Here is a 111,031-nt window from a genome sequence, read left to right as displayed (position 1 = left end):
CCCGTTCGCCGCGGGCGAGTCGCCGGGGTGGTGCGACCGGCTCGTACGCGGGCTCGCGCACCATGAGTTCGACGTTTTCGCGTTTGCGGTCGATGCGGCGCAGGAGGCGTCGGATCTCGTACCGCTGCCGCCGCAGGTGCGGGCGGCGCACGTCGCGCCGCTGTGGCGCCCGGCGCCCGGCGAGCGCCGCTACGGGCGCGCCGAACGGCGCCGCTTTGCCTGGCACTTCGCGGAGCTGGCGGGCGCGCTGGCGGCCGGCGGCGCCGGGGAGGTCCCGGGGCGGGCAGCCGGGCGGGAGTCCGGGCAGGACCGTTTCGCTTCCGGTCTCTACGGGCTGGCCGAGCTGGCCAGGGACGCGGGCGGGCCGGGGCGCGCGCTGCGCGACGAGCAGGCCGTGCGGATCCTCGAGCGGGCCTGCCGGGCGCCCGGCGCACATCCGGTGGTGCAGGGGGCGCGCGTCGCGGAGTTGCTCGCGGTGGCCGCGCATCTGGACCGGGCGCTGCGCCCGTTGGGCGCCGGGTGGTACGGGGACGGTGACGGCGCCGGGCTGGCCGGGGCCGACCTGTGCCACGCGCTGTCCGGCGGCCCCGCGGCGCTGCCGGGGCTGCTCGCGCACCGGTTCTTCGGCACGCCGCTGCTGATCACGGAGTACGGGGTGCGGCTGCGGCGGCACTACCTGGAGAGCGGCCGGGGGGCGTACGCCGGCGGCACCGTGACCGTACGGGCGCTGGTGGCGGCCTTCCACCGCCGGCTGGCGGCCGAGGCATACGCCAAGGCGGCCCTCGTGACCCCGGGCAACGCGCACGCGCGGCGCTGGGCGCTGCGCCTGGGCGCGGAGGGGCACAGGCTGCGGACGGTGTACCCGGGCATGGACGCGGCGCGGTTCGCCGAGGTGGCGGAACCGCCGGCGGCCGGGGACGACGGCACCCTGGTCTGGGCCGGACGGATAGAGCCGGCCGGCGACCTCGTGGCGCTGCTGCACGCGTTCGCGGAGATCCGCAGGGAGGAGCCGGCCGCCCACCTCGTCGTGGCGGAGACGGGCCCCCCGGCCGCCGCCCACGCGGGCTACCGCGACCACTGCCGCGCGCTGGCCGCCCAGCTCTTCCCCGACGAGGCGGCCGACGCGCACGCGGTGGGCGCCAGCCCGGTGTCGTTCGAGGAGATCGGCGACCCGGCGCTGCCCGACCGGGCGGCGGCGTACGCGGCGGGCGGGGTGACGGTGCTCTCCAGCGTCATGGCGGGCTTCCCCGTGGGCCTGGTCGAGGCGATGCTCTGCGGCCGGGCGACGGTGTCGACCGACGTCGGCGCGGTCCGGGAGGTCATCGGCGGCACGGGCCTCGTGGTCCCGCCGCGGAACCCGCGGGCGCTGGCGGACGCCTGCCTGGCGCTGCTCCGCGACCCGGCGCGCCGCGCGCGGCTGGGCGCGGCGGCCCGGGCGCGGGCGGTGGAGCTGTTCACGGCGGAGCAGAACGTGGACGCGTTCGGCTCCATCTATCTGGAGCTGGCCTCCCACGGTCCGGCCCCCGCCCCGGCCCGCACCACCCCGCATCCCTTCGCGCATCCCCCGGAGGCGTATCTGGCGGCCGCACCGGCGCCGGATGCCGACCGGACGGATGCGGGCCCCGTGCTTGAGGGGGCCGACCGATGACGGACGGCCCGAGAGCGGCCCCGGAGCCGCGGACGCGTGAGCCGCAGCAGCGGGAGCCGGCGCCGCCCACGCCGGCCGAAGACCTGGCGGAAGCGCTGGAGGAAGCTTTCGGCCCGCGTCCTGAACCCCCCGCCGTAACGTCCCTCCACTCCCCGCCCGCCGCGGGCGAGGCGGGTTCCCCCGGTGCGGGGGCGGCGGAAGCCGAGGGGTCGGAGACCGCTGCGCCGGGCGGGCAGGCGGCCTCCCCCGGCGCTGCCGCTGCCGGTCACCCGGGGCCGCGCCCCGCTCGGCCGGCTCCCCCCTCCGCCTCCGCGCCGTCCCCCGCGGCCCCGGCCGTCCGGCCGCGGCGCGGGTCCGCCGACCCCGTGCGGGGACTCATGTACCGGCACCGGGAGTTGTGCCGGCGTGCCGTCGATCCGCTGGAGATCGCCGCCGGTCTCGAAGCGCACGGCGTGACCGACCGGACCGCCGTGCGGTACCGGCACCGGGACGTGTTCTCCCTCGCCGAGGAGATGTACGTACGGACCCGGCGGCCCGGCGCCGAGCCCCCGCCGCCGGTCCGCCCCCAGCCCCGTGCCCCCCTCGCCCCGCTCGCTCATCTCCTGCCGCTCGGCGGCGGATTGCTCGTGCTCGGCGCCGCCGGGCTGCACGGCCGGGCGCAGGTCGCGCTGACCGCCGCCGGTGTCGCCTGGGCCGTGGTCGCGCTGGTGCTCGGGTCGCAGCGCGGGCCGCTGCGGGTCCGCGCCGGGCTGCCGCCCGCGGCCGGGCTCGCCGTGGGGTGGCTGCTGGCGTACGCGGTCTACGGGGACTGGTTCCTCGGCGAACTGCTCGGCGGCGCCACCGGCGTCACCCGCGCGCCCGTCGTGCCGTACGCCACCGCCGCCGCCCTCGCCGCGCTCACCGCCGCCGTACTGCCCGCCGCGGCCGTGGCCCGGTGGTTCGCCGCCCGCGCCCGCCGCGCCCTGCGGGACAGCCGCGATCTGGCCGAGTTCCGTGCCCGGGTACGCCCGCTGCTCGCCGCCGCCGTCGCCGCCGTCCTGGCCGTCCTCGCCGCGCTGCAGCTCGCCGCCGCGGCCGCGGGGCCGGCCCTCGGCGAGGCCACCCGCCGGCCCGCCGTCCCCGCCGCCGCCTGCGCCCTCGGCGCGCTGCTCTTCCTCGCCCGGCTGCTCGCCGTGCACGGCTTCCCCCGGGCCGCCGCGTACGGGCTCGCCGCCGCCTGCGCCGCGCAGGTCACGGCGTTGCTGCTGGTCCTGGCCGCCCGGGTTCCCGGGCTTGCCGTGCTCGGCCGTCCGGTCGAGCTGCTGGTCGCCGGCCCCGCCGGTTTCCGTATGGCCGCGGTGCCTGCGGTCGCCTGCGGCGCCGCCGCGCTCGCGCTGCTGGCGTACGCCGGCCGCGCACTCACCCGAGCCTCCGCTCATCGCAAGGAGCACAACGAGATGACCGCACCACCACTGGCCACGCCCTCCCCGAACGACGGGGGTGCGCGATGAGGGTGCTGCTCATCGGCGGCACCGGCTTCGTCGGCCGCTACGTCGCCGACCGCCTGCTCGCCGACCCCGCCGTGCAGCTCACCGCGCTCGGCCGCGGCGACGACGCGGACGTGCGGTTCGACCTGTCGTCCGGCAGCCCGGGCGCGCTGACCCGGTTCCTCGACGCCGTGCACCCGGGCGTCGTCGTCAACTGCGCCGGCACCACCCGCGGCAGCGCCCGCGACCTGACCCGGCACAACACCGTCGCCGTCGCCACCCTCTGCGAGGCCATGCGGCGCAGCAGTTGCTCCGCGCGGCTGGTGCACGTGGGCTGCGCCTCGGAGTACGGGCCCTCGCCGGCCGGCTCGTCGACGGCCGAGGACGCGCTGCCGCGCCCCGGCGGCCCGTACGGCGTGAGCAAGCTGGCCGCGACCGAGCTGGTGCTCGGCTCCGGGCTCGACGCCATCGTGCTGCGGGTGTTCTCGCCCGCGGGCCCCGGCACCCCGGCCGGCTCGCCGCTCGGCCGGCTGGCGGAGGCGCTGCGGCGGGCGATGCAGCAGGGCGACGGGGAGCTGAAGCTCGGCGGGCTCGGCGCGCAGCGGGACTTCGTGGACGTACGGGACGTGGCGCGGGCGGTGCACGCCGCGTCGCTGTCGGCGGCGCAGGGCGTGGTGAACATCGGCGGCGGGCGCGCGGTGCGGCTGCGGGACGCGGCGGCGGCGCTGGCGCGGATCGCGGGGTACGGCGGCCAGTTGCACGAGTACGACACGACGCTGACCGGCCGGATCCCGCAGCCCGCGGGCGCGGGGCACGGCCTCGGGCACGGCGGCCACGGCCCGGGGCACGGCATGGGCCACCCCCTGGGCCACGGCCACGGTCCCGCGCACGGACCCGGCCACGGCACGAACGGCGGCCCCGGCACGGAACCGGCGGCGGTCGCCGCGGCGTATCCCTATCCGGACGGGTGCGGTGCCTGGCAGCAGGCGGACATCAGGACGGCGCGCGACCGCCTCGGCTGGCGGCCCCGGATCGGAATCGAGGAGAGCCTTGCGGACATCTGGATGGAGGCGGCATGCCGCATCTGAGACCTGACGGGCCGGGCAGACCGCCCGGTGCGGCCGCGGCGCTGCGGGACCTGCCGGGCGTACCGCCCGCGCCCGAGGGCCGGCGGCAGCACCCGCCGCAGCCGGCCGAGACCCCCCTCCGCCTCGCCGTCCCCGGCTACGCGCACCCCCTCGTCGCCCCCGTCGAGTGGGGCGAGCTGACCCGGCCCGCCGCCGCGGGCGCCGTCCACTGGACGGTGCTCGACGTCGCCGGCGGCCCCGGCGCCCGCCCCGACCCGCACTGCCTGGAGGCCGCGGGCCGGCTGAAGTCGGCGCGGGTACGCATCCTGGGGATGCTCGACCTGCGCGACGGCCGCCGCCCCTTCGGCGAGTTGATCACCGAGGCGCACCGGTTCCTGGAGTGGTACCGCGTCGACGGCTTCTACCTCGGCCGCTGCCCCGCCGACCGCGATCTGCTGCCGGAGGTCCTGCGGGTCACGACGACGCTCGGCGCGCTCGCCCCGCGCACCCACGTCGTCCTCGGCATCGGCACGCACCCGTACCCCGGCTACGCCGAGGCCGCCGACCAGCTCGTCACCTTCGCGGGCCCGTGGGCTGACTACCGCTGGTCGCAGGTCGCCGAGTGGACCGCGGAGCACCCCGCCGAGCGGTTCTGCCACCTGGTCCACGGCGTACCGCCGACGCATCTGGACGAGGCGATGCGGGTCGCCCGCTGGCAGGGCGCGGCCTCGGTGTTCTTCACGGACAGGACCGGCTGGGAGGCGCTGCCCGGCTACTGGGACGACCTCGTCTCGCGTCTCGGACAGGGTGTCTCGGAATGAGGAAGTGCGTGGCAGTGTTACGTGAAGACCCACTGTGCTCTCACACGCTTACGGAGTCCCCGTGTCGCTGCCACCGCTGGTCGAGCCCGCCCCCGAGCTCTCCGTCGACGAGGTCCGCAGGTACTCGCGCCACCTGATCATCCCGGACGTCGGGATGGCCGGCCAGAAGCGGCTGAAGAACGCCAGGGTGCTCTGTGTGGGCGCCGGCGGCCTCGGCTCGCCCGCGCTGATGTATCTGGCCGCGGCGGGTGTGGGCACGCTCGGCATCGTGGAGTTCGACGAGGTCGACGAGTCGAACCTCCAGCGCCAGATCATCCACAGCCAGGCCGACATCGGCCGCCCCAAGGCGGAGTCGGCCCGCGACTCGGTGCTGGGCATCAACCCGTACGTGAAGGTGCGGCTCCACCAGGAGCGGCTGGACTCCTCGAACGTCATGGAGATGTTCGCGGAGTACGACCTGATCGTCGACGGCACGGACAACTTCGCCACCCGCTACCTGGTCAACGACGCCTGCGTGCTGCTCGGCAAGCCGTACGTGTGGGGCTCCATCTACCGCTTCGACGGCCAGGCGTCGGTCTTCTGGGCCGAGCACGGCCCGTGCTACCGCTGCCTGTACCCCGAGCCCCCGCCGCCCGGCATGGTGCCGAGCTGCGCCGAGGGCGGCGTGCTGGGCGTGCTGTGCGCGTCGATCGGCTCGATCCAGGTCAACGAGGCCATCAAGCTGCTCGCCGGCATCGGCGACCCGCTGGTCGGCCGGCTGATGATCTACGACGCCCTGGAGATGCAGTACCGCCAGGTCAAGGTCCGCAAGGACCCGGAGTGCGCGGTCTGCGGCGAGAACCCGACCGTCACCGAGCTGATCGACTACGAGGCGTTCTGCGGCGTCGTCTCCGACGAGGCGCAGGAGGCCGCGGCCGGCTCCACGATCACTCCGAAGCAGCTCAAGGAGTGGATCGACGACGGTGAGAACATCGACATCATCGACGTCCGGGAGCCCAACGAGTACGAGATCGTCTCGATCCCCGGCGCGCGGCTGGTCCCGAAGGACGAGTTCCTGATGGGCAACGCCCTGGAGGGGCTGCCACAGGACAAGAAGATCGTCTTGCATTGCAAGACGGGTGTCCGGTCCGCGGAAGTCCTGGCGGTGCTGAAGTCGGCGGGCTTCGCCGACGCGGTGCACGTGGGCGGCGGCGTGGTCGGCTGGGTGAACCAGATCGAGCCGGACAAGCCCGTCTACTGACGCAGGACGCACCACGCGGTGTGCCGCCGCCGGAGAGTCTCCGGCGGCGGCACCCGTGTGTGCGGGGGCTACTTGCGGCAGGTCGTGTCGTTCTTCGGGGCCCGGCCGTCGAGCAGGTACGTGTCGACCGCCTCCTGCGTGCAGCGGTTGCCGCTGCCGTACGCCCCGTGCCCCTCGCCGACGCGCGTCAGCTTCACCGCCACGCCGCTGCCGAGCGCGTCGACCATCCGCTGCGTGCCCTCGAACGGCGTGGCCGGGTCGCCGGTGCTGCCGACGACCAGCATCGTGTCCGCGCCCTTCGCGCTCACCTGCGGCGTCGAGCGCTTGCCCGTCACCGGCCAGCCGTCGCACGACGCCAGGCCCCAGGCCATGAAGTCGCCGAACACGGGCGACGCCTTGCGGAACTCCGGCACCCGGTCGCGGATGTCGTCGATCGAGTAGCGGTCCTTGGTGTCCGCGCAGTTGACCGCGAGGAAGGACGACTGGAGCGTGGTGTAGTGCCCGTCGGGCTCGCGGCCGTTGAGCGCGTCGGCCAGGAGGAGCAGGGTCGCGCCGTCGTCGTCCTTCGCCTGGTCCAGGCCCTGCGTCAGCAGCGGCCAGAGCTGCTTGGAGTACAGCGACTGCGCGATGCCCCCGGTGGCCAGCGACTCCGTCAGGTCGCGGCCGGAGGTGGCCGGGATCGGCTTGCCGTCGAGCCGCCGCAGCAGGTCCGCGACGTCCTCGGTGGCCACCGCGGGCTCGCCGGAGGCGGCGTCGCCGAGGGGGCACTGCTTGCCCTGCCGGGCGCAGTCCTCGGCGTAGTTCTCCAGCGCCCGCTGGAAGCCCTTCGCCTGCGCCAGCGAGCGCTGCGCGCTGTTCTGCGTGGGGTCCACCGGGCTGTCGAGCACGGCCCGTCCGATCCGCTTGGGGAAGAGGTGGGCGTAGACGGCGCCCAGTTCGGTCCCGTACGAGATGCCGAAGTAGTGCATCTTGTCGTCGCCGAGCGCGGCGCGCATGAGGTCCATGTCGCGGGCGGCGCTCTCGGTGGCGACGTGCGGCAGCACCTTGCCCGACTTCTTCTCGCAGGCGGCGGCGAAGTCGTGGATCCGGTCCAGGTACGCCTTCTCCTCCGCCTTGTCGTCGGGGGTGTTGTCGGCGGCGAAGTACTTGTCGAGCGCGCGGTCGTCGAGGCAGTGCACGCCCTCGCTGCGGCCGACGCCGCGCGGGTCGAAGCTGACGAGGTCGTAGCGCTCGTGCAGCGTCTTGTACTGGGAGGCGAGGCCCGGGAGGGTGTCGATGCCGGAGCCGCCGGGGCCGCCGAAGTTGAAGAGCAGCGAGCCGATGCGGTCCGCCCGCGGCCCGGTGGCCTGGGCGCGGATCATGGCGATGCCGATCTTCTCGCCGTCGGGCTTGTCGTGGTCGAGCGGTACGTCGAGCGTGCCGCACTGCCAGTCGGTCTCCGCGGCCGGCGCCCCGGGCGCGGGCTTGGGGAGGTTCTTGCACGCGCCCCAGTGGATGCCGGCGGCCGCCGCGCCGTCCTCCAGGCCGCCGTCGCGCTCGGACGACGACGCGATGCCGCAGCCGCCCGCGGCCAGGGCGGTCAGCAGGACGGTGGCGGCGGTGACTGCGGTGGTCGGCTTGGTGACCCGCACGGCGGCTCCCCGGTCTCGGCGGTGGCGGACTGCCATCGTCCGGCGGGGCGCGGACGGCCGCGCGCTGCACGGGGCGTACGGGTGAGTACGGTGGTCCCGTACCGTTCAGCCCCGCCACCAGGGAGGCCGCGTGTCCTACTACGTCCTCGACTACTCCTACGTCGACGACTACCTGGCGCGGCGGGACGCCTACCGCGAGGCCCACCTCGACCTCATCCGCGAGTACCACCGGCGCGGCGACCTCTTCATGGCCGGCGCCATGACGGAAGCCCCGCCGCGCGGCCTGCTGGTCTGGCGGACCGAGGGCCCGGAGCCCGCGGAGGAGTTCGTCCGGCGGGACCCGTACATGGCGAACGGCCTGGTGGACAAGTGGAGCATCCGCCCCTGGAACGTCGTCGACCTCTGACCCGTCCGCGGGCCCTCGGCGCTCCGCCCGCCCGGCGCGGGTCGGCTACAGGGCGCCCTTGCGGGTCAGGTGGGTGAAGGACAGCCAGCCCGGCAGGACCGGCATCCAGAACGTCAGCAGCCGGAACAGCAGCACCGCCGACAGCGCCGTGTCGCTGGGCATCCCCGCCGCCGTCAGACCCGCCGTGAGCGCCAGCTCCACCGCGCCCACGCCGCCCGGCGTCGGGGCCGCCGAGCCCAGCGCGTTGCCGGCGAGGAAGACGACCGCGACGCTCGCGAAGCTGAGGTCGCCGCCGAAGGCCCGTACCGAGGCGTCCAGGCAGAGCACGAAGGACAGCGTCATCAGCACCATGCCGCCGATGCCCGCCGCGAGCTTCTGCGGCCGCTGCAGCACGTCCAGCATGCGCGGCACCACACCCGCGAAGAGCGACCGGATCCGCGACGACACGGCCTTCCGCAGGAACGGTACGGCCGTGATGATCAGGATCAGCACCGCCGCCGCGAGCAGTCCCGCGATGACCGTACGGGACGGGGACAGCGACGGCGTCCGCTCGGTCCCCGTCAGATAGCCGAAGGTCAGCAGCAGCAGGATGTGGCTGCCGAGGCCGAAGAGCTGCGAGGCGCCGACGCTCGCGACCGCCAGTCCCGGCCGGATACCCGACTTCTGCAGGAAGCGGGTGTTGAGCGCGACCCCGCCGACCGCCGCCGGGGCGACCAGCTTGACGAACGAGGCGGCGACCTGCGCCAGCACCGTGCGCCCGTACGGCACCCGCTCGGGGACGAAGCCCAGCAGCGACATCGCCGCGGCGAGGTACGTGGCGGAGGAGAAGACCGCGGCCAGTGCCGCCCAGCGCCAGTTCGCCTGCGCCAGCACGTCGTCGACCTTGACGTGGGTGAGCTGCGTCAGCAGGAAGTACGCGGCGAAGACCCCCGCGATGATGCTGACCAGCGTGCGCGGCCTGATCCGCTCGATCCGTACCGGCTCCACCGGCGCCTGCGGCCGGATCAGCAGCACGTGCTGGCGGATCTGCGTCAGCACGTCCTCCTCCCGGGCCTCGTCCAGCGCGCCCTCGATCGCCCGCTTCTCGGCCTGCTTGGCGGCCCGCATGCTCTTGCGGTCACCGGCCGCCTGGTGCTTGCGCGACCGCGACGCCTCGATGACCGCCTCCCGCTCGCGCGCCGCCCGCTCCCGGGAGAGCCGGCGCAGCTCCGCGCGGGTGTCCCGGGTCAGCGCGATCGGCTGGAGCAGCGGCAGCGCGTCGGCGACCGCGTCCGGGCCGAGGACCTCCACCGCCGCCGCGACCGCCCGCTCCGCGCCGACGCGCAGCGCGAACGTGGTCAGCAACTGGGCGATGTCCATGCGCAGCACGAGGTCGCCCGCGGCGATGTCGCCGTTGCTGAGGTCGGTGAGGATCACCTTGCCCGAGCGCGTCACCAGCACGGCGTCCGCGTCCAGCCGGCGGTGCGCGATGCGGCGCGACTGGAGCGCCTTGACCTGCCGCCAGCTCTCGCGCATCAGCCGGTCCGTGATCGCCTCGTCGGCGACGGTGGCCAGCGGCCGGCCGCCGGTGTGCTCGTAGACGAGTATGACCGCGTCGGGGCCGAGGTCGGAGGTGGCGATGAGCTTGGGGGCGTTGGCGCCGGCGGCGATCGCGGCGTACGAGAGCAGGGCCTCCTGCTCCAGCGCCTGCCGCAGCGACTGCATGCTGCGCCGCTGGTAGACGCCGCGCAGCGAGAGGCGGCGCCAGGCGCGGTAGAAGAAGCCCTGGGCCTGCTGCTCGCGGTCGACGACGGTGACGTCCAGCGGCGGGCCGTCCTCCAGCGTGACGACGAAGCGCCGCCCGCGGCCGTCGCCGTCCAGGTCCGGCTGCTCCTCCGGCACCAGCGCGCTGACCGGGCGGAAGCCGACGCGGCGCAGGCCGGCGAGGAGGTTGCGGCCGGTGGGGCGGACGTTGGGGGAGCCGACCGCGTACATCGTGCCGTAGGCGACGGTCCAGCCGATGAGGACGGTGAGCAGGATGGCGAACGGGGTGGTGTAGCCGCCGACGAGCACCGCGAGGCCGTCGAGCACCAGGACCGTCCACATCAGCACGCGCCAGCGGGCGTGCCTGGCCATGCCGACGGCGGTCATGTAGGCGATGACGGGGGCGAGATAGCCGTGTACGGGGTCGGTGCGCTCGCCGTCGCGGGCGATCTGCGTCAGGGCCCCCTGCACGGAGCCGGGGGCGCCCTCGGAGACCCAGAGCGAGACGGCGAGCCCGGCGCCGTGCGCGAGGACGGCGGCGAGCACGCCGTCGGCGATGCGCAGGCCGTCGCGCTTGACGAGGCGCTCGACGGCGAACGCGACCGGGACGATGAGGACGGCGATGCTGGAGGTCAGGCCGCCGAGGGTGACGACGAACGAGGGCGTGTACTCCGCGCCCTTGGTGATGTCCTCCTCCAGGCCCTCGGTGGTGGCGTGCGCGACGGCGGCCAGGCCCAGGACGGCGGCGATGCCGAGGACGCCGAGGAGCAGCCGCATGAGGTCGGAGGGGCGGTGCACGCGGGCGGGCAGGAGGGGGTCGTCGCCCTCGATGGGGCCGGGGGCGGCGCGGCGGCGGGAGTCGTTGCGGGTGGCGCCGGGGGAGGGGGGCCGGGGGGTGTCGTAGAGGCCGCGGGGGTGGTCGGGGGAGTCGTCGCGGTCGGCGTCCTGCTCGTCGTACGTGCCCTGCCCGGCCCGCTCGTCGCGCCCGTCACGCCCCTCCTGCTCGTCGGGGAGGCCCGGCCCGTCCGGCTGCTCGTCGGGGAGGCCGTCAGGACCGTCCCGCTCGTCGCGCGCGGCCTCCGCCTCGTACGCCTCCACAGGGTCCGCGGCTTCGCTCGCGCCCTGCCGCACGCGCGGGCCCCGGCCGCGGCGCGCGCCCCCTTCGTCCCGCGCGGCACCGTCCAGGCGGGCAGGGCTCTGTGCCTCCGTGGCCGGCTCAGCCGGCGGAGGCTCGGCCGCGGAGTCGCGCCGCATGCCCTGGGTTGTCCCGTCTTCGTCTCGTATCACCAGTCACCGCCCGCACGATGGTGGCACGAGCATGTCTCCGATGGTCGCATCCGGGTGTGCTTTGCAGCGGTGTGCCCGCTGCCGGTCGCCGCGCCGGACTGTCGGCGGTCTGGGGCAGGATGGGGCGGATGGACGACGCGACACCCCCCGCCGGCCCCCGGGGCCCGGACACGGGCCTTCTCGACGAGTACGCGGACCGGGTGCTCTCCGTGGCAGAGGGCATCCCGCCGGGCCGCGTCATGACGTACGGGGATGTGGCGGAGTTCATAGACCGCGGCGGGCCGCGCCAGGTGGGCCGGGTGATGGCGCTCTACGGGAGCGCCGTGCCCTGGTGGCGCGTGGTGCGCGCCGACGGCCGGCCGCTGCCGGGCCACGAGCGCGAGGCCCTGGAGCAGTACCGGGTGGAGGGCACGCCCCTGCGCGCCACCACCGCGGGTGACCAGCGCATCGACCTCCGCCGCGCCCGCTGGGACGGCAGCGGCGACGGTGTCGAGGGTCATATCTGACAGCTTCCGACACCGGGCACCAAACGGCCCGGGCCGCCGCCCGTACGGAGTACGGTTCGGCAACCGGCACCTCCCTCCCGTCCTCTGCCACCGGCGATACATGTGAGCACTTTGTCCGTCTCCTCCCCGGCCTACCGGCTCGTCCGCACCGCGCCCGTGCGGCCGGTCCCCCCTGTGCCGGACGCAGCGCAGCGCGCGGTGGTTCATCACGGGGACGGACCGCTTCTCGTACTCGCGGGACCGGGGACGGGCAAGACGACCACTCTGGTGGAGGCCGTCACCGAGCGGATCAGGCGCGGGACGGACCCGGAGCGGATCCTCGTGCTGACGTTCAGCCGCAAGGCTGCGGTGGAGTTGAGGGACCGGATGGCGGCCCGGCTGGACGGCGCGCCGGCGCCGCAGGCGAGCACGTTCCACTCGTACTGCTACGCGCTGGTGCGGGCGCACCAGGACGCCGAGATGTTCGTCGAGCCGCTGCGGCTGCTGTCAGGACCCGAACAGGATGTCGTCGTACGGGAACTGCTCGCGGGACACGACGCGGACGGCGGCCGGGCGCGGGTCGCCTGGCCGGCGGAGCTGCGGGCCTGCCTGACGACCCGCGGCTTCGCCGACGAGGTGCGGGCGGTGCTGGCCCGCAGCCGGGAGCTGGGCCTGGGGGCGGCGGCGCTGGACCGGTTCGCGGCGGCGGCGGGGCGGCCGGACTGGGGGGCCGCGGGGGAGTTCCTGGCGGAGTACCTGGACGTGCTCGACATGCAGGGGGTGCTCGACTACGCGGAGTTGGTGCACCGGGCGGTGCTGCTGGCCGAGTCGGAGCGGGTGGCGGCGGAGCTGGCGGGGCGGTACGACGCGGTGTTCGTCGACGAGTACCAGGACACGGACGCGGCGCAGGTGCGGCTGCTGCGGGCGCTGGCGGGCGGCGGCCGGACGCTGGTCGCCTTCGGCGACCCGGACCAGTCGATCTACGCGTTCCGGGGGGCGGACGTCGGGGGGATCCTGACGTTCCCCGAGGTCTTCCCGCGGCGGGACGGCGGCCCGGCGCCGGTGGCGGTCCTGGGCACGTCGCGGCGCTCGGCCGCGAAGCCGCTGGCGGCGACGCGGCTGCTCACCCGCCGGATGCCGCTGCCGCGGCTGCCGTCTTCCGCGGTACGGGCGCACCGGGGGCTGGCGCCGGTGCGGGACGGGGGCCGGGTGGAGGCGTACACGTACCCGACGGCGAGCGGCGAACTGGACAACGTCGCGGACATCCTGCGCCGGGCGCACCTCGAAGAGGGCGTCCCGTGGCGCGAGATGGCGGTCCTGGTGCGCGCGGGCGCCCGCACGATCCCGTCGGTCCGCCGCGCCCTGACCTCGGCGGGAGTCCCCCTCCACATAGCGGGCGACGACCTCCCCCTACGCCACGAACCGGCGGTCCAGCCCCTGCTGACAGCCCTGAGGACGACGGCCGCGGCGGTACTGCCCGCGACAGGGCGGGGGGACCGGGCGAGGGAGGGGGAGGGCGGCGATACGACGCCTCGGCTGACCGAAGACGCGGCACTCGACGGGGGGACGAACCCCACTGTGAGCGACGGCGGGCTCCCGGACCGCGCGGAGCCCGGCGCCGGCGCGGTCCCGGAGCGTACGCCCGTAACGGTGGGAGACCCGGCGCCGAAGGCGCCGCCGACCGACGCGACGCAAGACGCGGCACCCGCCCCGGGGACCGACCCCGGCGACCGCGGCACCGACCCCGCGGCCGCCGGCGAATCCGGCACCCACCCCGAGCCCCCCACCGACACCCCGCCACCCCCCGACCCCGGCCCCTGGATCCCGCCCGACGTCGCCATCGCCCTCCTCTCCTCCCCCCTCGGCGGCATGGACGCCGCCGACCTGCGCCGCCTCGGTCGCGCGCTGCGCGACGAGGAGCGGGCCGCGGGCCGCTCCGTACCGCGGCCCTCCGACGTCCTCGTCGCCGAGGCCCTCGCAGAGCCCCGCCGCCTCGTCGTCCACGACCGCGCCTACGCCGGCAGCGCCCTGCGCCTCGGCCTCCTTCTGCGCAAGGCCCGCGACCTCCTCACCCGCGGCGGCACCGCGGAAGCCGCGCTGTGGGAGCTGTGGGACGGCACCCCCTGGCCCGCGCGGCTCCAGCGCGCCGCCGCCCGCGGCGGTCCCGCCGGGCGCAACGCGGACCGCGATCTCGACGCCGTCTGCGCCCTCTTCGAGACCGCCGCCCGCGCCGAGGACCGCACCGGCGGCCGCGGCGCCCTCAACTTCCTCGAAGAGCTCGAAGCCCAGGACATCGCCGCCGACGTCCTCACCCGCCGCGCCGACGACTCCGCGGGCCCCGACGCCGTCCGCCTCATGACCGCCCACCGCGCCAAGGGCCTGGAGTGGCGGCTCGTCGTCGTCGCCCAGGTCCAGGAGGGTCTCTGGCCCGACCTGCGCCGCCGCGGCTCCCTGCTGGAGGCGGACCGCATCGGCCGCGACGGCCTCGCCGAGCCGCTGCCGCCCGGCGCGATCCTCGCCGAGGAGCGCCGGCTGTTCTACGTCGCCGCCACCCGCGCCCGCGAACGGCTCGTCGTCACCGCCGTGAAGGCGCCCGCGGACGACGGCGACCAGCCGTCGCGGTTCCTCGCGGAGCTGGGCGTCGACCCCAAGGACGTCACAGGACGCCCCCGCCGCCCGCTGTCCGTCGCCGCGATGGTCGCCGAGCTGCGCGCGACCACCGTCGACCCCGAGGCGTCCGACGCGCTGCGCGCCGCCGCCGCCGAGCGGCTGGCCCGGCTGGCGGCGCCCGCGGACGACGGCCGTCCGCTGGTGCCCGCCGCGCACCCGGACCGCTGGTGGGGCCTGGACGAGCCGACCGAGAACGCGGTGCCGCTGCGCGACCGCGACCTGCCCGTCGCGCTCTCCGGCAGTGCCGTGGGGCAGTTGGTGGACACCTGCGCGCTGCAGTGGTTCCTCGGCCGCGAGGTACGCGCCGACGCACCGGCCTCCGCCGCGCAGGGCTTCGGCCTCGTCGTCCACGCGCTCGCCGACGAGGTCGCCTCCGGACGTACCCCCGCCGACCTCGACGCGCTCATGGAGCGCCTCGACGGCGTGTGGGACGGCCTCGCGTTCGACGCCCCGTGGAAGTCCGCGCAGGAGAAGGGGAACGCGCGCGCCGCCCTGGAGCGCTTCCTTCGCTGGCACGTGCTGGAGCGGGGCCGCCGCCCGGTCGACAGCGAGCGGGACTTCGACGTCACGCTGAAGGCCGGTACGTACGAGGTGCAGATCAAGGGCACCATGGACCGGATCGAGGAGGACGCCGAAGGCCGCGCGTACGTCGTCGACTTCAAGACCGGCAAGTCGCGGCCGACCGGCCCCGAGGTGGCCGAGCACGCCCAGCTCGCCGTGTACCAGGCCGCCGTCGCCGAGGGCGCGGCCGGTGCGGAGCGCACTGTGTCCGGCGGCGCCGAGCTGGTCCACCTGCGGATCGGGGCGACCGTCCGGGAGGGCGGCGACGCGCTGCCGAAGGTGCAGCAGCAGCCCCCGCCGGAGGGCGACTGGGTGCCCCGGCTGCTGGCGACCGCCGCCGCCCGGGTGCTGGACGAGCGCTTCGGGCCGACGCCGGGCGACCACTGCGCGCAGTGCGCTTTCCGCAGCTCGTGCAGCGCCCGCCCGGAGGGCCGGCACATCGTGGAGTGAGACCGCGGTACGAGACCCCGGTGTGACACCGCGGCCTTCTATGTGGTCGTATGACCAATCGGTCAGGCGTAAGCAACAAGTAAGGATTGACAGTGCGTAAGAGCGTGGTGGCGGCGGCGCTGGTCTCGGCCCTGGGCGTGACGGCCCTCTCGGCGTGCGGCAGCGAGGACAGCGGTCTCGCGGGCAAGTCCGCCGAGGAGATCAAGGACGAGACGGTGGCGGCCATGCGCTCCGCCAAGTCCATGACCCTGGACTTCCAGCAGACCGGGGCGGCGGCGACGGCGATGAAGCTGTCGGTGACCAAGGGCGGCGAGTGCACCGGCACCGTCACCACGCAGGGCGCCACCGCGGAGATCCGCCGCGTCGGCGGTACGTCCTACATGAAGCCGGACACGAAGTTCTGGGAGCAGAACGCCGGCAGCCCGGAGCAGGCGCAGCTCATCGAGGCGACGGTGGGCGACCGCTGGGTGGAGATGGGCGCGGGCCAGGACGACTTCGCGTCCTTCTGCGACCTCGACACCATCCTCAAGGACATGGACGACGAGGACAAGGGCGGCAAGGGCGACAAGAAGGACGCGACCGAGAAGGGCGACGAGGGCGAGGTGCGCGGCACCCCGACCATCACGCTGATCGCCAAGGAGGACGGCGAGACCACGCGGGTCCACATCGCCACCGAGGGCGAGCCGTACATCCTCAAGATGGACATCGAGGACGGGGACGAGCCGGGCACGGCGGAGTTCTCGGACTTCAACGAGAAGGTCGACGTCACGGCGCCCGCCGACGCGGTGAACCTGGACGAGCTGGGCGGCTGAGACCGTAGCGGATCGCGGGGTCCGCGCCCGGCCCGGTGTCGAACTCCGGCCGGAGCCGGGCGCGTACGCCCCTACCCGCATCCCGCGTCCCGCGCGCCCGTCGGCAGCCGTACGACCCCGGTTGTCGGCGGGCGCCGCTACGCTCGCTGGAATGCCGGCCCGTATCACCCACCCCGATCAGCTCAAGGAGCTCCTCGGGATCCCCTTCACCGCGGAGCAGACGGCGTGCATCACCGCACCGCCCGCCCCGCAGGTCATCGTGGCGGGCGCGGGGTCCGGCAAGACGACGGTGATGGCGGCCAGGGTGGTGTGGCTGGTCGGCACGGGGCAGGTGGCGCCCGAGCAGGTGCTGGGGCTGACGTTCACCAACAAGGCGGCGGCGGAGCTGGCGGAGCGGGTGCGCCGGGCGCTGGCGCAGGCGGGGGTCACGCCGGCGGGCGGTGCGGACGGGGCGTACGGCGAAGGCGCGTACGGCGACGGGGTGCCGGGCGACGGCACCGCGGAGCCCGGCGAGCCGCGGATCTCCACGTACCACGCCTTCGCCGGCCAACTGCTCAAGGACCACGGCCTGCGCATCGGCCTCGAACCCGGCGCTCGCCTCCTCGCCGACGCCACCCGCTACCAACTCGCGGCCCACGTCCTGCGCACCGCCCCCGGTCCGTACCCCGCGCTGACGAAGTCCCTCCCGACGCTCGTCAGCGAACTCCTCGCGCTCGACGCCGAGCTGGCGGAGCACCTCGTGGAGCCCGACGCGCTGGCGGACTTCGGCTCCGCGCAGCTCGCCGGCCTGGACCGGGTCCGGCTCACCAACGACGAGCTGCGCAAGGCCCCCAGGGCCGCGCGGGCCCGGCTGGAGCTGCTGCACCTCGTACGGGCCTACCGGCGCGAGAAGCGCCGCCGCGACCTGCTCGACTTCGGCGACCAGATCGCCCACTCCGCGCTGCTCGCCGAGGACCACCCGGCGGTCGGGCGGCTGCTGCGCGAGGAGTGCCGGGTGGTGCTGCTGGACGAGTACCAGGACACGTCCGTCGCCCAGCGGCGGCTGCTGGCTGCGCTGTTCGGCGGTTCCGGCGGCGGTGCGGGGCACGCGGTGACCGCCGTCGGCGATCCCTGCCAGGCGATCTACGGCTGGCGGGGGGCCTCCGTCGCCAACCTCGACGACTTCCCCGTCCACTTCCCGTACGCCGACGGCACCCCCGCGCGCCGACAGGCGCTCGGCGAGAACCGCCGCAGCGGCGGGCGACTGCTCGACCTCGCCAACGGCCTCGCCGCCCCCCTGCGCGCCCGCCACGTCGGCGTCGAGGCGCTGCGCCCCGCCCCGGGCGCGGAGCGGCACGGCACGGTGCGCTGCGCGCTGCTGCCGACGTACGGGGCGGAGCTGGAGTGGCTGGCCGACTCGGTGGCGCATCTGGTGCGTACGGGCACGGCCCCCGGCGACGTCGCCGTGCTGTGCCGCACCGCGGGCGACTTCGGCGACATCCAGGCGGCGCTGGTCGCCCGGGACGTCCCCGTGGAGGTCGTGGGGCTCGCCGGGCTGCTCGACCTGCCGGAGGTCGCCGACCTGGTGGCGATGTGCGAGGTGCTCCAGGACCCGACCGCCAACGCCGCGCTCGTCCGGTTGCTGACCGGCCCGCGGTGGCGCATCGGCGCCCGCGACCTGGCGCTGCTGGGGCGCCGCGCGCGGCTGCTGGTGGCCACGGCCCGTACGGACGGCGACCAGGACGCCGACGAGCGCCTGGCGCAGGCCGTGGAGGGCGTCGACCCGGCGGAGGTGGCGTCGCTCGCCGACGCGCTGGACACGTTCCTGGAGTCCCGGCAGCCCGACGACGGGCTGCCGTTCGGCGCGGCGGCGCGGAAGCGCTTCGGCCGGCTGGCGGCGGAGCTGCGGGACCTGCGGCGGTCGCTGGCGGACCCGCTGATGGACGTGCTGCACCGGGTGCTCGGGGTGACGGGCCTGGAGGTCGAGCTGTCCGCGTCGCCGCACGCGCTGGCGGCGCGGCGGCGCGAGACGCTGGCGCGCTTCCTCGACGTCGCCGCCGACTACGCCTCCTCGGCCGCGCTCGACGGCGAGGCGACGCTGCTGGCGTTCCTGGGCTTCCTGCGGACGGCGGCGCAGTACGAGAAGGGGCTCGACAGCTCGCTGCCGGGCGACGGGCGGGACACGGTCAAGGTGCTCACGGCGCACAAGTCGAAGGGCCTGGAGTGGGACGTCGTGGTGGTGCCGGGGCTGGTGGAGAAGCACTTCCCGAGCCGGCAGCCGCGCGAGTCGTGGGTCACGCAGGGCAAGGTGCTGCCGCACGCGCTGCGGGGCGACGCGGAGACGCTGCCGGACGTGGCGGAGTGGACGGCGCGGGGACTGAAGGACTTCAAGGCCGCGATGCGGGAGCACCAGGAGGTGGAGGAGCTGCGCCTCGGGTACGTCACGGTGACGCGCCCCCGGTCGCTGCTGCTGGGCTCCGGGCACTGGTGGGGCCCGACGCAGAAGGAGGCGCGGGGCCCGTCGGCGTTCCTGCACGCGCTGCGCGAGCACTGCGAGCGCGGCGGCGGCGAGGTCGAGGCGTGGGCCCCGGAACCCCCGAAGGAGGCGGAGAACCCGGCTCTGGCGGAGCACGCCGCGGAGCGCGCGTGGCCCCTCCCGCTCGCCCCGGCGGCGGCCGGCCGCCGCCGGGAGGCCGCGGCGGCGGTGGTGACGGCGCTCACCCGCCGGGCCACGCCGGACGGCCACGCCCCCGGCACCGGCTCCGACGCCGCCCCGGCCCATCTCCTCGGGCCCGCCGACGTGCGGGTCGTCGAGTCCTGGGACCGGGACCTCGACGCCCTCGAAGCGGAACTGCTCGCCGCCCGCCGGCCCGTACGGGACGTCGCCCTGCCCGCCTCGCTGACCGCCTCGCAGCTCCTCCGGCTCGCCGCCGACGCCGAGGCGTTCACGCAGGAGCTGGCCAGACCCATGCCCCGGCCGCCGATGCCCGCCGCGCGGCGCGGGACGCGGTTCCACGCCTGGGTCGAGTCGCGGTTCGAGGCGCTGCCGCTGCCCATGCTCGGCCCCGACGAGCTGCCCGGCGGCGAGGAGGACGCGCCGGAGATCGCCGACGAGCGCGAGCTGGCCGCCCTCAAGGAGTCCTTCGAGCGGTCCCCGTACGCCCGGCGCACCCCGTACCGCCTGGAGGCCCCCTTCCAGCTCAGCCTCGCCGGACGCCTGGTCCGCGGCCGCATCGACGCCGTCTACCGCGACTCGGGCGGCGGCTACGAGATCGTCGACTGGAAGACCGGCCGCAGCGGCAGCGCCGACCCCCTCCAGCTCGCCGTCTACCGGCTCGCCTGGGCCGAGCAGGAGCGGCTGCCGCTCGCCGACGTGACCGCCGCCTTCCTGTACGTACGCACCGGGGAGATCGTGCGTCCGGCCACACTGCCGGGAAGAGCGGAGCTTGAGGCCCTGCTGACGGGCCGGACGGATTAGGCTCGGGGGCATGAGCACCACCCCCGGCAGCGTCGCCGACCCTTCGGCGTACCTGCGGGACGAGCGCGCGGGGGCCGTGTGCGGCGCGGCGGAAGGGGAGCAGCAGTGACCACGGGCATCGACCGGGCGGCCTCTCGGCCGGTCTCCTTCACGGCGGACAGCGGCGTCGACCGCGCCGCCCACCACCGCATCGACGAGGCGTGGCTGGCCGCGGCCTGGAGCCACCCGACAACCCGGGTCTTCGTGGTCTGCGAGGGCCAGGTGCTCATCGACGACACCGCGGACGGCGGCACGGCGCTGGTCACGACCCCGGCCTTCGAGGCCCCGCCGACCGAGCAGCACCGCTACTTCCTCGGCACCGACTCCGGCGGCGTGCGCTACTTCGCGCTGCAGAAGGACTCGCTGCCCGGCCGCATGGACGACACCGCGCGCGCCGCGGGGCTGCGCGAGGCGGGGCTGCTGCTCTCGGAGCAGGAAGCCGGTCTGATGGTGCACGCCGTGGCGCTGGAGAACTGGCAGCGGCTGCACCGCTTCTGCTCGCGCTGCGGCGAGCGTACGGTCATCGCCGCCGCGGGGCACATCCGCCGCTGCCCGGCGTGCGGCGCGGAGCACTACCCGCGCACCGACCCCGCCGTGATCATGGCCGTGACGGACCCGGAGGACCGGATCCTGCTGGGCCGCCAGGTGCACTGGCCGGAAGGGCGCTTCTCGACGCTCGCGGGCTTCGTCGAGCCCGGGGAGTCGCTGGAGCACGCGGTGCGGCGGGAGGTCTTCGAGGAGGCGGGGGTGGTGGTCGGCGACGTGGAGTACGTGGCCAGCCAGCCGTGGCCGTTCCCGTCGAGCCTCATGGTGGGCTTCCTCGCCCGGGCGGCGGACGCCAAGGGCGCGGAGATCCAGGTGGACGGCGAGGAGCTGCACGAGGCCCGCTGGTTCTCCCGCGAGGAGCTGGGCGCGGCCTACGAGTCGGGCGAGGTGCTGCCGCCGTACGGCATCTCGATCGCGGGGCGGCTGATCGAGCTGTGGTACGGCTCGGACCTGCCGCGGCGGCCGGGCTGACGGCCGCCGCGGGTCCTGCGGGCGCACTGCCGCGCGCCGGGCTGCGCGCCCGGCGCCCGCGGCCGCGGTCAGGCGCCGAGGGCGGCCTTGACCTGCGCCAGCGACGGGTTCGGCATGGCGACGGACTCGCCACCCTGCCGCGGCACCACGACGACAGTCGGCACGAGCTGGTTGCCGTTGTTCACGCTCTCGACGTAGGCGGCGGAGTCCGGGTCCTGCTCGATGTTGATCTCCTCGAACGGGATGCCCTCGCGGTCCATCTGGCTCTTCAGCCGACGGCAGTAGCCACACCAGGTCGTGCTGTACATCGTGACGGTGCCCGCCATGTCGCTGCGCTCCTTTGGGGGTCGGCCGGGTCGCGGCGTGATCTGTTCCGGAAGGTGAACGTACCCGGGGACGCCGCCATTCCCGTAGTCCCGCCCGCCATCTGTGGATAACCGGGCCCCTCAACCCGGGCCTGTGGACAACCGGCACACCGGTCCCGGCAGACCTGGCAGCATGGCGGGGTGACAGCAGCACCGCGGCCCCCGTCGTCCTCGCAGCCCTCCCTGTCCCCGGAGCCCACGGAGTTCCCCGCCGTCCCGGGCTCGGCGGACGCGGTGCTGGCCGGGCTGGACCCGGAGCAGCGCGAGGTGGCGACGGCGCTGCGCGGCCCGGTGTGCGTGCTGGCCGGCGCGGGCACGGGCAAGACCCGCGCGATCACCCACCGCATCGCGTACGGGGTGCGGGCGGGCGTGCTCCAGCCGGGCAGCGTGCTGGCCGTGACGTTCACGAACCGGGCGGCCGGCGAGATGCGCGGCCGGCTGCGCCAGCTCGGCGCCCCGGGCGTGCAGGCGCGGACGTTCCACTCCGCCGCCCTGCGGCAGTTGCAGTACTTCTGGCCGCGCGCGGTCGGCGGCGAGCTGCCGCGGCTGCTGGAGCGCAAGGTGCAGTTGGTGGCGGAGGCCGCGGCGCGCACCCGCGTCCGCCTCGATCGCAACGAGCTGCGGGATGTCACCGGCGAGCTGGAGTGGGCGAAGGTCACCCAGACCGCCCCCGAGGACTACGCCGCGGCGCTCGCCAAGACCGGCCGCGACGCCCCGCGCGACCCGGCGGAGATCACCGGGATCTACCGGGGGTACGAGCAGTTGAAGCGCGACCGCGGCGTCATCGACTTCGAGGACGTGCTGCTGCTCACCGTGGGCGTGCTCCAGGACCGCCCGGACATCGCCGAGCAGGTGCACCGGCAGTACCAGCACTTCGTCGTCGACGAGTACCAGGACGTCAGCCCCCTCCAGCAGCGGCTCCTCGAACTCTGGCTCGGCGGCCGGGACAGCCTGTGCGTCGTCGGCGACGCCAGCCAGACGATCTACTCCTTCACCGGCGCCACCCCCGACCACCTGCTGGACTTCCGCACCCGCCACCCGGAAGCCACCGTCGTCAAGCTCGTCCGGGACTACCGCTCCACGCCCCAGGTCGTCCACCTGGCCAACGGCGTGCTCTCCCAGGCCACAGGACGGGCCGCCGCCGCCCGGCTGGAGCTGGTCGCGCAGCGGGACGCGGGCCCGGAGCCGGCCTTCGCGGAGTACGCGGACGAGCCCGCCGAGGCCGAGGGCACCGCCCGGCACATCCGCCGCCTCATCGACGCGGGCGTGGCGCCCAGCTCCATCGCCGTCCTCTACCGGATCAACGCCCAGTCGGAGGTCTACGAGCAGGCGCTCGCCGACCGCTCCGTGCCGTACCAGATGCGGGGCGCCGAGCGGTTCTTCGAACGGCCCGAGGTGCGCGAGGCGGGGGTCAAGCTGCGCGGGGCGGCGGTGGCCGGCAAGAACGACGCGATGCTGGACGAGGCGGGCCGGGACGGCGACCTGGCCGCGCAGGTGCGGGCGGTGCTGGGGACGATGGGCTGGTCCGCGGAGGCTCCGGCCGGCTCGGGCGCGGCGCGGGACCGCTGGGAGTCGCTGGCGGCGCTGGTGCGGCTGGCCGAGGACTTCGGGCGGGCCCGGCCGGGAGCGGCGCTCGGGGACCTGGTCGAGGAGCTGGCCGAGCGCGCGGCGGCGCAGCACGCGCCGACGGTCGAGGGTGTGACGCTCGCCTCACTGCACGCCGCGAAGGGCCTGGAGTGGGACGCGGTGTTCCTGGTGGGGCTCACGGAGGGCATGCTGCCCATCACGTACGCCAAGACGCCCGAGCAGATCGAGGAGGAGCGCCGGCTGCTCTACGTCGGCATCACCCGGGCCCGGGTGCACCTGTCGCTGTCCTGGGCGCTGTCCCGCTCGCCGGGCGGGCGGGCCTCGCGGGGCGCGAGCCGGTTCCTTGCCGGGCTGCGGCCGGGCTCGGGACGCGGGGGCGGCGCGGGGGCCATGGCGCAGGGCGGCGTGGAGCGCGGTGGTGCAGAACGGGGCGCGGCGGCGAGGCGCCGGCGCCGCGGACCGGTGCGCTGCCGGGTCTGCGGGCGGACCCTGACCGACGCCGGCGAGATCAAACTGATGCGCTGCGAGGACTGCCCCTCGGACATGGACGAGGGGCTGTACGAGCGGCTGCGCGACTGGCGCGCGGACCAGGCGCAGCAACTCGGACAGCCCGCGTACTGCGTCTTCACCGACAAGACCCTGATCGCCATCGCCGAGGCGGCGCCGGTCAACGAGCGGGAACTGTCGGTCATTTCGGGAGTGGGCAAGCGCAAGCTCGACCGATATGGCGGCGATGTCCTGGATCTCTGCGCCGGCCGGGAGTCGTCGGGCGAGCCCGCCGAGGAGCCCTGACGGGGGTCCGGAAAAAAATCCCTGAAAAATGGTTTGCGATCGCCGGGAGTAGCCTCATAGCCTTCCGGCACGGAAGAACAGCTCTTCACGGAGCCGGTGATTCCGTGTTGTACTAGGAGACCTTGGACCGGCTCGCCGGTCCGACGAGACCAGAGAGGAGGAGAAAACCATGATCAGCATCACGAAACTTGAAGGTCGTGCTGCCGACGGTCGCGAGGTCGTCTCCTCCTGCCTGCTCGCCCTCTCCAAGCTCCAGGTCCCCGCCACCGGTGTGTCCGGTGTCAGTGGCGGTCTGGGTGCCGACATCCGTGACGAGCGACCGACCAAGGCACTCCTGGTAGCAGCGGCGCAGGCTCCGGCCTATGCGGCGGCGGCAGCGGGTGCCGACCTCCAGCAGGAGTGGGCCAATGGCGCCTTTGCAGGCGGCATTGCGGCCACGACGCACATGCGGGCCTTCCGCGGGCCTGATCCCTGGAAAGAACCATCTTGATCGAATCGATTGAGACGGCACCTTCCAGGGCCGCGGAACCCGAACCGGGATCCGCGGCCCTTTTGATTTGCCCAACGCAGAAGTTGATCAAGACGACGAGCAAGGACGGAACCGTGTCACTCCCCGTGCACACCCCGCACAGGCCCACGCCCGACCCCGTGCCCGGCACCACCGACCTGGAGGTCCCCTTGACGACCCAGCTCACCGCTCTCACCGAGCTCGACGAGCGAATCGACGCGCTCGGCGACCTCGTGCCCTGCCGGAGCTACGACCCCGAAGTGTTCTTCGCGGAGACTCCGGCGGACGTCGAGTACGCCAAGTCCCTCTGCCAGACCTGCCCCGTCCGTGAGGCCTGCCTCGCGGGTGCGAAGGAGCGCCGCGAGCCCTGGGGGGTCTGGGGCGGCGAACTCTTCGTCCAGGGGGTAGTGGTGCCGCGCAAGCGGCCGCGTGGGCGTCCGCGGAAGAACCCGGTCGTGGCATGAACGCCCACGGCACGATCGACCGTCCACGCGCACACGCACCGGCAGAGCAGGAAACGACGATGAGCCCGTCCACCGACTACCCCGCGGCACGTCACGAAGCAGGCGCCTACGACGAGCGCCAGAACAGGAACCTTCAGATGCAACTCATGCCAGAAGCCCTCGCCCGGGCCCAGTATCGGGACCGAGTGGAGGCAGCCGAACAGGAACGCAGGGCCCTGCGCCTCATCGCCGCCCGGCGGATGCAGCGACGGGCCGAGCGCGCGCACATGCGCGCCCGGCGCGCGCTGGCCATGGCGGTCATGCAGTAACGGCCGCGGGCCGGGCCCGTGCCGCGGCAGGCCGGCGGCGACCACGGCTCCGGCCGCCGGCGGCCGGCCCCGGTCAGGCGGTCGCCGTCGCCGGGTCCTCCGTCGCCGAACCCTCATGGGGGCCGTCCTCAGGACGGCCCCCTTCGGCGTACTCCGCGAAGCCCGGCAGCCACTCCGCCAGTTCCTCGCGCATCCGCACCTGCGCACCGAGCTGGCAGAGCACCCCGATGGTGCTGAGCGTCACCCGGTGTATCAGCAGATACGACGGCGGCAGGTTGAGCTGCCGGCCCAACTGGTGCGCGGGGTTGCGGGGATCGGCTATCCGGGCCGCCTGGGTGCGCATCCACTCCCGGCTGAAGGCGAACTCCGGCACCGCCGCCGGCTCGATGATCGGCAGCAGATAGTCGATCACCGCCTCCGGGTCCAGTTCGACGTCCGGCTTCACGAACCCCTGCTCGCGCAGCAGCTCGTAGACCTCGTCCGCGTCGCCTTCGAGCGTCATCCCGAGCGCGATGCCGATCTCCTCCGGCAGTCCGCCCGGCAGCCGGTCGACCGTGCCGAAGTCCATCACCCCGAGCCGCCACTCGTCCGGCCCGCCCTCCTTCACCAGCCGGAAGTTGCCCGGGTGCGGATCCGCGTGCAGCAGACCCGTGCGCGCGGTACCGGCGAAGAGGAACCGCGCCAGCAACTGGCCCACCCGGTCCCGCTCCGCCCGCGAGCCGTTCGCTATCAGCTCCGAGACCGGCACCCCGTCCAGCCACTCGGTGACCAGCACCTGGTCCGCCTGGTGCACCACGTCCGGCACCAGCACATCCGGGTCGTCCGCGAACTCCTCCGCGTACGCGCTCTGGGCCCGGGCCTCCAGCCCGTAGTCCAGCTCCTCAGCCACCCGGTCCCGCAGCTCCTGGATCAGCGGCTTGATGTCCAGCCCCGGCACCAGCGGCCCCAACAGCCGCGCGAAGCGGCCCAACTGCGTCAGGTCGGACAGCAACGCCTTGCCCGCGCCCGGGTACTGCACCTTGACCGCCACCTCGCGGCCGTCGTGCCACACCGCCCGGTGCACCTGCCCGATCGACGCAGCCGCCGCGGGCGTGTCCTCGAACTCCAGGAAGAGATCGCGCCAGTCCGGGCCCAGCCGCTCCGTCAGCGCACCGTGCACCGTGCGCACCGGCATCGGCGGCGCCGCCTCCTGCAGCTTGGTCAGGGCCGCGCGATACGGTCCCGCGATCTCCTCCGGCAGCGCGGACTCGAAGACGGACAGCGCCTGCCCGAACTTCATCGCCCCGCCCTTCAGCTCGCCCAGCGTCTTGAACAACTGCTCGGCGGTGCGCTGCTGGAGCTCCCGGGCGACCAGCTCGGCCGACCGGCCGCCGAGCCGCTTGCCGAGCCCCCAGGTGGCGCGCCCGGCGAAGCCCACCGGGAGCGAGGCCAGCCTGGCCGTACGCGTGATCGCCTTGCGCGGAAGGTCAGACATGGGCCACTCCCGTATCCCGGTCAGCGGCTGCCGCCGCACCGCACCCGCACCTCGGGTGTGGATCGAGCTCCGTCAACTCCCAGGCCAGGCCCGGCAGCGCGAACTCCAGCCGGGCCCCCGTACAGACCGGCAGCCGCCCGTCGAGAAAAGTCAGCGCGTGGGCCGCCGTCAGCCCTGCCACCATTGTCGCCAACGCCACATCGCACGCGGCGACCCCCTCCCGATCACCGCCGGACCGCCACTGGGCGAGCATCCGCGGCCACTCCGGCTCCGCCTCCGTCCGGGCGGCCGCGAGGCAGCCCGCGCACGCCGAACCACCCGGCAGCACGAGCGGTCCCACCACCCCCGTGCCCTCCAGCACCCCCGCGTACACGTGCGGAATGCCCGCTTCGCGGTACCGCCGCGCGACCTCCGGATCCGGTGCGTACGCCCCCAGCCCGTCCCGCGGGGCCAGCACCACGAGCGACACCGCCCCGCCCGGGCGACCGCCCCGTGCCGCCGGCCACGGCCCGGCCCGCCGCACGGCGCCCAGGGCCGCGTCACCGCGCCGCCGGCCGAGGTCTGCTGCGCCCACACCCCCCGGCGCCACGTCCCACGGCTCGACGCAGCCGCCGTCGACCACCTCCACCCCGCCCACGCCCGCCGCGGAGAGCAGCGCCGCCACCGAAGCCCCCACCCGCCCGGCACCGCGCACCACCACCCGCAGCCCTCGCCGCGCCCCCAGCCGCGCCACCGCGGCCCCGGGCTCGGGGTGCACGACGGACAGCGAAGCCTGGTCCGCCCGCAACCGCGCCGGTATCACCCCGTCCCGCCCCCGGCCCCCGGACGACGCCCCCCGGCCTCCCGGCGAAGCCGACGGCTGTGGGCCGGACGACGAGGGGCCGGAAGACGCCGGCCGGGCCCGCCGCAGGACGACCGTCGGGCCGGACGACAGCGGGCCGGTCCGTGACGGATCGGCCCGCGCCCGGGGAGACCGCGGCGCATCGTCCGCCCGCGCCGCGTGCGCCGCCGGAGGACCGGCGTGCGGGGAACGGTGGATGTGACGTGGACGGTCCGTGGAGGTCGGGTGGTCGTCCCGGGGAGTTCCCGTGCCATTCGGCGGGGGCGGCCCGTCGTCGATCAGCCCCGCCCGCGTCAATCGGGCGACCAGCGTGTCCACCGACCGGGGGGAGAGGCCGAACCTGTGCGCCTCACGGCGCAGCGCGTCCAGCCCGCGGGTGCCGTCCAGCCGGCGCAGGAACAGCCCCGTCGCGGAGTCGACCGGATGGATCGACACCGCATGTGCCCTGGTCACGCCCATCTGCATGGTGTGCCTGCCGCGCCAGCTCCGCCGCAGCGCCGGCTTGATCATCGGATGCATCGCGCCCCCCTCGTTCCTCCGTCACTCTGCCAGCCGGGCGCCCCACTGCGTCATGAGTTATCCACAGGTGCCGGAAAAAGTATTACGAATTGGCCGCGACCTCTGCGGCGGCGCCGCACACCTGCTCCTGGCCGGGACTTTCTTCACCCTGACCAGGTAACGTCATGCCGTGCCCGCTGACCCAGAGCACATCCCGGGACGGCCGAAACCGTCGAGAGCGGTCGAGGTCAGACGCAGCGCGCGCAGGCGCAGGACCGTTTCCGCATATCGCGAGGGCGACCGCACCGTCGTGCTGATCCCCGCCCGCATGAGCGAGGCGGAGGAGCAGCGCTGGGTGACGGTCATGCTCGACAAGCTGCAGGCCCAGGAGAACCGTCGGATGCCCGGCGACGGCGAGCTGGCCGACCGGGCCCAGCGGCTGTCCGCGCAGTACCTCGACGGCCGGGCCAGGCCCAGCAGCGTGCGCTGGGTCACCAACCAGAACACCCGCTGGGGCTCCTGCACCCCCGCCGAGGGCACGATCCGCCTCTCGCACCGGCTGAAGGGCATGCCGGAGTACGTCATCGACTACGTGCTGATCCACGAGCTGGCCCACCTGCTCGTGCCGGGACACGGCCCCCGCTTCTGGGACCTCGTCGGCGCCTACCCCCGCACCGAGCGTGCCCGCGGCTACCTGGAGGGCGTCGTGGCGGGCGAGAGCCTGCCTTTCATCCCGCGCCCCGCGCCGACCAGCCCGTCACCCGGCAGCGACTAGCAGGCCCCACCCGCGGGCCCGCCGTGCTCAGGCCCGCCCTCAGGCCAGCCGCGCCCTGGTGCGCTCCATCAGCAGCGCCACCGACTCGTCGGCGACGCCGGCCACCTCGTCGTACCCGTACCAGCGCAGGTCCAGCGACTCCTCGCTGATCGTCGGCACCGCCCCCTCGGGGGCCAGCGCCGCGTACTGCACGTCCAGGTGCCAGGCGCACGGCGTGTGGTGCCGGTCGAGGCCCACGGGGCCGCCGGGCAGCAGCGTGAGGCCCGCCACGCCCGACTCCTCGTACGCCTCCCGCAGCGCCGCCGCGGCAAGCGTCGCGTCCTCCGGCTCGCAGTGACCGCCCGTCTGCAGCCACATGTTCAGCTTGCGGTGGAGGGTCAGCAGCACCCGCTCACGCGCCGTGTCGACGATCAGCGCGCTGGCCGTCACATGCCCGTCCGCGCACGGCTTCCACATCCCGTCGGGATGCCCCGCCAGAAACTCCAGGTACCTGAGGCGGAGCGCATCCTGACCGCCGTCAGGCGCGCTCCACTCCTTCAGTACGCGCTCGGTGTCGGCCCGCAGCGTCACTTGTCCGCGTCGCCCTTGCCGCCGTCCTGACCGTCCTGACCGTCCTGACCGTCCGGGCCGCCCTTCTCGTCCGGCGTGTCCTTCCCGCCGGCGTCACCGGATTCGGCGTCGGCACCCGAGCCCAGCAGCTTCTCGAGCTCGGAGAAGTCCGCCTGCTCGCTGTGCACGAACCCGTCCGGGTCGTCCAGGTCGCCCGCGGTCGGCAGCATGTCGGGGTGCGCCCACAGCGCGTCCCGCCCGTCGACTCCGCGGGCGTCCGCCAGCGACGCCCACAGCCGCGAGGCGTCCCGCAGCCGCCGCGGCCGCAGCTCCAGCCCGATGAGCGTCGCGAACGTCTGCTCCGCGGGACCGCCGGTGGCCCGCCTGCGGCGCAGCGCCTCGCGCAGCGAGTTCAGCGACGGGGCGTCCAGGTGCGGCTCCGCGGCCGCGTGCACGACCGCGTCCACCCAGCCCTCGACCAGCGCGAGCGCCGTCTCCAGCCGGGCCAGCGCCGCCTTCTGCTCCGGCGTGTCCTCCGGCTGGAACATGCCCTGCTGCAGCGCCTCCTGCAACTGCTCGGGCCGCTCGATGTCGACCTGGCCGACCAGGTCCTCCAGCTTGGACGTGTCCACCTTGATGCCGCGTGCGTAGCCCTCGACCGCGCCGAACAGGTGCGAGCGCAGCCACGGCACGTGCGCGAAGAGCCGCTGGTGCGCCGCCTCGCGCAGCGCCAGGTACAGCCGGACCTCGTCCTGCGGTACGCCCAGGCCCTCGCTGAACCTCTTGATGTTCACCGGCAGCAGCGCCGCCTTGCCCGCGGGCCCGAGCGGCAGCCCGATGTCGGTGGAGCCGACGACCTCACCGGCCAGCACCCCCACCGCGTGCCCGATCTGGGTGCCGAACATGGCTCCACCCATCGAGCGCATCATGCCGATGAGCGGGCCGGCCATGGCCTGCATCTCCTCCGGCAGCACACCGCCCATCGCGGCGCCCACGCGCTCGGCGACCGGGTCGACGAGCTCCTTCCACACCGGAAGCGTCGCCTCGACCCACTCCGCGCGGCTCCAGGCCAGCGCGGCGCCCGAGCCGGAGGGCAGCGACGTCGCGCCGTCCAGCCACAGGTCGGCGAGGCGCACGGACTCCTCGACCGCCTTGCGCTCGGCGTCGCCGACACTGGCGTCCTTGGACTCGTCGGCCGCGCCCTGGGCGACGGTCTGCCGGGCGATGTCCTTGGCCATGTCCCAGTTGACCGGCCCGCCCTCGTAGCTCAGCATCTGGCCGAGCTGCTGGAAGGCCGCGCCCAGGTCCTGCGGGCCCATGGCGCCGCCCTGGCCGCCGAGGGAGCCGAAGATGGCCGCGAACGGGTTCTGCGGGTCGCTGCCTGCGCCCCCGAAGCCGAACGGGTCCCGGCTGCTCCGGTCGCCGTCCCCCTTGCGGGCACCCTTGCCGTCGCCCTCGCCGTCGTCGTCCGGCTCCTTCGGGGGGCCGAATCCGAATGGGGTGTCACTCACGGTTTCCTCGGCTCGTCGGGCCGCCTGCACAGGGCCGGCGGCGTACGCCCTCCACTACCTCCACCCTATGCCGCTTCGTATGCCTGCACGATGTCCTGGCGCCCGCCGCCCACGCTGTGGGTGCGGCTGGGGCAGGATGGATGGAACTACTGCACACAACCACTGGAGCCGCTCGGTGAGTTCCCCGGAACCGAACGTTCGCGCAGCGCGAAAGGCCGCCGATGGGGCCGCGGCCGACGAGCCCGCCCCGGGCGCGTGGCGCCCCGTCGTCGCCGTCACCGGGGCGGCGGCCGGCATCGGCGCCCTGGTCACGGAGCGGCTGGCGGCCTCGGACGAGGTCAAGCAGGTCGTGGCCATCGACGAGCGGCGCGGCGAGCTGCCCGAGGCCCACTGGCACGTGCTGGACGTGCGGGACCCCGCGATCGCCGACAAGCTGCGCGGCACGGACGTCGTCGTCCACCTCGCCCTCGACCTGGACCTGGAGACCGACGCCACGGCCCGCACGGCGTACAACGTACGTGGTACGCAGACGGTGCTGACCGCCGCCGCCGCGGCCGGCGTGCGCCGGGTCGTCCTGTGCACCTCCGCCATGGTCTACGGGGCGCTGCCCGACAACCCCGTCCCGCTCGCCGAGGACGCCGAGCTGCGCGCCACCGAGGAGGCCACCGGCGTCGGCGACCTGCTGGAGATGGAGCGCCTGGGCCGCCGCGCGCCCCGCGCACACCCCGGGCTCAACGTCACGGTCGTGCGCCCCGCGGCCGTCGTCGGCGGCGTCGACACCCCGCTGACCAGGTACTTCGAGTCGCCCCGGCTGCTGGTCGTCAAGGGCACCCGGCCGTGCTGGCAGTTCTGCCACATCGACGACCTGGCCGCCGCGCTGGAGTTCGCGGCGCTGGAGAAGGCCGAAGGGGAGCTGGCGGTCGGCTGCGACGGCTGGCTGGAGCAGGAGGAGGTCGAGGAGCTGACCGGCATCCGGCGCATGGAGCTGCCGTCGGCCGTCGCCCTCGGTGCCGCCTCCCGGCTGCACCGCCTCGGGCTCACTCCGTCGCCGGCCGGTGACCTGGCGTACACGATGTACCCGTGGGTCGTCAGCGGCAGCAGGCTGCACGACGCGGGCTGGCGCCCGCAGCACACCAACGAGGAGGTCCTCGCCGAGCTGCTGGCCGAGGTCTCCGGCCGGCACACCGTCGCGGGCCGCCGGCTGGGCCGCAAGGACGCCGCCGCGGCGGGCGCCGCGGGCGCGGCCGGGGCGACGGTCGCGCTGCTGGGCACGGCCGCGGTCGTGCGCCGGGTGCGCAAGGCGCGGCGCGGCAAGATCTGAGCCCGCGCAGCGGCGGAGCGTCGCGTACGGACCGCGCCCCGGCCCGTACGTGCGGCGGCCCCCGCCGCCCGCCGCACGGGGGCGCGCTGCCGGTCCCGTGCGGCAGGATGGACGGATGGCAGACACCCCGCAGCACCCGGGCGAGCAGGCCGCCGCGGACCCGGTACGGCTCGTCGCGGTCCGTGAGCAGCCGCTGTCGCTCGACGAGGTCTTCGCCGCCGTGGGCGACCCCGCCGCGGGCGGCACGGCGCTCTTCGTCGGCACGGTCCGCGACCACGACCGGCAGGCGGCCTCCGAGCGCGTCCAGGACGTGACCGCGCTGGGGTACTCGTCCCATCCCACCGCCGAGGCCGAAATGCGCCGGATCGCGGAGAAGGTCGCCGCCGACTATCCGGTACGCGCCCTGGCCGCCGTCCACCGTGTGGGGGAACTGGCCGTGGGGGATCTCGCCGTCGTCGTCGCCGTCTCCTGCCCGCACCGCGCGGAGGCGTTCGACGCCTGCCGGCGCCTGGTCGACACCCTGAAGCGGGACGTTCCCATCTGGAAACACCAGAAGTTCACGGACGGGACGGAGGAATGGGTAGGCGCTGGCTGAGGTTGTCGAGTTGCGTAACTTCCGGGCCCGCGTGAGCGTTGGCTTATCGGAAAGACCTCACGTCAGCTAGGAGCACGGGATGGCAGCGATAGCCTGGTTGGTCATACCCCTCGCGTCCGCCGGGGGAGCCGCGATATGGGCAAGCTGGGCCACGCGCACCCGCAAGGTGGGCGACAGCACGGAGCTCGCGGGGTACGCCCGCTTCAGGGAAGCCATGGAGCGTAGCCACTCCCGTTCCGGGGCCGCTTGAGCGTCCCGTACTGTCGTTCTATGCCACGCCGCACGGCGACGCTGCTCGCCTCCACCGTGACGCTGCTCGCCATCCTCGTCGCCGGGGTCTTCATCCCCGTGCCGTACGCCGAGATGTCGCCCGGGCCCACGGTGAACACCCTCGGGGACCACGACGGTGAGCCCGTCCTGCAGATCGAGGACCGCAAGACGTATCCGACGAGCGGCAACCTCAACATGACGACGGTCCGCGTCACCGGCGCCGACTACAAGATGAACCTCGTCGAGGCCGTCTACGGCTGGCTCTCGCCCGACGACGCGGTGGTGCCGCACGAGTCGCTGTACCCGGACGACAGCACCGCCGAGGAAGTCGACCAGCAGAACGCCGAGCAGTTCACCGCCTCGCAGGAGAGCGCAAAGGTCGCCGCCCTCGACGAGTTGGGGATCCCCTTCACCACGCGCGTGATCGTGGCCTCGGTGGTCGCCGGCGGCGCCGCGCAGGGCACGCTGCACGCCGGTGACGTGATCAAGGCCGTCGACGGCGAGCCCGTCAACGGGCCCGGCGACGTGGTCAAGCTGGTCACCAGCCGCAAGCCGGGGGAGAAGGTCACGTTCCGCATCGTCCCCGCGGACAAGGCGGAAAAGGCCGAGAAGAGCGGCGAGGACCCGCGCAAGCTCCCCGGCGAGGAGATCACCGTCACCACCAGGGAGTCCGACCAGGAGCCCGGCAAGGCCATGGTGGGCATCACGGCGGGCACCGCGCACACCTTCCCGTTCGAGATCGACATCAAGCTCGCCGACGTCGGCGGCCCCAGCGCGGGGCTGATGTTCGCGCTCGGCATCGTCGACAAGCTCACCAAGGGCGACCTCACGGGCGGCGAGTTCGTCGCCGGCACCGGCACGATCAACACCGAGAGCCAGGTCGGGCCGATCGGCGGGATCCACATGAAGACCGTCGGCGCCCGCGACCAGGGCGCGAAGTTCTTCCTTACGCCCGCGGCGAACTGCGCCACGGCCGTACGGGACGTACCCGACGGGCTGACGCTCATCGAGGTCGGGACGATGTCCGACGCGATGGACGCGCTGAAGGACATCCGCGACGGCAATCTGGACCAGCTCGACGAGTGCAAGGAGTAGTTGGGCGCGCACGGAACGTGCAACGGCCGGCCACCCCGGAGGAGGCGGCCGGCCGTCACGGCGGGGTCAGTCGAACGTCGCCGCCAGCGCCCGGGCGAGCCCCGGCACCAGGTCGGGCCCCGTGAGCACCTCCGTGGGCGCGTCCTTGGAGCGCAGCCGCACCGCGGCATCCCGGCTGCCGTCGCGCAGCACGCCGACCGTCATCCGTACTTCCTCGCGCCGCGGATGCCCGGCGACCCAGGCGGCGAGCCCCTCCTCGTCGAGGTCGGCCGGCACTTCGGCTTCGGCCGCCGGCGGGAGCATCAGCCGCTCGACCGTGAGCGCGCAGCCACCGACCGCGTCGGGCCAGGCGATGGTGCCGAGGAACTCGTCGAGCGGCTGCCCCGCGGGCAGTTCCGACTGCTCGATCGGCGTGTACGAGACCTGCGCGGCCGGCGCCGCCGCGGGCCCGGCGGGTCCGTCACCGGCGCCCTCACCTGCGTCGAGGTTCAGCCGCGCGGCGAGGTCCGGCTCCTGCGCGCGCAGCCGCGCGGTGTCGACGAGGGCGAAGAGCCGGGGCGGCCGGTCCCAGCCGAAACCGGCCGCGTACTCGTCAAGCTCCAGGACCGCGCGAGTCAGCGGGTCGGCTGCCAGGGGTGGACCGCCGGTGGGAGAGTTGGACATGCTCACAATCCTGCCTCATCGGTCTCTGCCACCCCCCGGCGGGAACTGAGTAAAGCTTTAGTAAGTTGCCACATTGGGCCCCTGTGCCGCGGGGGCCGTATGACATGACGTTCACGTCTCGATCGAGGTGCCACCTTGGCTTTCCAGATGCCGGACCGCGGCGGGGGCCCCACCGGGCCACGGATCAGTGTGGGCAGGCCGTCCCGGCGCGTACGAACACTGCTGATGACCCTGGGTGCGCTTGCCATCCTGGGGATCATCTTCGTCATGTTCGCCGGCTTCTGGACGGACTGGCTCTGGTATCGCTCCGTCGGTTATTCGTCGGTCTTCACCACCCGGTTGTGGACCAAGGTGGGGCTGTTCTTCGTCTTCGGCCTGCTGATGGCGTTCGCCGTGGGCTTCAACATCTGGCTGGCCCACCGGCTCCGGCCGCCGCTCAGCGCGATGTCGCTGGAGCAGGAGAGCCTCGACCGTTACCGGATGAACCTGGCGCCGTACAAGAAGTGGGTGCTGCTCGGCATCGCGACGCTGGTGGGCCTGATCGCCGGCGCCTCCGCGACCGGGCAGTGGCGCACCTGGCTGCTGTGGGTCAACGGCCAGTCGTTCGGTGAGAAGGACCCGCAGTTCCACAAGGACATTTCCTTCTTCGCTTTCGATCTTCCTTGGTACCGCTTCCTGCTCGGCTTCGGCTTCGCCGCGATCGTGCTCTGCACCATCGCGGCCGCGCTGACGCACTACCTCTACGGCGGTCTGCGAATCTCCAGCCCCGGCGCGCGGGCCACGTCCGCGGCGACCGGTCATCTCGCCGTGCTGCTGGGCACCTTCGTGGCGCTCAAGGCGGTGGCGTACTGGTTCGACCGCTACAGCCTGGCGACCAAGACCAGCGGTCTGAAAACGACCGACGGCTGGACCGGTCTGCGCTACGTCGACGCGAACGCCTATCTGCCGGCGAAAACGATCCTCTTCGTCATCGCGATCATCTGCGCGGTGCTGTTCTTCGCCACGCTGTGGCGGCGTACGTGGCAACTGCCGCTCATCGGGCTCGGCCTCATGGTCCTCTCGGCGATCCTGATCGGCGGGCTGTACCCGGCGATCGTGCAGAAGTTCCAGGTGCAGCCGAACGAGCAGGCCAAGGAGACGCCGTTCATCAAGAAGAACATCGACGCGACGCGCAAGGCGTACGACATCGACGGTTCCCAGGTGACGGAGTACTCGGGCCAGGCGCCCAAGGACACCACCAACGAGCAGTTGCGCACCGCCGTCGACAGCACGGCGAGCGTCCGGCTGCTCGACCCGAGCGTGGTCTCGCCGACGTACCAGCAGCAACAGCAGGTCCGCGGTTACTACCAGTTCCCGGGCACGCTGGACGTCGACCGGTACGAGGACGAGGACGGCAACTCGCAGGACACCGTCGTCGGTCTTCGTGAGATCAACGTGAACGGCATCCCGGAGAAGGGCTGGATCAACAGTCACTTCCGGTACACGCACGGTTACGGCGTGGTCGCGGCCAAGGGCACCGAGGTCACCGACGACGGCGACCCGGCGTACACGGAGAAGAACCTGCCGCCCGAGGGCGAGCTCGGCGACTACGAGCCGCGCATCTACTACGGCGAGCAGACCCGCGACTACTCGATCGTGGGCGGCCCGCAGGACGAGGTCGACTACGCCGACGACTCCGGTGAGAAGACGTACCGCTACAAGGGCGACAGCGGCGTCGACCTGTCCAACCCGATCAACAGGGCCGCGTACGCGCTGACGTTCAGCGAGCCGCAGATCATGTACTCCGGTGCGATCGGCGAGGGCTCGCAGATCATCTACAACCGCACCCCGAAGGAGCGGGTGGAGGCCGTCGCGCCCTGGCTGACGATCGACGGCGACCCGTATCCGGCGGTGGTCGACGGGCGTATCACCTGGATCGTCGACGCCTACACCACCAGCAACGGCTATCCGTACTCGACCAGGACCACCCTGGGCGACACGACGGCCGACTCGCTGACGGACGACCAGCGTTCGGTGATCGCGCAGCAGAACCAGGTCAACTACATCCGCAACTCGGTGAAGGCCACCGTCGACGCCTACGACGGCAGCGTGGACCTCTACGAGTGGGACACCGAGGACCCCGTCCTCAAGACCTGGATGAAGGCGTTCCCCGACACGGTCAAGCCGCGTGCGGAGATCAGCGACGCGCTGATGGACCACCTGCGCTACCCGCAGGACCTGTTCAAGGTCCAGCGCGAGCTGCTGACGCAGTACCACGTCACCAGCCCGAAGCAGTTCTACTCCGGCAGTGAGCAGTGGGAGATCCCGGACGACCCGACCACCAAGGTCGAGAGTTCGGTGCCGCCCTACTACCTCAGTATGAAGATGCCGGACCAGGACTCGCGGTCGTTCTCGCTGACGACCACGTTCACGCCACGCAACCGCAACAACCTGGGCGCGTACATGGCCGTGGGCGCGGACGCGCGCACCGACGACTTCGGTCAGATCAGAATCCTGAAGCTGCCACCGAACAGTCCCGTACCGGGACCGAAGCTCGTGCAGTCCAGATTCAACTCCAACGCCGCGATCGCCGACCAGATCAACATCCTCCAGAGAGGCGATTCGGAAGTCATCTACGGCAACCTGCTGACGGTGCCGTTGGAGGGCGGACTGATCTACATCGAGCCGGTGTACGTGCAAGGCACCGGCACCGGCTACCCGTTGCTGCGCAAGGTGCTGGTCACGTATGGAGACCAGACCGCCTTCGAGGACACGTTGCCCAAGGCGCTGAACGTGGTCTTCGGGGTGGAGGAAGCGACACCACCCGAGGACACGGGCGAGGAGCCACCACCGGAAGAGGAACCGCCGGCCGGTGGCACCCTCCAGGACGCCGTGGAGGACGCCCAGCAGGCGTACGAGGACGGTCAGCAGGCGCTCCAGGACCAGGACTGGGAGGCGTACGGCAAGGCCCAGGACGACCTGGAGGAGGCGCTCCAGCGGATCGAGGACGCCGAGCAGCAGGCCGGCGCGAACGGTGACGGAGCCGGTGACGGATCCGGCGACGGCGCGACCGACGGCGGCGGCGGTGACGGCGGAGCCGGCAGCGATGCCGGTGATGCCGGTGACGGCGGAGGCGGCGGGGCCTAGGGCGGCCGTGGCCCGCCGGACATGACGTCCGGCGGGCCACGGGCCGCGAGGGCAGGCGGCGTTGGGGCCCCTCGCAGCGTGATAGCCTTACGGCACACGACGCGGGGTGGAGCAGCTCGGTAGCTCGCTGGGCTCATAACCCAGAGGTCGCAGGTTCAAATCCTGTCCCCGCTACGCGAGATCGAGGCCCGGAGTCCATCGGACTCCGGGCCTCGACGTGTTGTCTGCCGCGTGATCCGTGAGCACCGTGGGGGCGGTGTGGCGAGGGGGACGGATGTGTCGCGTGTGTGTTCCCGAGGTCATTGTTTTGAGGGGTGTAGGCGTGACAAGGTTTGATCAGTCGTTGTGTCGGGAAGTCGACAAACCGCTGAAGTGACCTTCCTGGCTGCGGTATACCAGGTGTACGCGGGTTGCAGGTGGTGCGACGATGGACCTCATGGGGGACGAGGCAAGGGTGTTGGACGCCCGTAGGACAGGGGGCACCGGAGGGCAGGAGCGCGAGGCTCCCGCCGCCGGTGAGACGAGCGCTGCGCGCGGCCAGGATCCGGCCGTGGCGCAGCTCAGCGCGCGGGGTGCCGCCCTGCTGCGCAAGGGGGATCTGGACGGCGCGGAGCCGGTGCTGCGCGCGGCGACCTCCGAAGGCGACCGGGCGGCGGCGAACAACCTCGGCGTGCTGCTCTACCAGCGCGGCCAGGTGCACGAGGCGGCCGGATGGTGGCGTATCGCCGCGGTGGGCGGCTCGCCCGCCGCCGCGCACGCGCTGGGTCGCTACTACCGGGAGAACGGCGACGAGCCCGGCGCCGAGTACTGGCTGCGCCAGTCCGCGGAGGCGGGGCACGCGCTGGGCGCGTACGCGCTCGCCGACCTGCTGGAGCACCGCAGCGACGTGGGCGCGGAGCGCTGGTTCCGGATCGCCGCGGACAAGGGGCACCGGGAGGCGGCGTACCGCCTCGCGCGCGTCCTGGACACCGGCACCCGGGCCAGGTCCGGCAGCGGCGTCGAGACCGGTACGCGGCTGACGCCCCCGGCGGCGCCGGGCGCGGTGAGCCTCGTCCGCGGCGGAACCGGGGCCGGCGACGACCCGGTGGCCGAGGCCGAGCAGTGGTACCGGCAGGCCGCCGCGCGCGGGCACGTGCGCGCCGCGCTGCACCTCGGCACGCTCCTGGAGGAGCGCGGCGAGTCGCAGGAGGCGGGCCGGTGGTACGTGATCTCCGCGCGGGGCGGCGAGCCGCGCGCGGCCTGCGCGCTGGGCTTCCTGCTGCGCGACGCCGGGGACGACGCCAGCGCGGCCGTGTGGTGGCGCCAGGCGGCCAAGGACGGCGACGGCAACGCGGCGAACGCGCTCGGCGCGCTCTACGCGGACCGCGGCGAGCCGCAGGAGGCGGAGCGGTGGTACCGGGCGGCGCTCGGTGCGGGCGACGTCAACGGCGCGTACAACCTGGCGCTGCTGTGCGCCGGGGAGAACCGGGTCGAGCAGGCCGAGCAGTGGTACCGGCAGGCCGCGTACACCGGGCACTGCGAGGCGGCCAACGCGCTGGCCGTGCTGCTGCTGCAGCGCGGCGACGCCGCGGGCGCCGAGCCGTGGTTCTCGAAGGCCGCGGAGGCGGGCAGCGTCGACGCGGCGTTCAACCTCGGGATCATCCACGCGGGCCGGGACGACGACGCGGGCGCGCGGCAGTGGTACGAGCGCGCCGCGTCGGCCGGGCACGTGGAGGCCGCGCTGCAGGTCGGCATCGTGCTGCTGCGCGACGGCGAGGAGAAGGACGCCGAGCACCGGCTGCGGACGGCCGCCGAGGGCGGCAGCCCCGAGGGGGCGTTCCGGCTGGCGGCGCTGCTGGACGACCGGCGGCCCGGGCCCGGAGCGGGGCCGGACGCCGCGGGCTCGCGCAGTGCGCGGGCCTGGGGCGCCGCGGGGGCCGCGGGTGCGGCAGACGCGGGCGGCACGGGCGCCGAGGCCGCCGAGTGCGAGCGGTGGTACGAGCAGGCCGCGCGGCAGGGGCACCGGCGTGCCCAGGTGCGGCTGGGCATGCGTGCGGCCGCCCGGGGCGACACGGAGGCCGCGGGCCGGTGGTACCGGGCCGCGGCGGAGGCCGGCAGCCGCAACGGCGCGTTCAACCTGGGCCTCCTGCTGGCCCGTGAGGGCAGCGTGCCGGAGGCGGCGATCTGGTGGCGCCGGGCGGCGGAGCACGGCCACGGCCGCGCGGCGCTGCGGCTCGCGCTGCTGGCGGCCCGGCGGGGCGACCTGCCGGAGAGCCAGCACTGGTCGTCGCGCGCGGTGGAGCTGGGCCCCGCGGAGGTCGCCGAGCGCGCCGCCCGGCTGCGGGACGCGCTCGCGCAGGAGCTGACCGCCTGAGGGCGTGGCCCGGGCGGCCCCGGCCGTCGCTGAACCGCGCGGGACGAGCGGAGACAGCGCGAGACGGCCCGGCAGGGCCTCGTACGGCAGGAAGCGGCCGGCGGCACACAGCCGCCGGCCGCTTCCGCGTGGTATTCGCCGGTGCACAGACAACGACGGAGGCCCGGACCAAGTGGTCCGGGCCTCCGTCAGTGGTAGCGGGGACAGGATTTGAACCTGCGACCTCTGGGTTATGAGCCCAGCGAGCTACCGAGCTGCTCCACCCCGCGTCGGTGAAACCAACACTACCCCTGGCCGATCGGCCAGTGCAAATCACTAAGCGCTGCGCTCCGCGCAGTCCGGGCAGACGCCGCGGTACGTGACCTCCGCGCCGGAGACCCGGAAGCCGAAACGCTCGGCCTCGGGCAGCGTCGACAGCAGGTCGCCCTCCGGGCGCACGTCGCGGATCGAGCCGCAGCGGCTGCAGACCAGGTGCTGGTGCGCACTGTGGGCGTTCGGGTCGTACCGCTTGGCGCGGCCGTCCGTGCTGACTTCGAGCACTTCGCCGAGGGCGACCAGCTCGCCCAGCGTGTTGTAGACGGTCGCCCGGGAGATCTCGGGGAGCCGCGCGGTGGCACGCGCGAGTACTTCGTCGGCCGTGTAGTGCACGTGGTCGCCGTCCAGGACCTCGGCCACGACTCGCCGCTGCGCGGTGAGCCGGAAGCCACGGCCGCGCAGTCGCTCCAGGAGGTCGCTCATGCATTCAGGGTAGCAGCGCACCGCTCTATGGCCAGAACCCATACGAACTTCATTGGGATCTTGACTTGGACTACGTCTAATGTAGGCTCGCCGGCAGACTGCGGCGATCGGCTGCGTGACCGCGCTCCAGGCCCTGCGCGGTCGCGGCCGGTTGCCGTGCACGGACAGAGGGGTCGGGATGCCGGTCGGGCTCCCGGCCCCTCTGACGCATCCGGGTGCGCTACGCGAGGGCTGTCTCGCGGCGCTCCGGCACCTGCCGCGCGAGGGTCCAGCAGCGGATGATGTCGCGTACGGACACGACGCCCACCGGCTCCGCGTCGTCGAGGACGATCAGATGGCGGAAGCTGCCGCGGGTCATGGCGTCGGCGGCGTCGTCGAGGGTCCAGCCGGGTGCGGCGAAGACGACGTCCGTGGTCGTGTGGTCGTCGGCTTTCTCGGTATCCGGGTCCTCGCCGGAGCCGACGGAGTTGAGGATGTCGCGCTCGGTCAGGATGCCGAGCCCGCTGGTGTCGGGGTCGAGGACGATCGCCGCGCCGACGCGCCGCGCCGACATCAGCCGGGCGGCCTGGCGGAGTGTGTGTGCGGGGCCGATGGTGAGGACCACCGTGCTCATGGCGTCGCGGACGAGCATGGGGTGGAGCCACCTCCTAGGCGTACGAACGGGGCCTTGCGTCACCTGTGAAGGATTTCACAAATTCACAAGGTCTGTCATTGCCAGACTGGCACGCTCAGGAGAGTGCAACAAGGGGCGGGAGATGCCCGGCTGCCCGCCCCCGCGCCTCCGGGCGCGGGTTTGGCCGGCGGTCCCGGCGTACGGCTACGGGCCGAGGTACTTCAGCAGCTCCTGGTGGAGCAGCCCGTTGGACGCCGCGGCGTTGCCGCTGTGCGGTCCCGGCTCGCCGTCGAGTCCGGTGAACGAGCCGCCCGCCTCCGCCACGATCGCCGCGCACGCCGCCATGTCCCACAGCGACAGCTCCGGCTCCGCGCAGATGTCCACGGTCCCCTCGGCGACCATCATGTACGGCCAGAAGTCCCCGTACCCCCGGCTGCGCCAGCAGTCGCGGGTCAGGTGCAGGAAGCCGTCGAGCCGGCCGCGCTCGTCCCAGCCGTGCAGCGAGGAGTACGCGAACGAGGCGTCCTCGATGCGCTGGACGCCCGACACCCGCAGCGGGCTCGCCTTCGCCAGGCTGCGGCCGGTGTACGCGCCCCCGCCCTGCACCGCCCACCACCGGCGGCCGAGGGCCGGCGCCGACACCACGCCGAGGACCGGCTGGTTGCCCTCGGGGCCCGGGGCCATCAGCGCGATGAGCGTCGCCCAGACGGGGACGCCGCGCACGTAGTTCTTCGTGCCGTCGATGGGGTCGATGATCCAGCGCCGCGGGCCCGTGCCCTCGGTGCCGTACTCCTCGCCCATCACGGCATCGCGTGGCCGGGCGCGGCGGAGCGAGGAGCGGATCAGCTCCTCCGCCGATCTGTCCGCCTCCGACACGGGGGTCAGGTCCGGCTTCGTCTCGACCTTGAGGTCGAGGGCCTTGAACCGCTCCATCGTGGTGGCGTCGGCGGCGTCCGCCAGGACGTGGGCGAGACGCAGATCATCATGAAAACCGGCCATGCAACGAACAGTAACCCCAAAGGTGCACCGCCAACCTTCGTCCGCGCGCGTGGCGGGTCCCGGGGCCCTCGTACGGACCCTTGACAGCACCTGGCGGTGCGTCAATTCTGAGCGCACGGTCGCCCTCTGGAGGCCAGGATGCCCACAGCGCGAGAAGGACTTCTCGACGCCGCCTTCGCGGCGCTCAGGAGCCGGCCCTGGGCGGCGGTGCGGATGGTCGACGTCGCCGCCGCGGCCGGGGTGTCCCGCCAGACCCTCTACAACGAGTTCGGCAGCAAGGAGGGCCTCGCCCAGGCCCTCGTCAGACGTGAGATCGACGGCTATCTCGCAGGCGTGGAACGGACGCTGGCCGCCGCCCGCAGATCCGGCGCCGACGCGGGTGGCCGGCTGCTCGCCCTGGTCGCCTGGACCCTGCGCGCCGCGCGCGGAAACCCGCTGGTGCGCGCCGCGCTCACCGGCTGCTGGGGCGAGCAACTGCCCGCCCCGGCGCGGCGCGTGCCCGCCAGGGGCGGGACGCCGGGCGTACGGCGCAGGGACCCGTCGGTGGAGACGCCTGCGGAACTGGTCGACGAGGTGCGCGACCGGGTACTGCGGGCGCTGGAGGAGCAGTTGCCGGGGGCGCCGGGCGAACGCCGCCGGGTCTGCGAGGCGGTGACCCGGCTGACGCTGTCCTACGTGGTCGCGCCCGCGGCCCGGGGCGAGGACGTGGAGCGTACGGTCCGCGGGCTGCTGGCGCTCAGTGGGCCGAGCCGGACAGTTGCAGGCCGATGACGCCGACGATCACCAGCGAGATGGAGATGAGCTTCAGGGTGGAGACCAGGTCGCCGAGGAAGATCATGCCGTAGATCGCGGTCCCCGCGGCACCGATGCCCGTCCACACCGCGTACGCCGGGCCGACGTCGAGCTTCTTCAGCGACAGCGTCAGCAGGCCGAAGCTGCCGAGCGCGAACGCGGCGAAGGCGACCGTCGGCCACAGCCTGGTGAAGCCGTGGGAGAGCTTGAGGCAGACGGCGAAGCCGGTTTCGAGGATTCCGGCCACGACGACCAGCAGCCACGCCATCGTGTAGTGCCTCCCGTTCGGTTGACGCTCCTGCGATTATGCCCAACGCGCGTCCGCGGGGGCGATGGACCTGCCGGAACGCTTCGGCGGCTCGCGGGCCCGGCCGCGGTCAGTCTCCTTCCCGGCGCTCGCGGGTGGCGAGCAGACGGCGCAGCGAGGCCAGCCGCGCGGGGTCGGCGTGGCCCCCGGCGACCCAGGCGTCCAGCGCGCAGTCCGGCTCGTCGTGGCTGCAGTTGCGCGGGCAGTCCGCCGTCCCGGGCTCCAGGTCGGGGAAGGCGTGGATGACGCGCGACGGGTCGACGTGCGCCAGGCCGAACGACCGCACGCCCGGTGTGTCGATGACCCAGCCCTTGTCGTCGGGCAGCGGCAGGGCGAGCGCGGACGTGGTGGTGTGCCGGCCGCGGCCGGTGACGACGTTCACCTCGCCGGTGGCCCGCTGGCGCTCCGGCACGAGCGCGTTGACCAGGGTGGTCTTGCCGACGCCGCTGTGGCCGACGAAGGCGGTGACGCGGTCGGTGAGCAGGTCCAGCACGTGGGCGGCGCCCTCGCCGGTGGCCAGCTCGTCGCGGTTGCAGGCGACGGCCCGTACGCCCAGCGGCGCGTACGACTCCAGCAGCTCGTCCGCGGGCGCCAGGTCCGACTTCGTCAGCACGAGCAGCGGGTCGAGCCCGCCGTCGTACGCCGCGACCAGGCAGCGGTCCACCAGCCGCGGCCGCGGCGGCGGGTCGGCGAGGGCGGTGACGATGGCCAACTGGTCGGCGTTGGCGACGACCACGCGCTCGTACGGATCGTCGTCGTCCGCCGTACGCCGCAGCACCGACGTGCGTTCCTCGACGCGGACGATGCGCGCCAGCGTCCCGGGGTCCCCGGAGACGTCCCCGACGACGGCGACCCGGTCGCCGACGACGATGCCCTTGCGGCCCAGCTCGCGGGCCTTCATGGCGGTGACCGTGCGCTCCTGGACGAGGCAGGTGATGCGGCCGCGGTCGATGGTGAGGACGAAGCCCTCGGCGGCGTCCTCGTGCTTGGGGCGGTTGCGGCTGCGGGGGCGGCTGCCCCGGCGGTCCGGGCGTACGCGGACGTCGTCCTCGTCGGGGTTCTTGCCGTAGCGCCGCATCGCGGGGTCAGTCTCTCGGGTCCTGGGCGGCGGGCGCGCCTGCCGCGGGCCCGGCTCCGGAGCCGGTGTCCGTCCCGGCGAGGAGGCCGGCCCACATCCGGGGGAAGTCGGGCAGGGTCTTGGCGGTCGTCGCCACGTTCTCCACCTGCACCCCCTTCACCAGCAGGCCCAGGACCGCGCCCGCGGTGGCCATCCGGTGGTCGTCGTACGTGTGGAAGACGCCGCCGTGCAGCGCGCGGGGGCGGATCTCCAGGCCGTCCGCGGTCTCGGTGACATCGCCCCCCAGCCCGTTGATCTCCCGGGTGAGGGCGGCGAGCCGGTCCGTCTCGTGCAGCCGCAGATGGCCGACGCCGCGCAGCCGGGACGGCGAATTCGCCAGCGCCGCCACCGCGGCGATGCCGGGCGTCAGCTCGCCGACCTCGGAGAGGTCGATGTCGATACCGCGGACGCCGCCCGCCGAGGTGGCGCCGGTGAAGACCAGGTCCGTGCCGGCCGGGGTGGCCACCAGCTCGCAGGAGCCGCCCATCTCCGTGAAGATCTCGCGCAGCGCGTCCCCGGGCTGCGTGGTCTGCCGGGGCCAGTCGCGGATGGTCACCCGGCCGCCGGTGAGGAGCGCGGCGGCCAGGAACGGCTGGGCGTTCGACAGGTCCGGCTCGACCGTCAGCTCCCGGCCGCGCAGGTCGCCCGGCGCCACCCGCCACACGTGCGGCTCGCCGCCGTCCTCCGGCGCGTCCACCTCGGCGCCGGCGGCCCGCAGCATCTCCACGGTCATCCGGATGTGCGGCAGGGAGGGCAGCCGGTCGCCGGTGTGCCGCAGCTCCACGCCCTTGTCGAAGCGCGGCGCGGACAGCAGCAGCGCGCTGACGAACTGGGAGGACGAGGAGGCGTCGACCTCGACCGGGCCGCCCCGCAGCGCCCCCTCCCCGTGCACCGTCAGGGGCAGGGCGCCGGGGCTGCCCTGCGCGGTGTCGTCGATCCGGGCGCCGAGGGCGCGCAGCGCGTCGATCACGCCGTGCAGCGGGCGCTCGTGGCTGCGGGGGTCGCCGTCGAAGCGGACCGGCCCTTCGGCCAGGGCGGCGACGGGCGGCAGGAAGCGCATGACCGTGCCCGCGTTGCCCACGTCCACCGCGGCATCGCCCCGCAGGCCGCCGCCGGGGGTGACGCGCCACTCCTCGGTGCCGTCCGGTCCCGCGCCCTCCTCGATGCCGACGCCGAGGGCCCGGAGGGCGCCCGCCATCAGGGCGCTGTCGCGCGAGCGCAGCGGCCGGCGCAGCCGGCCGGGACCGGCGGCGAGCGCGGCGAGCACCAGCGCGCGGTTCGTGACCGACTTCGATCCGGGCACGGTGACGGCCGCGGTCACCGTGCCCGAGGCGGGAGGCGCGGGCCAGGGGCTGTTCTGCGAGGCGGTCATGGCACTCACCCTATGCGGGCCGGGCCGCCCCCCGCAGGGTTCGCCCGCCGCCTGTGGACAACCGGCGGGTTGTGGACGGCGGCGCCGGGGTCGCGGGCGGGAGCGGGCGCGCCGGGCGGCTCAGAGGTCGAGCAGCCAGCGGGCGCCGCCGGCGAGGGCGCAGAGCGCGACGACGTAGAACAGGAACACCCACAGCCCGGCGGGGGTGTGCGTCAGCCGCCCCAACTGGTCGGCGTCGGACTGCGGTGCCTCGCCGCGGCGCCGCTTGCGCTGCAGCTCGAAGACCGGCCGCACCCCGCCGAGCAGCAGGAACCACACCGCGCCGTACGCGAACGCCGCCTGCACCTCCGGCTCGGTCAGCCAGGAGACGAGGAAGAACGCCGCCCCGGTCAGGACGACGGTCACCACCCCGTACGCGTTCCGGATCATCAGCAGCATCGCCGCGAGCAGGGCGATGGCGCCCCACAGCGCCGCCGTGATGCGCCCGTCGGCCAGCAGCCAGGCGCCGGCGAGGCCGAGCAGTGGCGGGGCGGTGTAGCCGGAGGCGGCGGTGAGGACCATGCCGAGGCCGGAGGGCTTGCCGCGGCTGACGGTCAGGCCCGAGGTGTCGGAGTGCAGGCGTATGCCCTCCAGGCGGCGGCCGGTCAGCACGGCGACGAGGCCGTGGCCGCCCTCGTGCGCGATCGTGACGGCGTTGCGCGTCACCCGCCATATGCCCCAGGGCAGCACGGCCGAGAGCGCCACCAGGCCCGTCACCACGACCAGCCACTCCGAGGGGTCGGGCTGCGTGCCGACGACGCGGTCCCACAGCTCGCCGAGGCTGGTTCCTTCCATGTGCCCTCCCGGTGCTCGGACGAGCAGGGTAGCCAAGGCATGGTGTGCGGGCTGTCAGAGGGGCGTGGCAGTCTTGTCACCCATGTGCGGACGGTACGCGGCGAGCAGGAAACCCGAGGACCTCGTCAACCTCTTCGAGGTGGAGAAGTGGGACGCGGAGGAGACGCTCGCGCCCGACTACAACGTGGCGCCCACCAAGAACGTGTACGCGGTGCTGGAGCGCCCCGAGCGGGACTCGGACGACCCCCGGCCCGTGCGGCAGTTGCGGGCGCTGCGCTGGGGCCTCGTGCCGTCCTGGGCGAAGAACCCGGACCTGGGCGTGAAGATGATCAACGCCAGGGCCGAGACCGTGCACGAGAAGCCGGCCTACCGCCGCGCGTTCGCCTCCCGGCGCTGCCTGCTGCCGGCCGACGGCTACTTCGAGTGGCTGACGTTCAAGGGCGAGCGGCAGTTGGAGGAGCAGGGCAAGAAGAAGCGGCCCCGCAAGCAGCCGTATTTCGTCACCCCGGCCGATGGCTCGGTCTTCGCGATGGCCGGGCTCTTCGAGTTCTGGCGGGACAAGACGCTGCCGGACGACGACCCGCGCGCGTGGTGGGTGACGTGCACGGTGGTCACGACGGAGGCGGAGACCACGGAGCTGGCCGGCGGTTCCGCGGGGGAGTCGGGGCCGCACACCCTCGCCGAGATCCATCCCCGGATGCCGCTGATGCTCCCCCCGGACCGCTGGGACGCCTGGCTCGACCCGGCCAGCAAGGACCCGGAGGCCCTGCGTGAACTGCTGGCCCCGCCCCCGCCGGGGATGCTGCGGGCGTTCCCGGTGTCCACGAAGGTGAGCGACGTGCGCAACAACGGCGCGGAGCTGGTGGAGGAGATAGCGGCGCCGGAGGAGGAGACCCTGTTCTAGGCCCGGGTCCGTCCCCGTTCTCCCACGGCCTAGGCTGCCCGCTCATGACCTACCTTCAGGACGTTCCCGGCTTACTCGCGCGCCGCGGCCGGGGCCGCGGCTTCGGCGGCGGTGGCTCCGGCGGCGAGGCCGGCGGCACGACGGTGCTCGTGGTGCTCTGCGTTCTCGCCGCCGTCCTTGTGCTCATCGTCCTGATGGCCCGTGCCCACGCGAAGAGGAAGAAGCTCAAGGCCGACTGATCGGCACGGCGCTCCGCGGGGGCGGTGGGTCGCGCGGGTACGGGCACGCCGCGCGTCAGCGCAGGCCGGCGAGCCAGTCCGCAGCGGCGGCGGTGATCGTGGCGGCGGTCGCGGCGTCGTCGGGCGGCGCGCTCTTGGCCACGGCGAAGCCGTGGTCCGCGTACGGCACGGGGACGACGTCGACGTCCGCGGGGAACTCCGCGGGGCCGCCGAACGGGTCGCGCTCGCCCTGCACCACGCGGGTCGGCACCCCGGCGTCCAGCAGCTCCGCCAGCCGGGACTTCTCCGGCTTGCCGGGCGGGTGCAGCGGGAAGGCCAGGGCGAGCACCGCCCGGGCCCCGAGGTCGAGGGCCGTACGGCACGCGACCCGGGCGCCCGCGCTCCGGCCGCCCGCGACGACCGGCACGCCGGGCTTCTCCAGGGCGGGCCACAGCGCCGTCCAGCCGGCGTCGAGGGTCTTGGGCGCGGGCGCCAGCTTGCGTCCCGCGACCCGCCACGGCTGCTCGACGAGCGCGACGGTGACCCCGTCGGCGGGCAGCGCGCCGGCCAGCGCCCGCAGGTCGCGGGCCTCGATGCCGCCGCCGGCGCCGTGGCTCAGCGCGAGCACCAGCCGCGGGCGGGCGGCCCGGTGCCAGGTGATGCGGGCGTCACCCGGCGGGGTGGGGACGGTCTGGGTGGTGGGCTTCACGCACCACAATCTAGGCGAGCGGCACCCGCCTCCCGCGCTCCCGCACAGGGGACGCCGCGGATCCGTGGACGCCTCCGCCCGCGCCGCTTCCCACCCGTCCGGGCAGGCCCGGGCCCGTACCCGGCGGTACCTCGTTCGGCCCGCCCGGGGAATGCGGCATCGGCGGTGCGCGTTCTCACCGATGTACGTCACGTGATCGTCGAAGGGAAACGCATGACCGGGGTCGCATGCCCGTCGCGTCCGCAGCCGGAGGCAGCGGAGAAGTACTGGGCGGCGGATGTGCACGTACGTCGTCTATCCTCCGAACCGTACGGGGCCACGGGAGGCTCTACCACGGTGCTGGAGGAGGTGGGTCTCGTCACTGGGACCGACACGGGGAAGGGCGGGGCGGCCGAGGAGCCGAAGACGCCCGAGGAGACGTCCGCCGAGCGGAACGCGCGCTTCGAGCGCGACGCGCTCCAGTTCCTCGACCAGATGTACTCGGCCGCGTTGCGCATGACGCGCAATCCCGCCGACGCGGAGGACCTGGTGCAGGAGACCTATGCCAAGGCGTACGCGTCCTTCCACCAGTTCCGCGAGGGCACGAACCTGAAGGCGTGGCTCTACCGGATCCTGACCAACACGTTCATCAACTCGTACCGCAAGAAGCAGCGTGAGCCGCAGCGCAGTGCCGCCGAGGAGATCGAGGACTGGCAGCTCGCGCGCGCCGAGTCGCACATGTCGACCGGCCTGCGCTCCGCCGAGGCCCAGGCGCTCGACCACCTGCCGGACTCGGACGTGAAGGAGGCCCTCCAGGCGATCCCGGAGGAGTTCCGGATCGCGGTCTATCTGGCGGACGTCGAGGGCTTTGCCTACAAGGAGATCGCGGACATCATGGGGACACCGATCGGTACGGTCATGTCCCGGCTGCACCGCGGTCGCCGCCAGTTGCGCGGTCTCCTGGAGGACTACGCGCAGGAGCGCGGCCTGATGCCGGCGGGTGCCGGCCCCGAGTCGGCCGGGTCGCACACGGGAAAGGGTTCGGGATCGTGAGCTGCGGAGAGTCGCATGAGACGGATTGCTCAGAGGTCCTGGACCACCTCTACGAGTATCTCGACAAGGAGATGCCCGAAGGCGACTGCGCGAAGTTCCAGGTCCACTTCGACGAATGCAGCCCCTGTCTGGAGAAGTACGGCCTGGAGCAGGCCGTGAAGAAGCTCGTCAAGCGCTGCTGCGGGCAGGATGACGTACCGGCGGATCTGCGCGCGAAGGTGATGGGCCGGATCGACACCATCAGGTCCGGTGACGAGGTACCGGAGCAGCCGGTGCTCGACGCCGGGGACGGGGGCCGTCCCACGTCACTCGAAGGTGCGAATCCACCCGCCTCGTAGTGTTCTTTTACGCAACTGCGCCCCATTCGGCCGTAGGTGCCGCCCTATGCTCCCCAACTCGTACGGAGTACAGCGGGGACGAGGAGCGTGGGGCCCATGGGGCAGGTGGCGCAGGTCTCTGCGGCCGGGCGCGGCTGTCTGCTGTGCGCACTTCTCGCCACCGCGGCGTGCGCCGCTCCCGCGCTGCTGCCCGGGGCGGCGACCCCCTGGGCGGCGCTGGCCCTGCTGGCCGCCGTCTACGCGGCCGGTGAACACCTCTGGCGCGTCCCGCCGCTGGCGGGACGGGTACCCGACGGTATCGGCGCGTTCTTTCCCGTCCTCCTTGCAGGAGCGTTTCTGCTGCCGCCCGCCGCGGCGGCCCTCGTCCCCCTCCCGGGTGCGCTGACCGCCCGGATCGCCGAACAGCCCGCCGGCCCGCGGCGGCTGTGGCGGGCCGCGGAACTCGCGCTCGCCGGCTGGGCGGCCGCGTACGCCGCCGGGCGCATGCCCGGGGACCACAGGATCGGCGAGGCCGGGTTCCCCGAACTGCTGCCCGCCGCGCTCGCCGCGGTTGCGGCCTTCTGGGCCGTACTCACCTGCCTGGCCGCCCTGATGCAGGCCGCCGCCGAGCGCCGCTCCCCGCGCGCCGCCCTCGCCGGCGCACCCGCGGCGGCGGGCACGTACCTCGTGCACGGGCTCGCCGGGCTGATGATGGCGATGCTCTGGCACAGCCCGCACGGACCCGCCAGCGGGCTGCTCGTCCTGCTGCCGATGGCCATCTCCTGCTGGGCGTTCGCCCAGGCCAACCGCGAACGCGCGGCGCACCAGGCGACGATCCGCGCGCTGGTGCAGGCCGTCGACATCAAGGACCGCTACACCCGCGGGCACAGCGAGCGGGTCGGCCGCGCGTCGGTGCTCATCGCGCGCGAGCTGGGCATGGACGAGCGGCGCCAGGAGGTCCTGCGATTCGCCGGGATCCTGCACGACGTGGGCAAGCTCGGCGTGCCGACCCGCATCCTGCGCAAGGACGGGCCGCTGACGCCGGAGGAGCGGCGGGTCATCGAGCTGCACCCGGAGTACGGGCACGAGATCGTCCGCGGCATCGGCTTCCTGGAGGAGGTGCGCTCGGCGATCCTCCACCACCACGAGCGGATGGACGGCGGCGGTTACCCGTACGGGCTCACCGGCGAGCGGATTCCGGAATACGCCCGGGTGGTGGCGGTCGCCGACGCCTTCGACGCCATGACGTCGACCCGCTCCTACCGCCGCGCGCGCGAGGTGCCCGCGGCGCTGGCCGAGCTGCGGCGGTGCGCGGGGGCGCAGTTCGACCCCCGGATGGTGCGCGCGCTGGCCGGTGCGATCGAGCGCCGCGGCTGGCACGCCGAGGTCACCGCGGACGAGCCGGCCACGGTCCCCGCGCCCCTGCGCGGCGGGGCCGTGGAACGGCGCGCGGACGGTGCGGCCGGCGGTACGGCGGACGTCGTACGCAGCGGTGGCGCCCCGTGAGCGAATCGGTTCGCCGCGCCCGCCACCGGACTCCACCCGAGGTGCGCGTGGCGGTCGGGGCCGCCGGGGCGGCCACCGCGGCCGGGTTCTGCTGGACGCTCGCGCACGGGCTCGCCCAGCCCGAGGCCGCGCTCGCCTTCGGCCTCCTCATCGTGCTCGGCGAGGTGGCGGGCGACCACCGTGCGGGCGCCCCCGCGCGCATCCCCGCGCCCTTGGCGACCGCCGGCGCCCTCGGGTACGCGCTGCTCTGCATCCCCGCGGACGCGGCGGGCGGCGCGGTCCTGGAGATCGCCGCCGTGTCCTTCACCGCCACCGTCGTCGGCGCCGTCCCGCACGTCGCCCGGGGCCGCGGCCCCACCGCCGAGCACCTGGTCCGCCGGGTCCTCGGCACCGCCTTCGCCGCCGCCTGCTGCCGCCCCCTGTGCGCCGGCGCCCCCGGCGAGGGCGACGGCGGCCCGGTCGCGGGCCTCGCCGCCGGCCCCGGCTACGTCCTGGCGCTGCTCGCCGTGCTCGCCCTGACCGCGCTCTGCGACGCCGTGCTCGCCGCCTGCCTCGCCCGCGCCCGCACCGGCTGGCCGTACGGCCCCCTCCTCCGCGACGAGCTGCGCGCCCTGCCGGGCGTCGGCTCCGCGATGTGCGCGACCGGCGTCGTCATCGCCCTGGCCGCGCAGGTGGCCGGGCCGTGGGCGCTGCCCGTGCTGAGCCTGCCGCTGCTGCTCACCCAGGTCTCGCTCCGCCGCTACGCGGCGGTACGCCGCACGTACCGCCAGACCATCGCCTCCCTGGCCCGCGCGACCGAGATGGCCGGCTACCACAGCCAGGGCCACGCCCGCCGCGTCGCTGCCCTGAGCCGGGCGATCGGCCGGGTGCGGGGGCTCTCCGAGCGGGAGCTGGACGTGCTGGAGCAGTCCGCGCTCATGCACGACCTCGGCAAGCTGTCCCTGGCCGACCCCGTGCCCCCCGGCGGCGACGGGACCCTGCCGCCCGGCGCCGAGAGCCTCACCGACCGGCGGCGCATCGCCCTGCTCGGCGGCGCGGTGGTGCGCCAGACCGGCGTGGCCGCCGAGGTCGCCGTCGTCGTGGAGCGGCAGGCGGAGCCGTACCGTGACCAGCCGGTCGCTGCCCGTATCGTCCGCGTCGCGGCCGCATACGACGTGCTGGTGACGGGGAACGCGAAGGGTGAGGGCGCGGTCGCCGCCGGGCCGCTGGCGGCTCTGGAGCGGCTGCGGCTGGCCACTGCGGACGAGTACGACCCGGTGGTGGTGGACGCGCTGCGGGAGGTGCTGGCGAGTGGCGTGTGCGCGAACTGACCGGTAAGAAGCGGGTGTACGGCACCGCGTGGTTGGATGCGGGCATAGCCCGGCACCCGAGCGGACAGGAAGTTGCGGGGAGCAACGGCGCCCCCCGGGAGAGCACGCCGTGCGGACAGGCCGCACAGTGGTCATCCTGGAGTCAAAGACGGCAGGCAGGAATCGTGAGGATCTTCGGCAGAACACGGCATCGGCCCTCCGCCTCGTGGCGGCAGGCGACCGACCGCGCGTTCACGTTGATCGGCGACGGCCGGTACGACGACGCGGGCGCGCTGCTCACCCGTGCCGCGGGCCTGGAGCCCTGGCTGTCGGAGTCGTGGTTCAACCTTGCGCTGCTGCACAAGTTCCGGCACGACTGGGAGCAGGCGCGCGCCGCGGGCCTGCGGGCCGTCGCGCTGCTCGACCGCGAGACCGGCGCGCCCGACTGGTGGAACGTCGGCATCGCCGCCACCGCACTGCAGGACTGGCCGCTGGCGCGGCGGGCCTGGCAGGCGTACGGGCTGAGCGTGCCCGGCGGCGCCGCGCACCAGGGGGCCGGCGAGCCGCCGGAGGACATGGACCTGGGCAGCGCCGCGGTGCGGCTCTCGCCCGAGGGCGAGGCGGAGGTCGTCTGGGGCCGCCGTCTCGACCCGGCGCGGATCGAGGTGCAGAGCATCCCGCTGCCGTCCTCGGGGCGGCGCTGGGGCGAGGTCGTGCTGCACGACGGGGTGCCGCACGGCGAGCGGGCGACGCTGGCGGGGCCCTCGTATCCGGTCTTCGACGAGATAGAGCTCTGGGCGCCCTCGCCGGTGCCGACGTGGGTGGTGCTGCTGGAGGCGGCCACCGAGGCCGACCGGGACGCCGTCGAGCTGCTGGCGGCCGAGGCGGGGTACGCGGCCGAGGACTGGTCGTCGTCGGTGCGGCTGCTCTGCCGTACCTGCTCGGAGAGCGTCATGCCCAGCGCCGAGGGCTCGCTCCAGGCGACCCTCGACCCGCACGACCACAGCGAGCCCGGCCAGCCGGGGCCGCTGGTGCACCGCACCGAGGACGGGCTGTGGGTGCCGGAGCGGGAGTGCGGGATAGCCGCGCCCGCGTCGCTGGTGCGCGGGCTGCTGGAGAGCTGGGCGGCGGACAGCCCGGACACCCGGGACTGGCGGGATCTGGAGGAAGTCGTCTGAGGCTGTCGGAACCTGGCCGTACCCTGGACTCCGGTCTTTTCGTAAAGCTCGTGAGGGCGGGAACCAGGAAGGCGTGCGGCGAGCATGACGCAGCAGGCGGAGCAGCAGCAGGCGGGGCGGGAAGCGGAGTCGCCGGACGTGTTCGTCGACGACGTGACGGACGCGGAGGCGCGTGAGCGGGCCGCCCGCGAGCGGGGCACGGCCCGGCCGATCACGGTGGTCGGCAATCCGGTGCTGCACCGCGAGTGCCGGGACGTGACGGAGTTCGACGACGCGCTGCGGCGGCTCGTGGACGACATGTTCGCCAGCCAGCGGGCGGCGGAGGGCGTGGGCCTCGCGGCCAACCAGATCGGCGTCGACCTCAAGGTCTTCGTCTACGACTGCCCGGACGACGACGGCGTACGGCACGTGGGCGCCGTGTGCAACCCGGTGCTGGAGGAGCTGCCCGCCGACCGCCGGCAGCTCGACGACGGCAACGAGGGCTGCCTGTCCGTCCCCGGCGCGTACATGTCGCTGGCCCGCCCCGACTACGCGGTGGTGAGCGGCCGGGACCTCGACGGCAACCCCCTCCGGGTCGCCGGCACGGGCTACTTCGCCCGCTGCCTGCAGCACGAGACGGACCACCTCTACGGGCGGCTCTACATCGACCGGCTCTCCAAGCGCGAGCGCAAGGACGTCATGGAGCAGATGGCCGAGAACACCCCGCGGTACGAGACCGTCCCCAACGACTGACGCCCCCCCCGGCCTGCCCGGATCCACCGCCGTCCGGCCCGTGACCGCCGCCTCTTGCGCGGCGGTTACGGCAGTGGTCCAGTCCACTGGCGAAATGGCGGTGCGTTGACCGTGCGCCCGGCGCACGCGAGGCTCGGAGCCCCCCATTCGTACGGTACGGAGGCCCCATGCTCAGACGTACGGTCAGACTCGTCCTCACCATCGTCATGATCGCGGCGGCAGGTGTCGTCGGCACGGTCGCGACCGCCGGCACCGCGCAGGCGGACTCGTGCTACACCTGGAACCGCACGCTCTCCGAAGGCATGTCCGGAGCCGACGTCACCCAACTGCAGATCCGGGTGGCCGGGCACGTGACGTCCGGCGAAATCCTCGCCGTCGACGGCAACTTCGGCCCGCGCACCAAGGCCGCGGTCGCCAAGTTCCAGAGCGCGTACGGGCTCGCCTCGGACGGTGTCGCGGGCAACAACACCTTCAACAAGATCTACAGCCTGCAGGACGCCGACTGCACCCCGATCCACTTCACCTACGCCGAGCTGAACAAGTGCAACTCCACCTGGAGCGGCGGCGCGGTATCCGCGGCGACAGCCAAGGAGAACGCCAAGCGCACCATGTGGAAGCTGGAGGCGATGAGGCACGCGCTCGGCGACGTGCCGATCAACATCAGCAGCGGCTTCCGCTCCACCTCGTGCAACAGCGCGGTCGGCGGGGCCTCCAACAGCCAGCATCTGTACGGCACGGCCGCCGACCTCGTCGGCTCCCCGTCGTTCTGCCGGCTGGCCCAGCAGGCGCGTACCCACGGCTTCGGCGGGATCCTCGGTCCCGGCTACCCGGGCCACAACGACCACACGCACGTGGACGGCCGGTCCTCGCGCTACTGGTCCGCTCCCTCCTGCGGCATCTGACCGCGGGAGAGCGCAGCAGCACAAGCGGCGCGGCAACGCCCCCGCCGCGGCAGCGAGCGGCCGCCGGCCGGACCCGTCCCCCGCGGTCGGGTCCGGCCGGCGCCGCGGCTCCGGCGGCCGCCCGGCAGGCGGCGCTCAGAACTCGTCGTCGAACCCGACCGAGCCCTCCACCGCCACCTGGTATGCGGACGGGCGGCGCTCGAAGAAGTTCGTCAGCTCCTGCACGTCCTGCAGCTCCATGAACGCGAACGGGTTCTGCGACCCGTACGCCGGCGCGAAGCCCAGCCGGACCAGCCGCTGGTCCGCCACGCACTCCAGATACGCGCGCATCGAGTCGGTGTTCATCCCCGGCAGGCCGTCGCCGCACAGGTCCCGCGCGAACTGCAGCTCCGCCTGCACCGCCTCGTCGAGCATGTCGCGCACCTGCCGCCCCAGCTCCTCGTCGAAGAGGTCCGGCTCCTCCTCGCGGACCGTGTCGACCACGGAGAACGCGAAGTCCATGTGCATGCTCTCGTCGCGGAACACCCAGTTGGTGCCCGTTGCGAGCCCGTGCAGCAGGCCGCGGGAGCGCAGCCAGTAGACGTAGGCGAACGCGCCGTAGAAGAACAGGCCCTCGATGCAGGCGGCGAAGCAGACGAGGTTGAGCAGGAAGCGGCGGCGGTCCTCCCTGCTCTCCAGTCGGTCGATGTTCTCCACGGAGTCCATCCAGCGGAAGCAGAACTGCGCCTTCTCGCGGATCGACGGGATGTTCTCGACGGCGGCGAACGCCGCGGCCCGCTCGTCCGGGTCGGGGAGGTAGGTGTCGAGCAGCGTCAGATAGAACTGGACGTGCACGGCTTCCTCGAAGAGCTGGCGGGAGAGGTAGAGGCGGGCCTCCGGCGAGTTGATGTGCTTGTAGAGCGTGAGCACCAGGTTGTTCGCCACGATCGAGTCGCCGGTGGCGAAGAACGCCACCAGCCGGCCGATGAGGTGCTGTTCGCCGGGCGAGAGCTTGGCGAGGTCGGAGACGTCGGAGTGGAGGTCGACCTCCTCGACGGTCCAGGTGTTCTTGATCGCGTCCCGGTAGCGCTCGTAGAAGTCCGGGTAGCGCATGGGGCGCAGGGTCAGCTCGAAGCCGGGGTCGAGCAGGTTCTTGGCTCCGGTGGCGGTGGTCACTGGCAGGCCTCGCAGGTCTCGGGGTTCTCCAGGGAGCAGGCGACGGCGTCGTCGGCGTGCGGCTGTTGTACGGGCAGGGGGCCGGGCAGGGGTGCCGGGGCGGCGCCGGCGGGCGCGGCGGCGCGGGCCGAGCGGGCGATCCGGGTCGCCGGCCGGGAGCGCAGGTAGTACGTCGTCTTCAGCCCGGACTTCCAGGCGTAGGCGTACATCGAGCTGAGCTTGCCGATGGTCGGCGCGGCCATGAAGAGGTTGAGCGACTGGGCCTGGTCGAGGTAGGGCGTACGGGCCGCGGCCATGTCGATCAGCGCGCGCTGCGGCAGCTCCCACGCCGTCCGGTAGCGCGCCCTGACCTCCTCGGGGATCCAGGTCAGCTCCTGTACGGACCCGTCGTGCTCGCGCAGCGCCTCGCGGGTCTGCGCGTCCCACAGCCCGAGCGCCTTCAGCTCGGCCACCAGGTAGGAGTTGACCTGGAGGAACTCGCCGCTCAGCGTCTCGCGCTTGAAGAGGTTGGAGACCTGCGGCTCGATGCACTCGTAGACGCCGGTGATGGAGGCGATCGTCGCGGTCGGCGCGATGGCCAGCAGCAGCGAGTTGCGCAGCCCCGTCTCCGCGATCCGGGCGCGCAGCGCGGTCCAGCGCTCCGGCCAGACCACGCCGGCCTCGGGGTAGTGGTCGGGGTGCAGCACGCCGCGGGCGGCCCGGGTGCGGGACCAGGCCGGGTGCGCGCCGTGCCGCTCGGCGAGGTCGGCGGAGGCGGCGTACGCGGCGAGCATGATGCGCTCGGCGATACGGGTGGACAGCGCCCGCGCCGCCGGGGAGTCGAACGGCAGCCGCAGCCGGAAGAAGACGTCCTGCAGGCCCATCACGCCCAGGCCCACGGGCCGCCAGCGGGAGTTGGACGCGGCGGCCTGCTCGGTCGGGTAGAAGTTGATGTCCACGACGCGGTCGAGGAACGTCACGGCGGTACGGACCGTCGCGTCGAGCTTGTCCCAGTCCATCGCCTCCTGCCAGCCGCCGGCGGTGTCGCCGAGATGGGCGGCGAGGTTGACCGAGCCGAGGTTGCACACCGCGGTCTCGCCGTCGTCCGAGACCTCCAGGATCTCGGTGCACAGGTTCGAGGAGTGCACGACGGCGCCGGGCTCCGCGGTCTGGTTGGCGGTGCGGTTGGCGGCGTCCTTGAACGTCATCCAGCCGTTGCCGGTCTGCGCGAGGGTACGCATCATCCGGCCGTACAACTGCCGCGCGGGGATCTGCTTGACGTACCGCCCCTCGGCCTCCGCGCGCGCGTACGCCGCGTCGAACTCCGCGCCGTACAGGTCGGTCAGCTCCGGCACCTCGGCGGGCGAGAACAGCGACCAGGGGCCGTCGGCCTCGACGCGGCGCATGAACTCGTCCGGGATCCAGTGCGCGAGGTTGAGGTTGTGGGTGCGGCGGGCCTCCTCGCCGGTGTTGTCCCGCAGCTCCAGGAACTCCTCGACGTCGGCGTGCCAGGGCTCCAGGTAGACGCAGGCGGCGCCCTTGCGCTTGCCGCCCTGGTTCACGGCGGCGACGGAGGCGTCCAGGGTGCGCAGGAAGGGGACGATGCCGTTGGAGTGGCCGTTGGTGCCGCGGATCAGCGAGCCGCGGGAGCGGACCCGGGTGAAGGGGATGCCGATGCCGCCGGAGTGCTTGGAGAGCCGGGCGACCTGGTGGTAGCGCTCGTAGATCGAGTCCAGCTCGTCGAGCGGGGAGTCCAGCAGGTAGCAGGACGACATCTGCGGGTGGCGGGTGCCGGAATTGAAGAGGGTGGGGGAGGAGGGCAGGTAGCCGAGGCGGCTCATCAGCCCGTACAGCTCCGCGACTTCGGCCACCGCGGCGTCGGAGTCGCCGGCGGCCAGCCCGCAGGCGACGCGCAGGAAGAAGTGCTGGGCGGTCTCGATGACGGCGCGCTCGGTGGGGTGGCGCAGCAGGTAGCGGGTGGAGACCGTACGCAGTCCGAAGTAGCCGAACAGGTCGTCGCGGCCCTCGGCGACGGCCTCGTCGACCAGGGCGTCGAGGCGGGCGGCGTGCCGCCGTACGAACGCGGCGGTGGCGTCGGCGACGATGCCCTCGCGGTGGCCCACGGCGATCGCGGCCGAGAAGCTCGTGGCGCCCTGGCCGGCGGCCTCCTCGGCGACGGCCCGGGTCAGCAGCCGGGCGGCCAGCTTCGAGTACTCCGGCTCCTCGGCGATGAGCGCCGCCGCGGCCGCGGTGGCCAGCTCCCGCAACTCCGCCTCGCGGGAGCCCGGGTGGGGGTGCCGCCCACGCGCGCCCTGCGCGCTCTGGGGGAGGCCGCGCAGCGCGTCGGCGGCGACCCTGGCGGGGTCGGTGGCGGGCAGGTCGGCGGTCAGCTCGGCGAGGGTGCGGGTGAGCGCGGCGGCCGGGCCGTCGCCGGCGCGGGGGGTGGCGGAGGCGGGCTCCGTGGGCGCGGCCGGTGGTGCGATCGTCAAGATGCTGCTCTCCCTCGTTCGGCGGGGCCGCGCGGGAGAGGCTGCGGTACGGGCGCAGGCGGGCATGCCGAATCCGTCGAGGCAACCCCGTGTGCGTCCGCGAGCCCAATCCACGAGACCCGGACGTCATCGATCGCTGCCGGAGGTTTTCGGGCTCACGACATACGGACCGCCGGCGCGTGGCAGGCATGCCCGTACATCGCTTACCGTTGCGGGACAGCTCCGGAGTTCCACCGGATTCCCCTGCGTCGGCAGCTAGGACGAGCATACATCTAGTAGCTCGTCAGGGGAGCACCCCTATATGTTGTGTCGCGTGTCGGTCGGGCGTCAGAGGTCCGCGACGAAGGCCCAGAGCGGCAGACCCGGCAGCGGCAGCCAGTCCCGCGCCGGGGTGCGGACGAACCCCAGCCGCTCGTACAGCCGGTGGGCCGTGGCCATGTCCGGGGTGCTGGACAGCACCACCCGGTCCGCGCCCAGCTCCCGGGAGCGGTCCAGACAGGCCCGTACGAGCGCCTCGCCCACGCCCCGGCCGCGCGCCTCGCGGGCCACCGCCAGCATCCGGAACTCGCCCTCGCCCGGGCCGCTCAGCTCCGCGAACGGCGACCCCGCCGTCACGAACGTCACACTGCCCAGCACGTCCCCGCCGACCGCGTGGGCGTCCCCCTCGACCGCGACCAGCACCTCGGCCCGCTCCGCCGCCGCCCGGCGGCGCACGTCCCGCAGCTCGTGCACATACTCGTCGTCCGCGCCGAACGTCAGCAGCCCGTCCGCCAGATACGCCTCGGCGACCAGCTCGCCCGCCCGCTCGTACTCCTCCGGCCGCACCGGCCGCACCGTGAAGTCCATGCCCCCGAGTCTGCCCTGCGCCACCGACAACGGGCCGCCGCCCCCGGAAGCCGGGGGCGGCGGCCCGTACACCTGCAGTCTCCGCCGTGCCGCGCTCAGCAGCAGCGGAAGCCCTTCCGCGGGTCGTCGCCCGCGTCCGTGCGCATCCGCTCGAACTCGCGCCGGGTGGGCACCTTCGCCTCGGGGTCGTGCCCGCGCAGGTGCTCGACGTAGCGCTCGTACGCCGTGTCGCCGATCACCTCGCGGACGTACCACCAGACCTTGCGCCCGGCCGAAGCCAGCGCCGCCGTCCCGGTCACGACCCGCCTCCGTCCCGCGCACCGCCGCCTGCGCCCGGTCCTGCGCCCGCCTTGAACCCGCCGCCGCTGCCCAGCCCGGCCGCGGCCAGCTCCTGCTTCTCCTCCTTGGTCGCGATCAGTTGCGCCGGTGCGACGTACGACGACTCGTGGTACGGCTCCTCGTGGCTCACGACGGACTCCGGGTTGCGCAGCGACTTCACGCACACCCGGGCCGCGTCCAGGATCACGACGATCACCAGCAGCGCGAAGACCGCCGACAGCACCCCGTCGACCGTGGTGTTGGTGACGATCGTCTCGGCGTCCTCCAGCTCCTGGCCCGACAGCTTGCCGGAGTCGATGCCCTCCTGCGCCACGTCGCCCTGGGCGAAGAAGCCGACCCGCGGGTCGTCCGAGAACACCTTCTGCCAGCTCGCGGTGAGCGTGACCACCGCGACCCAGATCAGCGGGATGCCCGTCACCCACGCCCACTTCAGCCGCCCCGACTTGATCAGCAGCGTGGTGCAGATGGTCAGCGCGACCGCGCCGAGCAACTGGTTGGTGATGCCGAAGAGCGGGAAGAGCTGGTTGATGCCGCCCAGCGGGTCGTTGACGCCGACCCACAGGAAGTAGCCCCACAGGCCCACGACGACCGCGCTGGTGGCGATGAGGCCCGGCCACCAACTGACGCGCTTGAGCGGCTTGTAGATGTTGCCGAGGGTGTCCTGGAGCATGAAGCGGCCCACCCGGGTGCCCGCGTCAAGCGCGGTGAGGATGAAGAGCGCCTCGAACATGATCGCGAAGTGGTACCAGAACGCCTTGAGACTGTCCCCGGTGACGTCGGAGAAGATCTCCGAGACGCCGATCGCGAACGTCGGTGCGCCGCCGGTACGGGACAGCAGCGTCGACTCCTCGACGGAGTCGGCCGCCGCCTGCAGGGCCGCGGGTGTGATCTCGTACCCGAAGCCCTGGATCGCCTGCGACGCCGACTGCGCGGTCTCGCCGATCACCGTGGGCGCCGAGTTCATCGCGAAGTACAGCCCCGGGTCCAGCACACAGGCGGCGATCATCGCCACGATCGCCACGGAGGACTCCATCAGCATGGAGCCGTAGCCGATCATCCGGATCTGCGTCTCCTTCTGCACCATCTTGGGCGTGGTGCCGGAGGAGATGAGGGAGTGGAAGCCGGACAGGGCGCCGCAGGCGATGGTGATGAAGACGAACGGGAAGAGCGAGCCGGCGAAGACCGGTCCCGTGCCCTCGCCCGCGAACTCGGTGACGCCCTCCATCTTCAGCGTCGGCGCGGCCACCACCACGCCGATGAACAGCAGCGCGATGGTGCCGAGCTTCATGAACGTCGACAGGTAGTCGCGCGGCGCGAGCAGCATCCACACCGGCAGCACCGAGGCGATGAATGCGTAGATGACCATCCAGATGACCAGCGACTCCTTGCTCAGCGTGAACGTGTCCGCGAGCGAGGACTCGGCCACCCAGCGGCCCGCGACCAGCGCGAGCAGCAGCAGGGCGATGCCGATCAGCGACACCTCCGCGACCCGGCCGGGCCGGATCATCCGCAGGTAGAAGCCCATGAACAGGGCGATCGGGATCGTCATGCCGATGGAGAACGTGCCCCAGGGGGACTCCGCCAGCGCGTTGACGATGACCAGCGCCAGCACCGCCAGCAGGATGATCATGATCGCGAAGACGGCGAGCAGCGCGGCGGCGCCGCCCACCGGGCCGATCTCCTCGCGCGCCATCTGGCCGAGCGACCGGCCGTTGCGGCGGGTGGAGAAGAAGAGCACCACCATGTCCTGGACCGCGCCCGCGAAGATCACGCCGGCGACGATCCAGATCGTGCCCGGCAGGAAGCCCATCTGCGCCGCCAGCACCGGGCCGACCAGCGGGCCCGCGCCGGAGATCGCGGCGAAGTGGTGGCCGAGGAGGACCCGGCGGTCGGTCGGCTGGAAGTCGATGCCGTTGTCGAGCCGTTCGGCGGGGGTGGCGCGCGTCTTGTCGGCCTTGAGCACACGGTAGGCGATGAACTTCGAGTAGAAGCGGTAGCCGATGGCGTACGAGCCGAGGGCCGCGGCCACCATCCAGGCCGCGGAGACCTCCTCGCCCCGGGAGAGCGCCAGCATGGTCCAGCCGACGGCGCCCACCAGGGCCACGGCGGTCCACAGGATCACGCTCTTCGGTTCCGGACGTGGCTTTTTGGGCACGTCCGGGGGTGCTTGCACAGTCATGGCGGCTCCGTCCCCTGAGCTCTCAATCTCTTGCAATGCGCTCGAAATGTAGAGCAGGGTCAGGCCGCCGTCACTAGGGCGATCAGTCGCTATCCGATCACGAAAGGCCCCGGCAGGGGAGCTGCGGCCGGGGAGAGCGCCGGGGCCGGGCGCGGTGCCGGGCCCCGGCGGGGGCTCAGCGGTCCTCGGGGTCGGTGGCGATCACGTTGTACGGGTACGGCCGCGGCAGCGCGCTCGCCTCGTCGAGACGGGCGGTCTGCGCCGGCGTCAGCTCCCAGTCGGAGGACGGCAGCGTCGTGGTGAGCTGCTCGGTGGTGCGGGCGCCGATGATGGGGGCGGTCACGCCGGGGCGCCGCAGCAGCCAGTTGACGGCGACCTGGGCGGCGGGGCGGCCGGTCTCCCCGGCCACGGCGTGCAGCGCGTCCAGCGTGCGCCAGGTGCGCTCCTCGCCCGCGTACGCGCTCCACGACTCGCTCCAGCCCATCCGCTCCGCGGTCTCCACCCGGCTGCCCGCGGCGGGCGCGCCGGTGCCGCGCCGGATCGACCCGGCGAGCCAGCCGCCGCGCAGCGGGCTCCACGGGATGACGCCCAGGCCCTCGTTGCGGCAGACGTCGAGCAGCTCCCACTCGGTCGAGCGGTCCAGCAGGTTGTAGAGCGGCTGGAGGCAGGTGAAGGGCTCCCAGCCGTGCGCCCTGCTGAGGTCGATCGCCTTCTGCAACTGCCAGCCGGTGACGTTGCTGGCGCCGATGTGCCGCACCTTGCCGCCGGTGACCAGGGTGTCCAGCGTGGCCAGGGTCTCCTCCAGCGGCGTGGCCGGGTCCCAGGCGTGGATCTGGTACAGGTCGAGATAGTCGGTGCCGAGCCGGCGCAGGCTGGCGTCGATGCCGGCGAGGATGTGCTTGCGGCCCAGGCCGCGGTCGTTGGGCCCGTCCCCGGTGGCGTAGCGGACCTTGCTGGCCACTACGAAGTCCTCGCGGTCGCGGCCCGCGAGCCACCGGCCGGTGATCGACTCGGAGTCGCCGCCGGCGTAGATGTCGGCGGTGTCGATGAAGGTGCCGCCCGCCTCGGCGAACATGTCGAGGATCGCGTGGCTGGTCTTCTCGTCGGCCTCCCGGCCGAAGGTCATCGTGCCCATGCAGAGCTCGCTGACGCGGAGCCCGGTGTTGCCCATGAAGCGGTAGCGCACGGCGGGTGCCTTTCTGTCACTGGCGGGGACGGGACGGCGGGGGGCGAACGCCTTCCGGTACGCGGCCGCTTCCTGCCGGTGCCGCCCCGGAGCGTGGCCGGGTACGGCGGCACACAGCGGCGGCGGCACCGGCACCGGGCCGGGGCCGCCGCCGCGCGGTCGCTCAGCCCACCGGGCGGCGGAGGCGGGCGACGAACTTGTAGCGGTCGCCGCGGTAGACCGAGCGGACCCACTCCACCGGCTCGCCGGAGGTGTCGACGGAGTGGCGCGAGAGCATCAGCATCGGCAGGCCCGTGTCCGTACCCAGCAGGCCCGCCTCGCGGGGCGTGGCCAGCGAGGTCTCGATGGTCTCCTCGGCCTCGGCCAGGTGGACGTCGTAGACCTCGGCGAGCGCGGTGTAGAGCGAGGAGTGCTTGACCAGGCTGCGGCGCAGCGCGGGGAAGCGCTTCGCGGACAGGTGGGTGGTCTCGATGGCCATCGGCTCGCCGTTGGCCAGGCGCAGCCGCTCGATGCGCAGCACCCGCCCGCCGGGGGTGATGTCGAGCCGCTCGGCGAGCTGGTCGCCGGCAGTGACGTAGCCGATGTCCAGCAGTTGCGAGGTGGGTTCGAGGCCCTGGGCGCGCATGTCCTCGGTGTACGAGGTCAGTTGGAGGGCCTGCGACACCTTGGGCTTGGCCACGAACGTGCCCTTGCCCTGGATCCGCTCCAGCCGACCCTCGACGACCAGCTCCTGCAGCGCCTGGCGCACGGTCGTACGGGAGGTGTCGAACTCGGAGGCGAGCGTGCGCTCCGGCGGCACCGGGGTGCCGGGAGGCAGGGTCTCGGTCATCTCCAGCAAATGCCGCTTGAGCCGGTAGTACTTGGGCACGCGGGTGGTCCGCCCGGTGCTGCCCCCGGCACGTCCCGGCTCGTCGGCTGCCGGTACCGTCGCAGCCGACGTTCCCTCGGCCGGTCCGGCGTTCGTCCTCATGACTCCTCCGTCTGGTAGCGGCTCACATCCTGGCACGGCTCGTCACCCGTCGGTGCACTCGCGGGGTGACGGGATAGCTCACATGTCGGTCCGGTAACGGAAGCCGAACCAGCAGGCCGCACACCCTTGACACCCTCATTGGTCTAGGCCAGGCTTCGTTCCACGATTGGTCCAGACCAAGACCGTCAACCTGGTCTAAACCATTAAAGACCACAAGTCCACTCCACGGGCAGGGTCCGGGAGCAAGGACTTTTCGGTGGCGAATCGCTGGCGAAAGACGGCAGGGGGGCGTGGGCCGGCATGTTGAGGAGGGTGACGTGAAGCGCACGGCGGTAGCGGTGCTGGCGGCGGCTGGCCTGGTGGCAAGCCTCGCCGCCTGCGGTTCTGACGATGGTGACGAAGAGAGCGACAAGGGCGGTGGCGCCAAGTCGTTCAAGGGCGAGACGCTCACCTTCTGGGCCATGGACGGCTCGACCCCGGACGACTGGCTGAAGGACGTCCAGGCGGAGTTCGAGAAGAAGACGGGCGCCAAGCTCGAATACAAGGTGCAGCAGTGGAACGGCATTCAGCAGAAGCTGACCACCGCGCTGTCCGAGGAGAGCCCGCCCGACGTGGTCGAGGTCGGCAACACCCAGACGCCCGCCTACGCGGCGACCGGCGGTCTGGCCGACCTGACCGGGCTGAAGGAGGAGATCGGCACCGAGTGGACCGAGTCCCTCAACGAGTCGTCGGTCTACGAGGGCGCGCAGTACGCGGTGCCGTGGTTCTTCGCCAACCGCGTGGTGATGTACAACAAGTCGGTCTTCGAGGAAGCCGGTATCACGGAGATCCCCAAGACCCGTGACGACCTCTTCGCGGCGTTCGACAAGATCGAGAAGAACACCGACGCCGAGCCGATCTACATGCCCGGCCAGAACTGGTACTTCTTCGACGGCCTGCTCATCGGCCAGGACGCCGAGCTGGTGAAGCAGGACGGCGACAAGTGGGTCTCCAACCTCTCCGACCCCAAGGTCGGGGCGGCCATGGAGATCTACAAGCAGTACGCCGACTACTCCGAGGCGCCCAAGGACAAGGACGAGGCCACCCCGCAGCAGGGCGAGGTCTTCGGCAAGGGCAAGACCGGCGCGATCATCGGCATGGGCTGGGAGTCCGGCATCGCCATCGAGGCGAGCAAGGACAAGAACTTCGAGAAGGAGATCGGCTACTTCACCATCCCCGGTGAGACCGCCGACACCCCCGAGAGCGTCTTCCTCGGCGGCTCCAACCTGGCCGTCGCCGCGGGCAGCGAGAAGCAGGAACTCGCCCAGGAGTTCCTGAAGATCGTGCTCTCCGACAAGCACGAGGGCGCCCTCGCGGCCGCCAACGGCGTGATCCCCAACAAGGACTCGCTGCAGTCGAAGCTGGAGGGCAACGAGGCGGCCGAGGCCGCGGCACCCGCCGCCGCCGTCGGCGGCACCACGCCGCTCATCCCGGAGTGGGGCGCGGTGGAGAACACCCCCAACCCCATCAAGTCCTACATGACCGCCTACCTCAACGGTGACTCCCACGAGGACGCCGCGAAGTCGGTCGAGGACGACCTGAACGAGCGCCTGGCGCAGGAGTAAGCGTCATCCGGCGGGCGGGACCGGGTACGACCCGGCCCCGCCCGCACCCGCGGGTCCGAAACCACCTCGTCCCGAAGAGATCGCCGCATCATGACTGTGCAGATACCGAGGCCGGCAGCCGAGAAGGCCAAAGGCCGCGCCCGTACGACACCGCCCCCACCGCCCGGACGCCACCGCAAGGCCCAGGGCTCCGCCGGCGCCCTCCCGTACCTGCTGCTGCTGCCCGCGCTGGCGATCACCGCCGTGCTGCTCGGCTATCCGCTGGTGAAGAACGGCATCCTGTCGTTCCAGAAGCTGGGCATGAAGGAGCTGATCCAGCACCTCACCGAGTGGAACGGCTTCGACAACTACACCGACGTCCTCGGCGGCGAGGACTTCTGGCGCGTCACGCTCCGGACGGTGCTCTTCACCGCCGTCAACGTCACGCTCATCATGGTGCTCGGCACCCTCGTCGGGCTGCTGCTCGCCCGGCTCGGCCGCAAGATGCGGCTGACCCTGCTGATGGCGCTCGTGCTCGCCTGGGCCATGCCCATCATCGCCGCCACCACCGTCTACCAGTGGCTGTTCGCCGAGCGCTACGGCGTCGTCAACTGGATCCTGGACAAGCTCGGCTGGCACTCCATGGCCGACTACTCCTGGACCAGCAGCCAGTTCTCCACCTTCTTCGTGATCACGGTGATGCTCGTCTGGACGTCGATCCCGTTCGTGGCGATCAACCTCTACGCCGCCACGACCACGATCGCCAAGGAGCTGTACGAGGCCGCGGGGCTCGACGGCGCCGGCGCCTGGCGCACGTTCACCTCGGTGACCTTCCCCTTCATCAAGCCGTTCCTGCTCGCCACCACGTTCCTGGAGATCATCTGGATCTTCAAGGCGTTCCCGCACGTCTACGCGATCAACGGCGGCGGCCCCGACCGGCTCACCGAGACGCTCCCCGTCTACGCCTTCGTCGAGGGCGTCGGCAACCAGCACTACGGCATGGGCGCGGCGATCTCCGTGCTCACGATCCTGGTCCTGATGGGGCTGACGTCGTACTACATCCGCATGGTCATGAAGCAGGAGAGGGAAGACTCGTGAGGCGCTCGTTCATCGGCCGCTTCTGGCCCAACGCGACGGCCATGGTGCTGTTCGTCATCTTCCTCTTCCCCGTGTACTGGATGTTCGCCACGTCGTTCAAGCCGACCGGCGACATCATCAGCGAGGACCCGGTCTGGTTCCCGATGGACCCGACCTTCGAGCACTACCGCACGGCCTTCGACGCCGACAACTTCTGGAACTTCTGGAAGAACTCGCTCACGGTGACCCTGCTGGCGGTCGGCTTCTCGCTGCTCATCGCCCTGATCGCGTCCTTCGCCCTGGCGCGGATGCGCTTCCGGGGCCGTACCGGCATCATCCTGGTCTTCATGTTCGCGCAGATGGCGCCCTGGGAGGTCATGGTCATCTCGGTGTACATGCTGGTACGCGACGCGGACATGCTGAACAGCCTGGTGCCGCTCACGCTCTTCTACACCGTGATGGTGCTGCCGCTGACCATCCTGACGCTGCGCACCTACGTGGCCGCGGTGCCCAAGGACCTCGAAGAGGCGGCCATGGTCGACGGCGCCACCCGGGTCCAGGCGTTCCGCAAGGTGATCTTCCCGCTGCTGGCGCCCGGCCTCATGGCCACCTCGCTCTTCGGCTTCATCACCGCCTGGAACGAGTTCCCGATGGTGCTCGTCCTCAACAAGGAGGCCGAGGCGCAGACCCTGCCGCTGTGGCTGTCCCAGTTCCAGACCCAGTTCGGCGACGACTGGGGTGCCACCATGGCCGCCGCGTCGCTGTTCGCCCTGCCCATCCTGCTGCTCTTCCTGTACCTGCAGCGGAAGGTCACCTCCGGCCTCACGGCCGGTGCCGTGAAGGGCTGACGTACCACCTCGTAAGCTGCGGCGGAACCACCCGCCGCGGGAAGGGACAGCACGACGGCCATGACGACACTCGCAGGGAGCACCGACACCCTGACCCGGGACGCCCTCGCCGTACTGCAGCCGAGCTTCCTGGGCACCACGCCCCCGGACTGGGTACTGCGCCGCCTCGACGAGGGCCTGACCGGCGTCGGGCTCTTCGGCCGCAACATCGAGAACCCCGAGCAGGTCGCCCGGCTCACCGCGCGGCTGCGCGCCGCCAGGCCCGACGTGCTGGTGGCGATGGACGAGGAGGGCGGCGACGTCACCCGCCTCGAGGTGCGCACCGGCTCCTCGTTCCCCGGCAACCTCGCCCTCGGCGCGGTCGACGACCCCGGGCTGACCCGGGCCGTCGCCCGCGAGCTGGGCCGCCGGCTCGCCGAGGTCGGCGTCAACCTCGACTGGGCGCCGTCCGCCGACGTCAACTCCAACCCCGACAACCCGGTCATCGGCGCGCGCTCCTTCGGCGCGGACCCGGCGCTCGTCGCCCGGCACACGGCCGCGTACATCGAGGGCCTCCAGGACGCGGGCGTCAGCGCCTGCGCCAAGCATTTCCCCGGCCACGGCGACACCAACGTCGACTCGCACCACGCCATGCCGCGCATCGACGTCCCCGTCGACGTGCTGCGCGAGCGCGAGCTGGTGCCGTTCCGGGCCGCGGTCGCGGCCGGCACCAAGGCCGTGATGAGCGCGCACATCCTGCTGCCCGCGCTGCGCACCGACGTGCCCGCCACCGTCAGCCCCGCGGTGCTCACCGGCCTGCTGCGCGCCCCCGTCGAAGACGGCGGGCTCGGCTTCACCGGCCTGATCATCACGGACGCCCTGGAGATGCAGGCCATCGCCGCGGCGTACGGCATCGAGGGCGGTGCGGTACGGGCCGTCGCGGCCGGTGCCGACGCGATGTGCATCGGCGCCCGCGGCGACGAGGAGATCGTGCTGCGCACCCGCGACGCCCTGGTGGCCGCGGTGCGCAGCGGTGACCTGCCCGAGGAGCGGCTCGCCGATGCCGCTGCCCGGGTACGGGCGCTGGCGGCCTGGTCGGCGTCCGCGGCGTCCGGCGCGGTGGAGGGGATCGCGCCGGACCCCGGCATCGGCCAGGCCGCGGCCCGCCGGGCGCTGCGGGTCACGGGGGCGGCGGGCTACGAGCCGCCGGCCGGGCCGGTGTACGTCGCCGGGTTCACGCCGGTGGCCAGCATCGCGGTGGGGCAGGAGACCCCGTGGGGCGTCGGCGCGGAGCTGGAGCGCGCGCTGCCCGGCACCGAGTCCGCGGTCTTCGACGGCTCGGCGCTGGGCGCCGACGGCGGCGGGGGCGGCAGGGCGGCGAGCCGGGAGGGTTTGTCGGCGCTGACCGCAAATGTGCTCGCGGCGGCGGGTGATCGTAGGATCGTCGCAGTGGTGCGCGACGTCCACCGCCACCCCTGGATGGCGGACGCGCTCGACGCCCTGCTCGCCGCCCGTCCCGACACCGTCGTGGTGGAGATGGGTGTGCCGCAGGCGCCGCCGCGCGGGGCGCCGCACATCGCGACACACGGTGCCGCCCGCGTCTGCGGGCGCGCCGCCGCGGAGGTCATCACCGGCAAGGGCGCCGGGGCCTGACCGCCACCCGCCCGTACCACCTGACACCGCACTACGGAGGCACCCCGCATGACTGCCGCCCAGCCGGGCCGGATCATGGCCGGCGAGATGGCCGAACAGCCCGAGGCCCTGCGCCGCGTCCTGGCGCATGGCGCCCCGGAGATCCGCAAGGTCGCCGAGGCGATCGCGGCCCGCTCGCCGCGCTTCGTCCTGCTGACCGCGCGGGGCACGTCGGACAACGCCGCGCTGTACGCCAAGTACCTGCTGGAGGTCCAGCTCGGGCTGCCGTGCGGGCTGACCTCGATGTCCACCACCACGGCGTACGAGGCCAAGCCGGACCTCACCGACGTGCTGGTGATCACCGTCAGCCAGTCCGGCGGCTCGCCCGACCTCGTCGCGTCCACCCGGGCCGCCCGCGAGGCCGGCGCGATCACCCTGGCCGTGACCAACAACCCGGACTCGCCGCTGGCCGGCGTCAGCGAGTACCACATCGACGTCCAGGCGGGCCCGGAGAAGGCGCTGCCTGCGACCAAGACGTACACCGCCTCGCTGCTGGCGCTCTACCTCTTCGTCGAGGGCATGCGCGGCGGGCAGGGCGAAGCGGCCGCGGTGCTGCCGGAGCTGGCCGAGCAGATCCTCGCCCGGCAGGAAGAGGTGAAGGCCCTGGCGCAGCGCTACCGCTTCGCCGAGCGGATGGTCCTCACCTCGCGCGGCTACGGCTATCCGACGGCCAAGGAGGCCGCGCTGAAGCTGATGGAGACGTCGTACATCCCGGCGCTCTCCTACTCCGGCGCGGACCTGCTGCACGGCCCGCTGGCCATGGTCGACAACGTCTCGCCGGTCATCGCCATCGTCACCGACGGCCGCGGCGGCGAGGCGCTGCAGCCGGTCCTCGACCGGCTGCGGGACCGCGGCGCCGACCTCGTGGTCATCGGCCCGCAGGCGCAGGTCGACGCCGCCGCGGGGGGCTTCGCGCTGCCCACGGCGGGGGTGGCGGAGGAGCTGCAGCCGATCCTGGAGATCCTGCCGCTGCAACTGCTCGCGTACGAGGTCACCATCGCCCGCGGCCAGGACCCGGACGCCCCGCGCTCGCTGGCGAAGGTCACGGAGACCCGCTGAGCACCCGATCGCGTACGGGCGAAGGACCCGGCTCCCTCGCGGAGCCGGGGCCGTCGCCTTCGTGCGTGCTACAGCAGTACGCCGCCGGAGACGTCGAGGTACGTGCCCGTGAGCACCTTGGCATCGCCGGAGACCAGATAGGCCACCGTGTCCGCGACCTCGCCGACGTCCGTCATCCGGCCGAGCGGTGACATCGCCGCCATGCCGGTCTGGGCGTCGTCGTTGTCGCGCAGCCAGGCCGCGTTCATGTCCGTGTCCAGGGCGCCGGGCGCGACCGCGTTGACGGTGATGCCCCGCTCGCCCACGGACTTCGACAGGAACTTGGTGAAGGCGTCGATCGCGCTCTTCGTCATCGTGTACGCCAGCAGCGTCGGCATCAGCGCCGCGTGCGTGGCCACCGTGGAGACGTTGACGATGCGCCCGCCGTCCCGCAGCCGGGACAGCCCCAGCTTGGTGACGAAGAACGGCGCCTTGGTGTTCACCGCGAACAGCCGGTCGAAGTCGGCCTCGTCGGTGTCCTCGATGAGCGCCTGGAGCGCCACCCCCGCGTTGTTGACGAGGATGTCGAGCCCGTCCGCGTGCCGGTCGAACTCCGCCCACAGCGCCGCCGCGTCGCCCGGCACGCCCAGCTCGGCCCTGATCGCGAACGCCTCGCCGCCGGCCGCCTCGATCGCGGCGACGGTCTCCTTCGCCGCCGCCTCGTTGCTGCCGTAGTGCACGGCGACCCGTGCGCCGTCCCGGCCCAGCCGCTCCGCGATCGCCCTGCCGATGCCGCGGCTTCCGCCCGTGACCAGCGCCGTCTTGCCAGTGAGCGCGCCCATGGCCGCGCCCCCCTTTCTGTAAAGGTCGCTACAGAAAGGACCGTATCACATTGTCTAGCGGGCGCTATAGAATTGTTTCCATGGCCACCAAGCAGCGCGGGCGCCCCCGCTCCTTCGACCGCGACGAAGCGCTGGAGAAGGCCCTCTACGCCTTCTGGCAGTACGGCTACGAGGCCACCTCCGTCGCGGACCTCACCCGCGTCCTCGGCATCGGCGCGCCCAGCCTGTACGCCGCCTTCGGCGACAAGAAGGCGCTCTTCGACGCCGCCGTCGCGGCGTACGCGACGACCGACAACGGCACGTTCATCGACCGCGCGCTGGCCGAGGAGCCCACAGCCGTCGCCGCCTTCACCCGCATCCTGCGCGAGGCCGCCGTCGGCTACACCGCGCCGGACCACCCCCGCGGCTGCATGGTGCTCAGCGTCGGCGTGAGCGCCACCACCCCGGAGGTGGTGGAGAAGATGCGCGAGTTGCGGGCGCTGAACCTCGCCACCATGACCGCGCGCGTCGAGGCCGACGTGACCGCGGGCGTGCTGCCGCCCGGGACCGACGCGGAGAAGCTCGCGAGCTACGCCGGGGCGGTCCTCCAGGGCATGTCCTCGCAGGCCAGGGATGGTGCCGACCGCGAGCTGCTGCAGCGGGTGGCGGACGTCGCCGCGGCGGGCTTCGCGGTGTCGGCGGAGGGCGGCCAAGTCGGGGCGTCCGGGGCGTAGACAGCCGGGAGTGGTCTAGTCCACAATGCTTGTCAGGCTTCCGCCCCTTCCGCACGACGGGGCGGAACGAGGCCCGAGACGTTCTCTGCCCTGACTGCGTCCCGGCCTCCTCACCGGTTGCGACGCCGCGGGGCCGCACACTTCGCGGCGCGCGCACCGGTGCTTGGCTCCGGGCCGCGGTGCCGGACGGGTTGAGGGTCCCGGTCCAGGCACCGCGGCCCGAAGTGCGTGCGGGCCCGCGGCCCGCACCGCGCGCAGGCGGCTACGCCGAGGCGGGCATCGGGTGCTTCGCGGCCCCGCCGGTAGGCTCCAGGTGTGCCGTCCATGAACGAGCTCGTCCGCCGGCACACGGCGCTGAGCGAGACCGACCTGGAGTGGCTGCACCTCCTCGTATCGGAGTGGCAGTTGCTCGCCGACCTGTCCTTCGCCGACCTCGTGCTCTGGGTCCCGACCGTCGACGGCGCCCGCTACGTCTCCGTGGCCCAGATGCGCCCGAACACCGGTCCCACCTCGTACCAGGACGACATGGTCGGCCACACCGTCCCGCGCGGCCGGCGCCCCATGCTCGACGCGGCCCTCGACGAGGGCCGGATCGTGCGCGAGGGCGACCCGGAGTGGCGCGAGGAGGTGCCCGTACGGATCGAATCCATCCCCGTGCGCCGGGAGAGCCGCGTCCTGGGCGTCATCGCCCGCAACACCAACCTGCTGACCGTGCGCACCCCCAGCCGGCTGGAGCTCACGTATCTGCAGAGCGCCTCCGACCTCGCGCAGATGATCGCCGCAGGCGCGTTCCCCTACCCCGGGCAGCAGGGCGACACGGAGACCTCGCCGCGGGTCGGCGACGGGCTCATCCGGCTCGACGCGGAGGGCATCGTGCAGTACGCCTCGCCCAACGCGCTCTCCGCCTACCACCGCCTCGGCCAGGCCGCCGACCTCGTCGGCCGGCACCTCGGCCAGGCCACCTCGGAGCTGGCCGTCAGCAAGGAGCCGGTGGACGAGGCCCTGGTCAAGCTCGCCAGCGGATGGGCGCCGCGGGAGGCGGAGGTGGAGGGCAACGGCGGCGTCATCCAGTTGCGCGCGATCCCGCTGAAGCCCCGCGGGACGCGCATCGGGTCGCTGGTGCTGCTGCGCGACGTCACCGAGATCCGGCGGCGCGAACGCGAGTTGATGACCAAGGACGCCACGATCCGCGAGATCCACCACCGGGTGAAGAACAACCTGCAGACCGTCGCCGCCCTGCTGCGGCTGCAGTCGCGCCGGCTGGCCGCCGAGGACCCCGACGGGCGGGCGCGGGCGGCGCTGGACGAGGCGGTGCGGCGGGTCGGCTCGATCGCCATCGTGCACGAGACGCTGTCGCAGAACCTGGACGAGACCGTGGAGTTCGACGAGATCGCCGACCGGGTGGTGGCGATGGTGGCGGAGATCAACCCCGGCCGGGTGACGGGACGCCGCACCGGCCGCTTCGGCGTGCTCAAGGCGGAGGTCGCCACGCCGCTGTCCATGGTGCTGACCGAGGTGCTGCAGAACGCCCTGGAACACGGCTTCGGGCCGGGGGAGTCGGGGAGCGTGGAGGTCACCGCGCTGCGCTCCAGCGGGCGGCAGGACAGCCGGCTGCTGGTCACCGTGCAGGACGACGGGCGGGGGCTGCCGGAGGGTTTCGACCCGGCGACGTCCGGGAGCCTCGGGCTGCAGATCGTACGCACGCTGGTCGAGGGGGAGTTGGCGGGCACGTTTTCGATGGCGCGGGCGCCGGAGGGGGGCACGCGGGTGGTGTTCGACATTCCAGTGCAACCCGAAAAGCGCTGACGCGCCGGGGCGTTGCGGATACGGAAGTGGACGGCGCGTGTTGACGGAAACGTATCTCCTTACGGCGGCACGGCAGCACGGCTGCGACACGCATAGGTCACGCGACGGCATCGGGGCAGCAAAAAGCCCCGGGCCATCTGGCTCCGGGGCTCTGCGGTGACTCGTGGTGCGGCTTTGCGGCTGCTGCGCTGCGGCTCGGGGAGAGCGGCGCCGTGTGACCCACGGCGCCTTCGCGCATCCGGGGGGTGTCGGGTCAGGCGCTGGCCCTGCGCGCCCGGTTGCGCGCGGCGCGGCGCTTCATCGCGCGGCGCTCGTCCTCGCTGAGGCCACCCCAGACACCGGAGTCCTGACCGGACTCCAGCGCCCACTGCAGGCACTGCTCCATCACGGGGCAGCGACGGCAGACGGCCTTGGCTTCCTCGATCTGCAGCAGAGCAGGACCGGTGTTGCCGATCGGGAAGAAGAGCTCGGGGTCTTCCTCGCGGCAAACGGCGCTGTGACGCCAGTCCATGACTGCTCCATCTCTTCGCGTTGCTGTCAGTTGCTTGTGAATGTGAACGCTTTCACGAATCCTCCGACAAGTGAAGGGGCCGAACCAGATTTCCGGTGTGACCTTCAACATGTGGAGGGGGCGAGTGCGCCGGAGGCAGGTCCCCTGAGGGGAGGCGCTCCAGCCGCCATGAAGAGGTTCGCAAACCTCAGCTTCGGATACAACCCCTTCCGGGAAGTTTCTTTGGATTCCTTGGTCTCAGTTGGCAAAGGGCCCCACTTCCAGGGGGTGAGGCGCAGCCTAAACGTTCGACTGGAAGGACTTTCGGGCCTTCCACTCACACAATCACACGCAGTGCGCGCCGTACGCCTGTGAAGGTCACGCTCGTACGCAGCCCTAGGTGGTCACCGTCCATCTGGAAGGGCAGTGGGGCCTGTGATTCCAAGGTGAAGTCGGTGAGATCGTGCAGGGACACCGCGTGCTTGCCGTGCGGCCCGCGCTCCGGCGACGAGGTGAGCAACTGGGTGCCGTAGCGCAGCAGCGACGGGGTGGAGAGCCGGGCGAGTCCGAGCACGTCGAGGGCGGTGTCGAAGGACGCGCCGGGGGTCGCGTAGAGGGGGCGGTTGCCCAGGTAGCTCCACGGCGAGGTGTTGCAGACGAGCGAGAGCACCAGGCCCTCGACGGGGTCCTCGGCCGGGCGCCGCAGCGTGATCGCGCCGCGCCTGCGGTCGCCCTCGCCGAGCCACTGGCGCAGCAACTGCCGTACGTAGAGCGGGTGTGTGGACTTCTTGCCGCGCTCGCGCTTCTGCTCGACGCGGCCGACGACGCCCGCGTCGAACCCCATGCCCGCGCAGAACGTGAACCAGCGCGCCGGCGCGCCCTCGTCGTCGGTGTCCGGGGTGCCGGAGGCGAGCCCGAGGCCGACGGTGCGCTCGCTGCCGGAGTGCATGGCGTCGAGCAGCGCGCCGGTGGCCTCCACGGCGTCGTTGGGCAGGCCGAGGGCGCGGGCGAAGACGTTCGTGGAACCACCGGGGACGACAGCGAGCCGGGGCAGGTCCTCGGGTGCGGGGCCGCGGTGCAGCAGGCCGTTGACGACCTCGTTCACGGTGCCGTCGCCGCCGAGGGCGACGACGATGTCGACTTCGCCGCTGTCCGCCGCCTGCCGGGCGACGTCGCGGGCGTGGCCCCGGTACTCGGTGGTGACCGTCTCCAGCTTCAGGTCGCTGGCGAGTGCGTGGATCAGCACGTCGCGGGTCCGGGCACTGGTGTCGGTGGCGGCGGGATTCACCACGAGGAGCGCACGCATGGCATGCAGGTTACCTACCGAAAAGTAGAGGGGCCCAGCCCCGGCGTAGCGGGCACCGGGGCCCCAGTAGGCTGGAGAGCATGAGCGGAACGCAGGGCCGGGGCGGGCGGAAGCGGACGGCCGGGCCCGAGCGGGAGAAGACGGGCGGGGCAGGGCGGGAGAAGGCCGCCGGCGCAGAGCACAAGCCCGCGCCCGCGAAGAACGCCGGGGCCGGAAAGGCCGCGAAGAAGAGCGGGACCGGCAAGGCCACTCCCGCCGTCGAGGCGGGCAAGCCGGGCAAGCTGGACCAGGCAGGCAAGAAGGGTCAGACGGGCAAGGCCGCGGCGGCCGGAGAGGCCGCGGAGGACGCGGCGGCCGGGAAGGCTGCCGAGGAGAAGGGGCCGCGGCCGCCGCGGGTGACCGTCGCCGCCGTCCTGACCGCGGTCGAGGGGATCGTCATCGCCGCCCTCGGGGGCTACGAGCTGGTGCTCGGGATCGTCGGCGAACCGGACAGCACCCGCCAGGCCGTCTTCGGCGGGCTCACCGTGCTGGCGCTCGCCGTGCTGCCGCTGGCCGCCGCGCACGGGCTGTGGCGGCAGCGCCGCTGGAGCCGGGGGCCCTCGATGATCACGCAGATCCTGGCGCTGCCGGTGGCCTTCGCGATGGTGTCCACGGGCGGCGCGATGCTGGGACTGGGGCTCGCGCTGGGCGCGGTCGCGGTGGGGACGCTCGTGTGCGTCCTCAGCCCGAGCACGGCGGAGGCGCTGGGCGTGGGCCCGAGCCGGACGGCGTAGCACCGCGGCACGGGCCGGGGGAGGGGCGTACGCCCCCGTACGGCCCCGCCATGCGGCCCGTACGGCACGAAGACCCCTTGGCCGCCCTGTGCATGCTCCGGGGTGCTCAGGGCGCCGGAGAGCGGCGCCCGGCGCCTCGCGGGTCACGGCGGGGCGCACGCGCCCCGCCGCTCACTCCTCGACGAGCAGCCGCTCGCGCAACTGCGCCAGCGTGCGCGCCAGTAGCCGGGAGACGTGCATCTGCGAGATGCCGACCTCCTGGGCGATCTGGGACTGGGTCATGTTCCCGAAGAAGCGGAGCAGCAGGATCTTCTTCTCCCGCGGCGGCAGCTCCTCCAGCAGCGGCTTGAGGGACTCGCGGTACTCGACGCCCTCGAGGGCGTCGTCCTCCGCGCCGAGGGTGTCGGCGACGGCCGGCGACTCGTCGTCGGTGTCGGGGACGTCGAGGGAGAGGGTGGAGTACGCGTTCGCCGACTCCAGGCCCTCCAGGACCTCTTCCTCGGAGATGTTGAGCTTCTGCGCCAGCTCGTGCACCGTCGGGGCCCGGCCGTGCAACTGGGAGAGCTCGGCGGTGGCGGAGGTCAGCGACAGCCGCAGCTCCTGCAGCCGCCGCGGCACCCGCACCGCCCAGCCCTTGTCGCGGAAGTGGCGCTTGATCTCGCCGACGACCGTGGGGGTCGCATACGTCGAGAACTCCACGCCGCGGTCGGGGTCGAAGCGGTCCACGGACTTGATCAGGCCGATGGTGGCGACCTGCGTGAGGTCGTCCAGCGGCTCGCCGCGGTTGCGGAAGCGCCGGGCGAGGTGCTCCACGAGCGGCAGGTGCATCTGCACGAGGGCGTTCCGCAGCTCGGCGTGCTCGGAGGAGTCCGCGGGCAGCTTGCGCAGCTCGTAGAACATCGCCCGCGCGCCGCTGCGGTCCTGCGGTTCACGCCTGTCGTGCTGCTGCAGTCCGTCCATGTGGTCCGCCCGCTCTCGCTCCGCCGCGGCCAGCCGGCCCTCGTCTCGCATCGGAACGCCCCTGACGTACGTCACGTCAGCCCCGGCGCCGCGCCGCGCTCCTTGAGCAGGCTGATCGTGACCGTGCGGTCGTCCCCCACGGTCGCGTCCACCCTGCCGGCGAGCGCGGACAGCACGGTCCACGCGAAGGTGTCGCGCTCGGGCGCCCGGCCGTCGGTGGTCGGTGCCGACACCGTCACCAGCAGCGCGTCGTCCCCGAGCTGGAAGACGCAGGTGAGTACGGAGCCGGGAACGGCTTGCTGGAGGAGGATCGCGCAGGCCTCGTCGACCGCGATGCGCAGATCCTCGATCTCGTCGAGCGTGAAGTCCAGGCGGGCAGCGAGCCCTGCCGTGGCGGTGCGGAGCACCGATAGGTACGCCCCCGCAGCCGGCAGCCGGACTTCGACGAAGTCCTTCGGACTGGGCTCGCCTTCGAACTGGGACACCCTCACCTCCAAGGTGCGTGGCGACTCTCTGCCATGGGAACGCCGGCCTGCCCCCCGTCACTGAGAGTAACGGACCGGCGTGGCACATCGTTCGCCTGCGACGCTACCGCGTGCGATGAGCTGCTGTCTCCTGGTCCGGAGAAGGCCACCCCATCCCGCGGCTGTCACTAATAGTAAACCCTGATTACGCTCCGTGGCTAGGGCTTTTCTCGTCCCAATTCCCGTGCGGTCACTCCGGGTTGCCATTATGGCAGGGCCCGCCGACAACCGCCGACCGGCTTCCCTCGTCCGGGCGACACCCGCGTCAGCCGGTGACGACCGCCGCGACCGCCGAGCCGCGCGGGAACGCCCCGTCGGCGGCGAGGGCGACGACGGCGTAGAGCATCTTGGCGACGTACACCGGTTCGGGGGCGAGGCCGTGGCGGTCGGCGAAGTCGGCCGCGAAGGCGTCGAGTTCGGGGGTGCGGCGGGCGAAGCCGCCGAAGTGGAAGCCGTCCGCGAGGCGCCAGTCGCCGCGCCGGCCGCCGAACGCCGCGGTCTGCAGCCGCTCGACGTCGGCGCCGAGGAAGCCGCCCTTGAGGACGGGTATGCCGATCGCGCGTGCGCCCGCGGGCAGTCCGGCGGCCAGACCGGCGAGCGTGCCGCCCGTGCCGCAGGCGACGACGGCGGTCTGCGCTTCGCCCGCGAGTTCGCGGCCGAGGGCGGCGCAGCCGCGTACCGCCGCGGCATTGCTGCCGCCCTCCGGGATGAGCTGGAAGTCGCCGAAGTCCGCGCGCAGTTCGGCGTGGAAGGCGGGGTCCGTGCGCCGCCGGTACGCCGCGCGCGGCACGAAGTGCAGCCGCATGCCGTCCGCCGCGGCCTGGGCGAGGCAGCCGTTGAGCGGGCGGTCGGCCAGCTCGGCGCCGCGGACCACGCCGATGGTGCGGATGCCGAGCAGCCGTCCCGCGGCGGCGGTGGCCCGCAGGTGGTTGGAGTACGCGCCGCCGAACGTCAGCAGCGGACGGTCGTCCGCGCCGGGGGAGCCGGCCGCGTGCGCCGCCAGGTTCGGCACCAGCTTGCGCCACTTGTTGCCCGGCAGCGCCGGGTGGATCAGGTCGTCCCGCTTGAGGAGCAGCCGGACGCCGCGGGCGGCGAGGCGGTCGTCGGCGATCTCCTCCAGGGGGGAGGGGAGCCGGGGAGTGAGCGCGGCGAGCCGCCCGCCGGAGGGTGGGCCGGCGGGCGGCTGGTCGTCGGGCCGCGGGGCTGCGGGCCCGGTGGGCTCTGGCGCGTACACGGGACGCTGTTCGGTGGCCGGTCGGGGCCGGTGCCGGGCCCTCGGCCGGAGCGCCGCGGGCGCGGCCCGCGGGGCCCGTACCGGCTCAGCCGCGGGTGAGGAAACCGTCGCCGTGCTGGGCGATGTGGGCGTGCACGGCCTGGAGGGCGTCCTGCACCTCCTGCGGCGAGCCGCTGCCCCGCTGCTCGTTGAAGTAGGCCGCACCGAGCCGGCGCAGGAGGGCCTGGCCCTCGCGCTGCGCCTGCACCTCCCCGACCTTCTCCTTGCCCTGGTTCAGCGCGGTCTCCGCCTTCTCCTTCGCGCGGTCGAGAAAGCCTGCCATGAGAGTCTCCTGACGTATTGCCTGACGTTTGGGGTGAATTCTTCCGCTGTTACCGCTATGGGCCCAAGTATCCCGCGCGTTTCTTAATGGATCAACGGTTGCCGGGGTCCGTCGGTTCCTGGGCGGCTTCCCCGGCGACCTGGTGCGCAAGCGTCAGCAGCGCGGGAACCGCGGGGTGGCCCGGCGGGTCCTGCCAGGCCAGCACCACCGGGACGGCGGGCGCACCGGTCAGCGGGACGTAGGCAACCGAGTGATGGCGGTGCGCCTGCGCGGTGGCCGTCGTGGTGACGCCGACGGCGCGTCCCGCGGCGATGGCGGCGAGCCAGTCGTCGGTGTTGGCGACCTCGACGGTACGGCGCGGGCGGTGCCCCTTCGGCCACAGCGCCGGGGTGGTGATGCCGGAGACGGTGTTGACCGCCAGCGGCAGGTGGGCCAGGCCGGCGAGGGTGAGCGGGGCGCGGCCGGAGGCGGCAAGCGGGCTGTCCGCGGGCACGGCGGCGACGCGGGCCTCGGTGCGCAGCAGTTCGGTACGGGCCCGGCAGCCGGCGGCGGGCGCGCGCAGCAGGGCGACGTCGACGCGGCCGCGGGCCAGGCCCGCGCAGCGGTCGTCGATGCGCAGCAGCTCCAGCGGCACGTCGGGGTGCTCCTCGTCCCAGCGGCGCAGCAGGGCGGTGGTCTCGTCGCCGAGGGCGGCCCAGGAGTGGCCGAGGCGCAGGGGGCGTACGACGAGTCCCGCCGGGTCCAGTGCGGCGTCCGCCGCGGCGACGGCGGCGCGGGCGCGGTCGAGGAACGCGCGGCCCTCGCGGGTCAGCTCCAGGTGGTGGGTGGAGCGGTCGACGAGGAGCACGCCCATGTGGTCCTCGAGGCGGCGCAGGGTGCGGGAGACGGTGGGCTGGCCGGTGCCGAGCCGGGCGGCGGCGCGGGTGATGCTGCCCTCCTCGGCGATGGCGAGGAAGGCGCGCAGGTGCCGCAGCTCCACCGTCATGCTCCGGCAGCATAATCGCAGCCGGTCATGCATTTCACGTGGGGAGCGCGCGCTCGTAGCGTGGGGGCGTGACCTCCCAGAGTCCCGGTTCCGCCGCTTCCGCTCCTGCTGCCGCTTCCGCGTCTGCCGCTGCCACCGCCCCTGCCTCTGCCGCTGACCCCGTGTCCGCCGGCACGGCGGCCGCGGGGGTAGGCGCCGGGCGGACCGGCGGCCGTGCCCGCGGGCGGTTCGCCGGCGGGCGGCTGGGCGGCGTCGCGCTGGTGGTGACCGGGGCGCTGTCCACGCAGTTCGGCGCCGCGGTCGCCGCACTGCTGTTCCCGCGGGCGGGCGCGCTGGGTGTGGTGACACTGCGGCTGACGCTCGCCGCGGCCCTGCTGATGCTGATCTTCCGGCCCCGGGTACGGGGCCACTCCCGGGGCGACTGGGCGGTGCTGTGCGGCTTCGGCGTCGCGCTGGGCGGCATGAACATGGCCATCTACCAGGCCATCGACCGGATCCCGCTGGGCGCCGCGGTCACGCTGGAGGTGCTCGGGCCGCTGACGCTGTCGGTGCTCGCCGGCCGGCGGGTGGCGAGCCTGCTGTGGGCGGCGCTGGCGCTGGGCGGGGTGGTGCTGCTGAGCGGCGGCGGGTTCGGCGGCCTGGACCCGGTGGGCGTCGCGTTCGCGCTCGGCGCCGGCTGCTTGTGGGCGACGTACATCGTGATGAGCGCGCGGGCCGGGGCGCGCTTCCCGCGGGCGGACGGGCTGGCGATCGCGATGTCGGTGGGCGCGGTGATCAGCCTGCCCGTCGGGGTGGCGAGCGCCGGGAGCCGGCTGGTGGACCCGGCGACGCTGGGGCTGGGCCTGGCGGTGGCGGTGATGTCGTCGGGGCTGCCGTACGCGCTGGACCAGTTCGCCCTGCGCCGGCTGCCCGCCGCGACGTTCGCGCTGATGATGAGCCTGGCGCCGGCGGTCGCGGCGCTCGCCGGGTACCTGGTGCTGGACCAGGGGCTCACCGCGGTGCAGTGCGCGGCGATCGGCATGGTGATCGCGGCGAGCGTCGGCGCGGTGCGGACGACCCCGCGGCCCGCGGCGCGAGCGAAGGACGGCTAGCGGGCGGCCGGCGGCCGGGCGGGCGCCCTCTGCCTGCTCCTGCCGTCCCCGTCCCCGCCGCCGGTGCGGCGGGCGGCCGGGCCGGCGGCGGATCACGGGTGGCATGCTCGTACGCCTGCACGACGAAAGGGAACGCGCATGACCTCGCCCGGCACCGTCCTCGACGCCCGCGCGCTGGGCCGCGCCCTGCTGCACCGGCAGTGGCTCGTCGAGCGGCACCAGGCGCCGCCGCTGGACGCCGTCGAGCATCTGGTGGCGCTCCAGGCGCAGTCCGGCGACGCCCCGTACTACCAGCTCTGGAGCCGGCTCGCGGGCTTCACCACCGACGACCTGTCGGCGCTGCTGACCGCCCGGCAGGCGGTGCGGGTGGTCATGATGCGCGGCACCATCCACCTCGTCAGCGCCCGCGACGCGCTGCGGCTGCGGGCCGTCGTGCAGCCGTACCTCGACAGGACGCTGCTCGCCACCACCGCGGGCCGCAAGGTCCCCGGGCTCGACCCGGCCGAGCTGGCCGACGCGGCCCGCACGGCGCTGGCCGCCGGGCCGCTGCACAACGACGAGCTGGGCGCCAGGCTCGCCGCCCGCTGGCCGGACGCGGAGCCGAACGACCTGGCGTACCTGGCCCGTTCGCTGCTGCCGCTGGTGCAGGTGCCGCCGCGCGGGGTCTGGGGCGCCAGCGGCGGGCTCGTGTACGCGCACGCCGACCAGTGGCTCGGCGCCCCCTCCGCCACCGGCACCGCGGCGGACGAGACCGTGCTGCGCTATCTCGCCGCCTACGGGCCCGCGTCGGTCGCCGACGTGCAGAAGTGGCTGTCGCTGACGCGGCTCAAGGCGGTCTTCGACCGGCTGCGCCCGCAGCTCGTGACGTACCGGGACACGACGGGGCGGGAGCTGTTCGACCTCGCCGGCACCGAACTGCCCGACCCCGCCGCCCCGGTGCCGCCGCTGCTCCTCGGCCCCTTCGACAACGTGCTCCTCGCGCACGCGGACCGCACGCGGATCATCGACAAGGCCGACGAGCGCCGGGTGTTCACGGCGAACGGCATCGTCCGCGGCACCATGCTGCTCGACGGCCGTGTCGCGGGCGTCTGGCAGCCGGAGCTGAAGCGGACCTCGGCCGCCGTCGAACTCCGGCCGTTCACGGCCCTGTCCGGTGCCGACAAGGACCGGCTGGCGGCCGTGGCCGCGGACCTGCTGGCCTTCGCCGCCCCGGAGGCGGAGAAGACGGAGGTCAGGTTCGCGGCCCCGGCGTAGCCCGCCGCCTGGGCCGTCCGGTCGGCCCCGGCCCGCTCAGCCGAGGAAGTCCCGCAGCGCGCCCGCGCGGCTCGGCAGCCGCAGTTTCGACATGGCCTTCGCCTCCACCTGGCGGATGCGTTCACGCGTCACCCCGTACACCTCCCCGATCTCCGCCAGCGACTTGGGCTTCGCCCCCGTCAGTCCGTACCGCAAGCCGATCACTCCCGCCTCTCGCTCGGTCAGCTCTCCCAGCGCCCGCGCCACCGCCCGGCGCAGCAGCGCGCGGCCTATCGCGTCGTCCAGCGGCGGCGCGTCCCCTGTCCTCGATGAGGTCGCCCAGCTCGCCCTCGCCCTCCGCGCCGGCCGGCGCGTGCAGCGACACCGGCTCGCGGCGCGCGAACTCCTCGATGGCGGCCAGCCGTTCCGCCGTGACGTCCAGCGCCGCCGCCAGCTCCGCGGGCTCCGGCTCCCGGCCCAGCTCCGTGCGGAGCCGGGCGCGGGTCCGTCCCAGCTTGTTGATCCTCTCCACCATGTGGGCCGGGATGCGGATCGTCCTGCCCTGATCGGCGAGCGCCCGGCCGATCGCCTGGCGGATCCACCACACCGCGTACGTCGAGAACTTGAAGCCCAGCGCCGGGTCGAACCTCTCGATCGCGCGCATCAGCCCGATGTTGCCCTCCTGTACGAGATCCAGGAGGGACAGGCCGCGGCCGGTGTGGCGGCGGGCGACGGACACCACCAGCCGGAGGTTCGCCTCCGTCATCCGGGCCCGGGCCCGGCGCCCCGCCGCGGCGCTCGCCGCGAGCCCGGCCCGCTCCGCGCCGTCCCGTATCGCGGCCGGCTCCGCCCCGGCGGCCAGCCGGCTCTCGGCGATCGCGCCTTCGCCGATCAGCCGGGCCAGCTCCACCTCCTGCGCGGCGGTCAGCAGCGGGATCCGGCCGATCCGGTCCAGGTAGTCCCGCACCGCGTCGGCCGAGGCCCGTCCCTGCCGGGTCTGCGTCACGCCCATCCGGCCCCTCCTTCGCTCAGTTCCTTCTGATGTCCACCCGCCCGGTCCGTCCCCACGGGGACGGGCCGAGCGGCGTCAGCGCGTCTGCTTGCGGTGCATCCGCGGCGGCGGTGGCATCCGCCCCGCGGGGCCGCCCAGGGCGCCCGCCGCCCGCCGTATCGGCGCCGCCGGGCCGCCCCCGAGATCGTGACCGCGACCGCCGCGGCGCGGCTCCCCGGGCCCGCAGGCCGCCGGGCCGTCGAACGCCGTGATGCGCAGATTCATCCGTGGCTCCCTCCGTGGCTTCGACACAAAATTATGTCGGACCTAGAAACATGTCAAGGATAAATTTCGACTCGACCTATGACATGATGAGGGCATGGCGAAGCAACCCACGACGCAGACCCCGCCCGCCCGGGGGCTGCGCGAGCTGAAGAAGCAGCAGACCCGCCAGGCGATCTCGGACACGGCGACGGGCCTCTTCCTCGCGCGCGGCTTCGAGGCGGTGACCATCGCCGAGATCGCGGCCGCCGCGCAGGTCGCGAAGATGACCGTCACGAACTACTTCCCGCGCAAGGAGGACCTGGCCCTCGACCTGCGCGAGGAGTTCGTCGGCTCACTCGCCCGCACCGTCGCCGGGCGGCCCGTGGGGGAGTCGGCGCTCGGCGCGCTGCGCCGCGACTTCCTCGCGGCGGTCGAGCGCCGGGACCCGGTCATCGGCTTCGCCGGCCCCGAGTTCACCGGGATGATCGTCGAAAGCCCCGCGCTCACCGCCCGGTTGCGGGAGTTCCACGAGCTGCGGGAGGACGCGCTCGCGGAGCGGCTGGCGGAGGAGACCGACGCCCCGGACGGCGACATCGCGCCGCAGGCCGCCGCCGCGCAGCTCGGCGGCGCGCACCGGGTGCTGTTCGCCGAGACCGTCCGCCGCACCCTGGCCGGCGAGGACGCCGACAGTGTGGCAACCGCGCTGGAGGCCGCAGCCGAGCGCGTCTTCGGCCTCCTGGAGCCCTCCCTCGCCGGCTACGCGATACGGGAGGAGTGACCGGCGCCGCGGCGGTGCGCGGCACCGGCGGCGCCACCCCGCCTCAGGCGGTCATGAACTCCTCGCGGACGACCCCGCCCGCCGTCGCGCACCATGTGGCCACGTCCATCGCGCCGGTCGCGGGCAGCCCGTGCAGTTCCTGCATCTCGGCCACCGCCTTCGTCGTCGGCCCGTTGTACTTGCCCGTGGCCTTCGCCAGATGCAGCTTGCGCACCAGCATCTGCTGCACCGCGAGCACCGCCTCCCCGCTGTGGCCCGTGCTCACCGGCACCGTCAGGGCCTCCCACGTGGCGTTGTCCAGCGTGCCGTCGTCCGCGACCGGCAGCCCCATCGTGCGCTGGAAGGTGTGCACCGCCTCCAGCGTCTCCGGCCCGTACGCGCCGTCCGCCTTCAGCTCGTACCCGTACGCGCGCAGCAGCCGCTGCGCCATCTCGACCGTGCCGCCCTTGCTGGACGTGTACGTGTCGGGCCAGGTGCGATCCGGGATCTCGTCCGGGCCCTGGCCGAGTACCTGCGCCACCTGCCGGCGCAGCGCCGGGAACTCGCGGTAGAACAGCGCGCCCGGGCACTGCGTGTCGTTGAAGTCCCAGTGGCCGAAGATGCGGTCCGCGCCGAAGCCGTACTGCGTGCCGATCGTCACGCACAGCCGCTGCAGCGAGAACACCAGCGCGGGCGGCGGGGTGTCGTTGACGTAGTGGCCGTCGTTCTCGATGCCTATGGCGCGCCTGTTCTCGCCGACCGCGTGCGCGCTGACGACCTGGTGGCCGCCGTCGGCCAGCGCCTCCAGGCTCTGGTGGCGGCCCTCCAGGACGTAGCCGCCGCGGCTGATGGTGAAGTGCTGGCCGCTGTCGATCCAGCCGTTGTCGTCCATGTGCAGATCCTGGATCTTGCGCGCCATGAAGACCGCGGCCTCGTACGAGTAGTCCGTGGTGTTCGGGAAGGCGGTGTGGTGGACGACGATCTTCGTGGTGGTGCCGGACGAGAGGGAGATGGTGCCGCCGGGCGGCCGGGCGCCCCAGTCCCCGGTGCCGATCACGTACGACGGGTCGTCGGCCGTCCGGCGCAGCGAGGCGCCCCCGTCGGCCGCGGCGCTGCCGCCGAGCAGCAGCGCGCCGCCCCCGCCTGCGACGAGCACGGCGCCGGCGCCTGCCTTGAGCGCGGTTCGCCGGGAGACATACACGGGCCCAGGTCGCATGGCGGTCCTCTCGCGGTTCGGCACGCTGCTCCGTGTACGTATGTGCAACGGACACCCTGTTTATCCGACCGCGTGTGCCAATGTCCAGACCACCAAGGTCAGTTGCGCCCGGAACCGGCCCCGCCGCCCGACCGCCGCGCCGGCCCGCCGCCCGCCCGCTCAGTCGCCCGGCTGCCAGGGCGGCGTCTGCCCCCACTCCCACTTCGGCATCGGGCCGGCCGTGGGCGGCGGGTCGTCGGCGGAGTAGACGAGCGCCATCCGCGTACCCCACTCGATGTAGTACGAGAACACCGCCCGGAACTCCGGGTCCGTGGGCAGCCCCACCTCGTCCGCGCTGTCCATCAGCAGCGCCACCCAGCGCCTGCGCTGCTCCTCGGTGATGTGCCGGCCGAGGTGCATGCGCGCCATGTGGTCGTGGCCGCCGCGCTCCGCGCTGTAGCGCTCCGGGCCGCCGAAGACCTCGGCGAGGAACATCGCCACGTGCTGCGGGTGTTCGTCGTCCATGCCCGCGAACACCGGTGCCAGGACCGGGTCCTTGCGTACGTGCCCGTAGAAGGTCTCGGTCAGCCGCAGGAACGCCTCGTCCCCGCCGGCCCACTCGTAGATGCTCGGGGTGTCCTCGCTCATGTCAGGTCCTCCGCGTCCTGTGCGTCCCCGCCGGCCGGTGCCCCGCCGGCGGGCGCCGGGTCCGCCGGCCGGTCGGGACCCTGGCCCCGTACGTGCCGTACGTGCTCCAGCGAGTCCCGCAGCTCTCGCAGCCAGTCGTCCGCGTGGCTCTCCACCAACCGTACGCACCACCCCAGCGCCTCGCTCCGGCTGCGTGCCACGCCCGCCGCGATGAGGGTGTCGAGCACCTGCCGCTGCGGCTGCCGCAGCCGCGTCATCACGGGCGCGGAGACGTTCGTGAAGATCTCCCGCCTCCCGCCGCACTCGGCGCCCCAGGACACCTTCCTGCGGTAGCGCCGCTCGGCCGCCCGCGCCACCGCCATCCGCTCCTTCCGCGTGCGCTCGCGGAACTCGGCGATGCGCCCGTCCAGCGCCGCGTCGCGCTCGGCGGGGGGCGCGTCCTTCGCGACCCCCGCGGGCTCGGGGATCGTGCCGACCACGCAGATCTCCTCGCGGTCGACGGTGATCTCGACCGGCGAGGCGTAGAGGCCGTCGGGCAGCCGCCCGGTGAGCCATCCTCGTATCTCGTCCGTGTCCTGCGATGTAATCATGTAATCGAGATTACGCCACCCTCCTGTGGAAGAGAACGGGCGGCCCGGCGAAATTCCCGCAAGAATCTTTGGCGGAGCATGTCGAGAACCGCCGGCCGGCCCCGACGTCTCCTGTGAGAGGCGCCCGCACCGGGTGCCGGGAACACGGGAAGTGAGAACCATGAAGTACCTGGTGATGATCTACGGTTCGCAGGCCGACTACGACGCCATGAACGGCACCGGCTCCGAGGGCCACCCCGCCTGGACCGAAAAGGATCTGCAGGCGATGTTCCAGCACATGGAGTCGATCAACAACGACCTCGCCGAGACCGGCGAGGTGCTGGAGGGCAACGGGCTGTCGGCGCCCAAGCAGGCCATCGTCGTCACCGACGGCCCCGGCGGTGCCTCCGTGGTCTCCGACGGCCCGTTCGGCGAGACCAAGGAGGTCCTCGCGGGCTACTGGGTGCTGGACTGCGCCAGCGACGAGCGGGTCACCGAGATCGCCAAGCGCGTCCACCAGTGCCCCGCCCCCGAGGGCTCCCCGCCCTCCGACGTCGTGATCCGCCCCATCCTGGAAGCGGCACCGGGCAAGTGAGCGCCCCTGTCGAGGACCTGCTGCGCCGCCACGCGCCGCAGGTCCTCGGCGCCCTCGTCCGCCGCTACGGCCACTTCGACGCCGCCGAGGACGCCGTGCAGGAGGCCCTGCTGGCGGCCTCCGGCCAGTGGCCGGAGCAGGGGGTGCCGGACAACCCGCGCGGCTGGCTCATCCGCGTCGCCTCCCGCCGGCTCACGGACGAGCTGCGCAGCGAGGAGGCCCGGCGCCGCCGCGAGGAGTCCGCCGCCGCGCTCACGCCCCGCGACGACTTCAGCGCCCCGCCGCCCGGGGAGGCGCGCCACCCCTCCGAGGACGACACGCTCACCCTGTTGTTCCTGTGCTGCCACCCCGTCCTCACCCAGCCGTCCCGCATCGCGCTGACGCTGCGCGCGGTCGGCGGTCTGACCACCGCGGAGATCGCCCGCGCCTTCCTGGTGCCGGAGGCGACGATGGCGCAGCGGATCAGCCGGGCGAAGAAGAGCCTGAAGGACGCGGGCGCCCGCTTCCGCCGGCCGGAGCCCGCGGAGCTGCCGGGGCGCTTCACCGCCGTCCTGCACGTGCTGTACCTGATCTTCAACGAGGGGTACACGGCCACCTCCGGCGCCGTCCTGCGCCGTGCCGACCTGGCCGCCGAGGCGATCCGCCTCGCCCGCGCCGTGCACGCGCTCGCGCCGGACAGCGGCGAGGCCGCAGGGCTGCTGTCGCTGATGCTGCTTTCCGACGCCCGCCGCGACGCCCGCAGCGGGCCGGGCGGTGCCCTGATCCCGCTCGACGAGCAGGACCGCGGGCGCTGGGACCGCGCGCAGATCGAGGAGGGCGTCGCCCTGGTCAGCCGCGCGCTGACGACCGCGGCCCTCGGCCCGTACCAGGTGCAGGCCGCCATCGCCGCCGTGCACGACGAGGCGGAGCGCGCCGAGGACACCGACTGGCGGCAGATCCTCGGGCTGTACGACCTGCTGGAGCGCCTCGCGCCGAGCCCCGTCGTCAGCCTGAACCGGGCGGTGGCCGTGGCGATGGCCGACGGGCCGCGCGCCGGACTCGACCTGCTGGCCAAGCTCGCGGACGACCCGCGGCTCGCGGAGCACCACCGTCTCGACGCCGTACGGGCCCACTTGCTGGAGCTGGCGGGGGAGACGGGGGCGGCGCAGGAGGCGTACGGGCGCGCGGCGGGGCGCACGCTGAGCGTGCCCGAGCAGCGCTATCTCCAACTGCGCGCCGCACGGCTGCGCTGACGGGCTGCTGCGCTGACGCCCGGCTGCGCTGAAGGCGACCGTGCGGACGGGCGGCCGCCCGGTCAGCGGGCGCCGAACCTGGTCAGGCTCGCGAGGGCCCGCCGCGCCGACTCCGCCAGCGGGTGCGCGGGGCCGTAGACGCGCTCCAGTTCGGGCAGGAGCGCGGACAACTCGCCGCCGGCCGCCGTGTGGTCGCCGAGCGCGAGCAGGAGCTGGGCGGTGCGGTGGCGCAGGCCGAGGGCGTCGGCCGGGTCGAGTCCCGCGTACGGATGCGTGAAGTACGGCAGCAGCGCGCGGTACTCGGCGAGCGCCGCCGCGGCCGCGCCGATCTGCTCCAGGCACTGGGCGGCCTCGTAGCGGTAGCGCAGCGCCTGCGGGTCGGCCTGGCCGGCCTCCGCGGCGCGCTCGTCCGCGAGCCGGCGCAGCTCCGGCAGTGCGCGCCGGTACTGGCCGTCGTCCATCAGCGAGGCCGCGTAGTGCCTGCGGATCATGCGGACCACGGTGGAGCCCTCGCCGTGGCGGGCGCTCGCCTCCGGCAGGATGCCGCCGAGGATGTCGACGGCCTGGGTGATGCGGCCGGCGTCGAGGAGCTGCTTGACCTCGTCCACGGCGGCGGCGAGGTCGGTGCCCGCCCGCGCGGGCGGCGCGCCCGCGGGCGTCGCGGAGGACGGACCGGCGGGCACGGGCGTCGCCGCGCCCCCGGGTGCTCCGAGCGCCTCCTGCGCGCCGGCCGGCCCGGCGGGACCGGCCGCGCGGCCTCCGGCGGGCGTCGCGGCCCGGTCCGGCCAGGGCGCGTGCGGGCGGCGGAAGGGCCGGGTCGGGTCGAGCATGCCCGCGGGGCGGCCGCCGTCGGGCGCGGGGAGCAGCGGCGCCAGCGCCTCGTACACGTCGTGGGCGGTCGCCGGCCGGTCCTGCGGGTCCTTGGCCAGCAGGGAGAGCACCAGCTCCGCCAGCTCCCCGGGCACCTCGGGACGCACCAGGCCCACCGGCGCGGGCGCTTCGTACAGATGGCGGTGGAGCACGCCGAGGGCGGTGGAGCCGGCGAAGGGCACGCCGCCGGTGAGAAGTTCGTGCAGCACCACCCCGAGCGCGTACAGGTCGGTGTACGGGCCGACGGCACCGCCCATCGCCTGCTCGGGCGCCATGTACGCGGGGGTGCCGATCGGCACCCCCGTGCGGGTCAGGCGGGTGGTGTCGGCGTCGAGGACGGCCGCGATGCCGAGGTCGAGCACGGTGACCGTGCCGTCCGGCCGGACCATGATGTTCCGCGGCTTGAGGTCCCGGTGGACGATCGGCACGGCGTGCACGGCGCAGAGCACCGCGCACAGTTGCGCGGCCACCGCCACGGCCCACTGCCAGGGGTACGGCTCATGCTCGGCGAGGTGGTCGGCGAGGTCGGCGCCGCCGACGTGCTGCATGACGAGGTACAGCTCGCCCGCGTCGCTGCCCGCGTCGTGCACCGTGACGAGGCCGGGGTGGTCGACCTGCGCGGTGGTACGGCACTCGCGGGTGAAGCGGCGGCGCAGCTCGTCCGCCTGCGAGCCGGTCGTCATCGTCTCGACCCGGAGCAGCTTGACCGCGACGCGGCGGTCGAGCGTCCGGTCGTACGCCTGCCAGACCTGGCCCATTCCGCCCTTGCCGATCGGGGTGGACAGCTCGTAACGGCCCGCGACGAGACGGCCGTTCACCGGCCGCCTTCCTGCTCGCGGCGGAGGAGGTCGCTCAGCTCGTCGAGTTCGGCGCGGACCCGGGCGGCGCGGGGCGCGTCCGGCGCGGGCGGCTGGGGCGCGGCGGGCTGGGGCGGCGCGGCCCCCGGCGGCGGTGGCGGGGTGTCGTGGGCGTACGGCCCGGGGCCCTGCGCGTACGGCGAGGGGTGCTGCCCGTACGGCGGCGGGACCGGCGCGCCCGGGTGCCCGTACGGCGGCACAGGACCGCCCGCGCCGAACCGCCGCCCGGCGGCCTCCCGGTGGTGCTGGATGTCGACCGTGAGGAACCACGGGACGACCGACACGATGAGCACGATCAGCAGGATCCCGCCCGTGTTCTCCCGCCACGCCGGCAGCTTCTGGCCGTCCACCGTGGCCAGCATCGCCAGCGCGCCGACGGCGACTGCGACGGAGGCCCAGAACAGCACCCAGTCCAGGCGCGTACGCCGCAGGATCGCCAGCCGCAGCATCGCCGCCCAGGCGAGCAGGCCGAGGCTGGCGACGGCCACGGCGGTGAAGACCACGCGCAGCACGACGCGCAGCGCGGGGGAGGCGGAACGCGGCTCCGGAGGGCCGTACATGCGGGTGCTCCTGTGCGGGACCGGTGGGGGTGCGGACCCCGGCGGCGGGAGAGCCGCCGCCGGGCGTGGGCAGGTGTGCGGAAATGGTGGAGAAAAGCGTACCTACGCGGGCGCGCGCGCGTGCCCCGCGGTCCTACCAGGGTTCGACGCTGCCCTCGGCCAGCCCGTCGTACAGCCCCTGCACCAGCCGGCCGCCGAGCCGCCCCGCCTCGCGCAGCGCGTCCTCGAACGCGGCCAGCGCCTGGAACAGCTCGCCGTGGCGCCGCTGTTCCGCGGGCGGCAGCCGGGGGAGCTGGAGCCGGCGTACGTCGAGGCGCGTGGCGGTGGAGGCGTGGCTGCTGGCCTGCCGGGCGTTGGCCGTACCGCGCAGGAAGCCGGCGAGGAACCAGGGGTCCACGGCCGCCGCGTCCGGCCGCAGCAGCGCCAGGTTGCGGCCGAGCGCGGCGCCCGCGGTGTCCTCGTCGACGACCCGGGCGATCCGCCCGCCGCCCAGCACGGGCACCACCACGTCCCCCGCCGCGACCAGCAGCGGCTCCTCCGCCGCCCCCTCCGGCAGCCGCCCGGAGGGCGCGGTGCCCCCGGCGACGTCGTGCTCGGTCAGCACCGGCGGCGCCGCGCCGCCCGGCGGCACCGCGCCCGCGCCGCCCATCCGCAGCTTCAGCGCGCCCGCCCTGGCCAGCTCGCCGACCGTGGTCAGCGGCGCCTCCCGGGCCGCGGCCCCGGCCGGGGGCGGCGGCGTCCGGTCGACGCTCAGCCGCAGGGCTTCGGCCAGCCGCTCCCGTACGTCGCCGAGCGCGGCCGCCGAGCCGTCCGCGGCGGCCGGCGGCAGGTGCCGGGCGGGCGTGAGGTCCACGTCGTCGTCGAGCAGGTCGACGACGGACACCGTACGCACCGCCCCCGGCTCCTCCGCGACCTCGCCGTCGCGGTCGAACGCGCGCCAGGCGGCGGTCACATCGGCGTGCAGCGGCGCCCAGCGGATCCGGTCCCGGCCGGTCCCGTAGCGCTCGGCGGCGTCCACGAACAGCAGCCGGAGCCCGCCCGCGGGCGCGGTCGCGCCGGGCTTCCTGAGCACCCACAGGTGCAGCGGCAGCCCGTACGGAACCGCCGCGCCCACCGGCAGCGCGACGACCGCCCGCAGCGCCCCGCGGCGCAGCAGCTCGGCGCGGACGCGGCGGCCGGAGCGGCGGGACGCGGCGGCGGGCGGCATGAGCAGGACGGCGGTGCCGCCGTCGCGCAGCCGGGCGAGCGCGTGCTGCACCCAGGCCAGCTCGGACTCGGTGCGGGCGGGCAGCCCGTAGCCGAAGCGGGGGTCGTAGGCGAGCTCGTCGTGGCCCCAGTTGCGCTCGTTGAACGGCGGGTGGCAGAGCACCGCGTCGACGGCGAGGTCCGCGAAGGCGTCGGCGCGCAGGCTGTCCGCGGCCGCGGCCCTGACCTCGGCGCCGGTGTGCAGCGCGAGCCGCAGCGCGGCGAGCGCGGCCAGGTCGGGGTCCGCCTCCTGCGCGTAGCGGGGGCCTTCGCCGGGGGCGGCGGTGAGCAGGGTGCCCGCGCCGCACGCCGGGTCGAGCACGGCCGCCCGCCGGTCGACGCCCGCGGTCGCGGCCATCAGCGACGCCGGCTCGGGCGGGGTCAGCGTGTGCTGCCGGGGGTTGGCTTCCAGATAGCGGGTGAGCAGGAACTCGTACGCGCGCGGGGCGCTGCCCGCCTCCGCGGCCAGCTCGCCCGCGCCGCGCAGGAGCGGCAGGGCGGCGGAGACGTCGTCGGGGATGTTCACAGGATGCTGTGAACCGAGCCGTGCGGCGAGCACCTCCCGCAGCGCGGGCGGCAGTCCCGCGGCACGGGCGGCGTCGGTCCCCTCGGCCAGCGCCAGCCATTCGGCGGGCCGTTCCCGTACGACGAGCAGCGCCGCCCCGGCGAGGGCGAGCCCGGCGGGAGCGCCCCCGGGGTGTGCCGCCACCTGCTGCCAGACCCGCTCGCGCAGCGGCACGGCACGGATCTTCCCCTGGCCGCGCAGCCACTCCTCGACCGCGGCGAGTTCGAAGGTGGGGCTGGCCTCGGTGCCGCCGACGGGGCGGGGGAAGTCCGTGTGCCGGCGCCGCCAGTTGCTGACGGCGGCCCGGCCGACGCCGGCGAGGCGTGCGATGCCGGCGGCGGTCACTGCGGTGTGCTCGTCCGGCACGGCGCCTCCTCGCGTGGTGCGGCCCTGCTGCGGCCCGGAGTTGTGAGCCACAGCATAGCCACACGCCTGCGGGAGCCTGTCCACGGCGTGAATAGAAGCTCGATGAATTCTTGTGTTGACGACGTTCACAGTCATCTCTAATGTTGCCCCCAGAGCCCCGAACGGGGGTTCGCCGATCAGGGGAGGGACCCATGTCCGCATCCGTCACCGCGCCCCGCCGCGGAGTTCTCGCCGTCGCCGGCGCCGTCGCCGCCGTGCTCGCCCTCGGCGGCCTCACCGCCTGCGGCTCCGAGGAGCCGAAGACCGAGAAGGCCGGCTCCGCCGCGCAGGGCGGCGGGAGCGGGAAGGACTCCGGGAAGGAGGACGCGCCTAAGGAGCAGGGCGGGGCGCTGGCCCCGGGCGACACCGCGGCCTACGACGACCTCAAGGCCACCGTCTCCGAGGCGTCGCCGTACGCCATCGACGAGATGGTCGAGGTCCCGGCAGGACACAAGCCCTTCGAGGTGACGGTCACGCTGGAGAACGTCGGGGACGCGAAGTTCGACCCGGCCATGACCCTCCTCATGGCCCGCGCGGGGGAGGAGGGCAACGAGGCCGAGGAGATCTTCGACGGCCAGGTCGGCGGCGGCTTCACCGGCACCGTGCTGCCCGGCAAGAAGGCCACGCAGAAGTTCGCCTTCTTCGTTCCCGACGGCGCGAAGAACCTCGATGTCGAGGTCGTCGTCGGCGACTTCGAGAAGGAGCCCGCCACCTGGAGCCTCCCGCTCTGAGGCCCGTCTCCCGGCGCGCCCGCCCCCGTCCGGGGGCGCCGGTGGGATGGCTCGGCCGCCGTCCCCGCCAGGCGGTACATTGCGCTCATGTCGATACCGCCGGGCCCGCCGCCGAATCCGTACCAGCAGAACAACCCCAACCCCTACGCACAGCAGCAGCCCCAGGGCTCGGTGCCGCAGCAGTATCCGTACGCACAGCCGACGATGCCCGCCGGTGTCCCGATCGCCGGCCAGCCCTCCGGCGGCCCGCCGGGCCAGCCGGCCGGCCAGCCCCCGGGGGCGCCGCCGCCCGGCTTCGGCGCCGCGGAGAAGAAGGGCGTGCCGGCCTGGCTGTGGGGCCTCGGGGGCGTCGTCGTCGCCTCCGCGGTGTGGGCGGGGGCGCTCTTCGCCACCGGCGGGTTCGACTCGTCGGAGGACCCCGAGCCGGTCCTCGGCTACCGGTTCGAGAAGGACCTCTGCGAGACCGTCGAGCTGAAGGCGTTCGACGAGCGGTACGACATCCCGGACGCCTCCGGCGGCGCCACCGGCTGGGGCTCGGAGCAGGACGCGCTGTCCCAGAGCTTCTGCAGTTGGAGCCTGACGGACCGCGACCAGGACCCGGACGACTACTCCAGCTCGTACGTCTCCGTCACCGCCATCTGGCACGGGGCGTCGGACCCCACGGGCGAGTTCGCCCCGACGTACAAGGGCTACGAGGACCGCTCGGACGCGGACTACAAGTACAAGACCGAGCCGGTGAAGGGCTTCGGCGAAGAGGCGTACCTCGTCCGGGAGAACGGCGAGGGCGACAGCAGCAGCCGCTCCATGAGCCTGGCCGTACGCGACGGCTGGTTCACCTACCAGATGGACTGGAGCTACTACGGGGGCACCGACTCCACCGACCCGCCGTCGCCCGACGAGGTGGAGCAGATGCTGAAGGACGAGACGAAGGCGGCCCTCGCCGATCTCGAGAAGTAGTCGGCGGCCGTGACAACGGGCCCGCGGCGGCAAGAAGTTGCCGGTCGGCGGGCGTAGCAGGGAACTGCCACCCGGAGCGGAGCCGACGCGCCCCGGGCGGCCCGGACACCGGAACGCGCCCGTACCGTCCGTGACGGTACGGGCGCGCGGGTGTCCGTAGCCCGTAAGGGGCTCAGCCCTGCTTGGTCTCCCAGAAGATCTTGTCGACCTGGGCGATGTAGTCCAGCGCCTTCTGGCCCGTGGCCGGGTCGGTGGACCCCTTGGCGGCGCTGAGGGCCTTGAGCGTGTCGTTGACGAGCTGGTGCAGCTCAGGGTACTTCTCGAAGTGCGGGGGCTTGAAGTAGTCGCTCCACAGCACCGAAACGTGGTGCTTGGCAAGCTCCGCGCGCTGCTCCTTGATGGTGGTGGCCCGCGCCTGGAAGTGCGGGTCGTCGTTCCCTTGCATCTTCTCCTGGATGGCCTTGACCGATTCGGCCTCGATACGGGCCTGGGCCGGGTCGTAGACGCCGCAGGGGAGGTCGCAGTGGGCACTGACCGTCACCTTGGGGGCGAACAGGCGAGAAAACATGGAAAGCAGCCGTCCTTCCTCGTGATCGTCTTCCAGGTGGGACATTACTCCGTGGGGAACGAAAATTCGCGAGTGCCCCGGAGGGCTTAGGTCAAAAGTCCAGTGGAAGGCTGGGCCTTGTGGACGACAGGCCGGAGGTGCATGCCCGATGCAGGGCCAGGTGAACGAGCGCAGGCACGACGCCGGGCGCCGAGGGCTGCAGCGCCTCGGCCTCGCGGCGGTCGACGGTCCGTCGATGGTGCCCACGCTGCGTCCGGGGGATCAGCTTGTCGTGCAGTACGGGGTGGCGGTGCGGCCCGGTGACGTGGCGGTGCTGCGCCATCCGTTCCAGCAGGATCTGCTGATCGTGAAACGGGTGGTCGCGCGCCGCGACGGCGGCTGGTGGGTGCTGGGCGACAACCGGTTCGTGGAGAACGACAGCCGGGAGTTCGGCGCCGTACCGGACGAACTGGTGGTCGCCCGCGCCCTCCTGCGCCTGCGCCCCCCGAAGGGCCTTCAGCGCTCGGTCCGCTCGGTCCCCGCGGCGGTCTCCTGGGCGGCGTCCGCGGTACGGCCGCTGGCCTGGCGCTTCCGGGCGCGATAAGCGGCGGAGCCGGCGAGGGGCCGCTGCCGCGGTTGCGGCGGGAGGGCACTTCGGGGTGCGTACGTTCCCCGCCGCTGCCGTCTCGCCTTCTCCCGCCTGCCGCGGCGGAGCCGGGCCCGCGGGTGGCCGTCAGTTTCCGGTGCGGTCCGCGTCCGGCGCGGTCTCGTGCGCGGCGTCCGCGGTACGGCCGTTGGCCTGGCGCTTCCGGGCGCGGTAGGCCGCGACGTTGGCGCGGGTGGCGCAGCGGTCGGAGCAGTAGCGGCGGGACCGGTTCGTCGAGGTGTCGAGGAAGACGTTGCGGCACGGCAGGGCCGCGCACAGGCCCAGGCGGTCGACGCCGAGGTCGGTGAGGTGCACGGCCAGTCCCATGCACGCCGCGGCGGCGAAGCCCGCCCCGGAGTTGGCCGACTGCTCCGCGATGTGCAGGTGCCACTTGGGCCGCCCGTCCTCGTCGCGGAAGTCGTGCCCGCTGACCTGCGGGCTGACCGGGAAGTCGATGAGCAGCGCGTTGAGCATGTCGACGGCGCGTACCTCGTCGCCCTCGTCGGCCGCCTCGAAGATCCCCCGCAGCCGCCCGCGCACCTGGCGCAGCCTGCTGACGTCGGCGTCCGTGGCCCGCCGGGTGAAGTTGCCGCTGTCCCGGAAGAGCTCCTTGGCCGCGTCCAGCGAGGTCAGCGAGTCGGTGCCGCGCTGCGGCTCCTCGGTGTTGACGAGGCGCACGGCCATATCTGAGTAATAGGCCAGTTCCACTTGTAGTCCTTACGAGCTCGGCTTATGCTGACGCGGCGGGGCCGTAATGGACGACCCCGTATAGAGGGTATTACGCAGCAGAGGCAGGGGAGGCAGCAATGGCCGGAACGACCGCCGCCGCAACGCCCGTGGGGGCCGACTGGCAGGGCTGGCAGGCGAGCTGGGACCGCCAGCAGGAGTGGTACATGCCGGATCGCGAGGACCGCTTCCGGGTGATGCTCGACGCCGTCGAGGCCCTCGTGGGACCCGAGCCCCGGGTGCTCGACCTGGCCTGCGGTACGGGCAGCATCAGCGCCCGGGTGCTGCACAGGTTCCCCGGCGCCCGCACTACCGGCGTCGACCTGGACCCCGCACTCCTCGCCATCGCGCGCGGCACCTTCGCGGACGACCCCCGTGCCGAGTTCGTCACCGCCGACCTCGCCAAGCCCGACTGGGCGGCGCGGCTGCCGCACGGCTCGTACGACGCGGTGCTCACCTCCACCGCGCTGCACTGGCTCTTCTCCGACCAGCTCGCCACGCTCTACGGGCAGATCGCCGGCGTCGTCCGCGAGGGCGGGATCTTCGTCAACGCCGACCACATGCCCGACCCCGCCACGCCCGCCATCAACGAGGCCGTGCGCAACTGGGGCAAGGTCCGCCAGGACCGCGAGCGGGCGGAAGGCGTGCTGGACTGGGCGGACTGGTGGCGCGTGGTCGCCGCCGACCCGGTGCTCGGCGGCCCCGCGGCGGAGCGCTTCGCGATATTCGGCGACCCGAACGACCCGAACGAGGGCCACGCCGACGGCGACGTCCAGGCGCCCGCCTGGCACGCCGAGACGCTGCGCGCGGCCGGCTTCGCCGAGGCCCGTACGGTCTGGGCGTCCGCGCGGGACGCGGCGGTGCTGGCGCTGCGCTGAGCGGCGGTGCCGGCGGGCGGCGTCAGCCGCGGTAGCGCAGCCCGTCCGCGAGCAGTCCGATCATGCGCCGCGTGTACTCCTGGTCGTCCGGGTCGATGATGCTGCTGAGCGCCTGCAGCAGGTCGCCGGGGGCCACGTCGGAGCGGATGCCGCCGGCCGCGGCGGCGGCGTCCAGCAGTTCGGTCAGGGCGGGGACGAAGCGCTCCTGGAAGTACCCGGGCAGGCTCTCGTACGCGCAGTCGCCGGAGTGGAGCGCGGCCTTCAGGCCCTGCTTGGCGGCGATGAACCGGGTGAAGCGGTGCAGCCACCGCGTCAGCGCCTCCACCGGCTCGTACTGCGCGGCGAGCGCGGGGGCGGCCGCGGCGCAGGCGTCGACCTCCTTGCGGAAGACGGCCGTGATGAGGTCCGAGCGCTGCGGGAAGTGCCGGTAGAGCGTCCCCGCCCCCACCCCTGCCTTCGCCGTGATGCGGCGTACGGGGGCGTCCACGCCCTCCGTCTCGAAGACCTCGGCGGCCGCGGTCAGCAGCGCGTCGAGGCTGCGCCGGACGTCCGGCCGCATGCGGCGGCCGGGGGCCGGCTCCCCCGTAGTGCTGCGCTCAGGCATGCGTGAAGTCCCCTTGCATGCAGTTGGACGACCTGCTCGCGGGCGCCGGGACGACCCTCGGCGACGACGTGCTGGACGAGATCGACGCCATCGTGCCGCCGGGCACGGAGGTCGGGCGGCTGGACATGGCGTACGACCCGCCGGCGATCCTGCACGCCGGGCTGCGGCGCCGGGCGCCGGGGGAGCGCGTCGCCGCCTGAGGCGTACGGGCCACAGGCCGCGGCCCGAACGCCGCCGCCCGTATGCGCCCGCCCGTACGCGCCGGCCCCGACAGTGCCTCCGTACGACGTGAAGCGGGGCCGCCCGGCACACCGCCGGACGGCCCCGCTCGCGGTTCTCCACGGCCCGTACGGCCGCCGCCCGCCGGGCGTGCGCCGTACGGGCCGCGCGGCCCGCTACCGCCGCGCCACGCCCTCCGCGCGCGCCGCCGCGGCGACCGCGCGCGTGATGGCCGGCGCCACCCGCTCGTCGAACGGTGACGGAATGACGCACTCCGGGCTCAGCTCGCCCGCGACCACGTCGGCCAGCGCCTCGGCCGCCGCCAGCTTCATGCCCTCGGTGATCCGCGAGGCGCGCACCTGGAGCGCGCCCGCGAAGATGCCGGGGAACGCCAGCACGTTGTTGATCTGGTTCGGGTAGTCGCTGCGGCCGGTGGCGACGACCGCCGCGTACTTGTGCGCCACGTCCGGATGGATCTCCGGGTTCGGGTTGGCCATGGCGAAGATGAACGCGCCCTCCGCCATCGTGGCCACCGCCCGCTCCGGCACCGTGCCGCCGGAGACCCCGATGAAGACGTCCGCGCCCGCGAGTGCCGACTCCAGCGAGCCCGTACGCCCCGCCCGGTTGGTCAGCTCCGCCAGCTCCCGCTTGGCGTCGGTCAGGTCCTCGCGGTCCGCGGAGACGATGCCCTTGCGGTCGGCGACGACCACGTCCCCGATGCCGGCCTCCACGAGGATCTTCGCGATTGCCGCACCGGCCGCGCCGGCCCCGGAGATCACCGCGCGCAGCTCGCCGAGCGACCGCCCGCTGAGCTTCGTCGCGTTGCGCAGCGCGGCGAGCGTGACGACGGCGGTGCCGTGCTGGTCGTCGTGGAAGATCGGGATGTCCAGGCGCTCCTGGAGCTTGCGCTCGATCTCGAAGCAGCGGGGGGCGGAGATGTCCTCCAGGTTCACCCCGCCGAAGGAGGGCGCCAGCCGCGCCACGGTCTCGACGATCTCGTCGACCCCGCGGCAGTCCAGCGCGACGGGGACCGCGTCCACGCCGCCGAACTGCTTGAAGAGGATGGCCTTGCCCTCCATCACCGGAAGGGACGCCTCCGGCCCGATGTCACCGAGGCCGAGGACCGCGCTGCCGTCCGTGACGACGGCGACGACCTGGGACTTCCAGGTGTAGTCGTGGACGAGCTCGGGCTGTTCCGCGATGGCGGTGCACACCTTGGCGACGCCCGGTGTGTAGGCGAGCGACAGGTCGTCCCTGTCGTTGACCGGCACGGTCGCCTGGACGGCCATCTTGCCGCCGCGGTGGAGGGCGAAGGCCGGGTCGAAGTAGTCGTCGTCTGGGCTGTCGGACGTATCCGTCCCGCTCGGAGGGTTGACGATCTCCGCTGCCACGTTGTTGACCCCTTAGTCACACGTCATAGAAAGAGGAACCACCCCTCTCGGTCGAGGGGTGGGCGGGCACGTGTCCGGCCGCCTGGCCGCGGAGTGAGCGCCATGGCCACGGTGAGGCCCGGACACCGGGCGCGCCGCACTCGCGCCCTGGGCCCCGGATTTGGGGTGTAAGTGTCCGTTGTACAGGAAGCCGAGCGCCCCGTGCGAGCAACTTCTCGAGACTGAGCGGAGCCGAATCGCATAGCCATGCGGAGGCTCGCATACTGCGAAATGATGCGATTCACGCCGTTTAGGCGGAATGCCGCAACGTGAGCTACGTCTCACTACCGAACCTGTTATCGGATTTTGACCCGGCAGCCTTCCTGAGCCGTGTCTTCCGGATGCAAAGATGCCGTCGTCGGCAGTCGTCGACATCCGCCCCAGGCGTACCAAACTGCCGCGTCCGGGGCCGTGAACTTCTGACCCCCGTTCACCCCCCGCAGGAGGATCCCGCAATGAGCCCTCGCACCACCCGGCGCACCGGAGCAGCCAAGTCTCGACTGGTGGCCGTCGGGGCACTCGCCGCCGCGGGGGCCCTCGTGCTCTCGTCCTGCGGCGACCAGACCGACGACGGGGGCGACAGCGGCGACGGCGGCGGCGAGACCAAGACCTCGTCGAACGCGGCGCCCGGCGCGCTGCCCAAGGCCATCAAGGACGCCGGCGTGATCAAGGTCGGTTCCGACATCGCGTACGCCCCGATGGAATTCGACCAGGGCGGCAAGCCGGCCGGCGTCGACATCGACATAGCCAACGCGCTCGGCGAGGAGCTGGGCGTCGAGTTCCAGTTCCAGAACAACGTCTTCGACAACCTGATCCCGTCGCTCGACTCCGGCCGCTTCGACATCATCATGTCGTCGATGACCGACAACAAGGAGCGCCAGGCCGAGGTCGACTTCGTCGACTACTTCTCCGCCGGCGTCTCCATCCTGGTCCAGAAGGGCAACCCTGACGGCATCTCCACGCTCGACGACCTGTGCGGCAAGACCGTCGCCTTCCAGCGGGGCACGGTCAGCGCGGACATCGCCAAGGCGCAGAACGAGAAGTGCGACAAGCCGATCAAGACGCTGCCCTTCACCAAGGACACCGAGGCGCTGCAGCAGGTGAAGCAGGGCCGGGCCGTCGCCGACCTGAACGACTTCCCGGTCGCCGCGTACAACGCCCGCGAGTCGGGCGGCGGCGACGACTTCGAGGTCGTCGGCGAGCAGATCGACGCCGCCCCGTACGGCATCGCGGTCGCCAAGGACAACGCCGAGCTGCGCGACGCGCTCGCCGAGGCGCTGGACGCGATCATCGAGAACGGCGAGTACCAGAAGGTGCTGGAGAAGTGGGAAGTCCAGCAGGGCGGCGTCGACAAGGCCACCGTCAACGGTGGCAACGAGTAACGACCGCCCGCAGCCGTTCCAGAGAGAAGTCCTCCCGTGACCGACCCGAACTCACCGGGCCCGGCCGACAAGCGACCGGCCGGGCCCGAGCTCTCGAAGACCGGCACCGCCACCGCGGTGCCGCCTGAGACGATCAAGGCGATACCCGTGCGCCACCCCTTGCGCTGGGTGAGTGCCGCGGTCGTCCTCACGCTCCTCGGGCTGCTCGTCTACGCCTTCGCCAACGCCAAGATCGAGTGGGGCGACGTCCCCGAGTACCTGTTCTCCGACCGGGTCGTCGAAGCCGCCGGGAACACGCTGCTGATCACCGTGCTCGCCATGCTGCTCGGCGTGGTGCTCGGCATCGTGCTCGCGGTCATGCGGCTCTCGGACAACCCGGTGACCTCGGCGTTCGCCAACCTCTACATCTGGTTCTTCCGCGGCACCCCGGTGCTGCTGCAACTGCTGCTCTGGTACAACCTCGGCCTCGTCTTCCAGACCCTCAACCTGGGTCCGCTCTACAAGAACGAGATGACCGACGTCATGACCCCGTTCGTGGCGGCGCTCCTCGGCCTCGGCCTCAACGAGGCCGCGTACATGGCCGAGATCGTCCGCGCCGGCATCCAGTCGGTCGACGAGGGCCAGACGGAGGCGTCGCACGCGCTCGGCATGAGCCGGGGCAAGACGATGCGGCGCATCGTGCTGCCCCAGGCGATGCGGGTGATCGTGCCGCCGACGGGCAACGAGTTCATCAACATGCTCAAGACCTCGTCGCTGGCGATGGTGATCCAGTACACCGAGCTGACGTTCGTCTCCAACGAGATCTCCGCGACCAACCTGAACCCGATGGAGATGTACATCGTCGTCGCCATCTGGTACCTGGCGATGACCAGCGTGTTCAGCGTGATCCAGTACTACATCGAGCGGCACTACGCCAAGGGCTCCGTACGCCAGTTGCCGCTGACCCCGTGGCAGAAGATCCGGCGGAGCGTCTTCTCCGGGCCGCGGCTGAGGGGAACGAGGTGAGCGCCGCCATGACGGCAATGGTCAGGGCCGAGGGCGTACACAAGTCCTTCGGGCTCACCCACGTACTCAAGGGCATCGACCTGGAGGTCGCGCCGCGCGAGGTCTTCTGCCTCGTCGGCCCCTCCGGCTCCGGCAAGTCGACCTTCCTGCGGTGCATCAACCACCTGGAGAAGATCAACGCCGGCCGGCTGTACGTCGACGGCCACCTCGTCGGCTACCGGCAGCACGGCAACAAGCTCTACGAGCTGAAGGAGAAAGAGGTCGCCGCGCAGCGCAAGGACATCGGCATGGTGTTCCAGCGCTTCAACCTCTTCCCGCACATGACGGCGCTGGAGAACGTCATGGAGGCGCCGGTCCAGGTCAAGCGGGAGTCCAAGGCGACCGCGCGGGAGCGCGCGCTGCGGCTGCTGGACCGGGTGGGCCTCGCCGACAAGGCGGCCGGCTACCCGACGCAGCTCTCCGGCGGCCAGCAGCAGCGCGTCGCCATCGCGCGGGCGCTGGCGATGGAGCCGAAGCTGATGCTCTTCGACGAGCCCACCTCGGCGCTCGACCCGGAGCTGGTCGGCGAGGTGCTGGACGTGATGCGCGACCTCGCGGAGTCGGGCATGACGATGATCGTCGTCACGCACGAGATGGGGTTCGCGCGGGAGGTCGGGGACGCGCTGGTGTTCATGGACGACGGCGCGGTGGTGGAGTCCGGCCACCCGCGGGACGTCCTGACGAACCCGCAGCACCAGCGGACGAAGGCGTTCCTGTCGAAGGTGCTGTGAGCCGCTTCCGGGTCCCGGGACCCGGGTGAGAAATTTCGCTCGGCGGGGCGGGGGCTGGTACGGCCCCCGCCCCTGGGCGTAACTTCATGGTCATGTTCGCCGCCTACGCAGCCCGCATCGACCGTGACGAGCCGCTGAACGGCCTGGAGTTGGGGGAGCGGCCCGCGCCGCAGGCCCCGCCCGGATGGGCCGTCGTCGACGTCAGAGCCGCCTCCCTCAACCACCACGACCTGTGGTCGCTGCGCGGCGTCGGACTCGGCGAGGACGCCCTGCCGATGATCCTCGGCTGCGACGCGGCGGGCGTCGACGCCGACGGCAACGAGGTCGTCCTCCACTCCGTCATCGGCCAGACCGGCCACGGGGTGGGCCCGAACGAGCCGCGGTCGCTGCTGACGGAGCGGTACCAGGGCACGTTCGCGGAGCAGGTCGCCGTCCCGGCCTGGAACGTCCTGCCGAAGCCGAAGGAGCTGAGCTTCGAGGAGGCCGCGTGCCTGCCGACGGCCTGGCTGACGGCGTACCGCATGCTCTTCACCAACGCGGGCGTACGCCCGGGCGACTCGGTCCTGGTCCAGGGCGCGGGCGGCGGCGTCGCCACGGCGGCGATCGTGCTGGGCGCGGCGGCCGGACTGCGGATGTACGCGACGAGCCGCGACGAGGCGAAGCGCAAGCGGGCGGAGGACCTGGGCGCGGAAGCCGCGGTGCCCCCGGGCACGCGCCTGCCGCACCGGGTGGACGCGGTCCTGGAGACGGTGGGCGCGGCGACGTGGTCCCACTCGGTGAAGTCCCTGCGCCCGGGCGGCACCCTGGTCATCTCCGGCGCGACGAGCGGCCCGAACCCTGCCGCGGTGGAGCTGCAGCGCATCTTCTTCCTGGAACTGAAGGTCGTCGGCTCGACGATGGGCAGCAAGGAGGAACTGGCGGGCCTGCTGAACTTCTGCGCGTCGAAGGGCGTCCGCCCGGTGATCGACACGGTGCTGCCGCTGGACCGCGCCCGGGAGGGCTTCGAGAAGATGGCGACGGGCGACCTGTTCGGCAAGGTGGTCCTGACCCGCTGAGCGCGCGGCTGAAGGGGCGGCGGTCCGGGAGGGCGCCGTCAGTCCATGCCCGGAGCGGCGGTCGGTAGGCCGACTTCCCGCGCGACCTCCAGCATCCGTTTGTCGTAGCTGATCAGCGAGTCGAGTGCGGGGCCGATCGTCTGCGCGCTGGCGACATGCAACGCGTCCAAGGTGCGTACGCGGCCGGGCAGGAGACCGGCGAGGTCGCGGACCTCCTCGGTGACCAGGACCTCGGTCAGGTCCCGCATGAGGTCCTGCATGGCGGTGGGGAAGCTGCCCATCTGGTCCAGGGTGCGCACGGTCTCGACGAAGCCGATCGTGCTCGTCGCCATGGGCGCCGCGGGCTTCGCTCCGAGGTACCCGCGGAGTTCGGCCGCGTGGCGGCGGCCGGCGACGAGGGTGATCACGGCAGAGGCGTCGAGATAGATCACCGGGGGTCGTCCTCGCGTTCGGCGAGCAGCACCGCCAGCGGGTCTGCGTCCTCGGGGACCTGGTAGCGCGGAAGCCCGGAGAGATCGGCGCTCGTCGCGGCCTTGAGGCGGATCTGGCCGCGCGACACCAGGTCGGCGTAGCGCTCCGCGGCACCCGAGGCGGGCAGCAGTATGGCGATCACGTTCCCGTGCCGGGTGACCTGGACGGCTTCGCCCTGCTCGACGCGAGCGAAGACCGCGCTGGGGTTGTACGAGAACTCGCGTACGGAAATCGCGCTCATCGATCGCTCCCTCCTGATCGCCAAGGTGTACCTACAGAAACTCCAGTGTACCTACATCTGGTCTGCTCGCGAGAGGGTGTCAACTTTGGTTGACATTGGCCTGGTGTCAACGTAGGTTGACGTCATGAGTGAGGCGACCGAGCTTGCCGAGCGGGCCGGGGGTGCCGATCCCCGGGAGGGGTTGCGGGCCGTGGCTGCGTTGCGGCGGCTGTTGGAGCAGTTGGAGGCCGTGCAGGTGCGGAGCGCGCGGAACCAGGGCTGGTCGTGGCAGGAGGTCGCGGCCGAGCTCGGGGTCAGCCGGCAGGCGGTACACAAGAAGCACGGGAGGCGCTGATGTTCGAACGGTTCACCCAGGCCGCCAGGGACCTCGTCCGCGGTGCGGCCGAGCGCGCGGAGCGGGACGGCGACTCCCACGTCGCCCCCGAGCACCTGCTCCGCCAGCTCCTCGCCGGGTCCGGGACCGAAGGGGCCGTCGCGCTGGCCGCCGCCGGGGTCGACAGCGAGGCGCGGCGGGCCGGGGTGCTGCGGGGGCTGGACGAGGCCCGGCGGCGCGGCGGGCTGACGAAGTCCGACACCGAGGCGCTGGCCGGCATCGGCATCGACGTAGCCGCCGTCGTCGACCACGTCGAGTCCGCCCACGGCCCCGGCGCCCTCGCCCGGCGGCGCGCATGGCGGCGGGGACGTACCAGGTTCGACGCCGAAGCCAAGGCCGTGCTGGAACGGTCCCTCAGGATCGCCCTGGGGCGCGGGGACAAGGCCATCGGCGACGAGCACATCCTGCTCGCCCTCGCCGCCGCTCCCGGCATCGCCGCCGAGGTCCTGGCCGACCACGGCGCCACGTACGCCGCCATCGAGGCCGCCCTGCCGGCCGTGCAGCGCGCGGGGTAGAAGCGACTCGGCGCCGCCCTCCTCGCCGCAATCCTCTTTGCGCGCACCGCCGCGCGGGTGGTGAGGTGGGGCGATGACCGACCACGACGACGCGGCCCTCCGGCCGTCGACCCTCGCCTGGGTGCGCGGGCACCTCGCGGCAGGGGAGCGGATCGTCCGTACCGAGGCGCTGCTCGGCGGCATCAGCGCCGAGGTGCGGCGGCTGACCGTCGCCGCGGCCGGCGGCGGCAGCCGCGACCTCGTGCTGCGGACCTTCGCCGGCCGGGAGCACGCCCCGGAGTGGCTGGCCCGGGAGGCCGCCGCGCTGACCCTGCTCGCGGGGACCGGCGTGCCGGCTCCCCGGCTGGTCGCGGTGGATCAGGCCGCCGCGCACTGCGAGCACCCGTCGCTGCTGATGACGCATCTGCCGGGCCGTACCGCCCTGGACGACGAAGGGCTGGAGGCGCGCGTCCCGTTGCTCGCCCGCCAGCTCGTGGCGATCCACGCGCTGCGGCCCGCCGAGCGGCCCGTGGCGTACGAGACGTCGACGACCGCCGAGACCGTCGTCGTACCGAACAACGCCGACACGGCGGCATGGGCCGCGGCGATCGACGTGATCCGTGAGCCCCCGCCGGCCGGCGAAGGCCGCTTCCTGCACCGGGACTTCCATCCCGGCAACGTGCTGTTCGACGGAGCGCCCGCCGGCCCCGACTCCGTCCGGATCACCGGCGTCGTCGACTGGGCGCAGCCCTCCTGGGGACCCGCGGATCTCGACGTGGCGCACTGCGCCACCAATCTCGCGCTGCTGCACGGCCCCGCGTGGGGTCTGCGGTTTGCCGGGGCGTACGAGGAGGCGGGCGGGGCACTGGCCGCCGAGCGGCGTGCGCGGCGGTACTGGCTGGTGCGGGACGCGCTGTCGTTCTCGGAGGAAACCGAGGTGGTGTCGGTGCCGTGGCGGGAGGCGGGGCGGACGGAGCTGACGACGGAAGCGGTGGAGGGGCGGCTGGATGCGTATGTCGTGGCTCTGATGGGCGCGTTGCGCTGAGCGGGCGTGCGCGGGGGCGCGGGCCCGTTTCGGTGTGCGCCGGGCCCGCGCTTCCCGTTCCGTACGCGGTCATCCGCCCGACCGGGCGGTCACATGCCCGCCAACTGCCCGCCGTCGACCACCACCGTCGCACCCGTCTGGAACCCCATGTCGTCCGACGCCAGCCCCAGCGCCGCCGACGCCATCTCCTCCGGCGTCGCCATCCGCTTGAAGGCGTCGATCCCCTGCCGGCCGAACTCCGCCTTCCGCGCCGCCCACTGCTCGTCCGTGTCGCCCGGTGGCCGGTGCACGTCCAGCATCGGCGTGTCCGTCATCCCCGGCGCCAGCGCCACCACGCGGATGCCGTGCGTTCCGTTCTCGATCGCCGCCGCCTGCACCAGGCCCGTGACGCTGTTCTTGCTCGCCGTGTACGAGCCGAGGCCCGGGCGCGTCGCGTACTGGTTGGACGATCCGGTGACGAGGATGACGCCGCCCCCGCGCGCCCGCAGGTGGGGGATCTCGTACTTCATCGCCAGGAAGATGCCGCGGGTGTTGGTCAGCGTGACGTCGTCCCAGTCCGCCACCGAGACCTCGTGTAGGTCGGTGAACGGCTTCTGGATCCCCGCGTTGTTGAGGGCGATGTCGAGGCCACCGTACTTCTGCGCCACCGCGTCGACAAACCCCCGCACCTCCTCCGGTTTGCGCACGTCGGCCCTGACGTACGTCGCCTCGCCGCCCGCCTGGCGGATCCGCCGCTCGACGTCCTGCCCCAGGTCCCGGCGCCGCCCGCAGAACCCGACCCGCGCGCCCTCCGCGGCGAACGCGATCGCCGCGGCCCGCCCGATGCCGGAGGTGGCGCCGGTGACGAGGACCGTCTTCCCTGCGTACCTGCGGCCCTTGCCCCGCTGCCCGCGTTCCTGCGCCGAAGCCGTCCGGGCGCCGGCCCCGAGGCCCACCCCCGCGGCGGCCATCGCCGCTGCCGCCCCGCCCAGTACGTGCCGCCGACCCACCGACCCACTGCTGCCGTCCTGCATGTGCTGTCCCTCCTCGACCTGCGGTACGGCTCCACCCTCCGGCCCGTACAGCGCGCGCCGCATCCGCCGCCCGGCGGCGGTGCGCACCGACCAACGGCGGTGGCGGGCCGGGGCCGACCCCCGACTTTCGTCGAATGTGCGTGTCAGTGGGGCTGTTTACGATGCCGGTATGTCCACCGCCGAACGGCCCGTGCGCCGCGCACTGCTGACTCCGCCGCAGCTCCGGCTGCTGCTGGCGGCGGGGTTCGTCTTCGTCGTGTTCAAGTCGGTGCGCGCGGCGCTGACCGAGCAGGCGGGGCTCCTCACGTCGCCGGCGGCGAGCACCGTCGTGGCCGGCGCGCTGTGCGCGGTGCTGCCGCTGTGCCGCCGGATGCCGGTGGCGGTGGTGGCGGTGACCGGCGCGGGGTTTCTGCTGGAGAGCCAGGTCTGGCCGGTGTTCATCGCGCTGTACGGGGTCACGCTGTGGCGGCCGCGGGGTACGGCGACAGCGCTGACCGGCGCCGTCTTCGTACCGGCCGCGTTCGGTCCGTTCCGCGAGCTGGTGAACATGCCGCAGGTCGTGCTCTTCCCCTGCGCGATCCTCGCCGTGCCGCTGGCCGTCGGCCTGGCCGTGCGCAGCCAGCGCGACCTGGCCGGCTCGCTCGCGCGGCAGTTGGAGCACCTGGAGGCGGCGAACCGGCTGCGCGACGAGCAGGTGCGGATGGCCGAACGCGCAAGGATCGCCCGCGAGATGCACGACGTGCTCGCCCACCGGCTCAGCCTGCTCGTCCTGCACACCGGCGTGCTCCAGCGCCGCGGCGAAGCGGTCCCCGAGCCCGTACGCGAACGCCTCGACCTGCTCCGTACGACGAGCGCGCACGCCCTCGACGACCTGCGGGACCTGCTGGGGGCGCTCCGCGACCACGAGGGCCCGGTCCCGCTCGCCCCCACGGCCGACGACCTGCCCGCGCTCATCGCCGAGTCCGAGCGTGCGGGCACGGGGGTCCGCGCCCGCACCGACGACCTGGCGGGCCTGCCCGCCGCCGTCCGCCTCGCCGCCCACCGCATCGTGCAGGAGGCCCTGACGAACGCCCGCAAGCATGCCCCCGGCAGGCCGGTCGACCTCACGGTGACGGTGACGAGGACGCGGGTCGTGATACGCGCGGAGAACGAGTGCGGGGTGGCACCGGAGCCGCAGGACGGCCCGTCGCGGGGCTACGGCCTGGTGGGCATAGCCGAGCGGGTGGCCGCCCTGCACGGCGAACTCACCACGGGGCGCACCGGGGAGGGCGGGTTCGTGCTCACCGCGGAACTGCCCGTGCCCGTACACCCGGTGGAAGAGCCTGCTGCGCTCAGCGCGGTGGCGGTGCGGTGATCCGGGTCCTGGTCGTCGACGACGACGCCTTCGTGCGCGCGGGGTTGAGAGACCTGGTCGCCACGGACGAGGGGCTGGAACTCGCCGGGGAGGCGGCGGAGGGCGCCGCGGCGGTGGCGGCGGCGCGCAGCCGGCGGGTCGACGTCGCCCTGGTGGACATCCGCATGCCGGGGATGGACGGCATAGCTGCCACCGCGGCGCTGTGCCGGCTGCCGGATCCGCCGGCGGTGATCGTGCTGACGACGTTCGACCTGGACGAGTACGTCTACGGCGCGCTGGCGGCGGGCGCGGCGGGCTTCCTGCTCAAGGACACGCCGCCGGACGCCATCCTCCAGGCGATCCACGTGGTCGCGGCGGGCGCAGCGATGCTCTCCCCGACGGTCACGCGCACGGTGATCAGCCGCTTCCACCGCCCGGAGGCGGGCCGCAGCCAGGCGGCGAGGGAGGCGGCGGCACGGCTGACGCCGCGGGAGCGGCAGGTGCTGTCGGCGGTGGCGGACGGGATGACGAACGCGGAGATCGGGGCGATGCTGGGGCTGCGGGAGTCGACGGTGAAGGCGCACGTGAGCCGGATCCTGGCGGAGCTGGGGGTGACGAACAGGGTCCAGGCGGCGCTGGCGGCGCGGGATCTGGCCGGGTGAGGGGGCGGCGACTCGGGGGCCGGTGTGGATGGGCGGTCGAGCGGGGGGGTGCGGGGTGGGACGGGCGCCTGGGGCGGGGCCGGCCGGGGGCCCGGAGCCGCCGGGGGTCTGGGGCCGCCGGGAGCGCGGAGGCCCGAGAGCCGGGGCCGGGGCGGGCCTGCTCGGGATACCGCTAGCCGGGTCGAGCTGGGAGCGTGGCTGCGCGCGGGTTCGAGGTGGGCGCGGTAACGGGGTTGAGGCCGGGGGGCGTTCGTGGGGTGGGCCGGGGACGGGGCTGAGGCATTGGAGCATGGCACGGGGGCGGCCCGGGGCCGTGCGCAGGTTGGGGGGCGTACGGGGTTGGCGTGACCGTAGAACGCGGGGGAACCGAGCCCCGGGGGGCCGCGTCGGGGTGAAGGGGCGCGGCGCCGAACGCTGGCCGAGGAGAGGCTGCCTGCACGTAGGTGGGCGAAAGTCGCCCCAGGCGGGCGTTTTGCGCGGATCCGGTGGGTGGGTTTCCACGTATTCAGGTTGCGTCCTGGGAAGTGGTGTACGGGTTCGACCTGATCCGGGGGATTGCTCCGGCATCGGGATGAGGCCCGCATAGTCGAGCGGCCACCGGCT

104 protein-coding genes, 2 tRNA genes, 1 pseudogene and 1 riboswitch (1 of these 108 cut by a window edge) are annotated in these 111,031 nt (G+C 73.5%); of the genes and pseudogenes, 59 read left to right on the top strand and 48 right to left on the bottom strand.

Translation table 11 applies throughout. The annotated features are described in order from the left end of the window. From ACFYVJ_RS18225 to moeZ, 5 genes are all read left to right on the top strand, one after another. A protein-coding gene (locus ACFYVJ_RS18225) for a DUF3492 domain-containing protein (protein WP_388892505.1) crosses the window boundary here: on the top strand, positions 1-1,648 show its 3' portion. Its footprint begins 65 nt before the window's first position; 1,648 of the gene's 1,713 nt are visible here — the last part of the coding sequence; its start codon lies off the left edge, out of view; the stop codon is at positions 1,646-1,648. Beyond that, positions 1,645-3,138 (top strand): hypothetical protein, encoded by a 1,494-nt coding sequence (locus tag ACFYVJ_RS18220; protein WP_388892503.1) that lies wholly within the window; start codon positions 1,645-1,647, stop codon positions 3,136-3,138. Before ACFYVJ_RS18225 ends, ACFYVJ_RS18220 begins: the two co-directional genes overlap by 4 nt. Further along, the gene (locus ACFYVJ_RS18215; RefSeq protein WP_101421719.1) at positions 3,135-4,202 is read left to right on the top strand and encodes an NAD-dependent epimerase/dehydratase family protein; all 1,068 of its coding nucleotides are present in this window, start codon (positions 3,135-3,137) and stop codon (positions 4,200-4,202) included. Before ACFYVJ_RS18220 ends, ACFYVJ_RS18215 begins: the two co-directional genes overlap by 4 nt. Continuing rightward, complete coding sequence (locus ACFYVJ_RS18210) at positions 4,190-5,002, top strand: phage tail protein (RefSeq protein WP_388892501.1); 813 nt, start codon at positions 4,190-4,192, stop codon at positions 5,000-5,002. Before ACFYVJ_RS18215 ends, ACFYVJ_RS18210 begins: the two co-directional genes overlap by 13 nt. Positions 5,003-5,063: 61 nt before the next feature. Then, a complete protein-coding gene (moeZ, locus tag ACFYVJ_RS18205) occupies positions 5,064-6,242 on the top strand; it encodes an adenylyltransferase/sulfurtransferase MoeZ (protein ID WP_388892499.1) in 1,179 nt (392 codons plus the stop codon). 68 nt (positions 6,243-6,310) lie between these two features. Here the strand turns inward: moeZ and ACFYVJ_RS18200 are convergent, their stop codons facing one another. After that, complete coding sequence (locus ACFYVJ_RS18200) at positions 6,311-7,873, bottom strand: alpha/beta hydrolase (RefSeq protein WP_388892497.1); 1,563 nt, start codon at positions 7,871-7,873, stop codon at positions 6,311-6,313. 130 nt (positions 7,874-8,003) lie between these two features. Here ACFYVJ_RS18200 and ACFYVJ_RS18195 point away from each other — a divergent pair, with 130 nt between their 5' ends. After that, positions 8,004-8,279: a YciI family protein gene (locus tag ACFYVJ_RS18195; RefSeq protein ID WP_388892495.1), complete on the top strand. Its 276-nt coding sequence runs from the start codon at positions 8,004-8,006 to the stop codon at positions 8,277-8,279. Positions 8,280-8,324: 45 nt separating this feature from the next. Here ACFYVJ_RS18195 and ACFYVJ_RS18190 read toward each other — a convergent pair whose 3' ends face one another. Then, complete coding sequence (locus ACFYVJ_RS18190; protein WP_388892493.1) at positions 8,325-11,276, bottom strand: flippase-like domain-containing protein; 2,952 nt, start codon at positions 11,274-11,276, stop codon at positions 8,325-8,327. A 161-nt stretch (positions 11,277-11,437) separates the two neighbouring features. Between ACFYVJ_RS18190 and ACFYVJ_RS18185 the strand changes: the two genes are divergently transcribed. The 5 genes from ACFYVJ_RS18185 to nudC all read left to right on the top strand — a co-directional run bounded on the left by ACFYVJ_RS18185 (position 11,438) and on the right by nudC (position 20,800). Beyond that, complete coding sequence (locus tag ACFYVJ_RS18185) at positions 11,438-11,815, top strand: MGMT family protein (protein ID WP_388892491.1); 378 nt, start codon at positions 11,438-11,440, stop codon at positions 11,813-11,815. Positions 11,816-12,013: 198 nt separating this feature from the next. After that, the gene (locus ACFYVJ_RS18180) at positions 12,014-15,475 is read left to right on the top strand and encodes a UvrD-helicase domain-containing protein (protein ID WP_388892489.1); all 3,462 of its coding nucleotides are present in this window, start codon (positions 12,014-12,016) and stop codon (positions 15,473-15,475) included. Between the two features lie 92 nt (positions 15,476-15,567). Continuing rightward, positions 15,568-16,287, top strand: a complete 720-nt coding sequence (locus ACFYVJ_RS18175) for a hypothetical protein (RefSeq protein WP_388892487.1) — start codon at positions 15,568-15,570, stop codon at positions 16,285-16,287. Positions 16,288-16,438: 151 nt separating this feature from the next. Next, complete coding sequence (locus ACFYVJ_RS18170; protein ID WP_388892485.1) at positions 16,439-19,744, top strand: ATP-dependent DNA helicase; 3,306 nt, start codon at positions 16,439-16,441, stop codon at positions 19,742-19,744. 105 nt (positions 19,745-19,849) lie between these two features. Continuing rightward, positions 19,850-20,800, top strand: coding sequence for an NAD(+) diphosphatase (gene nudC, locus ACFYVJ_RS18165; protein ID WP_388892483.1), 951 nt, complete (start codon positions 19,850-19,852; stop codon positions 20,798-20,800). A 68-nt stretch (positions 20,801-20,868) separates the two neighbouring features. Here the strand turns inward: nudC and ACFYVJ_RS18160 are convergent, their stop codons facing one another. Beyond that, a complete protein-coding gene (locus ACFYVJ_RS18160) occupies positions 20,869-21,126 on the bottom strand; it encodes a mycoredoxin (protein ID WP_101421709.1) in 258 nt (85 codons plus the stop codon). A 180-nt stretch (positions 21,127-21,306) separates the two neighbouring features. Here ACFYVJ_RS18160 and ACFYVJ_RS18155 point away from each other — a divergent pair, with 180 nt between their 5' ends. From ACFYVJ_RS18155 to ACFYVJ_RS18140, 4 genes are all read left to right on the top strand, one after another. Next, a complete protein-coding gene (locus ACFYVJ_RS18155) occupies positions 21,307-23,544 on the top strand; it encodes an ATP-dependent DNA helicase UvrD2 (RefSeq protein ID WP_388892481.1) in 2,238 nt (745 codons plus the stop codon). Between the two features lie 169 nt (positions 23,545-23,713). Continuing rightward, entirely contained in the window at positions 23,714-24,034 is a 321-nt protein-coding gene (locus ACFYVJ_RS18150; RefSeq protein WP_388892479.1) for a hypothetical protein, read from the top strand. A 158-nt stretch (positions 24,035-24,192) separates the two neighbouring features. Next, positions 24,193-24,516: a WhiB family transcriptional regulator gene (locus ACFYVJ_RS18145; protein ID WP_276314995.1), complete on the top strand. Its 324-nt coding sequence runs from the start codon at positions 24,193-24,195 to the stop codon at positions 24,514-24,516. Further along, positions 24,513-24,824: a hypothetical protein gene (locus ACFYVJ_RS18140; protein WP_164716094.1), complete on the top strand. Its 312-nt coding sequence runs from the start codon at positions 24,513-24,515 to the stop codon at positions 24,822-24,824. Before ACFYVJ_RS18145 ends, ACFYVJ_RS18140 begins: the two co-directional genes overlap by 4 nt. A gap of 73 nt (positions 24,825-24,897) precedes the next feature. Here the strand turns inward: ACFYVJ_RS18140 and ACFYVJ_RS18135 are convergent, their stop codons facing one another. Together ACFYVJ_RS18135 and ACFYVJ_RS18130 are read right to left on the bottom strand one after the other, a co-directional pair. After that, positions 24,898-26,298, bottom strand: a complete 1,401-nt coding sequence (locus ACFYVJ_RS18135) for an ABC1 kinase family protein (RefSeq protein WP_388892477.1) — start codon at positions 26,296-26,298, stop codon at positions 24,898-24,900. After that, positions 26,291-27,658: a ThiF family adenylyltransferase gene (locus ACFYVJ_RS18130; protein WP_388892475.1), complete on the bottom strand. Its 1,368-nt coding sequence runs from the start codon at positions 27,656-27,658 to the stop codon at positions 26,291-26,293. Before ACFYVJ_RS18130 ends, ACFYVJ_RS18135 begins: the two co-directional genes overlap by 8 nt. Positions 27,659-27,827: 169 nt before the next feature. Here ACFYVJ_RS18130 and ACFYVJ_RS18125 point away from each other — a divergent pair, with 169 nt between their 5' ends. Further along, positions 27,828-28,412: a M48 family metallopeptidase gene (locus tag ACFYVJ_RS18125; protein ID WP_388892473.1), complete on the top strand. Its 585-nt coding sequence runs from the start codon at positions 27,828-27,830 to the stop codon at positions 28,410-28,412. 39 nt (positions 28,413-28,451) lie between these two features. Here the strand turns inward: ACFYVJ_RS18125 and ACFYVJ_RS18120 are convergent, their stop codons facing one another. Next, positions 28,452-28,982, bottom strand: coding sequence for an NUDIX hydrolase (locus ACFYVJ_RS18120; RefSeq protein WP_388892471.1), 531 nt, complete (start codon positions 28,980-28,982; stop codon positions 28,452-28,454). After that, the gene (locus ACFYVJ_RS18115) at positions 28,979-30,472 is read right to left on the bottom strand and encodes a zinc-dependent metalloprotease (protein ID WP_388892469.1); all 1,494 of its coding nucleotides are present in this window, start codon (positions 30,470-30,472) and stop codon (positions 28,979-28,981) included. Before ACFYVJ_RS18115 ends, ACFYVJ_RS18120 begins: the two co-directional genes overlap by 4 nt. Positions 30,473-30,647: 175 nt before the next feature. Here ACFYVJ_RS18115 and ACFYVJ_RS18110 point away from each other — a divergent pair, with 175 nt between their 5' ends. The 3 genes from ACFYVJ_RS18110 to ACFYVJ_RS18100 all read left to right on the top strand — a co-directional run bounded on the left by ACFYVJ_RS18110 (position 30,648) and on the right by ACFYVJ_RS18100 (position 33,753). Next, positions 30,648-31,793, top strand: coding sequence for an SDR family oxidoreductase (locus tag ACFYVJ_RS18110; protein ID WP_101421700.1), 1,146 nt, complete (start codon positions 30,648-30,650; stop codon positions 31,791-31,793). 115 nt (positions 31,794-31,908) lie between these two features. Then, the gene (locus tag ACFYVJ_RS18105; protein ID WP_388892466.1) at positions 31,909-32,388 is read left to right on the top strand and encodes a molybdenum cofactor biosynthesis protein MoaE; all 480 of its coding nucleotides are present in this window, start codon (positions 31,909-31,911) and stop codon (positions 32,386-32,388) included. Positions 32,389-32,658: 270 nt separating this feature from the next. Continuing rightward, positions 32,659-33,753: a PDZ domain-containing protein gene (locus tag ACFYVJ_RS18100; RefSeq protein ID WP_388892464.1), complete on the top strand. Its 1,095-nt coding sequence runs from the start codon at positions 32,659-32,661 to the stop codon at positions 33,751-33,753. 66 nt (positions 33,754-33,819) lie between these two features. On the opposite strand, the gene ACFYVJ_RS18095 is transcribed toward ACFYVJ_RS18100, so the two are convergent. Continuing rightward, positions 33,820-34,416: a PPA1309 family protein gene (locus ACFYVJ_RS18095; protein ID WP_388892462.1), complete on the bottom strand. Its 597-nt coding sequence runs from the start codon at positions 34,414-34,416 to the stop codon at positions 33,820-33,822. Positions 34,417-34,563: 147 nt separating this feature from the next. Between ACFYVJ_RS18095 and ACFYVJ_RS18090 the strand changes: the two genes are divergently transcribed. From ACFYVJ_RS18090 to ACFYVJ_RS18080, 3 genes are all read left to right on the top strand, one after another. Further along, positions 34,564-37,542, top strand: a complete 2,979-nt coding sequence (locus ACFYVJ_RS18090; RefSeq protein ID WP_388892653.1) for a UPF0182 family protein — start codon at positions 34,564-34,566, stop codon at positions 37,540-37,542. Positions 37,543-37,642: 100 nt separating this feature from the next. After that, positions 37,643-37,716, top strand: a tRNA-Met gene (locus tag ACFYVJ_RS18085). Between the two features lie 376 nt (positions 37,717-38,092). Beyond that, entirely contained in the window at positions 38,093-39,895 is a 1,803-nt protein-coding gene (locus tag ACFYVJ_RS18080) for a tetratricopeptide repeat protein (protein WP_388892460.1), read from the top strand. Between the two features lie 192 nt (positions 39,896-40,087). Here ACFYVJ_RS18080 and ACFYVJ_RS18075 read toward each other — a convergent pair. From ACFYVJ_RS18075 to hisN, 4 genes are all read right to left on the bottom strand, one after another. Beyond that, positions 40,088-40,164, bottom strand: a tRNA-Met gene (locus ACFYVJ_RS18075). Between the two features lie 46 nt (positions 40,165-40,210). Continuing rightward, positions 40,211-40,633 (bottom strand): Fur family transcriptional regulator, encoded by a 423-nt coding sequence (locus tag ACFYVJ_RS18070; RefSeq protein ID WP_047017943.1) that lies wholly within the window; start codon positions 40,631-40,633, stop codon positions 40,211-40,213. A 220-nt stretch (positions 40,634-40,853) separates the two neighbouring features. Continuing rightward, positions 40,854-41,264 (bottom strand): cyclic nucleotide-binding/CBS domain-containing protein, encoded by a 411-nt coding sequence (locus tag ACFYVJ_RS18065; protein WP_388892457.1) that lies wholly within the window; start codon positions 41,262-41,264, stop codon positions 40,854-40,856. 186 nt (positions 41,265-41,450) lie between these two features. After that, positions 41,451-42,245: a histidinol-phosphatase gene (gene hisN, locus ACFYVJ_RS18060; protein WP_388892455.1), complete on the bottom strand. Its 795-nt coding sequence runs from the start codon at positions 42,243-42,245 to the stop codon at positions 41,451-41,453. 213 nt (positions 42,246-42,458) lie between these two features. Here hisN and ACFYVJ_RS18055 point away from each other — a divergent pair, with 213 nt between their 5' ends. Continuing rightward, on the top strand, positions 42,459-43,016 hold the full coding sequence (locus ACFYVJ_RS18055) for a TetR family transcriptional regulator (protein WP_388892651.1): 558 nt from the start codon (positions 42,459-42,461) through the stop codon (positions 43,014-43,016). Here the strand turns inward: ACFYVJ_RS18055 and ACFYVJ_RS18050 are convergent. From ACFYVJ_RS18050 to ACFYVJ_RS18035, 4 genes are all read right to left on the bottom strand, one after another. Then, positions 42,982-43,305: a DMT family transporter gene (locus ACFYVJ_RS18050; RefSeq protein WP_388892453.1), complete on the bottom strand. Its 324-nt coding sequence runs from the start codon at positions 43,303-43,305 to the stop codon at positions 42,982-42,984. The genes ACFYVJ_RS18055 and ACFYVJ_RS18050 overlap by 35 nt on opposite strands. Before the next feature lie 109 nt (positions 43,306-43,414). Next, the gene (gene rsgA / locus ACFYVJ_RS18045) at positions 43,415-44,422 is read right to left on the bottom strand and encodes a ribosome small subunit-dependent GTPase A (protein WP_388892451.1); all 1,008 of its coding nucleotides are present in this window, start codon (positions 44,420-44,422) and stop codon (positions 43,415-43,417) included. Positions 44,423-44,429: 7 nt separating this feature from the next. Further along, positions 44,430-45,833 carry a 3-phosphoshikimate 1-carboxyvinyltransferase gene (gene aroA, locus ACFYVJ_RS18040; protein WP_388892449.1) on the bottom strand — a complete coding sequence of 468 codons (1,404 nt, stop codon included), beginning with the start codon at positions 45,831-45,833 and terminating at the stop codon, positions 44,430-44,432. 120 nt (positions 45,834-45,953) lie between these two features. Further along, complete coding sequence (locus ACFYVJ_RS18035) at positions 45,954-46,667, bottom strand: M50 family metallopeptidase (protein WP_388892447.1); 714 nt, start codon at positions 46,665-46,667, stop codon at positions 45,954-45,956. 82 nt (positions 46,668-46,749) lie between these two features. Here ACFYVJ_RS18035 and ACFYVJ_RS18030 point away from each other — a divergent pair, with 82 nt between their 5' ends. After that, positions 46,750-47,571, top strand: coding sequence for an SOS response-associated peptidase (locus ACFYVJ_RS18030; RefSeq protein ID WP_388892445.1), 822 nt, complete (start codon positions 46,750-46,752; stop codon positions 47,569-47,571). A 44-nt stretch (positions 47,572-47,615) separates the two neighbouring features. Further along, a complete protein-coding gene (locus ACFYVJ_RS18025; protein ID WP_388892443.1) occupies positions 47,616-47,810 on the top strand; it encodes a hypothetical protein in 195 nt (64 codons plus the stop codon). A gap of 55 nt (positions 47,811-47,865) precedes the next feature. Here the strand turns inward: ACFYVJ_RS18025 and ACFYVJ_RS18020 are convergent, their stop codons facing one another. Then, positions 47,866-48,498 (bottom strand): alpha/beta family hydrolase, encoded by a 633-nt coding sequence (locus ACFYVJ_RS18020; RefSeq protein ID WP_388892441.1) that lies wholly within the window; start codon positions 48,496-48,498, stop codon positions 47,866-47,868. A 348-nt stretch (positions 48,499-48,846) separates the two neighbouring features. Between ACFYVJ_RS18020 and ACFYVJ_RS18015 the strand changes: the two genes are divergently transcribed. The 7 genes from ACFYVJ_RS18015 (at position 48,847) to ACFYVJ_RS17985 (ending at position 55,454) form a co-directional block, all read left to right on the top strand. Beyond that, positions 48,847-49,530: a sigma-70 family RNA polymerase sigma factor gene (locus tag ACFYVJ_RS18015; RefSeq protein WP_125939245.1), complete on the top strand. Its 684-nt coding sequence runs from the start codon at positions 48,847-48,849 to the stop codon at positions 49,528-49,530. Next, positions 49,527-49,868, top strand: coding sequence for a mycothiol system anti-sigma-R factor (gene rsrA / locus ACFYVJ_RS18010; RefSeq protein ID WP_388892439.1), 342 nt, complete (start codon positions 49,527-49,529; stop codon positions 49,866-49,868). Before ACFYVJ_RS18015 ends, rsrA begins: the two co-directional genes overlap by 4 nt. A 105-nt stretch (positions 49,869-49,973) precedes the next feature. Further along, positions 49,974-51,353 (top strand): HD-GYP domain-containing protein, encoded by a 1,380-nt coding sequence (locus ACFYVJ_RS18005; RefSeq protein ID WP_388892648.1) that lies wholly within the window; start codon positions 49,974-49,976, stop codon positions 51,351-51,353. Then, positions 51,350-52,663: a metal-dependent phosphohydrolase gene (locus ACFYVJ_RS18000; RefSeq protein ID WP_388892437.1), complete on the top strand. Its 1,314-nt coding sequence runs from the start codon at positions 51,350-51,352 to the stop codon at positions 52,661-52,663. The genes ACFYVJ_RS18005 and ACFYVJ_RS18000 overlap by 4 nt, the downstream gene beginning before the upstream one ends. 164 nt (positions 52,664-52,827) lie before the next feature. Continuing rightward, positions 52,828-53,820: a tetratricopeptide repeat protein gene (locus tag ACFYVJ_RS17995; RefSeq protein ID WP_388892435.1), complete on the top strand. Its 993-nt coding sequence runs from the start codon at positions 52,828-52,830 to the stop codon at positions 53,818-53,820. Positions 53,821-53,904: 84 nt separating this feature from the next. Then, the gene (def, locus tag ACFYVJ_RS17990) at positions 53,905-54,552 is read left to right on the top strand and encodes a peptide deformylase (RefSeq protein WP_388892433.1); all 648 of its coding nucleotides are present in this window, start codon (positions 53,905-53,907) and stop codon (positions 54,550-54,552) included. Positions 54,553-54,719: 167 nt separating this feature from the next. Next, the gene (locus ACFYVJ_RS17985; protein WP_388892431.1) at positions 54,720-55,454 is read left to right on the top strand and encodes a D-Ala-D-Ala carboxypeptidase family metallohydrolase; all 735 of its coding nucleotides are present in this window, start codon (positions 54,720-54,722) and stop codon (positions 55,452-55,454) included. A gap of 135 nt (positions 55,455-55,589) precedes the next feature. Here the strand turns inward: ACFYVJ_RS17985 and ACFYVJ_RS17980 are convergent, their stop codons facing one another. The 7 genes from ACFYVJ_RS17980 to ACFYVJ_RS17950 form a co-directional block, all read right to left on the bottom strand. Beyond that, positions 55,590-56,546: a ribonucleotide-diphosphate reductase subunit beta gene (locus tag ACFYVJ_RS17980; protein ID WP_388892646.1), complete on the bottom strand. Its 957-nt coding sequence runs from the start codon at positions 56,544-56,546 to the stop codon at positions 55,590-55,592. Positions 56,547-56,605: 59 nt separating this feature from the next. Next, the gene (locus ACFYVJ_RS17975; protein ID WP_388892429.1) at positions 56,606-59,077 is read right to left on the bottom strand and encodes a ribonucleoside-diphosphate reductase subunit alpha; all 2,472 of its coding nucleotides are present in this window, start codon (positions 59,075-59,077) and stop codon (positions 56,606-56,608) included. A gap of 122 nt (positions 59,078-59,199) precedes the next feature. Then, positions 59,200-59,346, bottom strand: a riboswitch (cobalamin riboswitch). A gap of 58 nt (positions 59,347-59,404) precedes the next feature. Then, the gene (locus tag ACFYVJ_RS17970) at positions 59,405-59,923 is read right to left on the bottom strand and encodes a GNAT family N-acetyltransferase (RefSeq protein ID WP_388892427.1); all 519 of its coding nucleotides are present in this window, start codon (positions 59,921-59,923) and stop codon (positions 59,405-59,407) included. A 95-nt stretch (positions 59,924-60,018) separates the two neighbouring features. Then, positions 60,019-60,222 carry a YbdD/YjiX family protein gene (locus ACFYVJ_RS17965; RefSeq protein ID WP_388892425.1) on the bottom strand — a complete coding sequence of 68 codons (204 nt, stop codon included), beginning with the start codon at positions 60,220-60,222 and terminating at the stop codon, positions 60,019-60,021. Further along, complete coding sequence (locus tag ACFYVJ_RS17960; RefSeq protein ID WP_388892423.1) at positions 60,219-62,441, bottom strand: carbon starvation CstA family protein; 2,223 nt, start codon at positions 62,439-62,441, stop codon at positions 60,219-60,221. Before ACFYVJ_RS17960 ends, ACFYVJ_RS17965 begins: the two co-directional genes overlap by 4 nt. A 175-nt stretch (positions 62,442-62,616) precedes the next feature. After that, positions 62,617-63,627: an aldo/keto reductase gene (locus tag ACFYVJ_RS17955; RefSeq protein WP_388892421.1), complete on the bottom strand. Its 1,011-nt coding sequence runs from the start codon at positions 63,625-63,627 to the stop codon at positions 62,617-62,619. A 163-nt stretch (positions 63,628-63,790) separates the two neighbouring features. After that, entirely contained in the window at positions 63,791-64,597 is an 807-nt protein-coding gene (locus ACFYVJ_RS17950) for a GntR family transcriptional regulator (RefSeq protein WP_388892419.1), read from the bottom strand. Positions 64,598-64,914: 317 nt separating this feature from the next. On the opposite strand from ACFYVJ_RS17950, the gene ACFYVJ_RS17945 reads away from it, so the two are divergent. From ACFYVJ_RS17945 to ACFYVJ_RS17925, 5 genes are all read left to right on the top strand, one after another. Then, entirely contained in the window at positions 64,915-66,201 is a 1,287-nt protein-coding gene (locus ACFYVJ_RS17945) for an extracellular solute-binding protein (protein ID WP_388892417.1), read from the top strand. A gap of 90 nt (positions 66,202-66,291) precedes the next feature. Further along, complete coding sequence (locus tag ACFYVJ_RS17940) at positions 66,292-67,278, top strand: carbohydrate ABC transporter permease (RefSeq protein WP_388892415.1); 987 nt, start codon at positions 66,292-66,294, stop codon at positions 67,276-67,278. Beyond that, positions 67,275-68,105 (top strand): carbohydrate ABC transporter permease, encoded by an 831-nt coding sequence (locus ACFYVJ_RS17935; RefSeq protein ID WP_388892413.1) that lies wholly within the window; start codon positions 67,275-67,277, stop codon positions 68,103-68,105. The genes ACFYVJ_RS17940 and ACFYVJ_RS17935 overlap by 4 nt, the downstream gene beginning before the upstream one ends. 60 nt (positions 68,106-68,165) lie before the next feature. Further along, positions 68,166-69,737, top strand: a complete 1,572-nt coding sequence (locus tag ACFYVJ_RS17930) for a glycoside hydrolase family 3 protein (RefSeq protein ID WP_388892411.1) — start codon at positions 68,166-68,168, stop codon at positions 69,735-69,737. Positions 69,738-69,785: 48 nt separating this feature from the next. After that, positions 69,786-70,835 (top strand): SIS domain-containing protein, encoded by a 1,050-nt coding sequence (locus ACFYVJ_RS17925; protein WP_388892409.1) that lies wholly within the window; start codon positions 69,786-69,788, stop codon positions 70,833-70,835. A gap of 68 nt (positions 70,836-70,903) precedes the next feature. Here the strand turns inward: ACFYVJ_RS17925 and ACFYVJ_RS17920 are convergent, their stop codons facing one another. Continuing rightward, positions 70,904-71,656, bottom strand: a complete 753-nt coding sequence (locus tag ACFYVJ_RS17920) for an SDR family oxidoreductase (protein WP_388892407.1) — start codon at positions 71,654-71,656, stop codon at positions 70,904-70,906. An 80-nt stretch (positions 71,657-71,736) separates the two neighbouring features. Between ACFYVJ_RS17920 and ACFYVJ_RS17915 the strand changes: the two genes are divergently transcribed. Beyond that, the gene (locus ACFYVJ_RS17915) at positions 71,737-72,369 is read left to right on the top strand and encodes a TetR/AcrR family transcriptional regulator (RefSeq protein ID WP_388892405.1); all 633 of its coding nucleotides are present in this window, start codon (positions 71,737-71,739) and stop codon (positions 72,367-72,369) included. Positions 72,370-72,693: 324 nt separating this feature from the next. Continuing rightward, positions 72,694-74,175, top strand: coding sequence for a histidine kinase N-terminal domain-containing protein (locus ACFYVJ_RS17910; RefSeq protein WP_388892403.1), 1,482 nt, complete (start codon positions 72,694-72,696; stop codon positions 74,173-74,175). A 253-nt stretch (positions 74,176-74,428) separates the two neighbouring features. Here ACFYVJ_RS17910 and ACFYVJ_RS17905 read toward each other — a convergent pair whose 3' ends face one another. Both ACFYVJ_RS17905 and ACFYVJ_RS17900 read right to left on the bottom strand, forming a co-directional pair. Then, positions 74,429-74,686 (bottom strand): WhiB family transcriptional regulator, encoded by a 258-nt coding sequence (locus ACFYVJ_RS17905; RefSeq protein WP_018835069.1) that lies wholly within the window; start codon positions 74,684-74,686, stop codon positions 74,429-74,431. 316 nt (positions 74,687-75,002) lie between these two features. Beyond that, a complete protein-coding gene (locus ACFYVJ_RS17900; protein WP_388892401.1) occupies positions 75,003-75,971 on the bottom strand; it encodes a diacylglycerol/lipid kinase family protein in 969 nt (322 codons plus the stop codon). A gap of 80 nt (positions 75,972-76,051) precedes the next feature. Between ACFYVJ_RS17900 and ACFYVJ_RS17895 the strand changes: the two genes are divergently transcribed. Further along, positions 76,052-76,744: a hypothetical protein gene (locus ACFYVJ_RS17895; RefSeq protein WP_388892399.1), complete on the top strand. Its 693-nt coding sequence runs from the start codon at positions 76,052-76,054 to the stop codon at positions 76,742-76,744. Between the two features lie 171 nt (positions 76,745-76,915). Here ACFYVJ_RS17895 and ACFYVJ_RS17890 read toward each other — a convergent pair whose 3' ends face one another. From ACFYVJ_RS17890 to ACFYVJ_RS17870, 5 genes are all read right to left on the bottom strand, one after another. After that, a complete protein-coding gene (locus ACFYVJ_RS17890; RefSeq protein WP_234380170.1) occupies positions 76,916-77,755 on the bottom strand; it encodes an RNA polymerase sigma factor SigF in 840 nt (279 codons plus the stop codon). Between the two features lie 20 nt (positions 77,756-77,775). Further along, positions 77,776-78,189 (bottom strand): anti-sigma regulatory factor, encoded by a 414-nt coding sequence (locus ACFYVJ_RS17885; protein ID WP_027753975.1) that lies wholly within the window; start codon positions 78,187-78,189, stop codon positions 77,776-77,778. A 304-nt stretch (positions 78,190-78,493) separates the two neighbouring features. Continuing rightward, positions 78,494-79,462, bottom strand: a complete 969-nt coding sequence (locus ACFYVJ_RS17880) for a 1-aminocyclopropane-1-carboxylate deaminase/D-cysteine desulfhydrase (protein ID WP_388892396.1) — start codon at positions 79,460-79,462, stop codon at positions 78,494-78,496. A gap of 85 nt (positions 79,463-79,547) precedes the next feature. Beyond that, complete coding sequence (locus tag ACFYVJ_RS17875; RefSeq protein ID WP_037740986.1) at positions 79,548-79,784, bottom strand: hypothetical protein; 237 nt, start codon at positions 79,782-79,784, stop codon at positions 79,548-79,550. Positions 79,785-79,875: 91 nt separating this feature from the next. Further along, complete coding sequence (locus ACFYVJ_RS17870) at positions 79,876-80,769, bottom strand: LysR family transcriptional regulator (protein ID WP_388892393.1); 894 nt, start codon at positions 80,767-80,769, stop codon at positions 79,876-79,878. Between the two features lie 161 nt (positions 80,770-80,930). Between ACFYVJ_RS17870 and ACFYVJ_RS17865 the strand changes: the two genes are divergently transcribed. Both ACFYVJ_RS17865 and ACFYVJ_RS17860 read left to right on the top strand, forming a co-directional pair. Continuing rightward, a complete protein-coding gene (locus tag ACFYVJ_RS17865; RefSeq protein ID WP_388892391.1) occupies positions 80,931-81,860 on the top strand; it encodes a DMT family transporter in 930 nt (309 codons plus the stop codon). A gap of 138 nt (positions 81,861-81,998) precedes the next feature. Next, positions 81,999-83,114: a winged helix DNA-binding domain-containing protein gene (locus ACFYVJ_RS17860; RefSeq protein WP_388892389.1), complete on the top strand. Its 1,116-nt coding sequence runs from the start codon at positions 81,999-82,001 to the stop codon at positions 83,112-83,114. Positions 83,115-83,150: 36 nt separating this feature from the next. Here ACFYVJ_RS17860 and ACFYVJ_RS17855 read toward each other — a convergent pair whose 3' ends face one another. The 3 genes from ACFYVJ_RS17855 to ACFYVJ_RS17845 form a co-directional block, all read right to left on the bottom strand. Beyond that, positions 83,151-83,309, bottom strand: coding sequence for a sigma factor-like helix-turn-helix DNA-binding protein (locus ACFYVJ_RS17855; RefSeq protein WP_388892387.1), 159 nt, complete (start codon positions 83,307-83,309; stop codon positions 83,151-83,153). Then, a complete protein-coding gene (locus tag ACFYVJ_RS17850; protein WP_388892385.1) occupies positions 83,236-84,105 on the bottom strand; it encodes a sigma-70 family RNA polymerase sigma factor in 870 nt (289 codons plus the stop codon). The genes ACFYVJ_RS17855 and ACFYVJ_RS17850 overlap by 74 nt, the downstream gene beginning before the upstream one ends. A gap of 75 nt (positions 84,106-84,180) precedes the next feature. Beyond that, positions 84,181-84,369 carry a hypothetical protein gene (locus ACFYVJ_RS17845; RefSeq protein ID WP_388892383.1) on the bottom strand — a complete coding sequence of 63 codons (189 nt, stop codon included), beginning with the start codon at positions 84,367-84,369 and terminating at the stop codon, positions 84,181-84,183. A 94-nt stretch (positions 84,370-84,463) separates the two neighbouring features. Here ACFYVJ_RS17845 and ACFYVJ_RS17840 point away from each other — a divergent pair, with 94 nt between their 5' ends. Further along, positions 84,464-85,126: a TetR/AcrR family transcriptional regulator gene (locus ACFYVJ_RS17840; RefSeq protein ID WP_388892381.1), complete on the top strand. Its 663-nt coding sequence runs from the start codon at positions 84,464-84,466 to the stop codon at positions 85,124-85,126. Positions 85,127-85,169: 43 nt separating this feature from the next. Here ACFYVJ_RS17840 and ACFYVJ_RS17835 read toward each other — a convergent pair whose 3' ends face one another. The 3 genes from ACFYVJ_RS17835 to ACFYVJ_RS17825 all read right to left on the bottom strand — a co-directional run bounded on the left by ACFYVJ_RS17835 (position 85,170) and on the right by ACFYVJ_RS17825 (position 87,538). Then, positions 85,170-86,321, bottom strand: a complete 1,152-nt coding sequence (locus ACFYVJ_RS17835; RefSeq protein ID WP_388892379.1) for a peptidoglycan-binding protein — start codon at positions 86,319-86,321, stop codon at positions 85,170-85,172. Positions 86,322-86,480: 159 nt separating this feature from the next. After that, entirely contained in the window at positions 86,481-86,948 is a 468-nt protein-coding gene (locus tag ACFYVJ_RS17830; RefSeq protein WP_388892377.1) for a group II truncated hemoglobin, read from the bottom strand. Next, on the bottom strand, positions 86,945-87,538 hold the full coding sequence (locus ACFYVJ_RS17825) for a hypothetical protein (protein WP_388892375.1): 594 nt from the start codon (positions 87,536-87,538) through the stop codon (positions 86,945-86,947). The genes ACFYVJ_RS17830 and ACFYVJ_RS17825 overlap by 4 nt, the downstream gene beginning before the upstream one ends. A 160-nt stretch (positions 87,539-87,698) precedes the next feature. On the opposite strand from ACFYVJ_RS17825, the gene ACFYVJ_RS17820 reads away from it, so the two are divergent. Beyond that, the gene (locus tag ACFYVJ_RS17820) at positions 87,699-88,112 is read left to right on the top strand and encodes a YciI family protein (RefSeq protein WP_388892373.1); all 414 of its coding nucleotides are present in this window, start codon (positions 87,699-87,701) and stop codon (positions 88,110-88,112) included. Further along, a complete protein-coding gene (locus ACFYVJ_RS17815) occupies positions 88,109-89,344 on the top strand; it encodes an RNA polymerase sigma factor (RefSeq protein ID WP_388892371.1) in 1,236 nt (411 codons plus the stop codon). The genes ACFYVJ_RS17820 and ACFYVJ_RS17815 overlap by 4 nt, the downstream gene beginning before the upstream one ends. 62 nt (positions 89,345-89,406) lie before the next feature. Here ACFYVJ_RS17815 and ACFYVJ_RS17810 read toward each other — a convergent pair whose 3' ends face one another. From ACFYVJ_RS17810 to ACFYVJ_RS17800, 3 genes are all read right to left on the bottom strand, one after another. Then, on the bottom strand, positions 89,407-91,032 hold the full coding sequence (locus ACFYVJ_RS17810) for a serine/threonine-protein kinase (protein WP_388892369.1): 1,626 nt from the start codon (positions 91,030-91,032) through the stop codon (positions 89,407-89,409). Continuing rightward, a complete protein-coding gene (locus tag ACFYVJ_RS17805; RefSeq protein ID WP_388892367.1) occupies positions 91,029-91,631 on the bottom strand; it encodes a hypothetical protein in 603 nt (200 codons plus the stop codon). Before ACFYVJ_RS17805 ends, ACFYVJ_RS17810 begins: the two co-directional genes overlap by 4 nt. A gap of 133 nt (positions 91,632-91,764) precedes the next feature. After that, positions 91,765-93,807, bottom strand: coding sequence for an N-6 DNA methylase (locus ACFYVJ_RS17800; RefSeq protein WP_388892365.1), 2,043 nt, complete (start codon positions 93,805-93,807; stop codon positions 91,765-91,767). A gap of 191 nt (positions 93,808-93,998) precedes the next feature. On the opposite strand from ACFYVJ_RS17800, the gene ACFYVJ_RS17795 reads away from it, so the two are divergent. Both ACFYVJ_RS17795 and ACFYVJ_RS17790 read left to right on the top strand, forming a co-directional pair. After that, positions 93,999-94,577: a DUF4352 domain-containing protein gene (locus tag ACFYVJ_RS17795; protein ID WP_388892363.1), complete on the top strand. Its 579-nt coding sequence runs from the start codon at positions 93,999-94,001 to the stop codon at positions 94,575-94,577. 87 nt (positions 94,578-94,664) lie between these two features. Continuing rightward, entirely contained in the window at positions 94,665-95,534 is an 870-nt protein-coding gene (locus ACFYVJ_RS17790; protein ID WP_388892361.1) for a hypothetical protein, read from the top strand. Positions 95,535-95,706: 172 nt separating this feature from the next. On the opposite strand, the gene sodN is transcribed toward ACFYVJ_RS17790, so the two are convergent. Then, positions 95,707-96,102 carry a superoxide dismutase, Ni gene (gene sodN, locus ACFYVJ_RS17785; protein ID WP_047020362.1) on the bottom strand — a complete coding sequence of 132 codons (396 nt, stop codon included), beginning with the start codon at positions 96,100-96,102 and terminating at the stop codon, positions 95,707-95,709. Between the two features lie 148 nt (positions 96,103-96,250). Between sodN and sodX the strand changes: the two genes are divergently transcribed. Continuing rightward, positions 96,251-96,685, top strand: a complete 435-nt coding sequence (gene sodX / locus ACFYVJ_RS17780) for a nickel-type superoxide dismutase maturation protease (protein WP_388892359.1) — start codon at positions 96,251-96,253, stop codon at positions 96,683-96,685. 129 nt (positions 96,686-96,814) lie between these two features. Here sodX and ACFYVJ_RS17775 read toward each other — a convergent pair whose 3' ends face one another. Beyond that, positions 96,815-97,411: a CGNR zinc finger domain-containing protein gene (locus tag ACFYVJ_RS17775; RefSeq protein WP_388892357.1), complete on the bottom strand. Its 597-nt coding sequence runs from the start codon at positions 97,409-97,411 to the stop codon at positions 96,815-96,817. Between the two features lie 122 nt (positions 97,412-97,533). Between ACFYVJ_RS17775 and ACFYVJ_RS17770 the strand changes: the two genes are divergently transcribed. Then, positions 97,534-98,331, top strand: a complete 798-nt coding sequence (locus ACFYVJ_RS17770) for a class I SAM-dependent methyltransferase (protein WP_388892355.1) — start codon at positions 97,534-97,536, stop codon at positions 98,329-98,331. Between the two features lie 22 nt (positions 98,332-98,353). On the opposite strand, the gene ACFYVJ_RS17765 is transcribed toward ACFYVJ_RS17770, so the two are convergent. Continuing rightward, on the bottom strand, positions 98,354-98,935 hold the full coding sequence (locus tag ACFYVJ_RS17765) for a TetR/AcrR family transcriptional regulator (protein ID WP_388892353.1): 582 nt from the start codon (positions 98,933-98,935) through the stop codon (positions 98,354-98,356). Positions 98,936-98,958: 23 nt separating this feature from the next. Here ACFYVJ_RS17765 and ACFYVJ_RS17760 point away from each other — a divergent pair. After that, positions 98,959-99,135: pseudogene (locus ACFYVJ_RS17760) on the top strand (aldo/keto reductase); the annotation flags it as partial. A gap of 195 nt (positions 99,136-99,330) precedes the next feature. Here the strand turns inward: ACFYVJ_RS17760 and ACFYVJ_RS17755 are convergent. Beyond that, positions 99,331-100,545, bottom strand: coding sequence for an NADP-dependent malic enzyme (locus ACFYVJ_RS17755; RefSeq protein ID WP_388892350.1), 1,215 nt, complete (start codon positions 100,543-100,545; stop codon positions 99,331-99,333). A 494-nt stretch (positions 100,546-101,039) separates the two neighbouring features. On the opposite strand from ACFYVJ_RS17755, the gene ACFYVJ_RS17750 reads away from it, so the two are divergent. The 4 genes from ACFYVJ_RS17750 to ACFYVJ_RS17735 all read left to right on the top strand — a co-directional run bounded on the left by ACFYVJ_RS17750 (position 101,040) and on the right by ACFYVJ_RS17735 (position 104,796). After that, positions 101,040-101,966 (top strand): ABC transporter substrate-binding protein, encoded by a 927-nt coding sequence (locus ACFYVJ_RS17750; protein ID WP_388892347.1) that lies wholly within the window; start codon positions 101,040-101,042, stop codon positions 101,964-101,966. Between the two features lie 36 nt (positions 101,967-102,002). Beyond that, a complete protein-coding gene (locus ACFYVJ_RS17745; RefSeq protein WP_388892344.1) occupies positions 102,003-102,971 on the top strand; it encodes an amino acid ABC transporter permease in 969 nt (322 codons plus the stop codon). Between the two features lie 17 nt (positions 102,972-102,988). Next, the gene (locus ACFYVJ_RS17740; RefSeq protein ID WP_388892644.1) at positions 102,989-103,741 is read left to right on the top strand and encodes an amino acid ABC transporter ATP-binding protein; all 753 of its coding nucleotides are present in this window, start codon (positions 102,989-102,991) and stop codon (positions 103,739-103,741) included. Positions 103,742-103,833: 92 nt separating this feature from the next. Then, on the top strand, positions 103,834-104,796 hold the full coding sequence (locus ACFYVJ_RS17735) for a zinc-binding dehydrogenase (protein ID WP_388892341.1): 963 nt from the start codon (positions 103,834-103,836) through the stop codon (positions 104,794-104,796). Positions 104,797-104,834: 38 nt separating this feature from the next. Here the strand turns inward: ACFYVJ_RS17735 and ACFYVJ_RS17730 are convergent, their stop codons facing one another. Together ACFYVJ_RS17730 and ACFYVJ_RS17725 are read right to left on the bottom strand one after the other, a co-directional pair. Then, positions 104,835-105,227: a type II toxin-antitoxin system VapC family toxin gene (locus ACFYVJ_RS17730; RefSeq protein ID WP_388892339.1), complete on the bottom strand. Its 393-nt coding sequence runs from the start codon at positions 105,225-105,227 to the stop codon at positions 104,835-104,837. Further along, complete coding sequence (locus ACFYVJ_RS17725; protein ID WP_388892336.1) at positions 105,224-105,508, bottom strand: type II toxin-antitoxin system Phd/YefM family antitoxin; 285 nt, start codon at positions 105,506-105,508, stop codon at positions 105,224-105,226. The genes ACFYVJ_RS17730 and ACFYVJ_RS17725 overlap by 4 nt, the downstream gene beginning before the upstream one ends. 124 nt (positions 105,509-105,632) lie before the next feature. Between ACFYVJ_RS17725 and ACFYVJ_RS17720 the strand changes: the two genes are divergently transcribed. From ACFYVJ_RS17720 to ACFYVJ_RS17710, 3 genes are all read left to right on the top strand, one after another. Further along, a complete protein-coding gene (locus tag ACFYVJ_RS17720; RefSeq protein WP_125937010.1) occupies positions 105,633-105,842 on the top strand; it encodes a helix-turn-helix domain-containing protein in 210 nt (69 codons plus the stop codon). Continuing rightward, positions 105,842-106,396, top strand: coding sequence for a Clp protease N-terminal domain-containing protein (locus ACFYVJ_RS17715; protein ID WP_388892332.1), 555 nt, complete (start codon positions 105,842-105,844; stop codon positions 106,394-106,396). Before ACFYVJ_RS17720 ends, ACFYVJ_RS17715 begins: the two co-directional genes overlap by 1 nt. Before the next feature lie 73 nt (positions 106,397-106,469). After that, positions 106,470-107,420 (top strand): phosphotransferase family protein, encoded by a 951-nt coding sequence (locus ACFYVJ_RS17710; protein ID WP_388892329.1) that lies wholly within the window; start codon positions 106,470-106,472, stop codon positions 107,418-107,420. An 89-nt stretch (positions 107,421-107,509) separates the two neighbouring features. Here ACFYVJ_RS17710 and ACFYVJ_RS17705 read toward each other — a convergent pair whose 3' ends face one another. Continuing rightward, complete coding sequence (locus ACFYVJ_RS17705; RefSeq protein WP_388892326.1) at positions 107,510-108,520, bottom strand: SDR family NAD(P)-dependent oxidoreductase; 1,011 nt, start codon at positions 108,518-108,520, stop codon at positions 107,510-107,512. Between the two features lie 82 nt (positions 108,521-108,602). Between ACFYVJ_RS17705 and ACFYVJ_RS17700 the strand changes: the two genes are divergently transcribed. Together ACFYVJ_RS17700 and ACFYVJ_RS17695 are read left to right on the top strand one after the other, a co-directional pair. Beyond that, the gene (locus tag ACFYVJ_RS17700) at positions 108,603-109,787 is read left to right on the top strand and encodes a sensor histidine kinase (protein WP_388892323.1); all 1,185 of its coding nucleotides are present in this window, start codon (positions 108,603-108,605) and stop codon (positions 109,785-109,787) included. Continuing rightward, on the top strand, positions 109,784-110,428 hold the full coding sequence (locus tag ACFYVJ_RS17695) for a response regulator (protein ID WP_388892320.1): 645 nt from the start codon (positions 109,784-109,786) through the stop codon (positions 110,426-110,428). The genes ACFYVJ_RS17700 and ACFYVJ_RS17695 overlap by 4 nt, the downstream gene beginning before the upstream one ends. The last annotated feature ends 603 nt before the right edge of the window (positions 110,429-111,031 follow it).

The organism is Streptomyces sp. NPDC004134, from assembly GCF_042874195.1.
In the GTDB taxonomy this organism is placed as follows: Bacteria; Actinomycetota; Actinomycetes; order Streptomycetales; family Streptomycetaceae; genus Streptomyces.
This window is presented reverse-complemented; position numbering and strand designations above follow the sequence as displayed.

Excerpts from the sequence above, each read along its gene's own strand:
- ACFYVJ_RS18130 (WP_388892475.1), bottom strand. The coding sequence starts at position 27,658 with ATGCATCCGATGATCAAGCCGGCGCTGCGGCGGAGCTGGCGCGGCAGG.
- ACFYVJ_RS17980 (WP_388892646.1), bottom strand. The coding sequence starts at position 56,546 with ATGCGCTACCCGGACTTCTACGAGCGCTACCGGGACGCGATCAAGAAC.
- ACFYVJ_RS18065 (WP_388892457.1), bottom strand. The coding sequence starts at position 41,264 with ATGCTCGTCCGCGACGCCATGAGCACGGTGGTCCTCACCATCGGCCCC.
- ACFYVJ_RS17840 (WP_388892381.1), top strand. The coding sequence starts at position 84,464 with ATGGCGAAGCAACCCACGACGCAGACCCCGCCCGCCCGGGGGCTGCGC.
- ACFYVJ_RS18035 (WP_388892447.1), bottom strand. The coding sequence starts at position 46,667 with ATGGAAGGAACCAGCCTCGGCGAGCTGTGGGACCGCGTCGTCGGCACG.
- ACFYVJ_RS18095 (WP_388892462.1), bottom strand. The coding sequence starts at position 34,416 with ATGTCCAACTCTCCCACCGGCGGTCCACCCCTGGCAGCCGACCCGCTG.
- ACFYVJ_RS18025 (WP_388892443.1), top strand. The coding sequence starts at position 47,616 with ATGACCTACCTTCAGGACGTTCCCGGCTTACTCGCGCGCCGCGGCCGG.
- ACFYVJ_RS18215 (WP_101421719.1), top strand. The coding sequence starts at position 3,135 with ATGAGGGTGCTGCTCATCGGCGGCACCGGCTTCGTCGGCCGCTACGTC.
- ACFYVJ_RS17770 (WP_388892355.1), top strand. The coding sequence starts at position 97,534 with ATGGCCGGAACGACCGCCGCCGCAACGCCCGTGGGGGCCGACTGGCAG.
- ACFYVJ_RS17915 (WP_388892405.1), top strand. The coding sequence starts at position 71,737 with ATGGCCACCAAGCAGCGCGGGCGCCCCCGCTCCTTCGACCGCGACGAA.
- ACFYVJ_RS17700 (WP_388892323.1), top strand. The coding sequence starts at position 108,603 with ATGTCCACCGCCGAACGGCCCGTGCGCCGCGCACTGCTGACTCCGCCG.
- sodX (WP_388892359.1), top strand. The coding sequence starts at position 96,251 with ATGCAGGGCCAGGTGAACGAGCGCAGGCACGACGCCGGGCGCCGAGGG.
- ACFYVJ_RS18030 (WP_388892445.1), top strand. The coding sequence starts at position 46,750 with ATGTGCGGACGGTACGCGGCGAGCAGGAAACCCGAGGACCTCGTCAAC.
- ACFYVJ_RS17960 (WP_388892423.1), bottom strand. The coding sequence starts at position 62,441 with ATGACTGTGCAAGCACCCCCGGACGTGCCCAAAAAGCCACGTCCGGAA.
- ACFYVJ_RS17895 (WP_388892399.1), top strand. The coding sequence starts at position 76,052 with ATGAGCGGAACGCAGGGCCGGGGCGGGCGGAAGCGGACGGCCGGGCCC.
- hisN (WP_388892455.1), bottom strand. The coding sequence starts at position 42,245 with ATGGCCGGTTTTCATGATGATCTGCGTCTCGCCCACGTCCTGGCGGAC.
- def (WP_388892433.1), top strand. The coding sequence starts at position 53,905 with ATGACGCAGCAGGCGGAGCAGCAGCAGGCGGGGCGGGAAGCGGAGTCG.
- ACFYVJ_RS17720 (WP_125937010.1), top strand. The coding sequence starts at position 105,633 with ATGAGTGAGGCGACCGAGCTTGCCGAGCGGGCCGGGGGTGCCGATCCC.
- ACFYVJ_RS18140 (WP_164716094.1), top strand. The coding sequence starts at position 24,513 with ATGAACGCCCACGGCACGATCGACCGTCCACGCGCACACGCACCGGCA.
- ACFYVJ_RS17765 (WP_388892353.1), bottom strand. The coding sequence starts at position 98,935 with ATGCCTGAGCGCAGCACTACGGGGGAGCCGGCCCCCGGCCGCCGCATG.
- ACFYVJ_RS17835 (WP_388892379.1), bottom strand. The coding sequence starts at position 86,321 with ATGCGACCTGGGCCCGTGTATGTCTCCCGGCGAACCGCGCTCAAGGCA.
- ACFYVJ_RS18055 (WP_388892651.1), top strand. The coding sequence starts at position 42,459 with ATGGTCGACGTCGCCGCCGCGGCCGGGGTGTCCCGCCAGACCCTCTAC.
- ACFYVJ_RS17875 (WP_037740986.1), bottom strand. The coding sequence starts at position 79,784 with ATGGCAGGCTTTCTCGACCGCGCGAAGGAGAAGGCGGAGACCGCGCTG.
- ACFYVJ_RS17890 (WP_234380170.1), bottom strand. The coding sequence starts at position 77,755 with ATGCGAGACGAGGGCCGGCTGGCCGCGGCGGAGCGAGAGCGGGCGGAC.
- ACFYVJ_RS17910 (WP_388892403.1), top strand. The coding sequence starts at position 72,694 with ATGAACGAGCTCGTCCGCCGGCACACGGCGCTGAGCGAGACCGACCTG.
- ACFYVJ_RS18105 (WP_388892466.1), top strand. The coding sequence starts at position 31,909 with ATGGCAGACACCCCGCAGCACCCGGGCGAGCAGGCCGCCGCGGACCCG.
- ACFYVJ_RS17950 (WP_388892419.1), bottom strand. The coding sequence starts at position 64,597 with ATGAGGACGAACGCCGGACCGGCCGAGGGAACGTCGGCTGCGACGGTA.
- ACFYVJ_RS18220 (WP_388892503.1), top strand. The coding sequence starts at position 1,645 with ATGACGGACGGCCCGAGAGCGGCCCCGGAGCCGCGGACGCGTGAGCCG.
- ACFYVJ_RS18190 (WP_388892493.1), bottom strand. The coding sequence starts at position 11,276 with ATGCGGCGCGACTCCGCGGCCGAGCCTCCGCCGGCTGAGCCGGCCACG.
- ACFYVJ_RS17735 (WP_388892341.1), top strand. The coding sequence starts at position 103,834 with ATGTTCGCCGCCTACGCAGCCCGCATCGACCGTGACGAGCCGCTGAAC.
- ACFYVJ_RS17725 (WP_388892336.1), bottom strand. The coding sequence starts at position 105,508 with ATGAGCGCGATTTCCGTACGCGAGTTCTCGTACAACCCCAGCGCGGTC.
- ACFYVJ_RS17870 (WP_388892393.1), bottom strand. The coding sequence starts at position 80,769 with ATGACGGTGGAGCTGCGGCACCTGCGCGCCTTCCTCGCCATCGCCGAG.
- rsgA (WP_388892451.1), bottom strand. The coding sequence starts at position 44,422 with ATGCGGCGCTACGGCAAGAACCCCGACGAGGACGACGTCCGCGTACGC.
- aroA (WP_388892449.1), bottom strand. The coding sequence starts at position 45,833 with ATGACCGCCTCGCAGAACAGCCCCTGGCCCGCGCCTCCCGCCTCGGGC.
- ACFYVJ_RS18185 (WP_388892491.1), top strand. The coding sequence starts at position 11,438 with ATGGACGACGCGACACCCCCCGCCGGCCCCCGGGGCCCGGACACGGGC.
- ACFYVJ_RS17845 (WP_388892383.1), bottom strand. The coding sequence starts at position 84,369 with ATGAATCTGCGCATCACGGCGTTCGACGGCCCGGCGGCCTGCGGGCCC.
- ACFYVJ_RS17805 (WP_388892367.1), bottom strand. The coding sequence starts at position 91,631 with ATGTACGGCCCTCCGGAGCCGCGTTCCGCCTCCCCCGCGCTGCGCGTC.
- ACFYVJ_RS17940 (WP_388892415.1), top strand. The coding sequence starts at position 66,292 with ATGACTGTGCAGATACCGAGGCCGGCAGCCGAGAAGGCCAAAGGCCGC.
- ACFYVJ_RS17970 (WP_388892427.1), bottom strand. The coding sequence starts at position 59,923 with ATGGACTTCACGGTGCGGCCGGTGCGGCCGGAGGAGTACGAGCGGGCG.
- ACFYVJ_RS17920 (WP_388892407.1), bottom strand. The coding sequence starts at position 71,656 with ATGGGCGCGCTCACTGGCAAGACGGCGCTGGTCACGGGCGGAAGCCGC.
- ACFYVJ_RS17825 (WP_388892375.1), bottom strand. The coding sequence starts at position 87,538 with ATGATTACATCGCAGGACACGGACGAGATACGAGGATGGCTCACCGGG.
- ACFYVJ_RS17710 (WP_388892329.1), top strand. The coding sequence starts at position 106,470 with ATGACCGACCACGACGACGCGGCCCTCCGGCCGTCGACCCTCGCCTGG.
- ACFYVJ_RS17790 (WP_388892361.1), top strand. The coding sequence starts at position 94,665 with ATGTCGATACCGCCGGGCCCGCCGCCGAATCCGTACCAGCAGAACAAC.
- ACFYVJ_RS17930 (WP_388892411.1), top strand. The coding sequence starts at position 68,166 with ATGACGACACTCGCAGGGAGCACCGACACCCTGACCCGGGACGCCCTC.
- ACFYVJ_RS18090 (WP_388892653.1), top strand. The coding sequence starts at position 34,564 with ATGCCGGACCGCGGCGGGGGCCCCACCGGGCCACGGATCAGTGTGGGC.
- ACFYVJ_RS18135 (WP_388892477.1), bottom strand. The coding sequence starts at position 26,298 with ATGTCTGACCTTCCGCGCAAGGCGATCACGCGTACGGCCAGGCTGGCC.
- ACFYVJ_RS18100 (WP_388892464.1), top strand. The coding sequence starts at position 32,659 with ATGCCACGCCGCACGGCGACGCTGCTCGCCTCCACCGTGACGCTGCTC.
- ACFYVJ_RS17715 (WP_388892332.1), top strand. The coding sequence starts at position 105,842 with ATGTTCGAACGGTTCACCCAGGCCGCCAGGGACCTCGTCCGCGGTGCG.
- ACFYVJ_RS17820 (WP_388892373.1), top strand. The coding sequence starts at position 87,699 with ATGAAGTACCTGGTGATGATCTACGGTTCGCAGGCCGACTACGACGCC.
- ACFYVJ_RS17795 (WP_388892363.1), top strand. The coding sequence starts at position 93,999 with ATGTCCGCATCCGTCACCGCGCCCCGCCGCGGAGTTCTCGCCGTCGCC.
- ACFYVJ_RS18170 (WP_388892485.1), top strand. The coding sequence starts at position 16,439 with ATGCCGGCCCGTATCACCCACCCCGATCAGCTCAAGGAGCTCCTCGGG.
- ACFYVJ_RS17850 (WP_388892385.1), bottom strand. The coding sequence starts at position 84,105 with ATGGGCGTGACGCAGACCCGGCAGGGACGGGCCTCGGCCGACGCGGTG.
- ACFYVJ_RS17860 (WP_388892389.1), top strand. The coding sequence starts at position 81,999 with ATGACCTCGCCCGGCACCGTCCTCGACGCCCGCGCGCTGGGCCGCGCC.
- ACFYVJ_RS17985 (WP_388892431.1), top strand. The coding sequence starts at position 54,720 with ATGCTCAGACGTACGGTCAGACTCGTCCTCACCATCGTCATGATCGCG.
- ACFYVJ_RS17900 (WP_388892401.1), bottom strand. The coding sequence starts at position 75,971 with ATGCGTGCGCTCCTCGTGGTGAATCCCGCCGCCACCGACACCAGTGCC.
- ACFYVJ_RS17775 (WP_388892357.1), bottom strand. The coding sequence starts at position 97,411 with ATGGCCGTGCGCCTCGTCAACACCGAGGAGCCGCAGCGCGGCACCGAC.
- ACFYVJ_RS17750 (WP_388892347.1), top strand. The coding sequence starts at position 101,040 with ATGAGCCCTCGCACCACCCGGCGCACCGGAGCAGCCAAGTCTCGACTG.
- ACFYVJ_RS18150 (WP_388892479.1), top strand. The coding sequence starts at position 23,714 with ATGATCAGCATCACGAAACTTGAAGGTCGTGCTGCCGACGGTCGCGAG.
- ACFYVJ_RS18210 (WP_388892501.1), top strand. The coding sequence starts at position 4,190 with ATGCCGCATCTGAGACCTGACGGGCCGGGCAGACCGCCCGGTGCGGCC.
- ACFYVJ_RS17905 (WP_018835069.1), bottom strand. The coding sequence starts at position 74,686 with ATGGACTGGCGTCACAGCGCCGTTTGCCGCGAGGAAGACCCCGAGCTC.
- ACFYVJ_RS18070 (WP_047017943.1), bottom strand. The coding sequence starts at position 40,633 with ATGAGCGACCTCCTGGAGCGACTGCGCGGCCGTGGCTTCCGGCTCACC.
- ACFYVJ_RS17740 (WP_388892644.1), top strand. The coding sequence starts at position 102,989 with ATGGTCAGGGCCGAGGGCGTACACAAGTCCTTCGGGCTCACCCACGTA.
- ACFYVJ_RS18050 (WP_388892453.1), bottom strand. The coding sequence starts at position 43,305 with ATGGCGTGGCTGCTGGTCGTCGTGGCCGGAATCCTCGAAACCGGCTTC.
- ACFYVJ_RS17830 (WP_388892377.1), bottom strand. The coding sequence starts at position 86,948 with ATGAGCGAGGACACCCCGAGCATCTACGAGTGGGCCGGCGGGGACGAG.
- sodN (WP_047020362.1), bottom strand. The coding sequence starts at position 96,102 with ATGTTTTCTCGCCTGTTCGCCCCCAAGGTGACGGTCAGTGCCCACTGC.
- ACFYVJ_RS17925 (WP_388892409.1), top strand. The coding sequence starts at position 69,786 with ATGACTGCCGCCCAGCCGGGCCGGATCATGGCCGGCGAGATGGCCGAA.
- ACFYVJ_RS18160 (WP_101421709.1), bottom strand. The coding sequence starts at position 21,126 with ATGGCGGGCACCGTCACGATGTACAGCACGACCTGGTGTGGCTACTGC.